The sequence below is a fragment of the Atopobium sp. oral taxon 416 genome, assembly GCF_018128285.1.
Taxonomy (GTDB): domain Bacteria; phylum Actinomycetota; class Coriobacteriia; order Coriobacteriales; family Atopobiaceae; genus Olsenella_L.
The window spans coordinates 679,080-792,617 of record NZ_CP072380.1; the positions used below are offsets into that span (position 1 = coordinate 679,080).

The following is a 113,538-nucleotide window of genomic DNA, read 5'->3' on the forward strand; positions in this document are numbered from 1 at the left end:
AACCGTCAAGGCGATTCTTGCCGGCGTTGAGTTTGACGTTCTGTTTCAGAAAGACAAGCCGCATGCCCATGTAATTACGATTTTCGACGTGGGCGATTGGTCAAAGGACCCCGACACTTGCAGGAAGAATTACAAGAAGATACAAGCTGGAATAAATGGAGAAAAATTAATGGGCGCAAATGAAAAATACAATTTGGTCCGTTTCGAATCCATCCTTAAGAATATCGGCCTCGATGTTATTCTCATTGCGCATCAGCACCAGGGACTCACTAGCAAAAATGTGAAGAGGAGGACATTTTCTTCTGCTACAGACGATGCTATTGACTACGTGAAGTTTGGCTATATAGATGCCCTTGAGTATACGAAGTCACGCGTACAAGGAATAATCCTCTCGGATTTAGTTGACCTGGATGTCAAGGCGAGCACGATAGTCGGGAGCGATTGCCATACGTGGGAAACGTATCCGAAGCACGATCGCGATGACACGCGCCAACGCGACAGCTGCTACTCGACCATCCGGGCTCTGTCAACGTTTAAGGGCCTGCTCATGGCTCTTACGTCTCCGGATACGCGCTTCCAGCAACGTCCTCGCGAAACGAAAGAGTCGTATATCAAGTACATGGACGTTAACGGCACAAGGGTTGAGCTATGTTCTGGTATAAACGCAATAATCGGTGAAAATGGCGCCGGCAAGTCATCGCTGCTAGCAATGCTGACGGAGAAATCTCCAAAGCAGCATGTGATGGACTTCATTACTAAAAGGAACTCGATTCAAGCGGACAAACGTCTTCAAGGCGATAGCTTCGTAAGTATCAAGCAAGGAGAGCTTGAAAAGAAATACTGGGACAATGGGATGTTTGAATCATCCTTGTATCCAGAAATTGACAACACGCAGTTCGAGGCGAGTGTGAAGAGCTGGTCGAAGAAAGTAAAGGAGACGATTGATAGCAACATCGAGAGCGCAACCACTCTTCACAAGCTAAAAAACACGTCATTCAAGTTAAATCCCGACCTTGAGCAGAGTACGTATTACATTCAAATCAATGAGGCGGATGATTTTACTGGAGATGCAAATCCGCATGAGACTCGTATAACTCAGATTGATAACGTACGTGTAGCGTTGATTGCGGAACGCGAAACAGGCTATTACCAAGCGGGCACAGAAGAGCGCATGCAGCTCGATGCGGCTATTCAAGCGCTCGATAAACTTCTTGAAATCTTGAAAACGCGTTCAAAAAATGTCGCTTTGCGCAGCTCAGTTAAAAACATTATCTCTAAGCAAATTGCCACATATCAGAGCAGCCTAAGACGTAAGCAAAGTTACAAGGACACGGAAACAGAAAACTATCGAACAAAGAAAAATGCTGTACGCAATTCGGTTTTGAATGCTGTGAAAGACAGTCTGAAGACAAGGCCCGAAGTGCCGGAACTAACCGGCATGCCGTCTAATCTTGGGGCAAGCAGCAGCGAAAAAGGGGGATTCAAATTCTTTACGTCTGCAGCTTATAGAGACTCCGCCTCTCTTTCGTCTGACTTTCTTGTCAATATGAACAATGGCTATAAGAGCTTGGACGCCGTGCTTGCAATAGACTCCACTTCCAAAGCCGAAAGCGCCGTCCCCAGTCGCGTACAGGGAAACTGGAAATCGCGATGGGATCTTTTGATCGCTAAGTTTATTGAAAACCAAGAGAAGACATCGCACTACATCACGAATGCAAGCGATATGAAGGTTGGAGGCACGCTAGGCGAGCAGTCGCTGAACTTCTACGAATATAGCTCGCTGCGCTCTGACAACATCGATGTGTTTGTCGTTGACCAGCCAGAAGACCATATCTCGAACGCGCGTATTTCGAAAAAACTGACCGAGTTCTTCAATCGTATGAGGGACGACAAGCAGATTATTTTGGTTACGCATAGCCCTCTTCTCGTAGTTAACCAAGACGTAGATAACGTAATAGTTCTGAACGAAGATAAAGATACTAATAAGCTCAAAGTCCAAAGTGGCTGTCTTGAATCTGAGGGAATTCTCGATCAGGTCGCTGAAAAGATGGAAGGCGGCACCGAAGCAGTGAGGAAGAGGTTGAAGGTGTATGGCGAGGCAGTTTAAGGTCGAAGGCACCGACGACGGAACCATCTGTATTTCTGTCGATGGAAAGCAGACGATCTTGTCGGTGGATAGCGATATTCAGGCGGAAGACATATACAACTCGTTGCAGTACCAGCCAAAAAATACCTACGTATTCAAAGACGGGGGAGCGGGCAAGGTAGAGCAGGCGCCATATGAGGCATTTCGAGACTTCCTGAAAGAGATTGTGACTCAGGTAAACAAACTTGCAGAAAATGGCGATGGAGAAACAGACGAAGCCAAAGGAGTGTCAGAGGAAGGCAATGCTGCTGCAATCAATGCTGAAGAGACGTTTGCCGTCATAAACGGTGACGATGAGATCCCTTTCTAGCATAGAGTCGAGTAGCTCAATAGAAGCAAACATCCTGCCCCGAGCCTGAAAGTCCGGGGCAGCCGCTTTTGGGTTATCTTCCCGCCGTCGTTAGGTGTTCCTGACGTCGGGGAGGGCGGCACAGAGCCGTCGAGTAACGCCCGCCTCCCCATCCGGGGAGGCGGGCCGCCGGCGCCCCGTGGAGGTCGCTACAGGGCGGAGAGCGCGTTGCGGTGGAGCCTGAGGAATCCGCGGCCCTCGCCGAAGACCATCATGCTCACGATGTCGAACCGGACCGTGACATCGCCCTCGCAGAAGTGCTCGAGGTAGGCGGCTGCCAAACGTTCTAGGCCTTCGCGATCGGCCGGGCCCTCCTCGGGGAAGCCCCCGGACCCCTCGCTGATCTTCGCCGTCACGAAGACCAGGTCGCCGTCCTCGCGGGCGATGAAGTCGGCCCTGTCGCTTCCGTGCGCCCAGCCCCGCTCGATGATGTCGTAGCCTTTGCGGTCGAGGAACGTTTCGATTGCCTTCGTGGCTTTCTCGTAGACCGTTGCTTCCATGATGTGACCTCCTAGTCTCCCGGCACGCCCCTGCGGCGAGCCTTGTGGCTCGCGGGGCGGCGGGGTTCCCGGAGCGCGCAAGGGGGAAAGCGAAACCCGCAAGGGCCCGAGTGTTCGCGTCGCCATCATGGGAACCGCGACGCGGAAAGTTTTCGCGGCCCTTTCGCGCGCAGGGGTTCCCGCCGACGCTGCGGAAGTCCAAGGAGAAGCCCAGGGCGCCGCCGGTGTCGAGCCCGTAGTGGGTGGCCGCCACGAACGCCACCGACTAGGCCTGCACCTCGCGGGTGGCGCGGTCGGGCAGGTCCTCAGGCGGAGTGACCCCGTCGAAGCCGGGTGAGCCCTGTCAATATAATGGACAGAGGAATCTCAGATTTTTTATGCGGTCTGCATCACCTTTGGATCGTACGCAAGGCCTCTCTCGAGGCGCTCGAAGAACTCCTGCATAACCTCTGCGGGCACGCGATCTTCTATGGACTTATGCGGGCGGAAGCGGTTGTAGTACGACTCGATTAAACTCGTGTGCCTTGTGCTTGGTCGTGGATGCGTCTAAGAGGCGCTTATGGTAGTACCATTCGTTTTTGAGCGTGGCGAAAAACGATTCGGCGACCGCATTGTCGTGGCAGCTTCCGGTTCTTCCCACGGAGAGCCTCACGTCGGGTACGGCTGAGCAGGCGGCCAGCTTTGAGCTTATGTACTGGCTGCCTGGGCTGCTTAGAATATGGCCCCTCCGGCCACGTATCCGCACGAATATGCCATCTTCAGGGCAAGGACGACAAGCCCTGCCCTCATGTTGTCCTGTATGCTTCAGCCCACCACCATATGTGTGCACAGATCGTGTGCGACGGTAAGATATATAAAGCCTGCCGTGGTCCTGCGATAGGTTGTATCGCCCACGAGCTTGGCTGTCGGAACGGGACACGAAAAGTCGCGCCGGGTGAGGGCAGGGCGCTCGGGGGTATCAGGTGCGGGCAGTATCGTTCTCTTGGAGGCATTGGATCAGATGCCGCAGATCCCCCAGCTTAGCCATGCACCTGCGCACGCGGTAGCGGGTCGTGCCTGTAAATTTTGCGTAACTTTGGATCTCCTGTGAGCTTGGTCCAGACCTTGCAAAAGCTAAAGCACCTGTCGCTTTCCTCCCATATCTAGAGGATGGCTTCCTTGATAGGACCCCATAGGTCCTCACCGCCTTTGGCCTTGAGCCATCTGTAGAAGTGAGCCCTGCTCACCTCCAGTACGCGCGCCATCATCGAGACGCTGTAGGTTGCCCTCTTCTCCAGCATGAGCTAAAACCTGTCCTTCAACAGAGGCTTCCGGCGAAGAAGGCTGCCTCTTTTTTAGGAACTTATTCTCGCTTCCGAGCTCGTGTATGCGCCTGTTCACTGCGTCGAGCTGCTTGTGATCGTCGGTCCTTTCCTGGGTCACCCTTTTGGTCTTTGAGTGCTTGATGATCCAGTCGTTTAAGGTCTTGTCGTTGGCCTCAAGCTTCGCGGTGCATTCTCTGATGCTCTTCTTCGGATCGACCTCACGTGCCTTCCTGTAGTAGTCGACAGCCTCGAGGCAATACTTCTTCAGTGTAGTGTTTGGGTGTCCCCGGCTTCGTGCGGGACTTTGCCTTCTCTATCTCGCTTGCGCTTAGCGACATCTCATCTCTTCAATCTGCTGGTGTTGGTGGGTGGGTATCTGGACAGAGCATATCTGTTGCCAGTCCCTGAATCCCACTGTCCACCAAAAGATTACAGCTCACAGTGTGGGCCATGCTCGCGGAGGCGGAGAGGCGGGAGGCCGGCCATGCGAGTGCTTAGGGCGCTTCTCAAGGCGATCCGGCTCATAGCGAAGGCGGCCTTCAGGTTCATGTAGCCGTGGCAGACAGGCAATGCTCTGGCTATTCTGCCAAATAGTGTCAATTGTATTACCCATATGCTATATTTTTGACATGGCGAAGATCGACGACATATACGGAGCGGTAGACGACTACGGACTCGTGACCTCGGCGGAGGCGAGGGAGCTAGGCGTGGGCAACCAGGAGCTCGTGCAGATGGCGCACCGCGGCAAGCTGGTCCGCGTGGCGCGCGGGGTCTACCGTATGCCGGTCTGGCCCTACCAGGAGCAGGCGCCCTACGCCGTGGCAGTCAAGGCGGCCGGGGAAGGCGCCTACCTGTTCGGCGAGTCCGTGGTGGCGCTCCTCGGCCTCGCGCCGACCGACCCGCGTCGCATGTGGGTGGCGACGCCGGGGCGCGTGCGCCGGCAGATCGGCGGCACGACCCTCGTCGCGCGGGGGGACGCCGACGCCGTCGTCCCCTACGAGGGCATCTCCTGCCAAGACGCGGCTGCCGCCATAGTCAGCGCCGCGGCGACGATGGGGCCGGCACGTGCGCTCGAGGCCGCGCGCAACGCCGCCCGACAGGGATACATCACCGAGGAGCAGGAAGACGAGATAGGAAGAGAGTTGGCGGCAGATGCCCAGAAGACCGAATAGCATGCGTCACCTCGACGGCGCGATACGGAGGATCGCCGGGGGCTCCGCGGATGGCTACATTCGCCTGCGCACGTCCATGGCGAACGCGATCGTCGCCCAGATGCTGCCCGACGGTGTCGTGAAGGGCGGGAGCGCCATGAGGATGCGGCTCGGGGCCGGGAACGCGCGCTACACCACAGACCTCGACACCGCCACTGCGACCGACCCGAAGCTCTACGCGGAGAAGCTCGCGAGGTCGCTCACTGCCGGATGGGAGGGCTTCACGGGGCGCGTCGTCGAGCGTGAGCCCGCCGCCCCGAGGGACGTTCCGCCCGAGTACGTGATGCGCCCCTTCGACGTCAAGCTCTCCTACCTGGGAAAGCCCTGGTGCACCGTTCCGCTCGAGGTGGGCTTTGACGAGATCGGCGACGCCGACAGCGCCGACTGGGCGGACCAGGCCGACATCGCCGGCGCTTTCGAGGAGCTCGGCTTCCCCGCTCCGGGGCGCGTGCCGCTCATGACGGTTCCCTACCAGATCGCCCAGAAGCTGCATGGGCTCACCGGGAGCGGGGACCGCGTGCGCGACCTCATCGACCTGCAGCTCCTGGTCGCGGCAACCGATCCGGACCTCGCGGAGGCGAGGAAGGTCTGCGAACGGCTCTTCGCCTATCGGAAGCTGCAGGAATGGCCGCCCAGGGCAGTGGCCCGCGAGGGGTGGAGCGCGCTTTACGACAGCCAGGCGGAGGGCCTTCCCGTCATCACCGGCCTTGATGATGCGATCGAGTGGGCCAACGGGCTCATCGCGCGAATCGAGGCGGCCGGCTAGAGCTGCAGCCGGGACGGTGCCCGATGTGGCGCGGCCACAACGGACGGGGCAACCTCTCCAAGGGTTAAGGCGCTGCGGAAAAGAGCCACGATGGCGGACTCTGAGCACCCTAGGGAAACGATGATTAATTCGCCTCGATGAGGTAACTGGGGCTGCACGCTGTATGACATCGGCTCAAAATGTCTCGAACCACGCAGCTCCCATACCCACATAGATGCCTATCTGTCTTCTGGATATGGTATAGCTACATCCACACATTCCAGCATATCCAAAAGGCAGATATGAGCAGCCAGATGAGCTTTTAGGACCTTAAATCCTAAGGTCTAAGGAAAAAGACCCGGCGAGAGGCACACCTGGAGCGGATGGATGCAATCGTTGTGTGGGATAGCTGGATTGCACTGGTAGATACCAGCTACCACTGACAGGCTCCTGTCAGGCATGTGCGCACTGCAAAGACAAAGCTTTAGGATGTATCCTGCTTTAGGTTATGTTTGCTCTCTTAAGACGAGGGAATCTAAAGATGCTATCCTGGATTGCCACTCCTGGCAGCGCTTCTGTGCACGCAGACCTCATGCAGGCGCAGGTGCCAGATGCGACGACACTTGCGAAGATGCACCATAGCCTTAAAGCGAGAGGAGTTCGGCAAGGCTATGCTTCACGATCTGAACTTAGAAGCTTGAAAAGGCAGGGATCACGGTGCGGGGTGGCTCCATAGTGGATGCGACCTTCATCTGGGCCTTAAAGCTCCACGAAGAACAAAGACCACGCACGCGACCCTCAAAGCGCACCAGTCCAAGAAAGGGAGAGCCTGGCGTATCGGATACAAGGCGCATATCGGCGTGGATGCCGCAGGCGGCCTTGTGCATAGTGTGGAGACGATCACTTAGAATGTATCTGACATATCCTGTGGCACATGCACTCGTAAGGGAAGATGACAGGTTCTGCTGCGCAGACTTTAGGCTATATAGGTATAGCGAAGCGCCCTTAAGGACGCATAAAGACCCACACCTCTCATCTATGCGCTAAAGCGTTGCAAGGAAGCCTTCGACCATAGAAGGTCTTGCCTGTGCGCTTTCAGCCGAAAAAAGCATCGAGTCCAGGAAGGCATCCGACCGCTTAAAGGTAGAAGCACCCTTCCTCATCGTGAAGCGGCGCTTCTGCCCCTTAAGGAAGCGCTACAGGAGGATAGAGAAGATGCCTGCACACTCAAGTCTTTCTCGCCCTTGCAAACCTTACCCATGTATCTTTTGTCGGCAGGCTGTACCTCCCGGCTCCCAGCGTCGCTTGATCCGTCTTGGAGCCTTCTTGCGGTGCATGGGACAGGACAAATGTAAGGATAGCGGCTTCTGCACGTGCTGGATGAGTATCTTTCCCTGCCTTTCCTGCATGCCGGCCTAGAAAAGTCGTGTGGTCGGTCCCCTCTGACACGTTATGGGGCATTAATCATCGTTTCCCTAGATGGCGGCATCCCTACCCACCAGTTACTGCAGTGCATCTAAAAGCATTCAATAGAAGGCTGAAAAATGCAACGTATTTAATGTAGGAGAGCTGGGGGGCCTTCCTGCTCGGGCTGCGCGAGCGTGGTCTCTCGGGCGTATGCATGGCGCCGGCGACAAGGCCGCGGGCATGCTCGACGCCATCCAGGAGGTCTCCCTACACGCGATGTAGCAGTGCTGCACGCTCCACTTCTACCGCAACGTGCTCGACGGCGAACAGCAGGAGGAAGGTAGCAGCCGCCTTGCTCAGGGCGTCCAAGCTCGAGTCCGCCACCGGGGTGATCGAGTCCGGCGTCGAGGAGACGCTGAGCTGCGCGCTCTTCCCGCCGGAGCACTGGCGGAGGATACGCACCAACAACGGCATAGAGCGGCTGAGCCGGCAGATAAAGCGCAGGACGCACGCCGCGATGATGCTGGCAGCGGGGAGGTGCAAGTACGTGGCCGAGGGCGGCTGGGGCCCCAGGCGCTACCTCGACACCGACCTGCTGAACGGATGGGATAACAGGGAGGTGCTCAAGAAGCAGCAGGGCTAGCTTCAACTACCGGGACGGGACCCTGGCTGGAGAAAGTGCGAAAGACTATTGACGGAACCCTGCCGAGCACAGCTATGCAAATTGGGCTTGAACTTATTAAATATTTCATTCTTATCGTTATTGTACGTATTATTGCTGTACATGTACGTATTGTTGCTGTACAATTTAGCTGTTAAACGAAAGGAGACCAGCTATATGAAGTTAAGGGCTAGACCGTAGGTTTTCCGAACATTCGATTTGTTGACATGTTGTAGCTTGAGAACCGAATATCGAATGCTTTCGGGCATGGCGAGGCCGCCGCCAGGGATGCGCTTCGCGCGGATCACCTTATTTTCTCTCGGGGTCGTACGGGGCCTGGTCCCGCATCACCGCGAACACGATATGGCACAGCTTCCTCGCAACGGCGGTGACGGCCACGCGCTACGGCTTGCCCTCGGCCCTCTTCTTGTCGTAGAAGGCGCGCAGCCCCGGGTCGTACTGCCTGGCGCGGTTGGCCGCAAGCCATAGCGCGCGCCGGAGGTACGGCGATCCGTGCTTGGTGATCGGCCCGCCGCCGCTGTCGAGCTTACCCGACTGGCTCACCTGCGAGTTTAGCCCGGCGTAGCTCACCAGTGCAGACGCGTTGCGAAACCTCGACACGTCGTCTATCTCGGAGACGATCTGAGCGCCCGTGACGTAGGACACCCCGGATATCGTGAGCACCAGCGGCTCTACCTTGTCGAGCAGGGCCTGCAGCCTCGCCTCGACCTTGGCGCACTCAGAGTCGGCGAACTTGATCTGCCTGACCAGGGACTTTATCTGAAACGAGGCGGCCTGCTGGCCGAGCCTCACGCCGATCGAGGACTTGGCCGCGGCTTTGATCTCCGCCGCGTATTCGGCTGACTTGCCGGGGCGCCTGGATGCCTTGGCGATGTTGCGCGCGAGCGAGCAGGCGCACCTGCGTGCCAGCTCGAAGGGCAGCGGCGACTCGCAGAGCACCTCGCGGCTGCCCGCCCCGAACATGTCGAAGAATATACCCGCGTATTCCGGGAAATGGGCGTCCATCAAGCATATGCACTGGGTCTTGAGCTCGGCGAGCATGCCTCGCAGCGACCTCAGCGACGCCACCTCGTCGGTGGCGAGCCTGGTCTCGTCGTACTGGCCTTATGCGCAGTGTCTCGGCTATGAGCCCGGCGTCGATGCGGTCGTTCTTGACCTTGTCGAGCCCCTTGAGCGTGCGCACCGCCTTGACCTGCATGGGGTTTATCACGGCGACGGAATAGCTCCGCGCGACCAAAAACGAGTAGCAGATCATCCAGTAGTGACCCGTGGTCTCCATGCCAACGACTCCGCCAGGCCCTCGAGCCAGGCGACCGCCCTCTCGAGCCCAGCCTCGGTGTTCTTGGACGCCATCGGACGGCAGGCTTTCGCCCCGTGCTCATCGATCGCCCCTATGAGGTGGTCCGCCTTGGCGATGTCCACACCCGTGTAGATCATCTCAGGCTCCCTTCTGCGATGCGGCGGGGCCTGCCCGAGCGCCCAGGGCCGCAACCTCCCAGAAGAGATCCGAGGTGACCGATCGCCCCTCATCCAGCTAATCCGCGGCCTTGCCCGAACGGGGCAGGATGCCATTCTCCTTTGTAAGGTCGCACCCGGCACCTCAGGCGAGATGGCGGCATCCCTGCCCACCAGAGTCTGCATTGCACCTGAAAGCATTCGATATTCGGCTCCCAAATGCAACAACTACAAGATAGGAGGACATGATGGCAACCAAGGCGCATGAGGTAGATGCCTCTATGGATGATAAATCGGCACGTTTGGACTTTCGCCTATCGGCAAAAAAGCGTTCGCTCTATGTGAGGGCAGCTGCGCTTAAGGGGCTCAGCCTAACTGGCTGGGCATTGAATAATCTCGATGAATGTGCACAGCGTGACATCAGGTCTGAAACAGAGACAGTGCTATCTGCGCAGCAGTTCGACGAATTCGCCGCAGCACTCGAGCAGCCAATGCCTGAAGCGATGCTAAAGTTGCTCGCTGTAAAGCCGGAGTGGGCATGAGATTCACAAAACCTCGAAGGCTTGAGGACGGCGAAACACTAGATGACTTCTGCAGCGGAGTCGAAGTTGTCGACGATTGGGCTAGAAACCGAGCTCCTTACGCTAAAAAGCGCGGGTCTGCAATTGTATATGTCTCCTTCGCTGCTACAGAAGAAAAGTCCGTTGCAGGTTTCTACTCGTTGACCTCCCATTCGATTACAAGGAGTAGTGTTGACGGCGGCTGGCTGAAACGCAATGCACCTTCATCCATTCCCGTATTTCTTTTAGGAATGCTTGGCGTTAATCAGCAGTACCAAGGGACCGGGCTGGGATCTATGCTCCTGCGCGATGCGGTAGTTCGTTCCCTTTCGGCTGCTGGTACGGTTGGTGCAAAAGCACTCGTTGTCGATCCAGCGGATGAGGGTGTACAGGGCTTCTATCTGCACTATGGATTCCTAGAGATACCAGGCATGGATACGATGTATATTCCGCTTAAACTTCCTGAGTAGCGATGAATGTGGTAACCGTTCTGGTCAGCTAGATATATTTGTTCGGTTTCCGAACAGGCCTGCCGAGTATTTACTGCTGAGCAGGCCTGCTATTGATTGACACGGCAGATTGTCAAGCTGAGTGCACCATCTCCCTAAAGACCTCGTTGGCTGTCCTATAGCCTAATACCTTTCTTGGCCTGTCACAGATCAGATCGAAGACATGTTGCACCTCCTTATGTGAGACCCAGAAAAAATCGCTACACCCTTAGGGGAAGAACTCACAGATGAGGACATCGGTGTTCTTAACTATTGGCTTCTGCCACAGGCGCTGTGGCTCGCAGAAGCAAAACTGTACACTTCCCAAGGCTTTTGCGACCTTAGCCCTGCCGGGAGAGCTGCTTGGCGCAACCAGGTGTCATCGTCTTGAGCGGGGACCTCTCAAGGATGCTGAGCTGGGTAGCGCACACGCCCTTGCTGCCCACGAGCAGCCACAAGGAGTGCTCGGGCAGGACCCTACAGGCACGCAGAGGTTGGCCCCACGACAGTGTCGTTTGCCCACTTACCCAGACAGAAGCGCTTAGAAGGCCTCCCTTAGCCTTTCTAAGAGCTTCTGGGAGACCTAATCTTACCCCTCTTTTTTGTGGGCGCTTCCCCTTCCTGTGCAGATAGCACCTGGCCCGCTCGTTTGGTCGGGTGCAGGGAGAGTCCAGGGCGCCAAAGTCGCGCACGGAAGATGGCCGCAAAGCTCACGATGCAAGATCCTGCGTTTCCAAGGTGCACCCTGCCCACCACCTGCTCGGGTGACCAATGCTCATCTACGATGAAGCGGCCCCACCTGCACAGCTTGTCCGGGGTCGGACAGCCTCTTGTGCGCCCTGCAGGCATCGCGATGCGCACTTGTCCTCCTTTAGGGAAACGATGATTAATGCCCCATAACGTGTCAGAGGGGACCGACCACACGACTTTTCTAGGCCGGAATGCGGGAAAGGCAGGGAAGGATGCTCATCCAGCACGTGCAGGAGCCGCTATCCTGACCATCTGTCCTGCCCCATGCACCGCAATAAGGCTCCAAGACGGATCAAGCGACGCTGGGAGCCGGAAGGTGCAGCCTGCCGGCAAAAGATGCACATGGGTAAGGTTTGCAAGGGCGAGAAAGACTCGAGTGTGCGGGTATCTTCTCTATCCCCTGTAGCGCTTCCTTAAGGGGTCGAAGCGCCGCTTCACGATAAAGAAGGGATGCTTCTGCCTTTGAGCGGCCGGATGCCTTCCTGGACTCAATGCCTTTTTCGGAGAAGAGCGCACAGGCAAGGCCCTCTCTAGTCGAAGGCTTTCTTAGCAACGCTTTAGCGCATAGATGAGAGGTGTGGGTCTTTATGTGTCCTTAAGGGCGCTTCGCTATACCTATATAGCCTAAAGTCTGCATAGCAGAACCTGTCATCTTCCCTTACGAGTGCGTGTGCCACAGGATATGTCGGATACATTCTAAGCGCTTGGTCTCCACACCATGCACAAGGCCACCTGCGGCATCCACGCCGATATGCGCCTTGTATCCGATACGCCACTCCTTCCCTTTCTTGGACTGGTGCGCTTTAAGGGTTACGCGCATGGTCCTTGTTCTTCGTTAAGCTTTAGGGCCCAGGTGAAGGTCGCATCCACCATGGAGCCGCCTCGCACCGTGATCCCTGCCTTTTCAAGCTTTTAAGTCCAGGCGCAAAGCACAAGCCTTGCCGAACTCCTCTCGCTTTAAGGCTATGGCGCATCTTCGCAAGTGTCGTTGCATCTGGCACCTGCGCCTGCATGAGGTCTGCGTGCACAGAAGCGCTGCCAGGAGTGGCAATCCAGGATAGCATCTTTAGATTCCCTCGTCTTGAGAGCCCAAACATGACCTAAAGCAGGATACATCCTAAAGCTTTGTCTTTGCAGTGCGCACATGCCTGACCAGAGCCTGTCAGTGGTAGCTGGTATCTACCAGAACAATCCAGCTGTCCCACACAACGATTGCATCCATTTGCTCCAGGTGTGCCTCTCGCCTGATCTTTCTCTTCAGACCTTAGGATTTAAGGTCCTAAAAGCTCATCTATCTGTCCATATCTTCCTTTTGGATATGCTGGAATACGTGGATGTAGCTATACCATATCCAGAAGACAGATAGGCATCTATGTGGGTATGGGAACTGTATGGTTCGAGACATTTTGAGCCGATGTCATACAGCGTGTGGCTCCACTGGCCTCATCGAGGCGAATTGATCATCGTTTCCCTAGATCGCCCACTCGACGCGCTTGTAGCTGGCAAGGAAGGTAGAGATCCCCACCTGACCTCTCACCTTCCCGCTAGTGTCTCATGCACTCTTCCTTCGTGAACTTGCTATCGATCATATACAAAACCCCTATCTCCTTGAAAGCCCGTTGCCATGTGATCAAAAAATTTCTCCCTCAATATGCGAGATTTAGCTTGCGTTTTCGGGGGGGGGGGGGGGGTAGACTCAGGGCATCTCAACAAGGAAATGTGCATTCGCAATATACGCAAATAGGAACAGCAACTCGCTGAGTTTGGGCTGGCGGCATCTAGGCAGAAATGGGTCACCATGAGTAGCAGGCAGAAACAAACGAGACATCATGTATGGTTCAGGTTCGTTTTGCTTATGGCGATGGTGCTGCTCGTATGCCAGGGCGTGGCAATCGCATCGGCCTCTGGCGTGTCGGAGGCGGCGGGTACGCGGGATGTTGCCGCTACACAAGGCGTCACTAGCGATGACGTTGCCGTATCTGAACAGCCTGTAAGGCATACGGTGCGCTTTGACGCCAACGCGGCAGATGGTGGATCCATGGAGGATGTCGTGGCCACGAGCGGGGGAGCTGGCAGTACATGGTCGCTCACCCTACCCGCATGCGGCTATACGCGCTCAGGCTACAAGTTTACGGGATGGTCCACAACGGCTGATGGCGTCGACGTGAAAGACGATGCAGCCACTGAGCAGAATGAGGCCATGCCTGCTATAGCCGTGCCCGACAAAGCAGTGCTCAACGGATGGAACTACAGCCTTCAGGAGAACGGGCAAGACACGACGGTGGCCCTTTCGGGTGCCGTCAAGGACGAGACCCTTACGCTGTATGCTCAATGGGAGCCTGAGGGTGAGAGTACAGATGCGTTCAACCCTACGGATCCAACGAACGATCAAGGTGCCGTCAAGGACGAGACCCCTACGCCGTATGCTCAGTGGGCACCTGAGGGTGAGAGTACAGGCGCGTTAAACCCTACGGATCCAAAGAACGATCAAGCGGGTAGTGCGTTTGGTGCGGGTATGGCGCCATTATCTGCCAGAAGGTTCGTCTCGTCTCCCAATGCCCTTGGGTCAGATGCGGGTTCCCATTTCCACGCCACTATCACGGCGGGCAAGACCTCCTATTCCGCTGGCTCGACGGCAATCGTCTCGGTCAAGTATGACATCGACCCTAACTCGGTCCACGAGGACGACTACGTGACTGTGCGCATTCCGCAGGACATCGCGAAGAGCGCACGGATAAGCGTCTCGCCCCAGCACTTCAAGCAGGTGGTGGACAACGGTGACGGTACCTACAGGCTGGTGTTTGGCCCCAACGCCGAGGCCTCACTCACGGGATCGTTCTCGGCCTTCGTGACCACGGCCGATGTCGCCACGGAGACCTCAGACGATATCGAGGTGGGGGGCGATGCCCTGCGCATTACGGTCATCCCCACGGGCAGCGCCGGCGGGTCCTCAGGCACATACACCGATGCCATTATGAAAGACGCGATGGACAACGGAGGCAAGGTCCAGTACGGCGACTATGACTACTCGGAGGGGCGTGGCAATAAGGCTGCCCAGACAGGGGTCTATGACTCGACGAATGACCAGAGTCTCAAGTACCGCCTGTACGTGAATCAGAAGATGGCATGGATGCACGATGTCACCGTTGTGGACACTCTTCCTGACGGTATGACCTTCGACACCTCCCATGCCATTGAGGTTGTCTATAAGGACAACCAAGAGCCGGTCGACCCGAGTCAGTACTCAGTGTCTGCGGAAGGCAACAAGCTTACCTTCAGTCATCCGGGCTCCTTCTATCGCTCCATCCAGATCAACTACTGGGTTATCGCCAAGGGCGGCGAGAATGTTAAGTACACCAACCGTGCTGAAATCAACTACAAGGATACCAACAACAAGACCTACCAGGAGCACCGCAACTATGTCCTTCAGGGGAACAACTACAGTGCCGCCAGCGGTGAGAAGAGCGTCGATAAGACGATCGTTTCACAGGACCCTGCCGATCAGTGGGTCACCTACACCTTCAAGTTCTGGAACAACAATGGTTTCCAGGAAGGAGAGATCAAGCTCGACGACCAGCTGCAGGACAGCCGGGTGAAGTTCCTGTATGCCGAGGGCAACGACAAGTTCGACGTGAGCTATGATGCTGCAACCCATACGGTGCACATCAAGAACAAGACAGCAATTGGCGGAGACGACACCGAGTACGTGCGCTTCGTCGTGGACTTTACCGACGTGCCCGACGGCACCACCGTGTACAACAGCGTCAATGGTGGTAACACGACCAAGACGCTCAAGATGCCCTCGGTCAAGTTCCACGCGACGAAGACGGTAGATGGTGCGGCGCCAAACGCCTCGCTGGACGGGAAATTCAAGTTCCAGCTGCTCGACGCCGATGGAAACGTGCTTCAGACAAAGGCCAATAGTGGTGGGGACATCACCTTTGACGCCATTGAGTACAAGGAGGGGGATATCGGCAAGACCTTTACCTATACCGTCCAGGAGACCCCAAGTGACGACGCGGATGTGGCGAACGCCTACCAACTCGATGAGACGAAGTATACGGTGCAGGTCGTTCCCACCAAGACAACGGATGCCCAAGGCAAGGAAGTCGTGGTCGCCACGCCGGTCATCACGAAGAATGGCTCCTCCGTTGACGCCATGAGCTTTGACAATACATCAAAGACGGGAAGCCTCAGCATCTCCAAGGTCGTAGAGGGAGCAACGGCGGCTGCCCAAGGCAAGGACTTCCACTTCAGGTTGTCCCTCAAGGACGGCAGCGGCAACACGCTGCATGGAAGCTACCCCTACGCAACATACGATGCACAGGGAAATGCGGTGGACGGTGCTTCCGGGCAAGTCGGAGATGGCGGCACAATCTCCTTGAAAGACGGGCAGCATGTCGTGCTCACCGGTCTCCCCGCCAACGCAGCGTATGAGGTGCAGGAGGTGGACGTGCCGAATGGGTTCACACTGACCTCTTCGGAAGGCACGACAGGGACGATAACACCGGAGGGCTCCTCCGAAGCATCGTTCAGGAATGCGTATAAGACGTATGGCAGTGTCACTCTGGAGGCCACCAAGGTATTCAAGGGTGCCTCATTGGGCGATGGGCAGTTTGCCTTCGAGCTGAGAGATGCTGCGGGGCATACGATGCAGACGGCCCACAATGACGCGAACGGAAAGGTTACCTTTTCGCCCATCAGCTACTCCGCATCGGATGATGGGATGACCTTTACGTATCGGATTGTCGAGGTGAATGATGGCCAGCCTGGCGTGACATACGATACGCATACGTGTCTGGTGGAGGTTAGGGTTGCCGATGATGGCGCAGGGAACCTTACGACCACGACAACATACAAGACGGATAGCCTCTTTGGTCTTGATGGCTCAAACAACACGTTTACCAACACGACTGCGAGTGCATTGCCCCAGACGGGCGACAGCGGACTCGGTTGGCCAATAGGTCTTGGTACCCTCGTCTTTACGACGGCGCTGATTGTGTTCTGGAGGAAAGGCGGCCCCAGTTGGCTTGACTCACTCAAGAGGGGAGGCGACGAGTAATGAGGAACGCTAGGTTGCGGGGTCTCGTGGGACATGTTGCGGTCATGACCGCACTGGCTCTTTCTGTAGCGGCACTGCTTTGCATGGGATTTGCCCGGCCCGCATTGGCCGAGGGGGCACTAATGCTTCGAGTCGATTCCGGATCCGGACATTCCTATACGGCATACTGCCTTCTGTCGGGGACGGCTGACGGCGATTCTCTGGCGGACCCTTCCTTCGACAACGCCATGTCAGATGCCTTCTATCAGGGGTTGACCACCATGCCAGAATGGCGGGACACGAGCCAGAGCGCCTCTGACCCTCGCGTTGTATGCGATTGGATGGGTGAGCAGATTGGCAAAGACAGCGAATTCTCCTTTACCAGTCGGCTGGCAAAGCTTGCTGCCAGCAGCAGCTCGAAGGGTGTGCCGATCATGGCGAATAAGGATGTCCCTCTCCACCAGGGATATTGGCTGATCGTCGGCAAGGACACGGCTCCGATCTGCGTTCTGGTAGGCCCGGGGACCAAGACGGTCAGTGAGAAGAAACCTTCGGTCCCTTCGTGTAACAAAGAGGTCACCAAGCGGTGGGGTAACGGTTCGATGGGTGGCTACTCCGATACTGCCACAGCTGGGGTTGGCGATACGTTGCACTACCGCATCACGGGCACGCTTCCTACCAATTATGGCAGCTATGACACTTACCTATATCGATTCGTGGACACCATGGACGCGAGCATCGTCGTCAAGGCGGATTCGATACGGGTAAAGGTCCTTAAGACAGATGGCACCGAGAAGGCCGACCTTACCGAAAATTTTACGACCTCGTTTGAGGGCACGCCTGCAGGACGTACATCGTTGGTCGCCTCCATTGATAATCTCAAGGGAGTATATCCAGAGTACGCACAGGGCGATTCGATCGTGCTCGAGTACGATGCGACGCTTGATGCCTCGAAGGCAACGATGGGGTATGAGAGTCCCAACAAGAACGTCGCCCATATCGAGTACACACGTGAACCTTCCACGGGAGGGGTGGGCGCCACAGAGAATCATAGGACGAACGTCTATTCCTTTGAGCTGAGAGTGCACAAGACGTCGTCGCGCGATGCAGGCACGGTGCTTGCGGGAGCCGAATTTGTCGTTCAGAGAAGTGACGGTAAGTATCTCGCGGCAGACGGCACATGGTCGGATTCGAAAGATGATGCCAGACACTTCGTGACCGATTCGGACGGGATGATTTGCGTCCGCGCACTTGATTTGGGTGACTATAAGCTCATCGAGGCCAGAGCCCCCGAGGGATATCAAACCCTTGGCGCGCCCGTCGACGTGACGTTTGGCGGGGATAGTGCACAGAAGAGCTTGTCTGTGTCGACCGTCAGCCAGGCGGCAGCCGTAGAGGGTGTCAGCGCCCCGGCTGGATACGCCGTCATCCAGATCAAAGACGCTCCAACGGGAGAGACTCCTCCCGGCGGCTTCACGTGGCCACCGATATCTGGAGGCTCGTCTGGTCCGATACCTCAGACAGGGGATCCCCCGTATCTCTGTGTTGCTGCCATTCTGCTGATAGCAGGAGTGTTGGGAGTTGGATTGGGTGTAAAGGCTCGAAGACGTGCAAGGGTAGATGATCCAGCCAAAGCCGCCGAGAGCGAAAAAAGGGCATAGTGCCCGGAAAGGTGAAGAACATGGAACATAAAGGAATTGCAAGAAAAGCAGTAACTGCGGGTCTTGCTGCAGCGATGGCCCTCTCGATGGCTTTTACGCCGGCAGTGGCTCTTGCTGCTCCTGGTGCGACGGGGCAGATTACCGTCACTGCCGATTCAGGTGACAATGCGAGCACCAAATATAGCGCCTACCAGATTTTTGCGGGTGATGTGGTCGATAAAGATGGCAGCAAGACGGTTGCCAACATCGCCTGGGCGAATGACAGCGTCCGTACCGCGGTCGTAAACGCTATCAAGGCTGAGGACAGCTCGTATGCCGACCCGACCGATGCCTCTGCCTCCGCGCAGCAGGCCGCGGAGTTCATCAACGTGCACATTACGGGCACCAACAATACGACCATCCTCGACAATGCGAGCTTCGGAAACAAGCTTGCCGACGCTGTCGACGGTATTGCAGACAAGACCACGGTCACCCCGGGTACGGCGGCATCCCTCCCCGAGGGCTACTACCTGATTGTCACCGCCGATGTGAACGGCAAGGTCGACCAGAACGGCACCTCGCCCATCTTCGCGATTGTCGGTGGGTCCGCTGTCACGGTCAAGGAAAAGACGACCGTCCCGACCGTCGAGAAGCAGATCAAGGACGACGACGCGGCGAATTTCGGCAAGGCCGCCTCGTCCGAGCTGGGCAAGAAGCTCGACTATCAAATCACGGGTACCGTGGCCTCCAACCTCGCAACTTATAATACCTACTATTATGCCTTCAAGGATACGCCCTCTGCTGGTCTCGACATCGACCAGAGTACCATCCACGTGACCATCGATGGCACCGAGGTGGATCCGAGCAGCTATACCGTAGCTGCAACGCCGGGCTCCCTCTCCGTCGAGTTCCAAGATCTGAAAGCGGCCAAGAACACCAAAGGGGCGGCAATCAGCGTCAATGCCACATCCAAGGTCGTCCTCACCTACCAGGCATCGCTCAATGCGAATTCCGTCATCGCCTCCCAGGATAATCCCAACGAGGTGCACGTCGAGTACTCCAACAATCCCAACACGGACCAGCATGGCTTCACAAAGCCCGATAAGGTCAAAGACTATACCTACAAGCTGGGCCTCGTGAAGAAGGACAAGCAGAACCAGAGCCGCGCGCTTTCGGGCGCAAAGTTCACCCTGCAGGTCAAGAACGCTGACAACACGTCGGGCGACAATGGCAAGTATGTCCAGGCGGACGGATCGCTCGGCAACACCGCACACGAGTTCACTACCGGGACGGATGGCACCATCTCTGTCGATCACATCGACGCCGGTACCTATACCGTGAAGGAGACTGTGGCGCCGAAAGGCTACGAGCCCGTAAGCGACTTCGACGTCACTATCACTGACAATACAAAGGATATGTCGACCGCCGATGACGCGCTTACGCTGAGTGCAGCCTCGACAGGCAGCCAGGATGTCAAAACCTCTGCCGACGCGAACAAGGGGACTGTTACGATTACGGTGAGTGACGTCAAGAACAATGGTCTTCCCTTGACCGGCCAGTCCGGCCTCATGGTCACCGTCCTCGTAGGCGGGGCGATTGTGGCCGCTTCCGCAACTGCTATGGCTAAGCGCAAGAAGAGCGCAAAGGAGTAGCGTTTGAGTAAGGCGTAGGACAGGGGGGCCGATGATGTCCTAGAAGAAGGTGGAGAGGGGCTGACGTCAGCCCCTCTCCCCATGTTCGTTTGAGTGTGCGCCGGTGCTGCATGCGGGTCGGCACCCATGCGGTACATATGGGGTGTGCTGAGGTAGAGAGGGATATATCAGTGCCGAGAGTGACGCATACAACAAAGCACACAAAGCCCCCTATACTGCCCATCCTCGGGCTTCTGGTCGGCCTTGCCATTCTGGCTGCGCCAATTATTACAGACCTGTACGCCAGTTGGGTCAATTCACAGGCGATTTCGTCCATGACGAGCGTATCAGACGACCTCAATAATCCAGCACGGCTGTCCTGTTTGGCTCATGCCTACCAGTACAACGCGTCGTTGGCGGGTGTCCCGTATCAAGACATGAAGGAGACAGCAACGGAGGAGTTGGTCGCTGATGCGCAGGCTCGCGGCGAGAATGCCGAGGTGCCGGATGTCGGTTCGGAGCCATCTGAGCAGCTAGACTACCAACAGCAGCTGTCCTATGGGCAAGACACCGCTATAGCGTGGATTGAGCTGCCCAAGATCGGCGTCAAGCTCCCCGTATACCATGGTACAAGCGACGAAGCACTCGCGGAGGGCTCGGGGCATCTGGAAGGAAGCAGCCTCCCCGTCGGCGGCTTATCAACCCATACTGTACTCACCGCGCATTCCGGCACACACACGCAACGAATGTTCGACGACATTCGTCGTCTCGACCAAGGGGACGTGTTTGTTATCCATACCCTTGGCGTCTCGTATGCTTATGAGGTCGATTCCTCGGAGGTCGTGCTCCCTGACGAGATTCAATCTCTTGCGATCCAGCCAGGGAAGGACCTCTGTACATTGGTGACCTGCACCCCGTATGGCGTTAACGACCACAGGCTGTTGGTCCATGCACACAGGACGACAAGGCTTCCCGAAGCCCCCAGCGCGGGCGATGCCATAGAGGGGCTTCTTGGGATACGAACGCTGCCCCTCATGCTGGCGGCCGCCGTTCTCGTTGGGCTTGTTGTTGTCCATCACATACTTCGACGCAAGGGTCGCCGGTACGCGCCACGTCACATCGCCTCATGATGCTGCACCACAGCTCGCATGACGCCTGATACTCTAGCTTAAGCTTGCCCAAGCAGCGCCTTCGCCTTGAGCTCGCGGTGAGCTTGGACATCCCGACTCTCTTCGCGATCCTGGCTATCGGCTCTCCGTTCCTGTACATCCCTCGTATATCTTGAATCTTTTCCGCGCTGATCATTTCCTTCTGCCCCCTTTCTGTCGGTACTGAAGCAACGACAGAAAGGGGCATCCTGGGGATGGTCGGCGTGTCTATGCTTATACTCGAAAAATCTTTGTGATGAGCGGGGCGGTAATGCAAATCCGTACCGAGCAACTGGTCTGGAGGACAGATGTATACTCTCGAGGAGAGGACGAAAGCTGAAGAGCTCTATGTAAGGTACGGGAAGTCTGCAGCCACCGCGATTTGCGAGCTGGGATATCCGAGCTGCGTCCAGCTCGTGGCATGGTATAAGGAATGGAAGGCAGGCAAAGGCAATCTGGCAGCGCCACAACGCAGAGTAGAAGCGCTCCGTTGTAGAGCACTATCTCTCCCATAGCGGATGCAATGCCTTCACGCGCCGCGAAATTGGCTACCCTGGATACACGCAGGCCTGGAGTGGCTACAGTGAATGGGACAATCCCATGGGGGACTGAGGCGCTTGGGAAAGACGTCCTGCAATGGCAAACCCCCAAGCATCCAAGAAAGTTCCACGAGAAGTTCAAGCGCCAGATGGTTAAGCTCTACGACAACGGCAAGCCGACGTCTTAAGATACCTGAGGAATATGAGCTGCGCCGCTCGACTCTGCACCTTCGGGTGAAGGCGATCCATAAGAGCGGCTCTACCAGAGCCGCCGCAAGCAGGACCCCTGAAGAGCAAGGGCTCATCGAGCTTGCAAGGGGAAACAGACAGCGCTGATATACGCACTAAGGTAGCCGTGATAGAGGAAAGCTCCGATCACCGCCTGATATCTGTGCAATGTTAAGATCCTAGGTGTGAAGAAGCTGCCCCACTGCTCGATTGCACTGCCGTAAGAAGGCCGCCCGATCCCTTAAGCGGAAACGTAGTCGCTGCGCAGACACGACAGCCACAGGCGCTGTGGCGCCAGGAAGGGCAAGCTCGCCTCTCGAAGGCGCAGACGCGATAACGTAGAGGGTACACGCCTATGCACCCAACGAATCCAAGCTGACCTGCATCCTTAAGCGTGTCTTCGACGCTCACGTACCGCACACCCACCTTACAGGCGAGCTGACCTACGTGTACGTGCTTTGCATCTGGCACCTGAGTCTGTCTGCACCTTGAGCTGGACATCTGCCATATCGGCAATCACATGTCCGGCGCAGGGAAACTTATGAAGTCGGTCTCTGTAAGCGTGGCGTTTTCGCTCTTTGACAAAGACGTGTCCCACACCAAGTGCGGTTTTAAGTTCGACAGTGCGGCGATAGGCGAGCTCTTCGAGATCATGTGATCAAGGTGCAAGGAGGGCTTCCCTGTGACAGCGCTATCGTCGAGTCCACCAACACGATACAAAAAGCCGAGTTTGTCTACCACAAGTGCTTCGAGAGCCTCTATGAGCTGCAAGCTGAGCGCTTAGGTGTGGTGGTACAGCTACAAGCGGATGCACTTGAAGCTAAGTTAGATGGGCCCGATCGAGTTCAGGGAAGAAGTCCCTCACGATTCCGTCCAAATAGATGTTGCCCAACCATACGACGCCAGGGAGATATCGCGCATGCTCGACAAGGACAACCTCCTCAGAGATATCAACCGCCTGTGCTCCCTGGTAGAGACCTTCCTAGACTCCCACGCCAGGTTCAACAGGGACAACCTCCCAGCCGCTCAACCTGTTTCACGTTATGATGAACGGTTCCGCAGACAGGATGGAGAAAGCGGCCAAGGTACTCGACCGCGCAATGTGCGTTTCCAAAACGCTGTTCTTCGGGGAGTTCTACGACATGATGCCCAGCTTGGAGAACCAGCAGGTTGAATACATCAGCACATTCTGCAAAGGGTGATTTAATTGTCATTAGTGCTGGCAACTCTGAGGCTGCCGGCACTTATTTTTTTCTTGGCGTATTGATGGCTTTGAAGTGCACTCTCCGGGAAGATGAGGCCATTAGTGTAAGCCGGATATTCCTTGATCTTGCATTCCGCATCGATACCTAAGAGGCAAATGCTCTGTCCCAGTTTGAACATAGCCCAACGACGATTATTCCATAAAGCATATTGGCAAGGCGACCATGCAAAAGGATGCTTCCTAGAACAATTTTATTTGCTGATCGTTTCATGCAATTGCTGTTAGAGGTCGGCTCTGTGCAGGGGCTCAAGCAGGAAGTCCTTGTCGAAGTTGATTGCGTCTTTCTGCTTCAGCGGGGCATCTGAACCGAGGACGAGATAGTTGTCTTCCACGGATCCCGTCTCCTCGGTTGCCCTGACGATCTCGACGTAGTGGAAAGACTGGACAAGGGCCGCGGTAACCTGCCTCAGAAAAGTGAGATCCTGCTTATGTCCCTCAGAGACAATGTTGGTGACGAAGATGCCATTCGGTGACAAGGTTCTGTGTGCTTCTGTCACAGCCTCTGCCGTTGCCAATATCTTTGCCGGGCGTCTGCCGAAGAAAGCGTCGATTACGAGGGCATCAAGACTCCCCGTCGGTTGTTTTTCAAGGTAGGCTCGGCCATTGCCTTGGATTACGTTGAGGGAGCCACCTGCCTTCTTTTGTACCTCGATCGCGTCATCCAGAAAGAACCACTTGCGAGCGATTCTAATCATGGCAGGATCGATCTCTACCACATCGGTTGTGATGGTTGGGTGCTCCTGTGCGATCATCTTGGGGAAGGAGAAACCACCGCCACCGATCATCAGCAGATGTTGGGTGTCAGGCCTGATATCAAAGAGCCGATCGAAGGAACGGATGTAGGCAAAGGGTGGTACCAACCAATCTTCACCGAAATAGGTAGCTGACTGCCAGACGCCTCCAAGCTGGAGGATCCGCTCGTAGTTTCCATGTGGATCTTTTCTTGTGAATATATAGGCGAGCCCTGCTCGGGTACGCGCGAGGTGCGACATCAATTCAGGGGCATGTGTGCTGTTGGTAGAATGACGAAACATGAGAGTAAGGTCCTTTGAATGCTTAGTGATTGAACGATTGTAAGTATATGTGCTTAGGTGAGTTATCTTTTTGAAGACTGTTCAAGCAAACGACCTGCTCAGATGAAAATTTTTATTGATATTGGTTTCATCGGTTGACAAAACCGGTTTACTAACCTTAACTGAAGGCTGTAAAACAAAGAACCAAGAGGAGATAAGAGGAGCTATGCCTGAGCAACAACATTTTGATATAAACTCATTCAGACTTGACGGCAAAGTCGCCTTGGTGACTGGCGCTACCTATGGTATCGGTATGGCAATCGCCATAGCACTCGGTGATGCCGGAGCAAAGATCGCTTTCAATGCGCGTCATGCAGACAAAGTGAAGGCTGCAGAGCAGACCTACAAAGATCGTGGCATTGAAGCCAAGGGCTACGTAGCAGACGTCACCGATGAGGAGCAGGTGAAGAAACTCGTCGCTGATGTGGCCAATGACTTGGGTGTCATCGACATTCTCGTTAACAACGCCGGTATCATCAAACGTATCCCGATGCTCGATATGTCTGCAGAGGACTTCCGTCAGGTCGTCGACACTGACCTGAATGCACCGTTCATCGTCTCAAAGGCTGTGATCCCCGGCATGATCAAGAAGGGCCATGGCAAGATCATTAACATCTGCTCAATGATGAGTGAGTTGGGACGCGAGACCGTTGCAGGCTATGCTGCGGCTAAGGGTGGATTGAAGATGCTGACTCGCAATATCTGCTCTGAGTTTGGTTCCCAGAACATCCAGTGCAACGGTATTGGATCGGGCTATATTGCAACTCCGCAGACCGCTCCGCTCCGTGAGCGTCAGGCGGATGGCTCCCATAACCCGTTTGATTCCTTCATTCTCTCTAAGACCCCTGCTGAGCGCTGGGGCACCCCGGAGGACCTGATGGGCTCTGCCGTATTCCTGGCTTCCGATGCCTCCAACTTCGTCAACGGACAGATCCTCTATGTGGACGGCGGCATCCTGGCCTACATCGGTAAGCAGCCTGAGGTATAGAACTACTTACATAAGTACTCAGATAATCTGTACATAGAAAGGTTGAACAGATATGAAGATCGCTCTTATCAATGAGAACAGCCAAGCGGCTAAGAATGCAATGATCGAGAAGGTCCTGAAGAAAGTCGTCGAGCCGATGGGCCACCAGGTATTCAATTACGGTATGTATTCTCCTGACGATGAAGCACAGCTCACCTATGTCCAGAACGGCATCCTCGCTGCTATCCTGCTCAACAGTGGTGCGGCTGACTATGTCGTAACCGGCTGCGGTACCGGCGAGGGCGCTATGCTCGGCCTCAACAGCTTCCCGGGTGTAATCTGCGGCCATGTGGAGGATGCACTGGATGCTTATACCTTCGCACAGATCAACGACGGTAATGCAGTAGCGATTCCGTTTGCGCTTAAGAATGGTTGGGGACAGGAGCTCAACCTCGAGTACATCTTCGAGAAGCTATTTGGTTTTGGTTCCGGCAATGGCTATCCTGCAGAGCGCGTTGAGCCTGAGCAGCGCAACAAGAAAATCCTGGCCAAGGTCCGTGCAACGATCATGCGTCCGCTCACTGAGATCCTTCCTGAGCTCGATCAGGATCTGGTCAAAGGTGCTCTTGCTGGTAAGCACTTTGATGAGTACTTCTTTGCCAACGCAAAGGATCAGAAGATCATCGATCTAGTTAAATCACTGCGTGCTTAGTTTATAGTTTTACTGATTAGGTTTACTATAGGTTTACCAATTTGAAGTTGAGGGGAATCTCTATGCTTCTCAGCTTCCTATCTATCAAGAGAAAACCCGAGGGGAGGAGCTCACGTGGCAGAGGCGAAACAACATCGACGGATAACCATTACGGATATTGCCCGCATGGCTCAAACCTCGAAGACGACCGTTTCCTTCTTTTTAAATGGCAAAACAGAGCGCATGAGCGAGGCTACTAAAGAGCGCATACGGGAAGTTATCAAGAAAACCGGCTACGCCCCAAGCCCGGTTGCCCGTGGCATGAACGCCAAGCATTCACATCTGATTGGCGTCATAATAGGCGACATCACCAACTCGTTTGCCAATAGACTAGTCCAAGGTGTTGCGGAGGCGGCTGAAAGACGGGATTACAGCCTTCTGGTGTGCAGCTCCAACTTTAATCGGCACGCTGAGCTGAATTACATCGACCGTCTGCTCGCTGTGGGCGTCGATGGGTTCATTGTGCAGCCGACCGCACAATCGATGGAAGTCACAAAAGCTATCGAACAGGCGGGGAAGTCTTTGGTATTCCTCGACTCAAACCTCTACGGTGCCAACTCCTATTGGGTGAAGACCGACAACTACAATTCATCTTACAGAGCAGTATGCTCCTGCGTTGAGGCAGGCTATGAGAAGTTTGCCATCATCTGTGCTACTCCGGGGCTGATCACCTCGCGTATTGAGCGCTTCGGTGGCTTTATGGAAGCAGTGCAGGAATCCGGAAAGGAATTCGAGCAGTTTGAGTTCAATGGGGACCAGGTAGATCAGAAAGCGGTCGGAGACTTCCTCCATAAGGTGATTGATGGGAAAACGCCGACGCTTATCTTTGTACCGAATTGCTGGGCGTTGCCGGATATCTATACTGCGATGAGCCCATATTACAAACTGATGCCCAACACTGTGGGTCTCTTAGGCTTCGACAATACCGAATGGATCAAACTCGCTTCTCCCAGTGTCTCTGCGGTGATACAGCCGGCGCATGAAGAGGGTAGAATCGCCTGTGATCTGCTCGTTGACAGTATTGAGCACTGTGACATCAAAGAAGCGCACCAGATTCTACAGTGTGATACTTGGTGGGGAGACTCCACCAAGTATGTGGACCCTTCACTCGTGAGTCTTTAGGATCGTCCTATTTCTTGTGAATTATGATTGATTCTGACACCAATGAAAGCGGTTGCAACAACCGTCTACAAAAGACTATTCAGGTACTTCATGACAGGATAGAAGGAGACAACTGTCGTTGGCCGTATCTGGTTGTAGCTGTTTCCCGTGCATGGTGTGCTATAGATAAAGACTGGTAAATGAGCTATTATTACTCAATCACTCTGTAGATATAAGATCGGGGGTGCGGACGATTTCTTGAAGCTTATCACGCCGCCCCTTTGAGTGCAGCCCTCTGGTACTCCATGGGCGTCCTCCAGCCCAGCGACAGCTTCCTCCTGGACTCGTTGTACTCCACCATCCGGCGGTCGACCTGCGCGATGAAGTCCTTCGCGCTCCAGCTGGACCAGTCCCTCCAGTAGAACCTCTCGTTCTTCATGATCTCGAAGAAGCCTTCTGATGCGCCGCATGCGATTATATACTGAATAGGCACCAGACAGCAGGCAGGGAAGTTTGACCATCCGGCGTCCAGCACATAACGTGTTTCTCTACAGGGATTCAAGGGAGTCGAGGATATTCCCCCTGCGCTCTGTAGCGTCTGTACCCGGATTCCTGCCGGCTGCGACAAGGCCCTTTGCCAGCGCATCCTCCTTCCTGGACATGCTCGCGATCATGTACCTGTGCGTCGTCTGTACGCTCTCGTGCCCCAGCCATATGGCAATCGTCGAGAGATCGACTTTGGACTCCAGCATGGACAATCGTGCAGGAGTGGCGGAACACATGGGGCTTAGATTCGCTTCCCGGCGAGGGCAGGATGGACCTCCGGCGCACGGCCGCCTCGATCCGCGATCTTGCACCCGACCTGCTCAGATGTTTGACATTTCTTCCAGGGAAGACGAAGTCGTCGAGTTTAATCTGTAACGCTCGCGTTTAGGTCTGCACATCCGGCCGCGGCTCGAGCAGCGACAGATCCGTCGGGTCGATCCCGAGCTTGCCACAGAGCGCCGCGGTCCTCTTCTTGACCGGCACCGCCTGCCAACCCCCTTCCGTCCTGCAAGCCCTGACCTTGTGCAGGGTCTGCACGCAATCCTCGTAGCTCACGCCGCGGGAGTGCCCCGTGGCGGCGATCGCCTCGAGTATGCGGGCGGCGATCGTGGCGCAGAGGTGGTTCAGAAAGAGGAGCCCCTCGGTCGCCTCGTCGAGTCTGAGCGTGTCCCCGTAGATCTTGAAGAACTGCTCGACGCCCTGCCTTTGCTTGTAGAGCTCGTAGATGGCGCGACCCGACAGGTCGCAGCGGTCGGTGCGTATGGTGAGGGTGCCCGTCTCGGCGCGCTCGGCCAGCTTGGCGGCGACGTTTTCGGGCTCAAGGGCGGCGAACTGGGCGTCGGTGAGCCTGCCGCGGCCGCGCGCCCTGCGCTTGAGCTCGGCTGCGCGCTTCGCCTCGAGGCCCTCCTCCTTCATATGAGCCCTGTCAATATAATGGACAGAGGAATCTCAGATTTTTTATGCGACCTGCATCGCTTCCGGATCATACGCAAGGCCTCTCTCGAGGCGCTCGAAGAACTCCTGCATCACCTCTGCGGGCACGCGATCTCCTATGGACTTATGCGGGCGGAAGCGGTTGTAGTACGACTCGATTAAACTCGTGTGCCTTGTGCTTGGTCGTGGATGCATCTAAGAGGCGCTTATGGTAGTACCATTCGTTCTTGAGCGTGGCGAAAAGCGATTCGGCGAGCGCATTGTCGTGGCAGCTTCCGGTTCTCCCCACGGAGAGCCTCACGTCGTGTGCAGCTGAGCAGGCGGCCAGCTCTGAGCTTATGTACTGGCTGCCTGGGCTGCTTAGAATATGGCCCCTTTGGCCACGTATCCGCGCGAATATGCCATCTTCAGGGCAAAGACGACAAGCCCTGCCCTCATGTTGTCCTGTATGCTTCAGCCCACCACCATGTGTGTGCACAGATCGTGTGCGACGGCGAGATATATAAAGCCTGCCGTGGTCCTGAGATAGGTTGTATCGCCCACGAGCTTGGCTGTCGGCACAAGACACGAAAAGTCGCGCCGGGTGAGGGCGGGGCGCTCAGGGGTATCAGGTGCGGGCAGTATCGTCCTCTTGGAGGCATTGGATCAGATGCCGCAGATCCCCCAGCTTAGCCATGCACCTGCGCACGCGGTAGCGGGTCGTGCCTGTAAATTTTGCGTAACTTTGGATCTCCTGTGAGCTTGGATCAGACCCTGCAGGAGCTAAAGCGCCTGTCGCTTTCCTCCCATATCGCGCAGATGGCTTCCTTGAGGGGACCCCATAGGTCCTCACCGCCTTTGGCCTTGAGCCATCTGTAGAAGTGAGCCCTGCTCACCTCCAGTACGCGCTCCATCATCGAGACGCTGTAGGTTGCCCTCTTTGCCAGCATGAGCTAAAACCTGTCCTTCAACAGAGGTTTCTGGCGAAGAAGGCTGCCACTTTTTAGGAACTCGTTCTCGCTTTCAAGCTCGTGTATACGCCTGTTGGCCCTGTCGAGCTGCTTGTGCTCGTCGATCCTTTCCTGGGTCACCCTTTTGGTCTTTGAGTGCTTGATGATCCAGTCGTTTAAGGTCTTGTCGTTGGCCTCAAGCTTTGCGGCGCATCCTTTGATGCTCTTCTTCGGGTTGGCCTTACGTGCCTTCCTGTAGTACTTGATGGCCTCAAGGTGATACTTCTTCAGTGTAGTGCCTGGGTGTTTCCGGCTTCGTGCGGGACTTTGCCTTCTCTATCTCGCTTGCGCTCACCGACATCTCATCTCTTCAATCTGTTGGCGGTGCTGGGTGGGTATCTGGACAGAGCATATCTGCTGCCAGTCCCTGAATCCCACTGTCCACCAAAAGATTACAGCTCATCCGGTGCCGGGAGTGCGCCACGATGCCGTCCATGTGCGACTCCACGAGCCTGGCGAACCTTAGCGAAGTGCCTGTCTCCCGTTCCGCGGCAGACCTCCACTATCTGCTCCATCGCATCGCGCATGCGCTTCTGCTGCCTGTAGCCGTAGGCCCTGGAGAGCATCTCACCTACGATGTCGCAGGCAGCAAGCAGCTCGTTTTGGGCTATGAGGTCCTTGTACCTCTGGCGGCTTCCGCCCTTCTGGGTGGCCTCCTGCTTTCCGAAGAGGGCGCTTCCCCTTGAGACGATCTTTCCGGCACGTGCATCCTGCTCCTTCCTCTTCCTGGTGTCCGCACAGGACTTAAGGATGTATGTGGAGTGCTTAAGGGGCACGCGCGGCCTCAGCGTCGCCCTCCTCCTTAAGCCTTGCCTGCTCGTCTTTCCTGACCTTACAGATGACCTTCTCGTTGAAGTTCTTCACGAGGTGGAACCTGTCATAGACGACATCCAGGCGCGGGTGCCTCTTAAGGAATGCCCGCTCGAAGTCGGCGTTCATGTCGCAGGCGATGGCCTCCACATGCAAACATCCACTCAGCGAGCACGAAGTCGCAGAATTCATGCACAACCTGTCTCTTCTTGGAGTATGCAAGCCACAGCACATGCCCCATCTTAAGGTCTATGATCACGGTGGCCCAGCGGCGGCAATTGTGCAGCTTGAACTCGTCTGCGCCCAGGTAGCGTGCCGGCTTGCGGAGCTTCCTCTCTTTGTCCCCATCCTCCTCCGTATAGAGCGCCCCGAGCCTCGCCCTGTCGATCTTTTTCACGACATTTCTGTTGAGCCCTGTTATGAGGAACACTGCCTTGAGGGTCTGGCCCAAGGCGAGCAGGTCATACACGAATGTCAGGAGCGGCAGCGTGATGCGCTGGCCGGGTGCCCTGAAGGAGACGTCCTCGATGCAGGATGCCCCGCACTCCCTGCACGCCCATCTTGGCCGGGATACCTCGATCCTTGCCCTCTCCATCCCCAGAGGGAGGTGCCGAAGCGTGATGGGGGCCTTCCCGTTTTTCTCCATGGCCTTTCCGCAGCAGGGGCAGCATGGAGCTTCCTTGGCAACCATCCTGCCTGGGATAGTGAGGATCTGCACTGCCCTCTGGCATCTCCTGGTGGATGTCTCGAACTCCTCTGTGCGTGTGCTCTCTTGCGGCGTGCCTGTCTGCACGAAGCCGTCCAGATGCGAGGGGATCTGGATGAAGCCAGGAGCGGCAGCCTCATCGGCATGGGAAACGGCGGGCAGCTGGGCTGCCGCGGATGCTACACTTGTCATCGCGCTCCATTCCTCTTAGAGTCTGTATGTCGCAATGCAAGATTCTAGAGGATGGCCGCTTCTCTGTCTTTCTGGGCATCTGCCCACAGCTTTTAGGATTGAACCAGAAAAAGGTGCGAAGACGCAAGGCCGCCAACGCGGCGGCGATCGAGCTCGGAACCGGCAACGGCCGCGTCGAGGCGATCAACAACAAGATCAAGGTAACGGTCAGGATGGGCTATGGCTTTCGCAACACCGACAACCTCATCGAACTGCTCATGTTGAGGTGCTCCGACAACAGGCCGACGCTTCCGGGAAGGGCCGAGGAAAGTACGAAGAAGAAGGCTGCTTAGATGAACTTCTCACCCATAGAAACTACCGAAGGCTCAGAAAATATCCTGTTCCACTAGTCATTGGCTAGCATCAATTCTGTTGAAGTATTGGCTCTATTAAGAGCGTCTTTCACTATTCCATTGGGATCTGCATCCATAATAATTGCTGAAAACTCAGAAAGCTTTGCGAACTGGATAAATCCGTTTGCATTCACTTTTGATGAATCCATGAGTAAATAGCTTGTATTCGCATGATTCATTAGGTTGACTTTAATAGATGCTTCTGGCTCGTATTCCGTCATGAATCCTTGATTAGCCAAGAAAGCATTAGTCCCCATGAATGCTTTATCAAAATGAAGTGTCTGAATGGTTGAGAGCGTCAACTGCCCATATGTATACCTGTGTTCTCGCCTAAACGTACCACCCAGAACTACCAAGTCTATATCTAGTAGATTTCTTTCGATATATTCAGCAATAGCAAAATCATTAGTAACTACAGTAATGTCCTGTTTATTGGCTAGTTGCTTAGCGAATTCTAATGTCGTTGAACCAGTATCGATAGCGATTACATCCCCATTATGGATTAGCTTCGCTGCTTCAACAGCAATCCGTCTCTTTTGATCTATATTTACCACCATACGCTCACGTGGAACAGAGACATGTCTCGCTAAACCAAGTGAAACAGCGCCACCATACATTCTCTTAAGTTTTCCTTCTTTTTCAAGGATATTTAGGTCGCTACGCGCTGTTACTGCAGATACTCCAAATTCCTTAGTAAGGTCTCCTATTAAAACAGAGTGGTTACGCTTAACCATCTCCATAATACGTGCTCTACGATCGATCGCTAATATTTTATCGGAATTTTCCCGAGTTCCAGCCTGACGAGACATCTCTACTCCAATTAATATTTAATTCTTTGTTAGATCACAATTGACCTGAGAAAGGCCCAATGTTGTCTGGACCTTTGCCTACAATACATGTCGCCAAACAAAGACATCGAGAAACGGAAGGGCCCAGATAGATTCAATGATACTGCAGCGGATCGAGAAGATGGGCATCGAGGGAAAGCGCGAGCTCCTAGGGAAACGATGATTAATTCCCAATGATGTGCCAGAAAGGACCAGCCACGTGGCCTTTCGCGGCCGGCATAGGCATTAATCATCGTTTCCCTAGGCCGGAATGCAGGAAAGGCAGGGAAGGATGCTCATCCAGCACGTGCAAGAGCCGCCATCCTTACATCCATCCTGCCCCATGCACCGCAATAAGGCTCCAAGACAGATCAAGCGACGCTGGGAGCCGGGAGGTGCAGCCTGCCGGCAAAAGATGCACATGGGTAAGGTTTGCAAGGGCGAGGCAGACTCGAGTGTACAGGTATCTTCTCTATCCCCCTAGTAGCGCTTCCTTAAGGGGCAGAAGCGCCGCTTCACGATAAGGAAGGGTGCTTCTGCCTTTGAGCGGCCGGATGCCTTCCTGGACTCGATGCTCTTCTCGGAGAAGAGCGCACAGGCAAGGCCCTCTCTAGTCGAAGGCTTCCTTAGCAACGCTTTAGCGCATAGATGAGAGGTGTGGGTCTTTATGCGTCCTTAAGGGCGCTTCGCTATACCTATATAGCCTAAAGTCTACATAGCAGAACCTGTCATCTTCCCTTACGAGTGCATGTGCCACAGGATATGTCAGATACATTCTAGGCGCTTGGTCTTTACACCATGCACAAGGCCACCTGCGGCATCCACGCCGATATGCGCCTTGTATCCGATACGCCAGGCTCCCCCTCGTATTATTAAGGCTCTTCGCTGTTTCTAGTGGGTAGCGTATGCCAGCTTCTTCTGGGCCGTGAAGTCCAGACGGCCTAGCCTGAGCAAGATCATCGTCCTGAAGTAGTCGATGCTCCTGAAGCCCCTGGCGATGCTGCGGGCGGGCTGGACGACCGAGTTGAGGCCTTCGAGGAACGAGTTGGTAGATCCTCTCTTCCACCAGTTCAGGATCCCCTCCCGCTCCTTGCGGAGCGTTCTTGCCACGGCCTTCATCTCGGCCACGGCAGAGTGCATCATCCACGAGCAGAGACACTCTGGGGCCCTGCCTGCCGATTTTCTGTCAGCACATGAATAGACGTCCTGCAGCGCCTCTGCCATCTGGCAGGCGCGTGCCTCCCTGAGATGGGTCTTCGCAGGGTCGAGCTCCTCCCTCTTGGCGAGCTGGCGCTTTGTGAGGGTCTCCCTCCTCTTGAGCCATACGTACTTCGTCCCTGCGAGCTGCCAGCGCTTCTCCACCGACTCGCGCCGCTCTGCGCACCTCACGTTCAGAAGCTGCACCACATGGAACCTGTCCCACGCTCTGTGCGGCCTGGGGCATCTTGGCGGCGACCTCCAGCGAGTATGCCTTAAGCCATGTCGCGCGTGACCTCTAAGACCTTCGTGCGGTCCCCTCCCGTGCTCCTTAAGCTCGGCGCAGAGCCTGCCTAAGGCCTCCTTGTCCCTGCCTTGCGTGACGGCCACGGCACGCTGACAGTCGAGGTTGGCCATGATGCTGATGTAGCTTTGGTTGCACCTTTTGGCGGTGTCGTCTATGCTCACGCGCACGACATCCGAGTAGTCGGCGGCATCCCTTGCCTCGGCTACGGCCTTGCCCAGCAGCCTCCATATGCGCGTGGGCTGTCTCGTGCAGCTGCTGCGCGACCGGCGTCACGCTCATGCCAAAGAGCGCCATCACTTATCACCTGCGCCTTAAAGAGCGCGGTGAAGTGCGTCTTCGGCCGCACCTTTCAGGGCATCCTTGTGGCATGCACGCCGTCTTTGGGGCAGTCGGCCCTGGGCAGCGCGCAGTGCACGATCGTCTCGTATTGCCAGATGCTAAGATGTCTCCAAGTCCTCTCGCGCGTGTCACAGGTGCCGCACCTCCTGTGGCAGACGGGACACTCCACGGCCTGGCCCCTCCTGTGCGCCACCCTCACATGGAGCTCGTCTTGCGCTTCCTCGCGCTCCTTAAACCAGACACCCGTGACCTCCCACTCGTCGCTGAGTCCCATCGACCTCTTAAAGAGCCTTGCTAGCATCCCTGCCTGAACATCCATATCGCACCTTAGGAACGCAGCCTTCTGTCGGGGAAAATCCTACCGTTTAAAGGCCACACCCTCAAGGGGATGCAGATATGCTACCCACCATAAGTGACGAAGAGCCATTATTAAGTGGTAGCTTTCCTTTACCTGTTCCTGGTAAACGGCTACATTGTCATCAGATGCTGTGGAGTGGTCTTGCTCACCTACCGCTCGACGGTTTTAGAGAGGCTTCAGCCACAGCCTCTTTGCTGCATTGTTGATCAGTTAGATACCGCATGACGGTTTATGTAGAACGAGGATACGATTGGCAGAAAGCCCTGTGGTCTGACGACAGCATCAGAACAATCAGCCGCTTCTTTGATCTTAAAGATGATCTACGTTGGAATCGATGTCGCCAAGGACAAGCACGACTGCTGCATTCTTGGTCCGGACGCTGAAGAACTGTTCCCGGTCTTTACCATCCGGAACAATCGCGAAGGCTATGATGAGCTGTTCAGAAGAATCGAGACGGCCTCAAAAGACCTGTCCCAGATAAAAGTAGGGCTCGAGGCTACCGGCCACTATTCCTACAACATCCTGGGCTCGCTTCTTGATCGAGGCTACCACACCTTTGTAATCAATCCACTTCACACAAATCTTTACAGAAAAGGTCAGCGCCTTAGAAAGACGAAAACGGATAAAGTCGATGCCCGCTCCATTGCCGAAATGCTTGTGACTGATAAGACCCTCAGGCCCTACACGGATACATCGTACTACAGCGAAGAGCTGAAGTCATTGACCAGATACCGCTTTGATCTCGTCCAGAGGAGAGCGAAGCTGAAGACATCCATCACCAGGCTGGTGAACATTGTATTCCCCAAACTGGAAGGCCTCGTCCCAACGCCTCACATAAACACCGTCTAGCGCCTGCTTGAAGAAATGCCCGGTGCGTCATGTGTTGCCAATGCCAACCTCACACATCTGAAGTCCCTGCTCTGTGATGCCTCCCGTGGCCGGTATGGCCGAGAGAAGGCGATCGAGATCCGGAATGCGGCCAGATCCTCTGTCGGATCAGAAATGTCTGTAAAATCCATAGAACTCAAGCAGACGATCCGCCAGATCGATGCCCTGACTGCCGACATCGAGGAAGTAGAAGCTTCCATTCGAAAGATTATGGACAAGAGTAGCTCTTCGATCATGACGATTCCCGGCATCAACTACCGGATGGGAGCCATGATCCTGGCCGAGATTGGCGATTTCAACCGCTTTGACAATGCGGACCAGATCCTTGCCTATGCAGGCATGTCGCCATCTACCTACCAGTCCGGGCAGTTGACATCCACCTATGCCCATATGGAGAAACGAGGCTCCAAATACCTCCGCTTCGCCCTCTTCAACGCCGCTATATACGTCTCCAAGTGGGACTGGCCTGTATCTGGCCAGAAAGCGTGCTGAGGGCAAGCACTTCTATGTCGCCCTGTCGCACGTGGTAAAGAAGCTAGTCAGAACTATCTACCGGATGGAACTGACCCATAGCGAATACCAGGCAGCGTAAATCTTACAACCCATAGCCTTTTCTTAGAGCCCTATTCCTGAGACTCTGTTCGTCATGCAGTTTTCAAGGTACTGATCTATCTAAAACACGTCTCCGTGTTTTATTCGAAAAATCGTAATTTCATGATTGACTTTTAATAGTTAGTCTCTCTTAACCACCGCAGTCCCAATTTAGTAAACAGAAGGCTATCAAACACATCTGACGCAACGAGAAGTGCCAGAAAAGGTCACTCGTAAGCATGAGCCCGCTCCAATACAGGTACAGTCTGGGGCTTGCGGCTTAGGAGAGAAAGGTACGGATTCTCGTTACCACCCTCAGGTGGCGATTATCGCCCGACGTTAACAATGATATTACCCATCCAAACTTATAACTATTTCGCTAAGATGAGTCGCGTCGAGATATCCTCTGTAGCATCAGCCATGATGCCAATAGGATCACTGTCGCAGATGATTGCATCTGCATCCTTAGGGAAACCGAAACTAAAGAGCCCGGGTGCATTTATTTTCTCTGCATCCATCATCACGTAGGTAACAGCAGCACACTTCAAGAAAGCCTGCTTCAGTTGTGCCATGCCCTCAAAGTTTGTAGCAAAGCCATTCTGTGATGAATAAGCCGTAGGACACACAAAACTAATATCAGGGTGGAGTGTAGAGAGCGCACGTACAGTAGCAGGGCCAGTTACGTAGCGATGACCTTTACGCAGCTTGCCCCCAAGTAGGAAGACATCTGACTCTGGTAGCGATCTATCTACATAATCTGCAATGGTTAGGTCTGCAGTAATAATCATAAGGCCTCTACGTTCACGCAAAGCACGAACAAGAGCAAGCCCTGTTGTACCGGTATCAACCAAAACGGACATAGAATCTTGTACAAATTCTGCTGCTCGTTCGGCAATAAGACGCTTCGCTTCCACATTAACATTCATACGTTTATCCTGAACAGAGACAGTAAGTGCACGACCGAGTGAGACAGCACCACCGTGTGTACGGCGAAGCTTTCCATCCTTTGCAAGAGTATCTAAATCTGAGCGTGCAGTCACTCGAGACACACCGAACTGCTGTGCAATCTCTGAGACCTGTACTGAGGCATTCTTATCCAGAAGCTTGAGAATTTCTGTACGGCGTTCCTCAGCGAATTCTGTCATGATTTCCCAATCTCTACTTATGCAACTATCTGACCACAGTGGCAACTATCTGACCACAGTGCTTACAAATCAATATGTGAATAAATTGTGACGATAGAATCTTATCCAGTCCCACTATAACATGTTTCTTTTTATATCTTTTATTTGCCATAAAAAGATTTTTTGATCTTTATATATCAAAAAACAAGCAAATGTATTTCCTCATTTTACACTCATGAGCATTATTTTTACCTATTTACCTGCATGTATTAGGTCGTTTACACTTAGAATGCATTCAAACAAATAAAAAGACCGGTCAAAATCAAAGTTTCTAAAAGCAAAACAGTAAGTCATAGGAGACTATGGAGAACAGTATGCTTACCACAACAAAAGAGATGCTTTTGAACGCACAAGCCGGTCACTACGCAGTAGGTGCCTTTAATGTCGAGAACCTTGAGTTTGTAATGGCAGTCATTAAAGCCGCTGAAGATAAAAACTCTCCTGTCATAATGCAAACCACTCCAGGGACGATAAAGTACGCAAATCTGGACTACTTTGTCGCAATGGTCACAACCGCAGCAAAGAGTGTACGTATTCCGATAGCGCTGCATCTTGATCATGGTGATAGCTTTGGACGCTGTATGCAAGCACTCCGTGCAGGTTATACCTCCATTATGATCGACGGTTCACATGTACCCTTTGAAGACAACATAATCCTCACTTCCTCCGTCACCAAAGTAGCAGGCTCTATGGGAGTTCCTGTAGAAGCAGAACTCGGTAAAGTTGGTGGTAAGGAAGATGACAGACCAGCAGTAGAGGGAGAAAACCCTTTCACTGATCCAGCAGAAGCCGAGGAGTTCGTTGCGCGCACCCACTGCACCTCACTTGCAGTTGGGGTGGGAACCGCTCATGGTATATACAAAGGAACCCCACACATCGAGCAGGAAATCTTAAAGGAAATCCGCAAACATGTCGATATCCCCTTAGTCTTACATGGAACCTCTGGAGTACCTGACAATCAAGTAGCAGAGGCCATCCAAAACGGTATCTGCAAAGTCAACTATGCAACCGAGTTGCGCCAAGCATTTACTAAAGGATTTATGGGCTATATGATCCAAAATCCTGCATGCTTTGATCCGAAGAAGCCGAGCAAAGAAGGTATGCATAACATCTATCAAGTAGTTTGTTCGCATATGGACAACTTAGGCTCAACCAATAAGGCTTAAAAGCTAAATGGCTGAGGACTTGCAGCATAAGCCCAGCAATTCCTGTCGGTTCCGAACTGCATACTATGAATGAAAGGTTGATGTATCCAGAAGATCGGGGAAAGACATGGCCAAGGGGCATGCAGGCGGACTTAAGCATGAAGTGAAGTGGCCGAACTCGTGAGACAGGGAAAGCCCGATACTTCCGAAAACCCTTGCTAACCGGACAGCAGCATTGTAGGCCTATGCAGCCTCGCAGATACCGCTCCTGTACCACTCCGCCGGCGTGTCGTAGCCGAGCGACTGGTGGATGCGCTTCTCGTTGTACCACGTCACGAACTTCGTGATGATCGCCCTGAGCTCTGCAGGCGTGCTGTACTCCTCCTGCCGCAGGCACTCCAATTTCAGGGTCCTGAACCATCTTTCCATCAGAGCGTTGTCCCTCCATCTGGCCCTTGCCTCCATGCTCTGCTCCACATGCATGGATGCGAGCAGCGACACATACTCCTCCGAGCCGAACACGCTTCCCTGGTCGGAGTTCATGATGGAGGGCGTGCCGTGCTCCTCGAAGGCCTGCCTGGCGCATGCGGCCACCTCCTGGGCGCACATGGTGTCAAAGAGCCTCCAGCAGACTATGTAGCGGCTGAACCAGTCGATGACCGCTGTGAGGTACATGTGCCTTCCCCCTATCTGGACATAGGTGATATCTGTGGACCAAACCTGGTTGGGGAAGAGGATGCTCTTGCCCTTCAGTAGATACGAGAACCTCCTCGACTCCCTGCTGGGCTTCGAGAGAGATGGCAGCGGGCAGCAGGGGCGGATCCCCATGAGGTCCATGAGCTTCGCCACCCTGTAGCGGGTGGCGCGCCCCTCGCCCTGCTTCTACAGCATCTTCGAGATCTTCCTCGCGCCGAATGCGAGGCTCTCCACATGGATGCCATCGATCTCGGCGGCGAGCCGCTCGTCCTTATCGGACCATGCATCTGCGCCATCCGCCGCTCCTGCGCCTGCCATGTCTCGGTAGGCGCTCGCCCTGCTCACGCCGAGCAGCTCGCATGCGCGCTGCCTCGTGAGCCCCTCCGGAAGGTCGCCTGCTGCAGCCTCACGCCTTGGGGTCGTATCCGTTCCTGTCACAAAACCTCTGGAGGAAGTCGCGCTCGACGGTGAGCTGCCTGATCGTCTTCAGGGCTTCGTCGTACTTTCTCTGCGCGGCCTCCTCCTGCTCCTTTCTCTCGCGCTCCTCCTTCGTCCTGCCGAATATGCTGTCGGCGCCTGCAAGAAGCTCGTCCCTCCATGCAGCGGCGAGCGACGGGCTCACGCCGTGCTTGGCTGCCACCTGCGAGAGCGTCTCCTGCTCCTTCGCGACCTCCAGCGCGACGGCCATCTTGAAGCTCGCGCTGTATGTCTTCCTCGTCGTCTTGGACATCTCTTCCTCGCAATCTGTGTCCCCTGGACACATCTTTGCGGGATTCGGAAGGATGGTCAAATCGGTGTCTCAGAATCGGCGGCCATATCACCGGAAGAGAGGGGGGCCGGCAGGGACATCGTCCCTGCCGGCCTTTCCCATGTTCCGCAGCAGGTCTAGCTGTAGGACAGAGTATAACAGCTGTTGCTATTTGAAATTCGACTTACCCTTTCAGTCTGGTATATGAGTGACTGGTAAGCTCGTCTGGTAACCAGAATCATCCATTCGTGGTACCGCCTGTCATCGGTGACGGTACCGCAGGCCCCCTCCCTGTAACATCCGCTGCATGGCATCCAATAGGGGATGCCACGACAGCGGAAGGGGCTGATACCCTATGACCAAGCACAAGGCATTGATGCTAGCAGTGGCGAGAGGAGGGATGAGCCAGTCGCAGATAGCCGCATCGCTCCATGCGAACAAGCAAGACGTATTGGCGGCAGCGAAGGCAGTGAAGGAGCACGGGCTCGATGCCGCCCAGATAGAGGGAATGGATGCGGCATCGATCGAGAAGAGGTACTTCCCGAAGGAGAGACACAGGCCCGTGCCTCGGTCGTTGCCTCCTTCGACGGCAGCCAGGGGAGATACGGATACCGCCGCATCGCCTCGGAGACCGGCCTCGGCAAATGGATCGTGAGGAAGATCATTGAGCTGTAATCTTTTGGTGGACAGTGGGATTCAGGGACTGGCAGCAGATATGCTCTGTCCAGATACCCACCTACCAACACCAGCAGATTGAAGAGATGAGATGTCGGTGAGCGCAAGCGAGATAGAGAAGGCAAAGTCCCGCACGAAGTCGGAAACACCCAAACACTACACTGAAGAAGTATTGCCTTGAGGCCATCGAGTACTACAGGAAGGCACGTGAGGTCGATCCGAAGAAGAGCATCAGGGAGTGCGCCGCAGAGCTTGGAATCAACGACAAGACCTTAAACGACTGGATCATCAAGCACAGCAAGACCAAAAGGGTGACCCAGGAAAGGATCGACGAGCACAAGCAGCTCGACGCAGTGAACAGGCGCATACACGAGCTCGAAAGCGAGAATAAGTTCCTAAAAAAGAGGCAGCCTTCTTCGCCAGAAGCCTCTGTTGAAGGACAGGTTTTAGCTCATGCTGGAGAAGAGGGCAACCTACAGCGTCTCGATGATGGAGCGCGTACTGGAGGTGAGCAGGGCTCACTTCTACAGATGGCTCAAGGCCAAAGGCGGTGGCGAGGATCCGTGGGGTCCCCTCAAGGAAGCCATCTGCGCGATATGGGAGGAAAGCGACAGGCGCTTTAGCTTTTGCAAGGTCTGATCCAAGCTCACAGGCGACCCAAAGTTACGCAAAATTTACAGGCACGACCCGCTACCGCGTGCGCAGGTGCATGGCTAAGCTTGGGCATCTGCGGCATCTGATCCAATGCATCCAAGAGGACGATACTGCCCGCACCTGATACCCCCGAGCGCAGCGCCCTCACCCGGCGCGGCTTTTCGTGTCTTGTGCCGACAGCCAAGCTCGTGGGCGATATAACCTATCGCAGGACCACGGCAGGCTTTATATATCTTACCGTCGCGCACGATCTGTGCACACACATGGTGGTGGGCTGAAGCATACAGGACAACATGAGGGCAGGCCTTGTTGTCTTTGCCCTGAAGATGGCATATTCGCGCGGATACGTGGCTGGAGGGGCCATATTCTAAGCAGCCCAGGCAGCCAGTACATAAGCTCAGAGCTGGCCGCCTGCTCAGCCGTACCCGACGTGAGGCTCTCCGTGGGGAGAACCGGAAGCTGCCACGACAATGCGCTCGCCGAATCGCTTTTCGCCACGCTCAAGAACGAATGGTACTACCATAAGCGCCTCTTAGACGCATCCACGACCAAGCACAAGGCACACGAGTTTAATCGAGTCGTACTACAACCGCTTCCGCCCGCATAAGTCCATAGGAGATCGCGTACCGGCAGAGGTGATGCAGGAGTTCTTCGAGCGCCTCGAGAGAGGCCTTGCGTCCCGATCCAAAGGCGATGCAGACCGCATAAAAAATCTGGTTCAATCCTAAAAGCTGTGGGCGAATGCCAGCGGCATAGCGCCCTCAGAGACAGAAGAGCGGCCATCCTCTAGAATCTTGCATCGCAACATGTAGACTCCGAAGAAGGATGGAGCGCTGACAAGTGTAGCATCCACGGCAGCCCAGCTGTCCGCCGTTTCCCATACCGATGAGATGTGTGCTCCCGGCTTCCTCCGCATTCCCTCCCATCTGGACGGATTCATGCAGGCAGGCTGGCTGCGAGGGAAGCCCCCTCATGCCCCTGCTGCGGAAAGGCCATGGAGGGCAACGGGCAGGTCCCCATTGCGCTTCGGCACCTCCCTTTGGGCATGGAGAGGGCAAGGATCGAGGTCTTGCGGCCAAGATGGGCATGCAGGGAATGCGGGGCCTCCAGCATCGAGGATGTTCCCTTCAGGGCGCCAGGGCAGCGCATCACGCTGCCTCTGCTCACGTTCGTGTGTGACCTGCTTGCCCTGGGGCAGACCCTCAAGGCGGTATCGCTCACGGCAGGCCTTAACAGAAACGTCGTGAAAAAGATCGACAGGGCAAGGCTCTCTGGGCTCTACACGGAAGGCGAAGGCAGCAGGCTGAAGCTCAGGAAGCCCAAGCGCCAGGCCCGCTATCTGGGCGCAGACGAGTTCAAGCTGCACAATGCCCGCCGCTGGGTCACCGTGATCATCGACCTTAAGATGGGCCACGTGCTCTGGCTCGCCTATACGAAGAGGAAGCAGGTCGTGTATGACTTCTGCGACTTCGTGGGCAGCGAGTGGATGTTGTATGTGGAGGCAATCGCCTGCGACATGAACGCCGACTTCGAGCGCGCATTCCTTAAGCGCCATCCGCATCTGGACATCGTCTACGACTACTTCCACCTCATCAAGAACTTCAACGAGAAGGTCATCTGTAAGGTCAGGAAGGATAAGCAGGCAAGGCTTAAGGGACGATGGAGACAGCGAGGCTGCAAGGTCCCTCAAGCACTCCACATACATCCTCAAGTCCTGTGCGGACACCAGGAAGAGGAAGGAGCGCGATGCACGGACCGGCAAGGTGGTATCAAGGGGCAGCGCCCTTTTCGGCAAGCAGGAGGTCCTGCAGAAGGGAGGGGCCAGGGAGCGCTACAAGGAGCTGATCTCGCAGAACGAGCTGCTTGCCGCCTGCGACATCGCGGGTGAGATGCTCTGCCGGGCGTATGCCTACCGGCAGGAGAAGCGCATGCGCGATGCCATGGAGAGGGTCGTCGAGGTCTGCCGCGGCACCGGCGACAGGCACTTCGAGTGGTTCGCCAGGCTCGTTGAGAGCCACATGGACGGCATCGTCGCGCATGCCAGGCACCATATCAGCAGCGGCAAGGTCGAAGGCACGAACCAGATGATCAAGACGCTCAGCAGGGCAGGCTAGGAATACCCCGACGACGAGTACTTCTTCCTCAAGATATTCGATGCGAGCAGGCGCTACTCGAAGCCTTCCGGGGCTGCGGCATGATAGGCCCACACACAGGTTTCAGGACTGAACCAAAAATCTGAGATTCCTCTGTCCATTATATTGACAGAGCTCGCATGAAGGAGGAGGGCCTCGAGGCGAAGGCGGCGAAGAGGCGCAGGCGCTACAGCTCCTATGCAGGCGAGATATCGGATGCCTCGGACAACCCTGCTCAGGGACGCAAACGGCGCCCACCATTTCGGCGCCGATGCCCCCAACGAGGTATGGATCACGCACGTCACGAAATTCAGGATCCCTGACGGCAAGGCCTACCTCTCTTCCATAGTCGACTGCTTCGACGGCATGCCCATAAGCTGGAGCGTCTCCTGCTCTCCCGATGCCGAGATGGCCAACTCGTCGCTTCTCGGCACATGCAGCCAGCTCGGGGAGGGCGAGCATCCGATCGTCCACAGCGACCGCGGCTGCCACTACAGGTGGCCCGGATGGATCGGCATCTGCAGCGAATATGGCCTCAGGAGATCGATGTCGCGCAAGGGCTCAAGCCCCGACAATGCCAGGGCGGAGGGACTGTTCGGAAGGCTGAAAGTGGAGTTCTTCTACGGATGCGACTGGACGGGAGTCACGATGGAGAGGTTCATGGAGCTTCTGGACGAGTATCTGGTATGGTATCGGGACGAGAGGATCAAGAGCGATCTCGGATACAGGAGCCCCATGCAGTACCGGAAGGATCTGGGGCTGGCAGCGTAGGAATCAAGTCCAAATTAACCACCGCAGTCCCATCGTAACAACTGATCTATTCATGCGAAATATACACCTGTTCAGGCAGTTTTGCATCAAGGCGATGGGCGACAGGCTCCACGAGATGATAGACGATTCCGAATGCGACGATATGGCCCTCGAGGAGCGCATCAAGATCCTGCTGGATGCAAAGCTGTCCGCAAGGCATGGGTGCAAGGTCGCAAAGCTCACAAGGAAGGCAGGCTTCAAGCTGCCGGCAGTCTGCGTGGAGGATATCGTCTACCTGCCGGAGCGAAAGCTCAGCAGGGACCGTGTCGCAAGGCTGATCGGGATGCAGGTGGGTGGGAAGGGCCGAAGTGGTCCTGCTCATATCGAAGACGGGCTGCGGGAAGAGCTTCCTGTGCCAGGCGCTGGGCAACGCAGCATGCAGCAAGCTCATCCCCACGCGCTACTTGCGCCTCGCCGACGTGTTCGACAGGCTTAACCGCTCGAGGGCATTCGATGCCGCCTCCTACTATAGCTTCATGGATGACCTGAAGAGCGTCCAGCTCCTGATCCTGGACGACTTCCTCACCACTCCGATTACCACGCAGAATGCAGTCGACCTCTTCGAGATCCTGGAGGGACACAACGAGAAGGTGGCCACGCTCATAGCCTCCCAGCTGGAGCCCCATGAATGGTATCTTTGGATAGAGGGCGAGTCGATGGCCGACTCGATCCTGGGCCGCGTCGCATCCGCAGCGAGGCGCTACGACCTCGACGGTCCTGACATGCAAAGGTATTTCGCGAAGGACATGCCCGAGCTGTAGCGGTACCGCCCCGCATTGCCTGCGGTACCGTTCAGAAGATGCCCGTGGTACCAAATTACCTGACAGCGGTTACCACGGGCGTTTACTAGTCATATGAGGCTATACTCAAAGTCTGTCTATTTGAATATATTTCTTATACTTTTCTACATGAGAAAAATTACCAAGTCCCGGACTCTCCACAATATTTGAACCTACAGCTTGGCATAAGACTAATGCCTCCTCAATAGCAGTCTGATCATTAAACCATACCGATAAAAAGCTGCCGAGGGTGCCATCACCTGCACAGGCACTGGAAAGAACCGAAATTGGCAGTGTATTTTTTGCTCGCCATATTGACTCTCCATTTGAAAAGTAGGCTCCGCTGGCCCCTAAGGTCAGAAGAACGTTCTTAGCGCCATGCTGATGAAGATATTGCATCGCATATTTTGCACTTTTATCGTCCTTGACATCAATATTGAAAATGTCCCGCAGCTCATCATCATTTGGCTTTATGAGTAGAAGCCCTTTTCCAATCAAAGTTCTTAGTTGAAGACTCGATATATCAAGAACAACCTCACCCCCACGTAATTTAACGGTATCGATCACTCGACTAAGAAAATTATTCGATGTCCCAGGTGGTAAGGATCCTGATACCACTAGGCAATCTAGATTCTTGATATTTTCAAGAATTTCGATCATTTGTGATTCTTCTGCAGCATCTATTGTTGTGCCTGCATTCACAAATTTATATTCTGCACTTGACGATGTAGAGAGAAATAAATTTACACGTGTAATACCTTTGCAATGTACTGGAATCACATGAACGCCCCATTGTTCAGCACCTGAAATTATGTAATCTCCAGTAAAACCTGCGAAGAATCCTAAAATACTGGTATCACAACCAAAGTGCTTCAAGGTAAACGAGACGTTAAGACCCTTCCCATTTGGAGTAAATACGGCATCTCTAGTTCGTATCACAGAATTTGGTTTGACAACGCCGCACGTTTCATTTAGATCAACTGCAGGATTAGCCGTTAATGTATAAATCATGAGGCATTTACTCCTGATCAAAATTAACAACTATGCGATAGGAGCTTCCCTCAATAGCCTTTTCAAAAGCATCCTTAACTTGACTTTCATGATATATACCGCTTACAAAAGGTTTAAGGTTTACAATACCCCCGGAAACTAATGCAGCCGCACGAACAAAATCTCTAGAATTTGAGTTAGCTGTACCCAATGTTTTAATTGACCAACTATGCATCCAACCTGCATCAATTGGAACAAGTTTGCTCTCACCTGATCTCGGATGAATGGAACTATACAAGATAACCTTTCCTGCATTCGAGACACATGTATATGCTTCTTGGAGAACAGTAGGGAACGGAGTTGTGTCAAAAACCACTTGACACTTTAATCTATGTGTATATTCCAAAACTTTTTCTGTAAGGTTTTCATTAGATGGATCAATCACATAATCGGCGCCATTCTTCTTTGCTAAATCAGCACGCTCTTTATTTATCTCGGAAACAATTACAACTGCACCACGCTTTTTCGAAAGCTGCACATGCAATTGTCCCATGATCCCACAGCCAATAATAAGAACGAAATCGCCGAGTTGAATGTCTGCTGTCTCCACGCTATGTACGACACATGAAAGAGGCTCAATTAATGAGGCTTCCTGTGGAGAAGCATTGTAATACTTAAATAGACTATGAGTATTTACAAGCATATACTCAGATAAGCCTCCCATACCATGATATGGCAGACCTTCTAGCTGCAAGCTGTGACTAAAGTGGCTGCAAGTCTGCTCTTCAAAAGTCTTGCAATAATAGCAATCGCCACAAGGACAGGTATTTCCCACAACTACCTTATCTCCTACTGCCCATTCTCTTGTGTTTATGTCTTCTCCAAGCTCAACAATCGTACCTGAGGTTTCATGCCCACCGATGAATGGGTATTCAACATTATTTACTCCTGTATAGACACGCTGCTCCCACGTACAAAGCGCACAACAATCTATTTTGACGAGTACTTTATTGCCATATGCGTGCGGACGTTCGCATTCTTCAAGCGATATATCATTAATGCCATGAAAAACTGCAGTTTTCATCAGTTCACTCATAGGTTCATTCTCCTTGTGCTAGTAACATATCTCTTATTTATTTAATGTTAAATGTTTCCGATAGCATATAAGCTAAGCAACTGGTGTCAAAATACCTAGAGCACCAAGAACAGCAGCAATCAGTACGATTATCAGCAGAACACGAGTTGATTTCATCTGCTTAACTTTAAGCATGTACCAGCATCCTAAAGTGAAAGCAAGCGGAAGAAGACCAATCAGCAAATGGTCGAGTACGTCTGTTTGAATATTAAGTGATGCTTCTCCTATTACAATAGAGAAATTAGCTGAGGCAGTAACGTATTGTGCAGCAAGTGCGCCTAATACTATGGAACCCATGATAGAAGCTGCAGTAATAAGATTCTGGATTCGACCGCTGCCCAGCAAACGCTCAACGCCACCTCTGCCCTGTTTATAGCCTGTCATGAACATGAAATAGCCAATAGAAGTTTGAATGACAAACATTGAGATAGCAAAAAATATTGCACCCGCTGAAGATCCCCCACTTGCAAGGGAGACACCAATTGCAAGTAAAATGGGGGATAAGGTACCTTGCCACAAAGTATCACCAATACCAGCCATAGGACCCATAAGCCCGGTTTTTACTGCAGAGATAGCTTCACCTGTAATAGCTGGGTTATTAGCTTTTTCTTCTTCCATAGCAAGAGCCAGTCCATTGACCATACCACCATAATGCGGTTCCGTATTGTAAAACTCCATATGACGCTTCATAAAGTCAATCTTGGCTTGCTTATTTCTAGGATAAAGTTTATCGTGTATATGGGACATCGAGAAGAGAAGGCCAGAAGCTTGCATACGTTCATAATTGTAATTAGCGTGACTAGCAAAAGTCCATTTCCAGAACGTTCTCGTGACATCAGATTTAGATAAAGATACGCGTTTTTCTGTTTGCGTATTAGTTTGAGCATTTGCCATCATTATCATCCTTCTCACTCAAAATCAGCATCAGAATCATCAGAAGCGACATCATCTGAGACATTTGCAGCCACAGGAGCTGCTTGAATCCGTTGTTTCTGTTGAGTAGAAATATTGTTCATAACCCCAGTAATAAGGGAAGCTGCGATACCAGCCAAAATAGCCAGAGGGAGAGTGCTTAAACCAGAATATGCTGAGATGACAAAACCAAAAATAAATAATGGAATTACATAGGAACGATCGAGAGAACGTAAGTTCATACCAATGCCGATAGCTGGTAAAATGCCACCAATAACCTGCAATGTCTCAAGCGGACGTCCTTGCAATGTATTAATAATGTTTGTTACAACACCAGATCCGTAATACACACCGAGCATTACAGGAATTGTACCAATCAAAAAAGCAACTATTTGAGGAGGAACTAAATGCCAGAATGTCAACGCTTTCATGTCGCCTCTGTCAGCTGCTCGATCGCACATATGTACAAACGGTACATCAACCGTCATGTGTACAACCCAAACGATAGTCCCAAGCAATCCTATTGGGGTTGCAATTGCGATTGCAGTATTGGGGTCTACATTTGCCGCAAGGGCAAGTGCAGTGCCAAGTGTTCCAGCTAAGCCTGGGTCAGTTGGTACAGATCCTCCTGCTGAAATATACGCAATATATGGCAGTTGAATAGCAGCACCAATAAGAGCTCCCTGCATCGGATTACCTAAAATGAGGCCGGTCAGAAGACCACCTACTAGTGGTGTTCTAAGAATTGTTGAGCCAAGTAACGTAGTCCAAGGTGTTCCGTTGATGCTTAAGTAATACACAACACCAACGAGAAATGCTTGAAATAGTGTAATATGCATAAGCCGTCTTTCCTTATTTGAGTAGTTTTGTAATTTTTACTTGTAGGTCATCAGCAAGAATTTGAATTTCAACGTCAATCCCTTTCGCTATAAGTTCCCTAAAAATCTGTCTTTCTTCGTCAGTCGCTGAAATGTTCCGGTAAAACTTAGTGCGATTTCCACGTGCACCCATTCCACCAATAATGATCTGAGAAATTGAAGCACCTCTATTAACTAACGAGAGGAAAGTCTGAGGATATTTTGCAAGCACAATGACTCTGTCGGTTGGTTTAAACCCCTTAATCAAACGATCCGCTGCCTTCTTCTCATTAAAAACACCAACTCGGACATTGGAGGGTACAGCTCCTTTATACACAGTCTTCAAGAAGGGATTTGCAGCAGTTTCATCATCGACAATCATAATTTTATTTGCACCAGTTGATTTAACCCAAGAGGTCATTACCTGACCATGAATCAGACGATCATCAATACGGCAAAGAACTACCTTTCCTTTATTGGAAGAGGAAGGATAGTCTTGCATTGTGTTAGAGACATTCACAGCAGGGGCCGCACCAGGTTCCATTTTTGCTTGCTTATTTTGCATTTGTTCTGGTGATAACATGCTTGTAAGTTTTTTATTAAGATCAACTACACCCTCCCGTTGTGCTTTAAATACTTCACGCGATAAATCCTCGAGCCCTATCTGATCCCGCATGAAAATAGCTTGAATTACTGCAGGTAAATTGACACCTGCAAGCGCCCGTATCGGACGTTCTTTCATTAATTTCAACACGACATTTGAAGGTGTACCACCTAGTAAATCAACAAGACATAAGACACCATCTCCTGTATCAACCCCATCAATTGCTTTAGCGAATTTTTCCTCAAATGCCGCAGGATCATCTCCATGAAAAAGCCCGAGAGTTTCAACATGCTCCTGTGGACCAACCAACAGCTCTACTGCCGATTTAAAACCTTCGGCTAGTGAGCCATGCGTGGCAATAACAATACCGACCACGAATTCTCCTCTCTCCATCGTGCAATACTCAAATGACTACTCAAGTAGATACTTATTGAATATAAATTGAATATAAACGAAGGAACAAGAAGAAAGTCGAAAGGTAATATTTTGTAGGTGAGTGGATACGATTTCTATTGCTATGATTAAAGTTTTAGTAGATATTATTGTTATTAACAATTATATAAATCTCGCTATTAGACTATGATTGGCCTGAGAGGAGGCGCAAAAGTGTCCGGACCCCCGTCTACAATGTATGTCGTCAAACAAGGACATCGTGGAGCAAAAGGCCCAGGTAGACTTAATGGTACTGCAGCGCGTAAAAGAGATGGGCATCGCAAAGAAGCGCGAGCTCTTAGAGAGGCTAGGGGTTCTCATTACTAAGAAGATAACAGGATCTACCCTCGCAGGTAAGCCCAAGAGGTGTTCGAGATGCGAATCGGCCGACTTCTGGCGTAAGGGGCACGTTTGACCTAGCCTCCAGAGATGGAAGTGAAGGACGTGTGGAAGGACCTTCTCGGCCAAGACGGGGTCCGCCATCGCGGCGTCGAAGCTTTTCGCTACCACATGGGCAAAGTATATAAAAGGCACCCTTGCAGGCATGACACTTAAGGAGCTTCCCCTCGCCTGCCATATTGTGCCTCAAGACATCGTGGTTCCATGCGTGTGTTTGATAGCCTCTGAGTTGCGTGCCGGGGGTGGTAACGTTTATCCGTACTTGTGTTTGTAATCTTCTACTTACTGATTGGGGGTGGTAACGCAAACCCGTACCAAACGGTGATCCTTGGAGGACAGATGTACACCCTCGAGGAGAAGACGAGAGCGGTCGAGCTCTACGTCAGGTACGGTAGGAAGGTGGCCATGACGACCCCAGGGAAACGATGATTAATTCGGCTCGATGAGGTCGTTGGGGCTGCAAGCTGGATACCGCCGGCTCAAAATGCCTCGAACCATGCGATGCCCATATTCACATAAATGCCTATCTGCCTGCGGATATGTTATAATTACAGCCACGTATTTCAGCATATCCAAAAGGAAGATATGGGCAGCCAGATGAGCTTCGGGGACCTTAAATTCCGGCTCAGTCCTGAAATCTGTGTGCAGACCCATCATGCCGCAGCACCGGAACCCTTCGAGTAGCGCCTGCTGGCATCGAAGGTCTTGAGGAAGAAGTAGTCGTCTGGGTATCTCTAGCCTGCCCTTCTGAGCGTCTTGATCATGCAGTTGGTGACTTCGACCCTGCCACTGCTGATATGGTGGCGCGCATGCGCGATGATGCCGTCCATGTGGCTCTCCACGAGCCTGGCGAAGTGCCTGTCTTTCGTGCCACGGCACGTGTCCACGATCCTCTCCATCGCATCCGCATCGGTGCACGAATAGGCCTGCGCGAGCATCTCATCTACGATGTCGCAGGTAGCAAGCAGCTCGTTTTGGGATATGAGCTCCTCGTAGCACTTCCTGGCCCCTCCCTTCTGCAGGGCCTCCTGCTTGCCGAAGAGGGCGCTTCCCCTTGAGACGACCTTGCCGGCGCGTGCATCGCAATCCTTCCTCTTCCTGGTGTCGGCACAGGACTTAAGGATGTATGTGGAGTGCTTGAGGGACCTTGCTCCTTAAGCCTTGCCTGCTTATCCTTCCTGACCTTACAGATGACCTTCTCGTTGAAGTTCTTCACGATATGGAAGCAGTCGTAGACGATGTCCAGGTGTAGGAACCTCTTAAGGAATGCACACTCGAAGTCTGCGTTCATGTCACAGGCGATTGTCTCCACATTGGACATCCACTCAGCGAGCACGAAGTCGCAGAAGTCGTATACGACCTGTCTCTTCTTGAAATGAGCGAGTCACGGGACATGGCCTGTCTTAAGGTCTATGACCACGGTGGCGCAGCGGTGCCCGCCGTGAAGCTTGAACGTATCTGCGCCCAGATACCTTGCCTGCCGCTTCGGCTTCCGGAGCGTCCTTTTCTCGCGGTTCCGTCAATAGTCTTTCGCGCTTTCTCCAGCCGGGGTCCCATCCCGGTAGTCGAAGCTAGCCTTCCTGTCTCTTGAGCACCTCTCTGTCGTCCCATCTGTCCAGCAGGTCGGTGTCGAGGTAGCGCCTGGAGCCCCAGCCGCCCTCGGCCACGTACTTGCACCTCGCTCCGCCAGCTTCCCCGCAGCGTCTTCCGCCGGGAAGCTGCCCACGGCGGCGGTGCGCCTCTCGACCACCCTCGCCGCCGCCTCGAGTTTCGACGCCCTGAGCTCTAAGGCTACCTCCTTTGCCTTTGCCAGGTACTTCGCGCGGCTCTTTTGCACGTGGGATCACCTTGAGCAAGGCTGCGACGGCCTTGTAGCGGGTCCTGGGCAGCTTGTCGAGCACGTTGCGCGTGGGTGGCAGCGCTGCTACATCGCGCGCAGGAACACCTCCCGTATTGCCCCAATATACCTGCGGACTTGTCGGCGCTGAACATGCACACTCCCGACAGGGCGCGCTCGTGCAACCTAAGCAGGAAGGCCCTCCAGCTCTCCTTTGACTCCATATAGCCCTCCTTACAGCCGATGACTTCGCACTATCCCTTTTGATTGACGCCTATGGCCACACCCTCGCAGGTGCCTGCCTAGTTTCTCTTCACGTATGTGCCGTCCAGGGAAACGATGATTAATTCGGCTCGATGAGGTCGCTGGGGCTGCACGCTGTATGCCGCCGGCTCAAAATGTCTCGAACCACGCAGTGCCCATACCCACATAGATGCCTATCTGTCTTCTGGATATGGTATAGCTTAAGTCATACATTCCAGCATATCCAAAAGATAGATATGGACAGACAGATGAGCTTTTAAGACCGACGGATTAGCATTCTGAGTGCAACAGGATAGCCCGCTGGATGCAAGCGTGGCACACTTCGGAAGGCTACGATGTTGGTTGTCCACATCAACGTCGAAAGCTAAAAGGAATGTGCCACTACACACATCTTAGCCTACAGGAGAGGGACTGCATAGCCACGCTGCATGCAGAGGGAAGGTCAATTGCCTATATCGCGGCAGAGATCGGCAAGGACAGCTGCAGCGTCTGCCACAAGCTCAAGAGAAACGCACGCCACGGCCGCTTTAGGGCATGTGCTGCCCAAAAGGAGGGCGGATGAGCGCCGCAGGAGATGCAGGGCGAAAAGGCGGCTTTCAGACCCTGCGCTTACGCAGAAGGTGCGCTTACTCATCATGGACAGACACTGGTCCCTGGAGGAGATAGACGACATCTCAGGCTCGAGGGTGGCGGCAGGTGCACCGTTGAGCCTCTCGACGATCTACCGGGAGGTCCATGCAGGCGCCCTCGAGCTGCCGGGATCCGGCCCCGAAGGCAAGGTGCGGCGCCGCCTGCACAGGAAGGGGCCTAAGACGAGGGGCAAGATCAGGATCTTACGCACCGTGGATGAGAGGCCAAAGCAGGCCGATGCAAGGTCTCGTCTCGGAGAGTGGGTAGACGACACGCTCGTGGCAGCGGGCCCCGTGTGCCTGCTCGTGCTTGCTGACAGGGCAGTGAGGCTGCTTGCCGCGAGAAGATGCCACCACGACAGCAGGAGCGTCTCTAAGGCCGCCTTCGGGCTTTTGCAGGGACGCCCCCTCGAGACGTTCACTCCGGATAGGGACAAGCAGCTCGCAGGGCATACAGGGCTCACAGAGGCCCTTTGAGGCGTGCAGTTCTACTTCTGCGACCCTCACCATCTATGGCAGAAGCTAACAGTTAAGAACACCAACGGGCTCCTGCGGGAATTCTTCCCTTAAGGGCAGTGACTTCGGCAAGGTCACAAACGAGGAGATCCGGTATGCGGTAGAGCTGATCTGTGACAGAGCGAGGAAGGTCCTTGGATACAGGACAGCCAACGAGGTCTTTAGGGAGATGTTGCACTCAGCTTGACAATCTGCCGTCCGAAATATTGACACAGGTCATTTGCTTGGACAGGCCGCGCTTGCGGGCCTGCCCGTAGCCGTCCACGGTCGCAAACACGCGCTGGCGCCACTCGTAGGCAATCTTGTGGTTCAGCCCGCAGATCTTCGCGATGCCCCTTAAAGGCACGTTGTAGCACATCAGCTCGATGAAGAAGACTAAGGTGGGCAGGTCCTTCTTCGAGTCGTCGAATATGGCACCCGAGAAGGCGGCGTAGCGCTTCGTGCAGCTTGGGCATCTGAAGCACTAGTGCCCGGCGGTACTCTTCCCGTCATCCAGGACTTTTCGCCGCACGAGGGGCACAATGGCGCGGACCTGTGGCGTGTTGCAGCCTCCTCGAAGGTCTCAAGCCCGATCTTCTCCTTTGCATCCTTGCACCGCCCAGGCGCCCATCCAGTCGGGACGTCGCCAAACTTAGGAGCAGATGGACGCCCAGGCAAATCTAAGTTGGCGGGACAATCATACCAACTCACGCCGGCCCCTATGCTCCTATCACCACACTTCTAAACTGTCAGAAAATATTATTGCTTATGTGTCCGCTCTCGTATGTATTGTCAACTGTCCCAGGTACGTTTACCTAACAGGTAGCGCGCTTTAAGCTCGGGCGGGGATAATGAACAAGTGGTATTGGTTCTTTTCGAAGGAGGATTGTTCATGCTCGAGGCGTACAAGGAAGAAGTTTTGAGAATAGCGCAGCGAGCACAGCGAGATGGTCTCTGCAAGCATCGCTCTGGCAACTTCTCATATAGAGATACCGAATCCGGTTTGATTGCGATCACGCCCTCAGGGGTCGACCGGGAGAAGCTTCAGGCGAAAGACATCCTGATTATCGATGGTGAGGGACACATACAGGAGAATCTCTCAAATCTGCGCCCCACGAGTGAGACCCTGATGCATTTGGCGATCTACAAGACGAGACCTTCAACTCATGCAATCGTGCATACACACTCGCTGTATGCCACCTCATTTGCGATTTTGGGCAAGCAGATCCCGGCTGTGGTCTACGAGGCCCTCAATCTAGGGTTAAGCAGGGGCCGCATTCCGGTTGCTCCCTATGCGCGTCCGGGCTCAGAGGAGTTGGCGCAGAGCATCGTCGGACCTTGCAAGGAAGCCCAGTGCTTTTTGCTTGAACGACACGGTGTGGTGGCCTGCGATGACAGCTCACTGGATGAGGCGTACCTCAAGGCGAGCTATGTGGAAGAGGTTGCACATCTCTATTACAACACCCTCGTTATCAACCACAACCAGGAGCCGCCGGCGCTTTCACAGCAGGAACTCGATGCCTGGAAGTACCCCGATCAGGTTGAGCACTGATAACCATCTGAGGATTGATGAATGACAAGCGAAAGGAAGGCTATGTCTCGTTTCGACCACTATTTTGAGATGGATGAGCAGGATGTGGTTGACTACATCTTGGAGAAGGATATCGGTATCGACTGGGATAAGGATACGATTAAAGCAGTCATGCCGGCCGAGCACGGCAATATCAACTATGTGTTTAGAGTATCCGATGCAAAGGGCCACTCGGTCTATGTGAAGCAGGCCGGCGAGCAGACCCGTATCTCCAAGGATATGAAGCCCTCAAAGGACCGTAACAAGTTGGAGTCTGAGATCTTGGGGATTGAGGACAAACTTGCCCCTGGTATGGTCCCGCGCGTTTATTTCTATGACACTACGATGTGCGCCTGTGCGATGGAGGACTGCTCGGACTACGAGGTCATGCGTGATGCTATGCTCGAGCACAAGACCTTTCCGCACTTTGCTGACGATATCTCGACCTTCATGGTCGACACCCTGTTGCTTTCCAGCGATGTGGTGATGGACCATATCGAGAAGAAGAAGCTCGTGAGGAAGTTCATCAACCCGGATTTGGAAGACATCACTGAGAAGCTCGTGCTGATGGAGCCCTATAACGATCTCAACCACCGCAACAACGTCTATCCGCCTAACCGTGAGTTCGTGGAGAAGCAGCTCTATCAGGACAAGGCGCTGCATCTGGAGGTGGCCAAGCTGAAGTTTAAGTTCATGACCGATGCACAGGCTTTGATCCAAGGCGACCTGCACACCGGCTCAATTTTCGTTAAGCCGGACTCCACTAAGGTCTTTGACTCTGAGTTCGGCACCTATGCCCCAATGGGCTACGATACCGGCAACATCGTGGCGAATCTGATCTTTGCCTATGATAATGGATTGGCAGCCGACGACACGAAGTTCTGCGACTGGACGCTCACGACCATCCGCGACATTGTCGACATGTTTATTGAAAAGTTCAACAAAGCCTTTGATGAGCACGTGACCGAGCCGATGGCAACAGTGCCGGGCTTCAAAGAGTGGTACCTGAGCTCTATCCTCGATGACACCGCAGGCTTTGCCGGCACCGAGCTGCACCGCCGTACTGTGGGCATGGCCAACGTCGTCGACGTGACCTCCATCAAGGACAAGAAGAAGCGCCTATTAGCCGAGCGCATCAACATCCTGTGCGGCAAAGAGCTCATCATGCATCAGAGCTTCTTCCGCAAAGGTCAGGATTACCTCAATGCAATCGCACGCGCCAAGGAAACTGCTGAAGCGACGCTTAAGTAGGGAAGAAGGATAGATCAGCTATGGGCGATACCAGCAATGTAGAAGCGTTCTTTGACAAGGTCATCACTGTCAAGATGCTGCCGGACCACACCGCCGTCAACATTATCGACCAGACCCTGTTGCCGGAGACGATCAAGCGTATCAACCTCACGACCAAAGAGGAGATGTGGGACGCGATTAAGAAGCTGCGCGTCAGAGGGGCGCCGGCGATCGGCGTAACTGCAGCGTACTGCATTGCGCTTCTCGCCTCGGAGATTGAGGCTTCTGACTTCGACAGCTTCTATAAGGAGTTCAAGGCGGACAAAGACTACCTGGCTTCCTCCCGTCCGACCGCAGTCAATCTGTTCTGGGCCCTCAACCGGATGGACCAAAAAGCGCTCTTTGAGAAGGATAAGCCGCTCGATCAGATCAAAGAGGACCTCTTTGTTGAGGCGGATAAAATCCGTGAAGAGGATGTTCAGATCTCCCGCAACATCGGTGAGATCGGCTACAGGATCCTGAAGGACCTGAAGAAGGACGGCCAGCCTGTCGGTATCATGACACACTGCAATGCGGGTACCTTGGCCACAGCCAAGTACGGCACTGCGACTGCTCCGATGTATATCGCGTTGGAACACGGCTGGGCCGGCACCGATATGCACGTGTACTGCGATGAGACGCGACCCTTGCTGCAAGGTGCACGCCTGACCTCCTTTGAGCTGCACAACGCGGGCATCACCACGACGTTGCAGTGCGATAACATGGCGTCAATCTTGATGAAGTCAGGGAAGATCCAGGTGGTCTTTGTCGGCTGTGACCGCGTAGCGAAAAACGGGGACGCCGCCAACAAGATCGGTACCTCCGGTGTCGCAATCCTGGCGCACTACTATGGTATCCCGTTCTATGTCTGTGCCCCGAGCTCTACGATTGATATGGCCACCCCGACCGGAGACCAGATCCCCATCGAGATGCGGGACAAGGACGAAGTGACTGAGATGTGGTACAAGGAGCGCATGGCGCCGGAAGGCATCGATGTCTTCAACCCGGCTTTCGATGTCACCGACCACTCCCTGATTACCGGCATCATCACCGAAAAAGGTATGTGCCACGCGCCGTATGACAAGGCCTTTGAGAAGCTGGGGATTGTGGCGAAGTAGTGGCGCACTCTCTGAGATTTCCGTTCTCTTGCGAACCCTATTGATACTGGACCAAGCCATTTTTGATGCTGATGGCTTGACTCACCTTCTCACTGTGTTCACACTTATCTACAGTGAGAAGGTGGGACAGATGGGTTTCGTCGATGAGATTCGACAGTGCCTGTGGGCGATAATGCATCCCGTGGATTACAGAGGTGAAGAGATGTCCGCTTGTCCTACGTCCATCAGTTGGCTGAAGCTATCCGGATTGACGGGTAGACGCGCAGTCGGCTGTTGCTGTATGTGCATAGGCAATGCGTGAGACGTCGTGGCAACCATCGCTGTTCTATCGGTACTGTGGTTGCAATCCCCCGTACATCCCACAGATCCCTGGGACCGCTCCATGCTTAAGCCTATGTGTTTGGCAGTGCTCAGTTAGGAAGGAAATCGCAGATGAATGTGACATTCATTACATCGGCGCCATTCTTCAGGCGTTTGCCGGCTTATCGTTGGGGTGCTGACGTCTATGGTCACCCCGATACCATCACGGGGCCGCTGATCTTAGGCGGCATCGTGAAAAAGGCCGGGCACGACGTTGAGGCCTATGAGGAGCTCAACGGTTCCTTTGACTACGACCGTCTGATCAGACGCACTGACGTGCTGTGCCTGTATACGATGACGAGCAATGCGCCGCGCGCCTATGAGATCGCGGATCGTTTCAAGCGCGAGGGCCATGCCCGTATCATTATAGGTGGCCTCCATGCCTCTGCGCTCCCAGAGGAAGCTCTGCAGCACGCCGATCAGGTTATGATCGGCGAGGGCGAGAACTCAATTCTCGACTGCGTTGAGGGCCGCAACACTGACAAGATTGTCCATGCCAAGCCGGTCTGCAACCTCGATGAGGTCCCCTTCCCGGATTACTCAATCCTCAAGACCCCCTGCGAGGCAGCAGATGTCCTGACGTCCCGTGGCTGCCCCTTCAGATGCAGCTTCTGCACCACGACCCGCATGTTTCATCCCTATCGTCAACGCAGCATCGACAGCGTCATCGCCGAAATCCGTCACTACAAGGAGATGGGTTTCGAGTACATGAACTTCCAGGATGACAATTTTACCGCCAACAAGGAGCGTGCGAAGGAGATCTGCAAGCGGATGGTCGACGAAGGTTTGGTCTTCAAACAGACCTTCTTCTTCGGCCGTACCGATATCGCAAACTATCCGGATCTGCTTGACGCCCTGGCGGCAGCACACTGCACGCGTATTCTGATCGGCATCGAGTCCCTCAACCAGGATGCCTTAAACGATATCAACAAGCACCAGACAATCGACGATATCGAGCGTGCGGGCAAAGCCTGCCGCGACCACGGTATCGAGCTCATCGCCTCCATCGTGTTGGGTATCGATGAGGACGGTATTGACGACCTGAAGCGGTCCACTGACTTCGCTAAGAGCATCGACGCCTACCAGCTGCAACCGGCGGTGCTCACCCCGTTCCCGGGAACACCGGTCTACGATAGGTTCAAGAAAGAGGGCCGTATGATCCTGGATGGCTCAGAGCACCAGGTGAGCGATTGGGAAGCCTTCGATATGATGAATGCCACCTTCCAGCCGAAGAAGATGAGCCCCTGGGGGTTGCAGTCTGCGTTCTGCACAATGGCACGACGGTTCTACACCCGCCGGTCTGCAATCCACATCGGCGTGCTCTATGGCTCCGAATACGGTTGGAGAAGATGGGGTCTGGCACTGATGGCGCAGTGGGGCACCATAGCTACCCAGCTTGCTGGCGTAATCGGCAAAGGCTCGACCTACTGGAGAGTCAAGCACGCACCTTGGATGTTTGAGAACGATCCGGAGAATGTTGCCGCACGGGCTAAGCGGCCTACACTGCTCGGTAAGATGAAGGATACGGCGATTGAGGTTAGCAAAGATCTGCAGCCTGAGACCATGCGTGAGAACATCCAAAGGACCTCAAAGCGAGTGGAGCACGATCTGTGGGTGGCCCGCAGGAGAAGAGAGACACAGCGTAAAGAGGCACAGCGCCCGGATCCGTATGCCAATGTGCCGAAGCGATCGATGCCTTCTGAGAATTCACTGATCCCGCTGAAGATTTTGGGAGTCACCGAGGTGGCGCTTCCGATTCTACTGGTCGGACACCTGATCCGTAAGCATGCTGAGTAGGGTATACCGGCAACAGGCATTGATCGGTTCATAGTGGGACGATAAGAGGCCAGAGAATCCGGTAAGGATTCTCTGGCCTCTGCGCTTATATATTCGTGAACTTACGTGCTTCAATGCAGAGAGGGCGGCGCCGGTACAACTGGTGCCGCCCTCGTAGGAGAAAGGGGTCCTACGGATTCAAAGCGCTTCTCAGAGCTGCGCCTTGATGTGCTGCTCGAGCTGTGCCTTTGGCATGCCACCGACCATCTGGTCGACGACTTTGCCGTTCTTGATAATGAAGAAGCTCGGGATGCTCATGACTTTGAACTGAGCCGCAAGCTCCTGCTGCTCATCGGAGTTGACTTTGCCGACCTTGAGTTTGCCATCGTAGTCATTAGCGATCTCTTCGACGATCGGCATCATTGCACGGCAGGGGCCGCACCAATCAGCGTAGAAATCTACAAGGACGGGCTCTTTGCTGTCGAGTACCTCAGACTTAAAGTTGTCTTTTGTGAATTGATACTCCATGATCAATTCTCCCTTCGTTCTTATCTTCAACTAACTTGCTGATACCCGTTCCTCTTTCTTAATATCCCTCGTGCAAAACTCGGATGTTCATGCATGCAGTTTCCATATTTTGAACAAAGGGACTCAGAACAACTGGGGAAATACAGCGATGCTGTCCTGGATTGTGATTCAGAGCAGCACCCGAATGTCTCTTTGGGCTTTAAGTTGCTAAGCATTCCAACCCTGGGTGAGTAGCAACTCGCGGAATACTGCATGTACCCGCTCGATATCCTTTAACGGCACGAACTCATTCGGCCTGTGAGCGATCTCCAGGCTGCCTGGCCCGTAGGAGGCGCAGTTGATGTTGCCGGTCTTTCCTGCCGCAACTGCGGAGTCGTTATAACCGGTAAAGATCGTGAGGTCTGCCGGTTTGCCAGTTACCTTCTTAGTGGCCTCTTTGACTGCCGCACGCAGGGGAGTGTCAGTGTGTGAGGGGATTGCCGACCGATCGCTGGTCACAGTGTAGTTTCCCTTCACGCCGAGGGCCTGCTTCTCTGCAGTTGTACAGTTGTGATGCCCTGCTCTACGATCTTCTCTGCATCGACGGGCGTTGTGGGCGGCACTAAGTGCACATCGACCCAGGTGGTGCACTCATCAGGTATGACATAGGGCTGATTTGCCACCTTTAATCTCCCCGAAGATGATCGTTGCCGAGCCTAATTCCGCGTCCTTTGGTAATGCCATGACCTGGTTTCTGATACTTGTGATAGCCTCTGCGGCTCCGGCGATTGCATTGGTGTCTTTCCAAGGGGTGCTGGTGTAAGCGGTGATGCCTTTGATAGCTAGCTTGAACCAGGTACGGCCTTTGTGTGCCATTCTAACATAGGTATTGGGGTCACGTCATGCTCAAAGACGAAATTCTGACTTAATTAAATAGTAAGACTCGGAGATGCCAGATGCTTCGCCGTCCGATGGGATGTGCGAGTCTGGTGGGGGACGTGCCCCCCGGCGCCCTGACCCGTGACAAAACCGACCCGATCGGTGTCGCTTCTATGACCTGTCGGACGCCTGGGGCGTGGAGCCGTCAGGCGTCCCCCTACTGTTCTGCCCGAGAGGCAAATGGCGGAGGCGACAGCACAATCGCAGGCAGTCGAAGGTCGCCCATGCAACAAGGGCAGGTGGAAAGGGTCATCTATGTCGCCGTCGACGCCGGCGAGGTGGCCCACTTTGGTGTGGAGTGCACGGGGACCTACGGTGCCGGAGCTGCTTTAAGCACCTCTCGCGCGAGCACGTGCAGGTCGTCGAGCTGAGTGCCCCGACCGCTTTATCAGGCGCAGCAGGGGCAAGGACGACGCCACGACGCCGCGATGGCGCGCAAGGCCGCGATCGAGCAGATCCGCTCCCTGATCGTCTCGGCCTCCGACTCCGCGCTCGCCGGTCGCTACCAGGACCTCGACGTGGCCATCGGGGCCATCCTCGAGGAGGTGGCGCCACTCCTGCTCGAGGAGAAGTGTGTCAGCTCGCAGGGCGCTGTCCAGCTGATGATCAGAGTGGGGGACAATCCGGAGAGGCTCAAGCAGCGAGTCGTCGTTCTGCTGTGCGGGGTGGCAGCGCGTCCTGTGTCGTCGGGGCTCACGACACTCCACAGGCTCAACAGGGGCGCTGGCAGGGCAGCGAACAGCGCGATACACATCGCTGCACCAGGAAGGCTGAGGACGGACGACAGGACTCGCGCTTAGGTGGCCCGCAAGATGTCTAAGGGGCACTCCAAGCTCGAGGCGATACGATGCGTCAAGCGATACATAGCGCGCGAGCTGTACTATGACATCATTGCCCAGAGTCGCATGCTCAAAACGACTTGACAATTAGAAGGGCATCACACGTTCATTACATCTTGAGCACGCTATGAAGCTGCGTTGCGATGTTCTCGACTGCCGGACCATAGATGACATGGATATGGGTATCAGACATCTTCTTGACGCCCATGGAACCCGACTTCTTGAGCATGTCTTCGTCAATCAGGGACATGTCCTTCACATCGACGCGAAGACGCGTGATGCAGTTGTTGATGTTGACGATATTGTCTACGCCGCCAAGGCCTTCGATGATGTAGGTCAGCTGCGGCGTCATGGTTCCCTCAGCAATCTCTGCCTTCTCGGTGACCTCAGCAGAGTCATCCGGTGCATCGATCACGATGTGATGAGACGTGAGGTACGTGTAGAACACGAAGTAGTAGATGAAGAAGTAGGCAATGCCCAGAGGGATAACCATGTACCAGCGGGAACCCGGCTGCAGGACACCCCAGATGACAAAGTCAATGATGCCGCCGCCCGTACCGCCGATAGAGACGCCCAGCATATGCGTGAGCATGAAGGAAAGGCCAGCCATCACAGAGTGGAAGGCATAGAGCACAGGTGCCACGAAGAGGAACGAGAACTCAAGCGGCTCGGTGATACCGGAGACGAATGCCGTCACGGCACCGGCGACAACGAGAGCCTTTACGCCGTCGCGCTTGTTCTCGGGCGTAGAACGATAGATGGCAAGAGCTGCAGCGGGGAGACCGAAGAGCATGAATGCAAACTTGCCTTCTGCAAGATAGCGGGTGTAATCAGACAGCGCAGCAGTGCCCATGGTGTCGACATACTGGTAGAAGATGTTGAGGCAGCCCTCGGTACCATTGAGCACACCGCCGATGGAAGTCGTACGGAAGAGCTGGTTGATGATGTGGTGCAGGCCGGTCGGGATGAGACCACGCTCAGCCAGGCCAAAGAGGAAGACGCCGAAGTTGCCGAGGCTCGCGATAGCCGTACCGAGAGCCATGATGGCAATCGAGAGCGGCAGCCAGATGAACGGCGAGAGAATGCCGAGAATAAGCATTGCAACAAACACGACGATTGCGACAGAGCGCTTGCCACCGTAGAAGGAGATGGCAACAGGGAGCTTCGTATCAATGAAGCGGTCATGCAGAGCAGCTGTCAGGCAGCCAACGAGAATGCCGCCGAAGGCTGACATATTCGGTGCGCCTTCGACTCCGAGGACCGTAGCTGTATCAAGAGAGCTGAAGTCGAAGAGACCGCTCTTGACCATTGCAGCGCCAGCAGCAATGAACGTGTAGTAGCCCACAAAGCCAGCGAAGGCAGCAATCTCCTTGTCCTTCCTGGCGAGACCAAGAGCAAGGCAGATGGCAAACAGCACAGGAATCTGTGCATAGACTGCGTTTGCAACCGACTTGATGGTGGCAAAGACAAATCCGACCGGTGCTGTCGGCGCAAACGCCGGCACAGCAGCGATGACTGCATCCTTCGTGAGAGCACTCATGATGCCCAGAAGCAGGCCTACAGCCGAGAGCGCTGCTATCGGCAGCATCAGACTCTGGCCCAGCTTCGAAAGGTAGTTCATCACACTACCCTTCTGTTTCTTCTCTCCCATGCTTCCCCCTTGGTCAAAAATCCCTGTCATAGAGATGGAACCCGCCATTTTGCTGTATGCGGGCAATACAGCCTGTGCCAGATGCATGTCCCCCAGACCTGGCGCAGACCGTTTCAAGCACTTCTTGTAGCGTTCGATGCTACTTGAGCTCTGGCCAGTAGTCCTTGTTCTCTTCAATCAGGATGTCGAGAATCTCGTGGGCCTTCTTCGTATCGTTCACGAGCCTGTTCAGCGTCATTGCCTCAAGCGCCTTCTGGTAGCTGTGCTCGAAGTACGCATCGACAAGCAGCTTCTCGCAGGAGACCTGCTGGACAAGGAGTCCGAGATAAAACTGCGGGATATTGCCGACGCCCATCGGGCGCGGACCATTGGCTGTAAGCTCCGCGACGACTTCGACCATTGCATCGTCCTGCATGTTGTTGATGAGGCCATTGTTTTCGGTGATGATGATGTAGCGGCGGCCGGAGTTGTGAGCAATGGCAGAAGCCACCTCGATCATCATCTCAGCATGCGCGTCAGAGTGGATGTCGACGATGCCCTTGGTCGTGCCGGCATCGATGCAGCGGTGGCACTCGCCGAACGCACGCTTCTCGCGGCCTTCGATGACCTCATCAGCGCGGGTCTTGTTACCGGCTGCCATGCGCTCCTCGTTCAGATGCTGGAACTTGTAGAGCGGATAGAGGTAGTACTGGTCGTACGTGTTCGGCAGGAACTCAGGGTAATCCTCCATCATCATCTGGACGTTGCCATACGTCTCGAGCCAGGAAGGATCGCGCTGCTCTGCATCCTGCGGCAGGAATCCCTTCTCATGCACAAGCTTGCGAATCTTGGGCATGAGATCCTCGCCCGTCGGCTTGTAGTACATGTGGGTGAACCAGCCGTAGTGGTTGAGGCCGAAGTAGACTGGCTCGAGATCGTTCCAGTCGACATCAAGAAGGCGGCTCGTGGAACGCACAACATTCTCAGGCTGATCGCAAATATTGAGGATGCGCTTGTCTTCCGGGAACTCGCGACGCAGAGCCTCTGCCACGATGGCAGCGGGGTTGGAATAATTGAGGCACCAAGCAATCGGCGAGTACTGGCGGATGGCATGGATAGCATGAATCATGTCGCCAATAGAGCGCATGCCGTAGGCCATGCCGCCAGCGCCAACCGTCTCCTGGCCGATGATGCCATGATCGAAGCAGGTATGCTCATCCGACCGGCGGCCCTCAAGCCCGCCCGAGCGCATCTGCATGAAGATGAAGTCCATGTCGGTATAGGCAGTCTTCTCGTCAGTGGTGTAGCTGATTTCTGCGTTGGGATACATCTCACGGAAGAGGATCTCCCCGAACTTTCCGACCGGCTCCTGGCGCGGGCCATTGATATCGAAGAGGACGAGCTTTGCGAGCGGGAAATCTTTCTGGAGCCTCACGAAGCTCTTGAGGAAGCCCGGCGTATAGGTGCTGCCACCGCCGACGATGCACACGTTGTAACGCTTCTCTGCCATTGCAATTCACCTCTCGGATCTGGTTGAGCAGGTACGTCATTGTCCTGCCAATCCTCATATCAGCGCAGGTACGATGGGCTTTTTCTCTTCTCTTCCCTGCGCGCAACATGAAGATACCGCCTGCGGAATCCCGCAAGTGACCCGGAGGCTGTTACAGAAACTCATGTCATAATCTGTTACATGTTTCAAAATCAGAAACATTTCCAAACTGTCTTGTATCCCAGAGGAGAGCACAAAGCATGCCGGAAACAGCATCCAGGTTCACTTCAGCAGAGCTTTCTGTCCTTCGCTATATCCAAGACCATGGCAAGGACGCTGCCGACCTCAGCGCACGAGAGCTGGCAAATGCAGCAGGCTGTTCTGCTGCAACTGTGATCAGGCTCTCCCGCAAGCTCGGCTATTCTGGCTACGCTGAATACCGTTTCGCTCTCAAACGGCAGAGGCATCCGGCAGTCTCTGCATTCGATATGCCCAAGCGTGACACCCCCGCAGAGATTGCCGCAGTATCCCATCTTAACCAAGCCAAGGAGATAGAACGCACTGCTGATCTCTTCGCAGAACGCGATACCATCATCCTTGTCGGAGGCGGCCTTACGCATACTGCGCTTGAATACCTTCATCACTATCTCTTCTCGGCGTCCTGCCCGACTATTTGCATGCCAAACGATGAGCTCTCGCTCGATGCTATCTCGAGCGCATCGCCAGACGCTATCGTGCTCTGCGCCAGCGTTTCGGGCACAGGGTCAACGCTCGACCTTGCTCGAGAGGCGCACAATCGTGGCCTCTTTGTTATTGGCATCACCAGCTCACTCACGAGCGATCTCATCACGTTCTGCGATATCCATCTTCTGGCAACGAGCGCACCAAGGGCCAATCCCCGCATCGCCTCGCGTCTGGGCATCATTGCAGTCACAGACGAAATTGCTCGCACCTATACCCACCGCCATCTCCACGGGCAGGTAATAGCCAAGGAGGCACACGTATGATCGAGGCATTCCGCGATGACATCTTGTCAACGCTCACACAGGGAGAGCTTGACTTCCTCTATTTCACAGAGCTGCACCTGAACGACATCGCCAGCTGGAGCATTGAGGAAGCTGCTGCTGCAAGCTATACCTCCGCCGCGGTCATCGAACGTGCCTGCAGGAAGCTCCGCCTCTCGGGCTATGCCGAGCTGCGCTTCCTTGTCAGAAATGAACTCAGGGAACGCAGTGTCTCAGTACAGGAAGATGTTTCCGATTACAGCGCCAGAACAGCACAAGATGCTCTCCTCCGCGAGACGAAGCTCACATTCCAAGAGTCGTTACTATCTCTTCTTCCGAAAGCTGTAGCAGCTATCTGGCAGGCACACAGCCTCGTGCTCTTCGGAAGAGGACTGTCAGAGTTCCCTGCAGAATATCTCTCCGATTACCTAACGCGCATCGGTAAATCCTGTCGTCGCTATTTGGATCCACCTTTCGTCTACCGCGATGTCGCCGGCTTCACAGACAAGGATGCTATTGTCATCTTCTCCTCTGGAGGCAGGACCATTCCTGTAGTGAAAGCCGCAGCCATTGCAAAGAAGAACAAGGCCACCACCATTGTCGTCTGCTCGGATCAGGAAAGCCCTCTCTGGAAGATGGCAAGCATCGCTCTCTATGCAGCATCAGATCAGCTCAGCATCAGCCAGATAGACCTCAATTCCCGCTTCACAGAGTTTGCCGTAGCCGATGCACTTGTCGACGAGCTGCTTCGAGAGAAAGTTAACACTGCCTCTTCTAAAGACAGCTGATTGTTCCGAGCCTCCTATGCCAGATTGCGTTCGATAGAGCTATCTAGGAATGTTATCTTGTCTGCTGTCATCTCGAGCGTAACAGTGGTACAGTTCCCCTTGACCCTCTTGGACGAAGAGCATTCTACAAGTGCTGTAGTCACAAGTTCCTTCTGCATGGTCCAAGCAAGCGTCGCCTGAGAGACTGGACGCTCATGCCTTTCCGTAATGGAATCCATATCCCAGAGCAGCTTTTGCACCTTCGAGAACAGGGGCTCCTTGAAGGCGGTATAGAACGTGTAGCAGATATCCTTCTCATCGAAGTGCGGAAGGGTCCTGAAGGCACCGGTGGAGATGCCGCCGCCAAGCGTTCCATAGGTCAAGGTTGTAAGGCCTCTCTCATGTGCCCACTTCATGATGGACTCGGTGCCTCTGTCCGCCATGGAATACCTGAGTTCCACCACATCGATCTTTGCGTACCACATGCATCCCTTGTAGCGCATGTGCTGCCCATTACTGTGAGAGACAGCCCTTGGGGGCCTCTGCGAGCTTTGGGGGTTTCGACAATGAAGTGCCTGCGGATTCGATTCCCTAGGGAAGCGATGATTAATTCCCAATAATGTGCCAAAGAGGATCAGCCACGTGGCCTTTCGCAGCCGGCATGGGCATTAATTATCGTTTCCCTAGGGAAACGATGATTAATTCGCCTCGATGAGGTAGCTGGGGCTGTACGCTGTATGACATCGGCTCAAAATGTCTCGAACCACGCAGTGCCCATACCCACATAGATGCCTATCTGTCTTCTGGATATAGTATAGCTACATCCACACATTCCAGCATATCCAAAAGGAAGATATGGATAGCCTGATGAGTTTTTAAGACCGGTGGATTAGCATTCTAAGTGCAACAGGATAGCCCGCTGGATGCAAGCGTGGCACACTCCGGAAGGCTACGATGTTGGTTGTCCACATCAACGTCGAAAGCTAAAAGGAATGTGCCACTACAAGCATCTCAAGCCTACAGGAGAGGGACTGCATAGCCACGCTGCATGCAGAGGGAAGATCAATTGCCTATATCGCGGCAGAGATCGGCAAGGACAGCTGCAGCGTCTGCCACAAGCTCAAGAGAAACGCACGCCACGGCCGCTTTAGGGCATGTGCTGCCCAAAAGGAGGGCGGATGAGCGCCGCAGGAGATGCAGGGCGAAAAGGCGGCTTTCAGACCCTGCGCTTACGCAGAAGGTGCGCTTACTCATCATGGACAGACACTGGTCCCTGGAGGAGATAGACGACATCTCAGGCTCGAGGGTGGCGGCAGGTGCACCGTTGAGCCTCTCGACGATCTACCGGGAGGTCCATGCAGGCGCCCTCGAGCTGCCGGGATCCGGCCCCGAAGGCAAGGTGCGGCGCCGCCTGCACAGGAAGGGGCCTAAGACGAGGGGCAAGATCAGGATCTTACGCACCGTGGATGAGAGGCCAAAGCAGGCCGATGCGAGGTCTCGCCTCATCGAGTGGGCAGACGACACACTCGTGGCAGCAGGACCCATGTGCCTGCTCGTGCTTGCCGACAGGGCAGTGAGGCTGCTTGCCGCGGAAAGAGCCACCACGACAGCGGGAGCGTCTCTAAGGCCGAGGTCGGGCTGCTGCAGGGACGTCCCCTTAAGACGCTCACTTCCGGATAGGGGCAAGCAGTTCGCAGGGCATGCAGATGTCACAAAGGCCTTGGGAGGCGTGCAGTTCTACTTCTGCGACCCTCACCATCTATGGCAGAAGCTAACAGTTAAGAACACCAATGGGCTCCTGCGGGAGTTCTTCCCCTAAGGGCACAGACTTCAGCAAGGTCACAAACGAGGAGGTCCGGTATGCGGTAGAGCTGATCTGCGACAGGCCAAGGAAGGTCCTGAAATACAGGACAGCCAACGAGGTCTTTAGGGAGATGTTGCACTCAGCTTGACAATCTGCCGACCTTAAATCCTAAGGTCTGAGGAGAAAGACCCGGCGGGAGGCACTCCTGGAGCGGATGGATGCAATCGTTGTGTGGGATAGCTGGATTGCACGGGTAGATACCAGCTACCACTGACAGGCTCTTGTCAGGCATGTGCGCGCTGCAAAGACGATACTTTAGGATGTATCTGCTGCAGGTCATGTTTGCTCTCTTAAGACAAAAGAACCTAAGGATGCTATCCTGGATTGTCGGTCCTGGCAGTGCTTCTGTGCACGTAGACCTCATGTCTGAGCAGGTGCTAGATGCGACGACACTTGCGAAGATGCGCCATAGCCTTAAAGCGAGAGGAGTTCGGCAAAGCTTGTGCTTCACGACCTGAACTTAGAGCTCGAAAAGGCAGGGACCACGGCGCGGGGCGGCTCTATTGTGGATGCGACCTTCACCTGGGCTCTAAAGCTTAACGAAGAACAAGGACCATACGCGTAACCCTTAAAGCGCACCAGTCCAAGAAAGACTAACTATTAAAAGTCAATCATGAAATTACGATTTTTCGGAGCCTTCGGTAGTTTCTATGGGAGGCAGTCCCATCTAGGCGGCCCTCCTTCTCGCGCTTTTCCCTGACCTCCCCGGAAGCTGCGGCTTGCTGTCCGAGCACCTCAGCATGAGCAGCCCGATCAGGTTGTCCGCGTTGCGAAAGCCATAGGCCATCTTGACCGTCACCTTGATCTTGTTGTTGATCGACTCGACGCGGCCGTTGCCGGTTCCGAGCTCTGAGCCCTGTCAATATAATGGACAGAGGAATCTCAGATTTTTTATGCGACCTGCATCGCCTCCGGATCGTATGCAAGGCCTCTCTCGAGGCGCTCGAAGAACTCCTGCATCACCTCTGCCGGCACGCGATCTCCTATGGACTTATGCGGGCGGAAGCGGTTGTAGTACGACTCGATTAAACTCGTGTGCCTTGTGCTTGGTCGTGGATGCATCTAAGAGGCGCTTATGGTAGTACCATTCGTTCTTGAGCGTGGCGAAAAGCGATTCGGCGAGCGCATTGTCGTGGCAGCTTCCGGTTCTCCCCACGGAGAGCCTCACGTCGTGTGCGGCTGAGCAGGCGGCCAGCTTTGAGCTTATGTACTGGCTGCCTGGGCTGCTTAGAATATGGCCCCTCCGGCCACGTATCCGCGCGAATATGCCATCTTCAGGGCAAAGACGACAAGGCCTGCCCTCATGTTGTCCTGTATGCTTCAGCCCACCACCATGTGTGTGCACAGATCGTGTGCGACGGTAAGATATATAAAGCCTGCCGTGGTCCTGCGATAGGTTGTGTCTCCCACGAGCTTGGCTGTCGGCACAAGACACGAGAAGTCGCGCCGGATGAGGTCGGGGCGCTCGGGGGTATCAGGTGCGGGCAGTATCGTCCTCTTGGAGGCATTGGATCAGATGCCGCAGATGCCCAAGCTTAGCCATGCACCTGCGCACGCGGTAGCGGGTCGTGCCTGTAAATTTTGCGTAACTTTGGGTCGCCTGTGAGCTTGGATCAGACCTTGCAAAAGCTAAAGCGCCTGTCGCTTTCCTCCCATATCGCGCAGATGGCTTCCTTGAGGGGACCCCACGGATCCTCGCCGCCTTTGGCCTTGAGCCATCTGTAGAAGTGAGCCCTGCTCACCTCCAGTACGCGTGCCATCATCAATACGCTGTAGGTTGCCCTCTTCTCCAGCATGAGCTAAAACCTGTCCTTGGTCAGAGGCTTCCGGCGAAGAAGGCTGCCTCTTTTTTAGGAACTTATTTTCGCTTCCGAGCTCGTGTATGCGCCTCTTCACTGCGTCGAGCTCCTTCTGCTCCTCGATCCTTTCCTGGGTGACCCTTTTGGTCTTTGAGTGCTTGATGATCCAGTCGTTTAAGGTCTTGTCGTTGGCCTCAAGCTTCGCGGCGCATTCTCTGATGCTCTTCTTAGGGTTGGCCTTACGTGCCTTCCTGTAGTAGTCGATAGCCTCGAGGCAATACTTCTTCAGTGTAGTGTTTGGGTGTTTCCGGCTTCGTGCGGGACTTTGCCTTCTCTATCTCGCTTGCGCTTAGCGACATCTCATCTCTTCAATCTGTTGACTGTGCTGGGTGGGTATCTGGACAGAGCATATCTGTTGCCAGTCCCTGAATCCCACTGTCCACCAAAAGATTACAGCTCACTCAACCGCCGCGACCACGTCGGCCCTGCGCCTGCGCACCTTCTTCTCGACGGCGACGACGGGCTTGATCCTGCAGTACGCGGCGGCGCGCAGCCACGCGTCGAGCAACGCCGCGGCCTCGCTGGCTCACCCGGCCCTGAACACCGCCTGCAGGTCCTCCTTCAACTCCCATGCCCTGAACAGGCGCGACCCCGCCTTCTTCTTCAGCGCGTCGAGCTTGGCGCGCTGCGCGTCGGTGAGGTTCTCGGGGTTCTTCACGAGGGCGAAGCAGCTGCCCTTGATCGCGTCGGCGGCCTCCTTGAGCGCCCTGGCCTCCGCCGGGGTCTCCTCGCCCTTCCGCGGCCGCCCCGGCCGGTCTCGCGGGGGGCGTCGCCTCGCGGGCGGCCCTCTTCGCGACCCGCCACTCGTCGCGGCGCACCTCGTCGAGCGCGTCGTTCATCCACTGCACGACGTGGAAGGGGTCCATCACCCAGCGCGCGGTGTGGGCAGCGGCGCCGGAGTAGCGTCTTTATCCACTTCGCGCCGTCGGCGGTGACGACCTCGATAGCGCGCCTCTGCTCTCAGGTGAGCTCGTCCAGGAAAAGGCCCAGCACGTCCTTGCCGTACCCCTCGTGGGCCCATATCAGACATCCCCGGTCGTGGTCGACGACGACAATCAGGTACTTGTGGCCCTTCTTGTAGGAGGTCTTATCGATCCCGATGCGCCTTGCGCCCTCGAAGCGCCCCTTGCCGCGCGCGGCCTGCAGGTCGGCGTAGACCTCGCCGAGCGTGTGCCACTCCACGCGCGAGAGCTCCGCGACGGCGCTGGCCGGATCCGCGCAGCACCAGGCACACCACCCACTCCTTAAAGTCGCGCGTGAAGCGCGACCTGGGCCTCGCCCAGGGCACCGCCTCGACCAGAACGCCGTGCTCCGGGCAGGCGACCCGCCTCGTCGCGTACTCCAGATAAGCACGTCGAGCGGGCCAGGTCCATCGCCCTCCACGATCGCGGGCTCGGCGACCTGTCGTAGCAGCCGCATCTCTTGCCGCAGACGGGGCAGCGCAGGCCATCCTTCCTCCACGGCCTCACCCCGACGACGACTCGGTCGTCGTCGATGCGTACGTATTCGATCACGGTGTGCGCCAGCGCGAGCGCGCAGCGTAGTATCCTGTTCATGCGTCAGGGCCTTTCCGCTAGGTTGTTGTAGCAGACGTAGCCCTACCCTGCCCGACGCGGGAACGGCCCCAGACGGGGCCGTTCTCCTTTATTTGCCTTGTCACCGCGCTCCCATCTGGGCGCTTGGGCGGATTCCGCCCATAGAAACTACCGAAGAGCCATTTTTCGAATAAAACACGGAGACGTGTTTTAGATAGATCAGTACCTTGAAAACTGCATGACGAACAGAGTCTCGGGAATAGGGCTCTAAGAAAAGGCTATGGGTTGTAAGATTTACGCTGCCTGGTATTCGCTATGGGTCAGCTCCATCCGGTAGATGGTTCTGACCAGCTTCTTTGCCACGTGCGACAGGGCGACATAGAAGTGCTTGTCTTCAGCACGCTTTCTAGCCAGATACAGGCCAAACCGCTCGTCCCACTTGGAGACGTATATAGCGGCGTTGAAGAGGGCGAAGCGGAGGTATTTGGAGCCTCGTTTCTCCATATGGGCATAGGTGGATGTCAACTGCCCGGACTGGTAGGTAGATGGCGACATGCCTGCATAGGCAAGGATCTGGTCCGCATTGTCAAAGCGGTTGAAATCGCCAATCTCGGCCAGGATCATGGCTCCCATCCGGTAGTTGATGCCGGGAATTGTCATGATCGGAGAGCTGCTCTTGTCCATAATCTTTCGAATGGAAACTTCTACTTTTTCGATGTCGGCAGTCAGGGCATCGATCTGGCGGATCGTCTGCTTGAGTTCTATGGATCTTACAGACATCTCTGATCCGACAGAGGATCTGGCCGCATTCCGGATCTCGATCGCCTTCTCTCGGCCATACCGGCCACGGGAGGCATCACAGAGCAGGGACTTCAGATGTGTGAGGTTGGCATTGGCAACACATGACGCACCGGGCATTTCTTCAAGCAGGCGCTAGACGGTGTTTATGTGAAGCGTTGGGACGAGGCCTTCCAGTTTGGGGAATACAATGTTCACCAGCCTGGTGATGGATGTCTTCAGCTTCGCTCTCCTCTGGATGAGATCAAAGCGGTATCTGGTCAATGACTTCAGCTCTTCGCTGGGGTAAGATGTATCCGTGTAGGGCCTGAGGGTCTTATCAGTCACAAGCATTTTGGCAATGGAGCGGGCATCGACTTTATCCGTTTTCGTCTTTCTAAGGCGCTGACCTTTTCTGTAAAGATTTGTGTGAGGTGGGTTGATTACAAAGGTGCGGTAGCCTCGATCAAGAAGCGAGCCCAAGATGTTGTAGGAATAGTAGCCGGTAGCCTTGAGCCCTACTTTTATCTGGGACAGGTCTTTTGAGGCCGTCTCGATTCTTCTGAACAGCTCATCATAGCCTTCGCGATTGTTCCGGATGGTAAAGACCGGGAACAGTTCTTCAGCGTCCGGACCAAGAATGCAGCAGTCGTGCTTGTCCTTGGCGACATCGATTCCAACGTAGATCATCTTTAAGATCAAAGAAGCGGCTGATTGTTCTGATGCTGTCGTCAGACCACAGGGCTTTCTGCCAATCGTATCCTCGTTCTACATAAACCGTCATGCGGTATCTAACTGATCAACAATGCAGCAAAGAGGCTGTGGCTGAAGCCTCTCTAAAACCGTCGAGCGGTAGGGGAGCAAGACCACTCCACAGCATCTGATGACAATGTAGCCGTTTACCAGGAACAGGTAAAGGAAAGCTACCACTTAATAATACGAGGGGGAGCCTGGCGTATCGGATACAAGGCACATATCGGCGTGGATGCCGCAGGTGGCCTTGTGCATGGTGTGGAGACGTTCGCTTAGAATGTATCTGACATATCCTGTGGCACATGCACTCGTAAGGGAAGATGACAGGTTCTGCTGCGCAGACTTTAGGCTATATAGGTATAGCGAAGCGCCCTTAAGGACGCATAAAGACCCACACCTCTCATCTATGCGCTAAAGTGTCGCAAGGAAGCCTTCGACCATAGAAGGCCTTGCCTGTGCACTCTTCTCCGAAAAAGGCATCGAGTCCAGGAAGGCATCCGGCCGCTTAAAGGTAGAAGCATCCCTTCCTTATCGTGAAGCGGCGCTTCTGCCCCTTAAGGAAGCGCTACAGAAGGATAGAGAAGATGCCTGCACACTCAAGTCTTTCTCGTCCTTGCAAACCTTACCCATGTGCATCTTTTGCCGGCAGGCTGCACCTCCCGGCTCTCAGCGTCGCTTGATCCGTCTTGGAGCCTTCTTGCGGTGCATGCGGCAGGATAAATGTCAGGATGGCGGCTCCTGCACGTGCTGGATGAGCATCTTTCCCTGCCTTTCCCGCATACCGGCCGCGAAAAATCGTGTGGTCGGTCCCCTTTAACACGTTATGGGGCATTGATCATCGTTTCCCTAGGCTACTGGCTCTATGCTCTATGGGCTTAAGAGAAACGATGTGAGGCTCTCCTGCAGCCGCTTAGGGTACCTGCTGCGATAGTGTCGTAGAGAGGTCTTTCTTTGCCACTCTTAAAGGCGAGATGTACTAGCGAGAAAGCTTTGCAACAAGAAAGGACGCCATACATGCGCAAGTTGAATTCATTGAGGGCTACTACAACAGAAAACGTCCCCACTCAACGATCAACAACAAAATTCCAGCGAAGGTAATAGATGCTTTCTTTGAAAGAACGAAACCTATATCAGAAGAGGACCAGATATCACCATCCAATGCAGCAGCGAATCCTCAGAGCAAGTGCAACGACTGGCGATGATAGACCTCCCAGGGACACTTCCACTCCAGACGCTTGCGGGGTCTTTGGTTGAGTCCTTTCCTCTATTGCTGTGAGTCATACCCAGCTGCTGCCATGCGAGAAAGTACGTTGTCTGCACTCAGGGCGGGGTTTACGGTGGAGTAGGACTCCGTGCAAATGGCAGCTGCTGCCACTCCTGCTGCACAGGTGTTGGCAAGGGATTCACCGCGGGTTTGCGCCCAGGTGATGGCTGCCATCATAGTGTCACCGGCTCCAGTCGTGCTTACAATGTTTGAGGCAAAGCTGGGGATGCGGACCACATTGTTGCGATCAGCTGCATAGGCTCCTCGTGCTCCAAGGGAGATGACAACCCGTTTCACCCCTTGATCGAGGAGCTTTTTTGCCGCGAGCTTCATGCTTCTGTCATCGGTAATATGGACACCGGTGAGGGTTTCTACCTCGAGCTGATTCGGTTTAATAGTGTCAAGTTTGCCAATTAAGCCCTTCACCTTCAGTGCCTTGGAGGTAGAGACCGTATCACAATACAGGGGTACTCTGACGTGGTCTGCGAGATAGGCTAAGCACTCAATAGAGATATTGGTATCGACTACACATACCTGTGCGTGGTTGATCACACCTAGACGTGACTCGAGGGCTTCTGGAGTGAGCTGATCGAGGATCTTCATATCTGAGATTGCGAGGGTCATATCACCTTGTTCGTCCATGATAAACAAATGCATAGAGGTGATTCCACCGGGGATGGTGATCGAGTTGTCGATATCGATATTCAACTTACGACAGTCATTGACAAGCTCGGTTGCTCTAATGTCATCCCCAAAGACAGTGATAAGCTTCACATTACAGCCAAGCAGTGCCAGGTTGTGAGCGATGTTTCTGGCAGTCCCACCAGCGGAGACGGTAACAGTACCTGGCATTGTGTCGTGGGCTCTTGGGGCGTAGGCAGGGTGTCCTGCGAGGTCCATATTGGTTCCTCCCACCACGGCAATATAAGGCTTATCAGCCAATACGTAGCGACGCCCCAAGATTGCACCTTTCTTCGTGAGGTTGGAGATGTGGACAGCTACCGAGGAGCGTGAGATATGAGCACGCTCAGCAATCTCTTTTTGTGTAATGGAGGGGTTGATACGGATCCAATTTAAGATCTGTTGTTCTCTGTCGGTGAGCATCGTGGAGCGCTCCTTCGGTGTCGAGCATGCTCTATGCGTCTTTGATAGAGCTATTTGCATGCCCTTTCAATACCTGTGACCATTGAAAGATACAGTGATTAGCTCCAGTATAAGCATATGTTTATTTACGATAAGCAAAAGCCGCTCGGCGATAAAACAGCACCGATGGGCATAGTCATTCTACTGTTACAGTTATATTTCCATGATACTAAGTTTAAGCCGTTTTCCGTTTCAATACAGCACCCGTAGAGATGGGTACCCCTCATGAGTAGACGTATATTTCTCATTGTTCTCGACAGTTTTGGTATTGGCGCTGAACCAGATGCCGCTGAGTGGGGCGACGAAGGAAGTAACACCCTGTGTGCCTGCGCATCAACTGGTGAACTCGACGTGCCGAATATGACTAAGTTGGGATTGTTGAATATTGAGGGCGCACTGAAGTCTCCCTACACTACAACGCTTGCCCCGATCAACAAACCTGAAGGTGTTTTTGCGCGGTTACGGGAAGCTTCTGCCGGCAAAGATACGACCGTGGGTCACTGGGAGATGGCAGGTGTCATCTCACCGCATCGTTTCCCAACGTATCCCAATGGATTTCCCAAAGAGATCATTGAGGAGTTTGAGAAGCAGACCGGACGTGGAGTCCTGTGCAATAAGCCCTATTCTGGTACGCAAGTGATTCACGACTATGGTCAAGAGCAACTCAAGACCGGTGAGCTGATTGTCTACACTTCAGCAGACAGTGTCTTCCAGATCGCTGCACATGAAGATCTGATTCCGCCTAAGCAGCTGTACGAATACTGTCGGATCGCTCGTAAGATCCTAACTGGCAAAAACGGTGTAGCCCGCGTCATTGCCCGTCCGTACATCGGTCAGTATCCGAACTTCGAGCGTACGAGCAATCGTCACGATTTCTCACTGGAACCTACGGGCACAACGATGCTCGATGTGCTCAAGAAGCAGGGTAAAGATGTTCTCTCAATCGGAAAGATTTACGATATCTTTGCGCATCGTGGAATCACTGACTTTGTATACACCAAGAACAATGCAGACGGTATTGATCGCACGATAGAGGCAACGGAGAAGGACTTCGACGGCCTGTGCTACACAAACCTCGTTGATTTCGATATGGTCTATGGTCACCGTAACAACGCCGTTGGATATGCACATGCACTGAACTATTTCGATCAGAAACTCCCTGAGATTATGGCAGGATTGCATCCTGACGATCTCTTGATGATCACCGCAGACCATGGCTGTGACCCCGTCACACCGTCTACTGACCATTCCCGTGAGTATGTGCCATGGTTAGTCTGTGGTCCGAAGGCTCGTAAGGGTATCGATCTCGGTACTCGTCCGACCTTTGCTGATGTTTCAGCAACGGTTCTTGATTACTTGGGAGCTCCCTCACTTGAAGCAGGGGTTTCCCACGTCAAAGAGATTTTGGAAGGATAGCGACTATGCCAAATGTTCCAACACCCCACAACGAAGCACGTGAAGGTGAAATCGCGCCGTTCGTCTTGATGCCAGGGGATCCGCTGCGTGCAGAGAAGCTTGCCGATAACTATCTCTCTGATGTGAAGCGCTTCAACACGGTACGCAACATGTTTGGCTATACCGGCACCTATAAGGGAGAGCGTATCTCCGTTATGGGATCCGGCATGGGTATCCCATCCATCGGTATCTACTCCTATGAGCTGTATCACTTTTACAACGTTGAGACGATCGTACGTATCGGCACTGCCGGCGCTCTATCTCCTGATGTAGATGTCCGCGATATTGTGCTTGGGGAAGGTGCGTGCACGGACTCTAACTATGCGCAGCAGTTCCGCGCTCCAGGGACCTTAGCGCCGATTGCAGATTTTGGTCTGCTCCGCAAGGCAGCAGATGCAGCAGATTGTTTAGGCTACCCGGTTCGTGTTGGCAACGTGGTCTCCTCTGATGTCTTCTACAACGACGATGAGACGGTTAACGATCGCTGGGCTCGCATGGGAGTTCTTGCAGTGGAGATGGAGTCAGCTGCACTCTACCTCAATGCGATGCGTGCTCGTAAGAAGGCACTGACGATTCTTACGATCTCAGACAAGCCTGCATCCGGAGAGTCTCTCTCTGCACAGGAGCGTCAGGAGAGTCTGACGCGTATGATGAAAATAGCACTGACACTCGCTACTGATGGATAGGTTGTGAACTGGTGGGTGTGATCTTATTGGTTAAATAATGGATTGTTTGTATCGTTTCACGTACAAGGTGTGCAAACAGACGAAAGGGGATCTCAAATGGGTGCGTCTGATAATGTTTCACGGCGTGGGTTCTTACGGGGAGCCGCAGGTATAGGCGCTTTTGGCGCCGCTGCTTTCCTGGCAGGTTGTGGCGAATCTTCCAGCTCCAACAATTCTTCAAATTCTAATAGTTCCTCAGACGCTGGCAAGAAATATAAGGTTGAGATGGTCACCGATACCGGAGGTGTCAACGACCAGTCATTCAACTCCAGCTCCTGGCAGGGACTGCAGAAGCTCCAGGACGAGGAAGGCTGGGATGTCAGCTATCTCGAGTCCAAGCAGGAATCTGATTACGCAACCAACCTCGATAAGGCAGTCGACGATGAGGCGAACCTGATCTGGGGTATCGGTTTTGCGATGGCAGATGCAGTTGGCAATGCCGCTAAAGCAAATCCTGATGTTCAGTTTGCAATAATCGATAATGTAAACCCAACTGGTGGTAGCAACATCACCGGTGTGACCTTCCGCGCACAAGAGTCCTGTTTTATGTGCGGCTATATTGCGGCCCGCTTCAGCAAGAGCGCAATGGTCGGCTTTATCGGCGGTATCACCTCCGATGTTATTGATCAGTTTGAGTACGGCTACAGAGCCGGCATCGACTATGCAAACAAAGAGCAGGGACTCAACGTACAGTGCGAAGTTCAGTATGCTGATTCCTTCTCTGACTCTGCAAAAGGTAAGTCAATCGCAAACAAGATGTTCTCCGATGGTTGCGACGTTGTAATCCATGCAGCTGGTGGTGTCGGTGTCGGCGTTATCGATGCTGCAAAAGATGCTGGTAAATATGCTATCGGTGCTGACCTCGACCAGGGGCACTTAGCTCCTGAAAACGTTTTGACTTCTGCTCTGAAGAAGTGCAACGTCGCAGTCGACGACGTCTCAAAACGTCTGCTCACCGGCGATCTCGAGGGTGGCAGCAGCATCGACCTCGGTCTCTCTGATGATGCAGTCGGCATTCCTGAGAACCACGACATTATGGGCGACGAGATTTACAACGCCGCTATTGAGGTCGGCGACAAGATCAAGAGTGGCGACATTGTACCTCCTGCAAATAAGGAGCAGTACGACCAGTACACCGCCAGTCTGTAGTGGCATATATGAGAGCGTCACAGCTGAGCGTATGAGGCGCCCTCAGGTTTTCCAAGGGGAGGGTGAGAGAAAACCCTCCCTTTTTATTCATGGAGGAGGTGGGCAGTGGAGGTCAGTTCTGACTATGCCGTACAGATGCACGGCATAGTGAAAACATTTGGTACGTTTAGAGCACTAGATGGTGTTGATCTCGATGTTCATAAACAGTCTATCCATGCGATCCTCGGTGAAAATGGTGCCGGCAAATCGACGCTTATGAATGTGTTGTATGGCCTTTTAAATGCCGATGAAGGTGAAGTGTATTTAAACGGTGAGCGCGTCGATATTCAAAATCCGCAGGATGCTATCAAGCACGGTATCGGTATGGTGCACCAGCACTTTATGCTCGTAGAGAACTTTACAGTCACCGAAAACATTGTATTGGGAGAAGAGATCTGCAGCACTGCCGGTGTGTTGGATATGGCCGGCGCTCGCAAAGAAGTCGAACGGATTATCGACGAGTACGGGCTTGAAGTTGATCCTGACGCAAAGATTGAAGACATCAGCGTCGGTATGCAACAGCGTGTTGAAATCTTGAAGGCGCTCTATCGTGGCTGCGATACGTTGATTCTGGATGAGCCAACCTCAGTCTTGACGCCTCAGGAAATCACGCAGCTCATCAAAATTATGAGAGAGCTTGTTGAAAAGGGCAAGACGATCATTATCATCACGCACAAGCTGAAAGAGATCATGGAATCCGCAGATAAGTGCACTATTATTCGCCGTGGTAAGTACATGGGCACTGTCGATGTTTCCAAGAGCTCAGAAGAAGAGCTCGCTTCAAAGATGGTCGGTCGTCACGTCGACTTGTCAGTCGATAAGACTCCTGCAAAGCCGGGGAAAGTTGTCCTCTCTGTTAAAGACTTACACGTCAAGGATGCCCGTGGTATCGAGCAAGTCTGTGGGCTCAACCTCGATGTGCATGCAGGTGAGATTGTGGGCCTTGCCGGTATCGACGGCAATGGTCAGAATGAGTTTATAGAGGCACTCTGTGGTCTTACAAAGAGTGAGTCAGGAACTGTCACCGTCAACGATGAGGAGATCCAGAATAAGACTCCGCGTGAGATCATCGATCACAAGGTCTCTACGATCCCTGCTGACCGCCAGCGTTTTGGCTTAGTCTTGCCCTTTACGGTGGCAGAAAATACGGTCCTCGAGCGCCACAACGAGAATAAGTTTGGTGCAGGTATTACCCTTGATTACACGAAAGTGCGTGAGTTTGCAAACTCCTTGATCAAAGAGTTCGACATACGTCCTGAGGACTGTACGGATCACCCAGTGGGGGGTCTTTCTGGTGGCAACCAGCAGAAGGTCATCATTGCTCGTCAGGTGTCCAGCGACCCCGATCTGCTGATCGCTGTACAGCCGACGCGTGGTCTGGATGTCGGTGCTATCGAGTTTGTACACAATACCTTGATCCGTGAGCGCGATAAGGGGATGGCCATTCTTTTGATCTCTCTGGAACTGGATGAGGTCATGGATGTCGCAGATACCATCGACGTTATTCACCGCGGTCAAATCGTCGGTTCCTTCAAGCAACATACGGTGAGCGGAGAGAAAGTTGGTCTTTTGATGGCAGGAGGTGGCAAGCATGAATAGTACAGTCGCTAAGATTCTCAAGAAGCCGATTACCTCCGCAATCCTCGCTATTGTTATCGGTTTTGCTGTCGCGGCTATCATCCTGTTGTTAGCAGGCTACGATCCCGGTGGATCCTTTGCAGCCCTGTTTGCAGGTGCGCTATCCAAGCCAAAGTATATTTCGAACGTTATCATCAAAGCGACCCCGCTGCTTTTGTGTGGTATCTCTGTCGCCTTTGCATTTAGAGTTGGTCTGTTCAATATCGGTGCTGAGGGCCAATACATTGTCGGTACAATCGCAGCAACTATCGTCGGTATTCTGGTTGATTTGCCGGCTCCTTTAGAGATCCCGCTCGTGATCTGTGTAGGCACCCTTGCTGGTGCAGGTCTCGGCGCCCTGATCGGGTGGCTGAAGGCAAAGTTCGGGATCCACGAGGTTATCACCTCAATCATGTTCAACTGGATTGCACTGTACCTGTGCAACTATGTGGTATCTCTCGATATCTTTCACCAGCCGAATTCCACGGGATCCTATCCAATCCACGAAAGTGGCTTTACGATGATCCTGCCGAATTGGAAGACCTCCGATGAGGGTATGGCGGCACTGTCCAACATCCCTTGGTTGCGCGAGGTGATGGTGAAAACCGACGTTAATATCGGTATCATTGTTGCAATCGCTGCTGCTATCTTTATCAATTGGCTCCTCAAGCGTACCAAGAGGGGCTATGAGATGCGGGCGGTCGGTCTGAATGCTGACGCTTCCCGCTTCTCCGGCATCAATGTTCAGAAGAACTTAGTTCTGTGCATGCTGATCTCCGGTGCCCTGAGTGGTCTTGCCGGTGTACTCAATATCACCGGTATTTCTCCTCACGGAATCGCGACGATCGCAGCCTTTGAAAACTATGGCTTCAACGGTTTGTCGGTTGCCTTCATCGCCGGATGCTCTCCGCTTGGCTGCATCCCTGCATCCCTTCTGTTCGCTGGTCTCATCTACGGTGGTCAGACCTTACAGCAGGTCATGGGTACCCCCTCTGAGATCATCAACATTATGATCGGCACCATCGTGTTCTGCATGGCATTGGGTAACGTTATCCCTATGCTGATCAATCGTTCTGAACATAAGCGTGCCACAAAAATGCTTGCTCAAGAAAGTGTGAGAGGGGGAGACACCCATGTTAGCTAATCTGCTTTTGTGCCTCTCAATTACCCTCATGTACTCGACACCGCTTCTCTTTGGTGCTCTGGGTGGCGTGTTATCTGAACGCTCCGGTGTTACCAACATCGGTATCGAGGGGATGATGAACATTGGCGCTATGGCCGGTGTGGCAGGCAGCTTTATCACGGGAAACCCCTGGATGGGTTTTCTGTGGGCTGGTATCGCCGGTGGACTTGTAGCCGTGTTGCACGCAATCGCTTCAGTGCGCTTTGCAGGCGATCAGACGATCTCCGGTGTAGCGATCAACCTGATTGCTCCGGGCCTGGCACTCTTCTGGTGCCGTCGACTCTTTGACGGAGCTGCAATGTCCAAACCGATTACGACCTTACCGAAAGTCTTCGATACCACGCAGTTTGGTGATTCAGCGCTCGCGAGTCTCGATATCGATATCACCGTTATCTTAGGGTTGATCGCCACCCTCGTCCTGTGGTTCGTGCTGTATCGCACCAAGCTCGGTCTGCACATCCGTGCAGTCGGTGAGCACCCAGAAGCGGCTGAGACGCTCGGTATCAACGTATTTCACATCCGCTACAGCTGCGTTATTGCCTCCGGTGTTTTAGCTGGATTGGGAGGTGCTTCTGTCACCCTCGCAATCATCTCTCAGTACACACAGACCGCAATCAGTGGCCAGGGCTTCATAGCTCTTGCTGCCGTGATCTTTGGCAAATGGACCCCGCAGGGTGCCTACGGCGCGTGCTTGCTCTTTGGCTTCACCCAGGCGCTCGCAATTATGCTCGGGGGTGGCAATTCCATCGTACCGAGCCAGATCCTGGCAATGCTTCCGTACATTATGACCATCATTGTCCTGGTGCTCTTTGTGGGACGCTCCGTTGCCCCTAAGGCAGACGGTGTGCCGTATGTAGAAAGCAAATAAGTAGAGTTAGGAGGCATGGGGTATGAGCGTTTCAGATGAAGAGCTTGTGCATCTGGCAATTGAAGCTCGTGACCATGCATATGTTCCGTATTCTCACTTCTCGGTCGGGGCTGCACTTCTTACGAGTGGTGGCACTGTGTATCAGGGGTGCAACATAGAGAATGCAGCCTACACTCCTTCGAACTGTGCAGAGCGCACCGCCTTTTTCAAAGCGGTGTATGAGGGAGAGCGGAGCTTTTCCGCGATCGCCGTTGTCGGAGGGGCTGAAGGACAAGCTATCTCTGATTGGTGTGCTCCCTGTGGTGTGTGCCGGCAGGTGATGCGTGAGTTTTGTGATCCGGATCACTTCTGTATTATTCTTGCTCGCTCAGAGCATGAGTATCGCTCCACGTTATTGCGTGAGATTTTACCGGAGAGTTTTGGGCCAGATACTTTGGAGCGTGCGGAGACTACTACCACGCATTCAGGTGAAGAAGGTTAGTGCTAATGAGGATGTATGACATTATCGAGTCCAAACGTGATGGGCATGAGCTGAGCGATGCTCAGATAGACTTTTTTGTCCAGGGCTACACTGAGGGCTCTATTCCGGACTACCAAGCCTCGGCACTGTGCATGGCAATTTTCTATGAGGGGATGAGCGAGCATGAGACTGCTCGTCTCACCCTTGATATGGCGCACTCAGGGGATATAGTTGATCTTTCCGTGATTCCGGGGGTCAAGGTCGATAAACATTCCACCGGAGGCGTAGGAGACAAGACCACCTTGATCGTCGCTCCGACTGTCGCCTCACTTGGAGTACACGTTGCAAAGATAAGCGGAAGAGGACTGGGTCACACAGGTGGCACCCTCGATAAGCTGGAATCTATTCCAGGACTTACCACTTCGATGTCGCGTGAACAGTTCTTCGATATCGTACGCACGGTGGGATGTGCCGTCGTCGGACAGACCGATAACTTAGTGCCTGCTGACAAAAAGCTGTATGCCTTGCGTGATGTGACTGCCACTGTCGATTCACTGCCCCTGATCGCTTCGAGCATCATGAGCAAGAAAATCGCAGCGGGCTCCGATAAGATTTTGCTGGATGTTAAGTGTGGCAGCGGTGCGTTCATGAAGACAACTGACGACGCAATTGCTCTGGCACGTGAGATGGTCGCAATCGGTGAGCACGTGGGTCGTACCACTACAGCTCTGATTACCAATATGGATCGACCCTTGGGCCAGTGTGTGGGTAATGCCCTTGAGGTACAAGAAGCTGCATGCACGCTCCAGGGGAACGGTCCCGATGATCTCGTTGCTGTATGTATTGAACTTGCAGCAAATATGCTCGAGCTTGCTGGAAAAGGTAGTGTCGAGGAGTGTCGAGCGATGGTGCAAGAACAGCTGAGCAATGGAGAAGCACTTCAGAAGTTTGCACAGATGGTTAAAGCCCAAGGAGGTGATGAGCACTACGTGCTCGCGCCAGAGTGCTTTGGACATGACACCTGTAGCGTTGAGCTCAAAGCTTCATGTGATGGCTGGATTCACCATATGAATACCGAACAGGTGGGACTAGCCTCTACCGCACTTGGAGGCGGACGTGCTACCAAAGACGACCTTATCGATCCTCTAGCAGGTATCGTACTTGCAAAGAAGACGGGCGAGAAAGTACAGAAAGGCGAGGTCTTGGCAACCTTGTACGCTCAGAATGGGGCCAAACTTACTGAAGGTAAAAACGAGCTCAGTGGCGCCTATACGATTGGCAGTGAAAAACCGGTCCATGAGCCTTTGATCTACGCTCGCGTCACACGCAGTGGTGTTGAAAAGCTCGTTTAAACTGTAGCCAATACGCGTTGAGCCATCGCATTGGTGTGAGCCTTCCATCCTTTGTATGCAAGAGGAGGATGTATTTTTTGGGCTCTTCGCTACTTATGATGGGTAGCACTCCTGCATCCCCTTAAGTACGTGGTGCCTGGACAGCAGGGTTTTGGTGACGGAAGGCTTTGGTCCTAAGGTGCGATATGGATGCTTAAGGCAGGTATGCTGGCAAGACGCTTCAAGAGGCCCCATAGGGCTTAGGGACGAATGGAAGGTCTAAGCCCCATCAATATAAGGGACAGCAAGATCCCAGATCTCTATGCGGCCTGCGTGGCCGCCAGATCGGATGGAAGGGCCCTCTCGAAGCGCTCGAAGACCTCCTGTCTGACCGGTACCACTTGCCCTTGAGTGTCTCGAGAAGCGATTCTGCTTGCGCACTGTCGTGGCAGCTTCCGGTGTACCTTACAGGAGTGCCTCACGCCGTGCACGGCCGCCTGGGAGACAAGCTTAAGCGCTTATGTATTGGCTGTCCTGCTCGCTGTGGGATATGGCCCCACAGGCGATATATCCCCACACACGCGAATAGGCCATCTTTAAGGGCGGCAGATTGTCAAGCTGAGTGCAACATCTCCCTAAAGACCTCGTTGGCTGTCCTGTATTTCAGTACCTTCCTCGGCCTTAGAGACGCTTCCGCTATCGTGGTGGCTCTTTCCGCGGCAAGCAGCCTCACTGCCCTGTCGGCAAGCACAAGCAGGCACACGGGCCCCGCTGCCACGAGCGTGTCATCTGCCCCCTCTCCGAGGCGAGACCTCGCATCGGCCTGCTTGGGCCTTTCCTTTACGGTGTGTAAGATCTCGATCTTGCCCCTCGTCTTAGGCCTCTTCCTGCGGATTCTCTTCCCCTTCCTGCGCAGGTGGCGCCGCACCTGGCCTTCGCGGCCGGATTCCGGCAGCTCGAGGGCGACGGCTACGGACCTGCCGGTAAGAATAGTCGGCAGGCTCAACGGTGCACCTGCCGCCACCCTCGAGCCTGAGATATAGTCTATCTGCTCCAGGGACCAGTGTCTGTCCATGATGAGTAAGCGCACCTTCTGCGTAAGCGCAGGGTCTGAAAGCCGCCTTTTCGCCCTGCATCTCCTGTGGCGCTCATCCGCCCTCCTTTTGGGCAGCACATGCCCTAAAGCGCCCGTGCCGGCCGTTCCTCTTGAGCTTGTGGCAGACGCTGGAGCTGTCCCTGCCGATCTCTGCCGCGATATAGCCGATGGAGCTTCCCTTGTGCCATGCAGCTTGGCTATGCAGTCCCTCTCCTGAGGGCTTACGATGCTTGTAGTGGCACATTCCTTCCAGCTTTCGACGTTGACTTGGACAACCAACATCGTAGCCTTCCGGAGTGTGCCATGCTTGCATTCAGCGGGTCATCCTGTTGCACTCAGAATGCTAATCCGCCATCTGAAAGCATTCGATACTCAGCTCTCAAATGCAACAACTAAAAGATAGGAGTTTACATGACAAACGAAGAGCTTGCTTCCTATATTGACCATACCGACCTCAAGCAGAATGCTACTCAGGCAGATCTCGCAAAGCTTTGTGACGAAGCGGCACAGTATCACTTTGCTACCGTATCGATCAATTCCTGCTGGACTAAATTTGCGGCAGAGTATCTTGCTGGTACTGGTGTAGGAGTAACCACTTGTATTGGTTTTCCCCTCGGTGCCTGCAGTACACAGGCAAAGGTTGCTGAGGCAACACAAGCAATCGCCGATGGTACCCGTGAAGTTGACATGGTTATCAACGTGGGTAAGCTCCTCGACGACGATGATGAATACGTGAAGCACGATATCGCTTCCGTCGTTAATGCAGTACAAGGACACACGCTTAAGGTGATACTAGAGTGCTGCTTACTTACTGACGAGCAGAAAGTACATGCCTGCAAACTTTGCGTAGAAGCTGGCGCATCCTTTGTAAAGACAAGTACTGGTTTTAGCACCGGTGGCGCTACAGTTCACGATGTTGAGCTTATGCGTAAGACAGTAGGGGATGCTTGCAAGATTAAGGCAGCAGGTGGAATCCATACCCGTGAAGAAGCTTTAACCATGATTAAAGCTGGTGCTGATCGACTGGGTTGCTCTGCTAGTGTAGCGGTTGTAAATGGCTAGAACGAGCCTCAAAGATAATCTGAGTGTAAGAAAGCGGGTTGACATTCCCGTAAACTGAAGTTTACGGGATTCCAGTGTGACCCATGTCTTAATCGGTATGGATCCGCTGTGGTGTTGTCAAAACACCTGTACATAGTTGCCGATCTGCCGGTTTCTGCTTACGTGTGATGTTCGCGGTAGCGTTGATGTCTGCGCTCACCAAGACGCCTTCCTTGGTTCGGTACAGTCCGCGTTTGATGCTCTTACCGGAGAAACCATGCGTCGTCTTGTCATCAGGCTTGTATTCGGGGGGCTGTGTCCCCATCCAAGTAGGATGCTTTGGAAGTGTAGGCCTCCTCCTGCTCCATGTATCGGATAGTATGCTTCCAGCACAGGTAGCTGAGTTGGCGTTTGAGCATCCCGTAGGGGATCTGCACAAACGTCTGATTGTTCCTTCTGCCGTGATTGACTCCTTGGTTTCATCCCATGTTGGAGCCGACGATCAACGTGGCCGTGTTTTCCCGTATGCACAGGTTGATGATGGTGCGCGCAGCTTTGAGCATGTAGTCATGTATGCGCCAGCTCCGTTTGTCGCTCAACGTTTGGATTCGACGGCTGGTTTTCAAAGCGTCCCCATCCTTGTCCAGTCGGCTTTTCAGGTACGCCAACCGCTTGTTGTAGTACTGGTTGATTGATTTGAGTCGTCGCCTACCAACCAAGTATCCATGGTCGGGGGTGGCGCATGTGGCGAGATTATCGACTCCCAAGTCCATTCCCGCGACACGGTTTACATCCAAATCGAGGGGGCTGTTGCTGTGTTTCGAACACGTATTGGATTTTGAAGCAGCTTCCATCCCGTTCGGGAAGGATGCAGATGCCCTTGATATGGTGCCCGTTCAAACGATCGAGCACAAGGATACGTATGTTTGACATGTCCGGATGGGCTTGCATGAATCGTCTGCTCACGGGCAGTTTGAACAGTCCGTTCGTGGAGAGTATCAGTGGGACCATGCCCCCTTTGTCCGGTAATGTGGGATTACCACTTGAGAATACCTGTAGTCTCAGTTCTTGCATTTTTTAATAATGCAAGGGAAGGCTCTCAAGCTAGGGGCGACAACTTTCATCGTTTGCTTGGCTACTTAGGCTTGCAGCATCTTGTAGATGTCGTTGGTTTTGCACAGATGATAGTTGGTTTCGTATGAGAGGAGCCCGCCTTCGTTGAAGGCAGGCTGTCTTGTCTGATACAGGGCCTTGCTGTAGAGGTTGTTTGAGTACTGGCAGAGGAGCTTCGGAGCGCGGTAGTGGTTGGCGCTGAGATGGCGGATGTAGTTGGTTTGCGTCGCGTACTGCATTTTTTTGTTTCACCTCCCTCCTACTCATGTCTTGTTATATGTAATACATAAGCAATATCCGATAGGTGGTGAGATCAACATGAACAATCGCTATGAACATGGGAACCATTCGAAATACCTGTTACGCTACCACCTCATCCTTGCCACCAAATACCGAAGGAAAACACTCACCGACCCAACGATGATCACGGATGTCAAACAGCTTTCAACCGAGATCGTCACACGGGGCCACGTCTCAATCCCATACATGAAGACCGACAAAGGCCACATTCATTACATGATCTAAACTCCACCAACCATCCGTCTAAGCGACTTCGTGCGCACTTTGAAAGCGTTCACCACATTCCACATATGGGAAACCCACGCATCATATCTACGTCACATCTACTGGCATGAGCACACATTCTGGTCGGATGGATATTCCATCGCCACCACAGGCGAAGTCAGCGCCGAAACCCTCAAACACTAATATTGAAAAACAAGGCAAACGCGATTGGACGGCGTTTCATCCCGCGAACTAAAGTTCACGGGTTTTCACACCACCGATTCCTATAAAGCACTTCTATGAAAACTTCAGTGCCTCTTCCAATGAATGATAAGAATGCCACCATGATCTGTTCACAGGTCATGGTGGCAGAATTGAGGGAATACATATTTTGGATTGATTCTTAAAGTTAGCGCAATATCTAGCAGCTAGAAAGTGTATTCGCACTCAGCGCAAGACTTCTCGACAACAGATCTTTGATAGAAACAGTCGGTTCTCAGTATTTGCGCAGGAACCTATCGTCTTTTTCGGTGTTGCGATAAGTCTTGGAACCAACTCATCTAACCCGTTGTAGCGAGGATCCACATTCAGCGCAATGGGGCGAATCTGTACAACTCTGTGGTCTTGACTTAGGCTCTAGCCTAAGGCATCACCCCTTTTCTGACGACAGAGTGTGATGGCTTCTGGTTTGTGGAGAAGGTCACTGCAGGCGATCTTCTGTGTGTGCGTCGCCTGAAGCATTTTGTCTGCCACATCCCCCAAGCCAGAATCTCTCAGCTGGTCTCTTATAGCAACGCGATGGGTGGAGCCCTGAGCTGACCTCAAAGCACATTGGCTGTATGTCTTCAGGTGCTAATGTGTCGAAGCTAACAGAGCCTTTGGGCAAGATCTTTCCTATCTTCTCGTGGTTCTTCTCACAGGCCCCTTTTTCTTGGCCTTATCTAAGGCCGCAGCAGTAGAGCCTGATTGCTTGAGCCTCTCCTTCGAAAAGGTGTCCTGGCACCTTTTCATCTGAGAACTCGGCTCTCTGACAAATTCAAAGAGCGCCTCAAGTGTTCGCTTTGTATTGTCGCAGTCTTTGTGTCCCATCAAAGACATGAGCTGAAACTTCGATAGTCTGTACAAAGGTGTAAGGATACATTCACTGTCAGATTGAAGACCTTCTGCTGTATTTATCTCCCAGGCACCAACACAGGCTCTCCTAAGGGCAGAAACGACTATAAGCGCTCGGACGGGTGGTTATACGGGGCACAAAGGCGTGTTGTTAGGACCTATAGCCCACAGATCGCCTTAAAGTCCACGGCAGACATAATAGCTATACCGTCTGTGAACCCAGCGATAGATAGTGAAGGCAGATACTGGAGCAGGAGAGGCAGTTGCTATCTGCTGAGGGGAAAGCTCACAAGCGAGCTTATCTTGTATGTGGGCAACTGTGTGTGTTGTATCCTCTTTGCTCATATCGATGCCATATTTCATCTGCAAGCGTTTGTGCGTATTTCACCATATAGGCTACATGGATGCGGTAGTGGCATACCTCTGTTTGTGTATCTCATACACCCGAAGCAACACTGCGGTGGCTGCCACAAGCGTTTCCTTGACAGTCTTTGTCTTTTGGCTCTCTGGGCTCTCCCTTAGGCGCTATGTAGACCACGTGGTGCCTAACCTCTCTACCCGCTGTAGAGGGTACTCTCTCAAAGTCTTTTGCGATGGAACAGATAGAGTGTTTTTGAATCTAGCCCATGCTCAATGGATCTTCTTTTCGCAAGGCTCAATCTGTCGTATCGCTTGTGCTTTTCGTGCTTGTCAGCCATAAGGTCTCAACCGTGTCTTTACAGCTACAGCTGTGAAGATACCTTAGTTGACGCAAGACTCAGCACAATATAGTGCGATGAGTCAGAATAGCCGGGCTCTATGGTAGTGTACGAGGGATAGAAATCTACCGCTTTCTCTTCCCTACACGGGCAGGAGGAACTACCGCACACAGAATAATGCCTACCGTTCAGTTGATACATTTCTTATAGTCTGGTTAGCAAACAGAAAGTTAGTAAGAAACACTTATAGTTTGTTTGTTATACGGTCAGAGGTTGTACGCAGACGGCCTCATACATAAGGAGAGAGGATCCGCATGAGCAATAAGAATGCGCAGATGGAAGCGATGGACAAAGATACTCGCCAATTGTTCTTGTACGAAGGAAAGCCATCTGCCAGGCTCTATGTTCCTATGGCAATACAGCACGTTATTGCCGCAATTGTCGGTATTATTACTCCGGCTATGATCGTCGGCTCTGCATGCAATCTGCCGCCCGATGAGCGTGCGTTGATGATTCAATCTGCAATGCTGTTCTCTGGCATCGTAACCCTTCTGCAGGCACGCCCGCTGTTCAGCGTGATCGGCTCAGGTCTCCCTGTTATCACGGGCGCCTCATTTGCGTTCGTCCCTGTTCTGAACAGCATCGGTGGCACCTCTGGCATCGCCGCGATCATCGGAGCCCAATTCATCGGTGGCTTCATTGCGATGCTCTTTGCGATGTTCCTGAAGCAGATCAAGAAACTCTTCCCACCCGTCGTAACTGGCACGGTCGTCTTCTGCATCGGCCTTTCTCTGTATTCTGTTGCAGTTGGATATATGGCCGGTGGCACTGGCGCTCCTGACTTCGGCAGCGCCCAGAACTGGATTATCGCTCTGATCACTATGGCTGCCTGCATCTTCTTTGCCAACTTCACCACGGGTGTCACCAAGCTTGGTTCCATCCTGTTTGGCATGATCGTTGGCTACATCATTGCTCTCTTCTCGGGCAAGGTTGATTTCTCCGGCGTTGGCCCCGCTAATTGGTTCTCACTCCCGCAGTTCCTGCCCTTTGGTATCGAGTTCCAACCGGATGCAATCGTCTCTTTGGGCGCGATGTTCATCATCGCTGCTGTCGAGATGATCGGTGACTTCTCCGCTGTGACGAACGGCGCTATGGACCGTGAGCCGAAGCTGAAAGAGATCCGTGGCGGCATTCTCTGCGAGGGCATCGCTTCTACGGTTGGCGCTCTTTTCGGTGGCCTTCCGACCGCAACCTTCGCACAGAATGTCGGCATTGCAACCACCACCAAGGTTGTTAACCGTCGTGTCTTTACCACCGCTGCACTTATCCTTGTCATCGCAGGCCTCGTTCCTAAGTTCGCCGCTGTCCTCGATACGATTCCGATGTGCGTTATCGGCGGCGCAACGATCTCCGTCTTCGGCTCCATCACGATGACCGGTATTCGCATCTTGACCAAGGGTGGCCTTACCAACCGTCGTGCTACCATCGCCGGCCTTGCAGTTGCTTTGGGTATGGGCATCTCCACTGTCTCTGGTTCCCTTGCAGGCCCTGGCATCCCGAACTGGATCACCAGCATCTTCGGTGGCTCCGCAGTTGTTGTGACCGCGCTCGTCGCTATCATCCTGAACCTGGTTCTCCCCGATCCGAATGGTGAGAAGAAGCAGGATGAGAAGGAAGAGGAAGAAGAGCTAGGCGCGGTTCCTGCGAGCAAGTAATTCTTCTGAAATTTGGGAGTATAGATATGAGATGCAGTTCACATGTGAACTGCATCTTTTTTAGTTGTTGTTTAAACATGGGAACACTAGTTTGTCGAGATGATGACCATTTCTGCGCTATACTAAGGCCTTGAAAAAAAGGATAAAGGCTTTATCTAGTGTTGGATGGAGTCGTACTATGTATCAGCGTGCATCTCTGTTTGGGCGGAGACGTTAAAGTATTCTTATTCCCAAAACTTTAATTATAAATCAAAATTTACCAAATAAATGAGGAAACTTACCGTTCAACGAAAAAAATCACCTGTTTTGATTCTGTAACCTATGATGAAAATTAGCCGGCTTGTTTTATTCAAACTCTTCCTACAGGGAATGGTGATTTAGTTTAAGCGCCTGGGTCTCTGTACGGTTTTGAGAAGGATGATTATAGATGGGGTACAAGCTAAAGGATAGCTACGGTCTGTATATCGACGGTAAGTTCGTTCCCGCTTCAGACGGTTCTATGTTCGTAACGACCAACCCAGCAAATGGTGAGAAGCTCGCTACTTGCGCTGAGGCTACGAAAGACGATGTTCAGAAGGCCGTTGACGCTGCTTGGAGAGCCTATCCGAAATGGAAGGCAATGGATCCAACTGCGCGTGTCAACATCTTGAACCAGATCGCTGACATTATCGAGGAAAACAAAGAAGACTTGGCCAAGATCGAGACCATGGACAACGGCAAGCCTATCCGTGAGACCATGAACATCGATATCCCTGTTGGCGAATCGCACTTCCGTTACTATGCAAGCCTGATCGAGACGGAGACAGGCCAGGCGAAAATCTTGGATAACGGCATCATTAGCCTTGTCCTCCGTGAGCCGATCGGTGTCGTGGGCCAGATCGTTCCTTGGAATTTCCCGTTCCTGATGGCAATGTGGAAGATCGCCCCGGCACTGGCAGCAGGCGACTGCATCGTTATGAAGCCTTCTTCGAGCACCCCGCTCTCCGTCCTTGTCCTGGCGGATCTGCTCACCGACGTGCTCCCGAAGGGCGTCTTCAACGTTATTACCGGCAGAGGCTCCAAGTCCGGTCAGTACATGCTGGACAACCCGGGCTTTACGAAACTCGCGTTCACCGGCTCCACCGCAATCGGCCACAACGTGGCAGACGCTGCCGCATCCCACCTCATTCCGGCAACCCTGGAGCTCGGCGGCAAGTCCGCAAACATCTTCTTCGATGATTGCGACTTTGACATGGCAATCGATGGTGTCCAGGTGGGCATCCTCTTCAACCAGGGCCAGGTTTGCTGCGCAGGCTCCCGTGTCTTCATCCAGGAAGGCATCTACGACAAGATGGTTGGTGCCCTTGTTGACCAGTTCAACAAGGTAACCATCGGCGATCCTATGGATCCGAACACCCAGCTCGGCGCACAGATCAACCAGAAGCAGCAGGATAAGGTCATGGGCTGGATTGAGAACGCTAAGAAGCAGGGCGCAACGATTGCCTGCGGCGGTGAGCCTTACAGTGAGGGCGACTGCGCAAAGGGTATCTTCTTCAAACCGACGCTGATCACTGACGCAACCAACGATATGGACTGCGCTCAGAACGAGATCTTTGGGCCTGTCGCTGTCGTGATCAAGTTTAAGGACGAGGACGACGTTATCCGTATGGCTAACGACTCCAAGTACGGCTTGGGTGGCGCTGTCTGGACGAGGGATATCAACCGTGCACTGAGAGTTGCACGTGCTGTTGAGACCGGCCGTATGTGGGTCAACACCTACAACGCGATTCCTGTCGGGGCACCGTTCGGTGGCTACAAGGAGTCCGGCTATGGCCGTGAGAACGATATGCGTATCCTGGATGCTTACTCTGAGACCAAGAACATCATGATCAACACGAATGAGAATGTGAGCGGGTTCTATCCTCACAAATAGTCGATAGGTGACATAGGGGCTTACGGTAAGCAGGAGTAGGGGAGTTTTCCTCTGCTCCTGTTTCGCCATAAAAATCATCCTTTGCAGAATGTGCAGTTTGGCGCCCTATAATCGGACTAACCACATATCGACCCGCGAGAATGGCGGGGCGGGTGGCGGCGCTCTTGCGATGTGGTAGTCCTAGGCGCCGCCTCCCACCCGGCCAGCTAGGACTACCACCACAAACGGAGAGAAGCGGCGCTATGCCGAGACGGCAGTCATGCAGAGCCACAGGAGCATGTACAGGTACCGGCACTCGCCGCTCTCTGCCAAGCAGGAGGGCGCCTTCTTCAGCGTCTATACGCAGGGACCGCTGCCCCTTCTGCGGCTCGGCGCGCATCGGAGGATGCGGCACGGACGGCAACAGAGTCCACAGATGGCGCTGCCATGGCTGCGGCAGGACGTTCACGCCCATGGACGGCACCATATTCCAGGGACACAGGCTGCCGGTGTCCGAGCGGTGCGAATTCCTGCTCCAGACCTTCTCGTTCGAGAGCATGAACGGCCTGATGAGGGAGGAGTGCAGACCAAAGACCACGCTGCCCTACTGGATCGCCAAGCTGTTCTAAGTCCTGGACGGGATCCAGGATGGCGCCGTGCTGTCCGTCGACGTGCAGATCGACGAGAAGTACTACCCGTGAGCCCGCACCGACGAGGAGCAGGAAGCGCGGCCTCTCCAGGAACAAGCTTTGCGTGGCTGCGACAGGGAGGGCAGGTCAGTCTTCATATCGTGCGGCAGGGGCAAGCCGAGCAGGGCCAGGGCCTGGGAGGCATACGGGGCTCCACACTCTCCCATGACAAGGAGAGGTCGTACTCGGTGTTGGTTGAGAGGCTGTCTTGGGAGAGCGTCGAGTACGACGCAGGGGAGATATCGCGCATGCCCGACAGGGACAATCCGCTGAGGAGCGTCAACCGCCCGTGCTTCCTGCTGGAGACCTTCCTCAACTCGCATTCCGGATTCGACAGGCACGACCTCCCTGGCTGGCTCGAGCTGTTCCATGCCATGATGGATGGCCCTGCGGACAAGATAGAGAAGGCCGCGATGGTGTTGGGATGCGCATTGCGCGTCCCAAAGACGCTGTCAGACAGGGAGTTCTTCGGCATAAAGCCCAGCTCGAAGGGCTAGCGATTCAGAAGCATCTGTACATTGCGCAAAGGATGATTTTTTCCGAATATCCCTTATCCATCAGTTCAGGAAGCCTTGTGGGTGCCAGCTTCGCGATAGCATTGCCACTTGATAGGGGTTCGAGTCATATGAGGAATCGGGTCTAAATTATCCACCGCAGTCCCCTGTTAAACATCTCGTTTTTCTGCTCATATTGCTAGGTATCATGAGAGTGCGACTCGTATCTTACTGCGTGCAGTATGCTGAATATGCTCCAGTTTCGTCTGCCATCAGGCAGCTTGGGAGCATAGTCTATGCTCAACAGGAAGAATAGGCCACATTAGAAGCTCTCTATAATCCGGAGGACAATATATATGGGCGACAGGGTGAAGAAACTATCCATTATCATTCCCATCTACAACGCGGAGAAGTGGCTGCCATCGTGCGTCGACAGTATCATTGCCGCAACGGATGACACCGCAGAGATCCTCCTGGTCAATGATGGCAGCAAGGATGGCTCGAAGAAGCTCATTGAGAGCTATCAGGATCGCTATCCCAATCGTGTCATTGCCATCTCCAAGCCGAACAGCGGATCTGGAGAGACGCGTAATCTGGGCCTTGCAAAAGCTACAGGCAAGTATGTCACGTTCATCGATAGCGACGACTATGTAGACCGTGACTACTTCGAGAAGTTTGTCGATGCTATCGAGCGTACAGGTGCCGACGTGGTTGTTGGCGGCTACAAGCGTATCGTGGACGGCAAGGAGCAGTTCGAAGTCGTTCCGAAGGACGTGCCGTGGGCACGATACCAGATTCTTGCTCCCTGGGCCAAGATCTTCAATCTTGATTTCATCCGCAGGAACAACCTCAAGTTTGTTCCACTCGTGCTCGGTGACGACGACCACTTTGTGACAGTTGCCTATTCCTATGCAAACAAGGTTGCGGTTCTTTCGTATGCTGGCTACAACTTCATTTGCAATAGGGAGAGCATCACGAATACGAAGCACAAGGGACTGCGCAGGGACATCGAGCTTACCGAGCTGCTTGACAGGATCGACGCTGATGTTAATAAGCGCGATGAGCTGCTGAACCTGCACTATCTGAAGTTGGGCGTCTACTACATGCTCCGCTCGGGTCGTCTGGCAACGAAAGAGCGTTTTATGGAAGAGCATGTGAAGCTTATGGATTGGTATCGAGAGCACAATGTGCCCCTGAACTTCCCTGTAACCAGTATCACCACATCCGACCCTTTGCAGGTTCGCCTTGCTGTCAAGATCTATCTCATGCTGGCAAAGGCCCATCTCATCAGTGCTTTTGCAAGCGTCTACTGCAAGGGTGTTGTGAAAGAGTAGGTCCTATCGGCTCGGATTTGTATGTGATGCCGCTCTCCAGACCTAAGCAATCTGGAGGGCGGCATACTTTGTGCAGTTTTTAAGCTGCAAGCTTCTTATTGTGGGAAAGGCGGAAGAGCGACAAGACAGCGCCTGCGAGTGACGCGATGATCACGACATAGTTGATGCCCTGCATGTCAAAGGTAGCTTCCAGTGGAATCATGGTCGCAAGTGTGATGGCGAGAGCCGCTGCGGCGCTGATGAGCGCACCCTTGATGTCGCGGCAGATGACAAGGACATCAGTGAGGTAGTAAAGGACAGCAAGCGCGCTCGTGCTGATGAGGACATTCGTGAAGAGGTAGGTATAGCCTTCGACTTTCTGTCCGTACACGAGATTCAGAAGTATTGGTCCAGCCCATGCAAGGACTGCGATGCCCACGACGATGAAAGTGAGCATGATGAGGAGCGTCTTCTTGAAGAAGGGGAGGAAGGACTCCTTGGGAGAGTCATTCCATTTCTCCGAAAGAGGCACGAGTGCCGGTGCATAGAGGTAGCGGGCAGCGGCCTGTATGAGGACGGCAGGAGTGGCCACGGCGGCATAGATGCCAAGACGCTCGCTGCCATAGGCATTGGCGTAGTACTGTCGGGCAACAGAGACGATCATGCCAAGGAAGAGAATCTCCAAGACGATGGGGAGGCATTCGACAAGTAGATTTTTTGCCTGTTCAGCCTTGATGCTGGGACGGATGTCGTCGATGCGGTGTGCGTGCGGAATGTCGTAGGAGATTGTCACGATGAGTCCTGCGGGGAACATGGCAAGGATCGCAAGGACGATGTTCTGCGAGAGGTAGAGACTGAGCGAGAAAGCAAGGACGGCAAGGACGCCACGGATGAACTGGGAGATGCCGATATAGTCCATGCGCTCGCCACGCTGGTCAACGCCGTAGAGCACATCGCAGAACGATTCGTCGATCTTGAAGAGCAGATAGGCAAAGACAGCGATGAGGGTGAGGCTGTCTGGAGAGACGGCCACAGAATAGATGCCGATAACGATGAGACCGATGAGCAGAGTGATGAGCCTGAAGGCAACGTAGTTCCTCTGGGAGTAATTGCCCTTGATATCCGACACCTGGTACGTCCTCATGCTGTAGGTGCCTACTGCCGTGAACATGTTGCCTATGGTCATCGCAAATGATAGGATGCCGGAATCGCTGTAGCCATCCGACAGGATGACCACGAGGACGGTAGTGATCCATAGGCAGCCTTGATAGGTCAGGCTACCTATGGTGTTGTAGAGCATATTCTTTTTGATATCGAGAGGCTCTGGCTGGTTTTCCACTAAGGGCTCCTAACGGTAGCGTGCTACCACTTGATATCGATGCCGAAATGGTTGATGACGGCGCTGTAAACCGAGAGGAAGGCTGGTAGGAGTCCCAGCTTGTAGAACCTGGAGACCGTCAGTAGCCTCTTGAAGGTCTTGCCGTGTGTCCTTGCATACTGTCCATTGATGTAGGGAGAATCATGCCAGGTGGGGAAGTTCTTGTTCAGGAACTCTGTGCACATCTGGATAGTTGCCTTGAGGTCGCAGTCGGGAGAGGCAGCGAGGCGGTAGTTGAATGAGATGCCGAGGTGCAGGAAGGCGGCAGCGTCGAGTGCCTCCTGCTTGCCCTCCGAAGCATCGTGCGCGGCGTAGCGCTCCTTGACCTCCTTGAAAGCCTCGTAGGTCGGCTCGATCTGCTGGGGTTTCACGGTCTGGATGATGGAGTCGGAGCGGACCATGTAGTTGACGAGAGATTCCGGTACAAAGACGACTTCGCCATTCATCTCGAGGTAGGCAAGCCAGTGGAAGAGGAGGTCATCGAGTACAGGTGGCTCCGTTGGCAGATCTACGAGGGACTTAATCACGCTTGCACGGAAGATCTTGTTCCAGGGAGCGCCATTGAGCTCGAGGAGACGTCCCGGATCCTTGCTGATTGTGAAGGGGCTGCGCTGGTCGCACATCTCGCGGGAGAGGACCTTGCCAGTTGCAAGATCGGTCCTCGAGAAGCCGCAGACAGCGATATCTGCATCTGCAGCCTTTGCCGTATCATAGAGGTCCTGCAGGAAATTCGGCTCTGCATAGTCATCGCTATCGAGAAAGCCGATGTACTCGCCCCTGGCCTTTGCGATGCCGTCCCAGCGGCCGCGCCAGACACCTTCATTCTTCTTGTCGATAATGACGATACGGTCAGGATAGCGGGACTGCCACTCTTGCAGAATATCGATGCAGTGGTCGGGAGAGCCATCGTTGATGAAGATGAGTTCATAGCTGTCGAGCGTCTGTCCCACGAGCGAAGCGATACATTTCGGCAGATACTTCTCCACCTTGTAGCAGGGGATGATGACGCTGACTTTTGGGCTTCGATTAGGCATGACAATTACTCCTTAACAGCGAAGATGGGAATTGAAAGATAGCAACAATATAGTATCGGGACGCTCTGGGAAAAGAAACGCAGGAGTGAAACAACTATAGAAGACATGCTGTTGGCAGAGATGCAGCCTGCTTGGCGCGGAGCTCTCCGATGGCCCTACGGATGCTTGGCTGCTGCTTGAGTGCCACATTCAGAGCATATGCTTCGCCGTTCGATATAATATCCGTAATTATCAGTCCTGCATTTCAGACAATAAGAAGCCGGCTGCTTCGATTGGAACAAGAAGATGTATATAGGTTTTCTGCTTGCGATAGTATTTCTGTTCTTGCCTGGCTTTGCTCTCGTAAGGGCATTTAGTATCCGAGTGCCTCTGCCTCTCTCCGTTTCTATGGCTCCTGTGGTAAGTGCAGCATATTACGGTGTGCTTGGCATTCTATATTCATACATCGGTATAACATCTTCTCCGCTTACCATGCTGATTCCTGCTGCTGCATTGCTGATTATCGAACTCATTTTGCATATCAGAAAGGGCAGGTGCCATATCCTGTCGGATTGGGGTACTGTTGGAGCGATAGCGCTGTATGCAGCGGTCGGCACATGCATAGGCTGGTATGTATTCGTTCGCTCCTTGCCGAGCTATAGTGGGATGGTCGAACAGTATGATGCTATCTTCCATGCCAATCTTGTCCAAAGATTTATTGCAACTGGTGATTTCTCCTGTATGGGAATAGATACAGGAACATTAGATTCCTCTTTCTATGGAAGCAGTACTACTGGTTTCTATCCTGTCGCGTGGCATGAAGTCGTGGCTCTGGTAACAATGTCTGGCAACATATCGTCTACTATGGCCATGAATGCAGTCAACTGGGCTTACTGCAGTGTTGTGTTTCCTGTTGGCATACTTGGTCTGTTCATGGTGCTTTTCAAAGACGACAGACAGACAATCCTCATCGGCTCGATAGTGCCGGTGGCATTCACTGCCTTTCCTTGGAGAGACTTACTTTGGGGACCGATATTCCCAAACCTGGCGTCTTTCTGCAGCGCCCCAGCTGTGGCCCTTGCTTTCTTAGTACTCTTCTCACCCATGGCCGAGGCAAAAGACAGAGGGAAACTTCTTGCTGCGGGGATTATGGGAATTATAGGGCTTGGAATGCTGCAGCCGAACGCTGTATTTGCAGTGGCTGTCTTCGTAGTCTTCTACATTATGCATGTCATGAACAGCCCAGAGGGCTATCGCTGTGTGGCACAGCATTCTAAGGATAGACAATATTCTGCTTCCGGCCGCCGTCTGCAGTCTCTGCTGCTTCTTGTCGCATGCATTGCTGTATGGACGTTGCTGTATAGAAGCTCCTTTATGCAGGGGGTTGTATCCTACTCCGCTTGGGTTTCCTATACAACAGCAGCTCAGTCCTTCATCAATATCCTTGCCCAAGCATACATGAAAGGAATGAACTATTACACGTTTCCTCAGCTATGTCTGGCGGCAATTGTGCTGCTCGGCATTGCTGCTGCGCTCCTTCGCAGAGAGACCCGATGGCTTATCGTGCCATATGGTTTCTTCTGTATCGCGTTCATAATCAATGTATCAACGGATGGTTTCCTCAAACGGTACCTCACGGGCTTCTGGTATTCCGATCCGAATCGGATTGCAGCCATCTGTGCAATCATGGCAATGCCGCTTGCGGCAATTGGGCTTTCTGTTATTTGCACGTGGGTGCATGCGGTTATCGCCAGGTATTCTGACCTGCCAGAGAAGCTTCGTGGTCCCTTGCCCGCTCTTCTGACAGCTGCGGTCTTTCTGCTTATGAATTTCTATCCAAACTATATTGATCCGGGGAACAGCGCTGCGGTGACCACAGCTTTCGGCGAAATCCGCAGTCAGTATGCAACCGCGTATGCAAAGACAGCTCCATATTCCGAGGCTGAGGAAGCCTTCGTCCAGGAATGTCTGAGCATCCTTCCTTCGGATGCCCCCGTCATAAATGATCCGAGCGATGGAAGCGTTGCTGCTTATGGGTTTGATGGGCTGAACGTTGTTTACAATCAGATTGAGACAGGACTGAGAGCATCCGACTCAGAAGATTCCCCTGAGAGCCAACTTATTCGTACGTCTCTGGTCAATATAGGTAGTGATGCTGCAGTGCAGAAGGCAGTTGCTGATACCGGCGCCAGATATGTCATTCTGCTTTCTAAAGATGATGGTAACACATCGGTGACAGAGCATTTTGTCTCTGAGCAGTGGAGCGGCATCTCTGGAATAGGCGATGAAATCCCAGGGTTCAAGCTGCTGCTGGCGGATGGGGATATGCGCCTGTATGAGATAGAGGAATAAGGCCATATCTGGAAAAGACTCATCTGGCAGTCCGTTCAGCATTGATTTTCGGCAACTAGTTGTATGCATCAATCCTGGAGATATTGAACTAGTGGCCGCTTGTGACATAGAATACGCTGAGAGTGGGTTTTCGCGGTCTCTAGTGGGTAGCGCATGCAAGCTGACTCTGGGCCGTAAAGTTGAGTTTCCCAGTCTGAGGAAGATCATCGTCCTGAAGTAGACCGTGTTCCTGAAGCCCCTGGCAGCGCTTTCCGCTGACTGGATGAGGGAGTTGAGCCCTTCGAGAAACGAGTTGGTGGAGCCCTTCCTCTGCCAGTTGAGGATTCCCTCCTGTTCCTTCCTGAGGGTCTTGGCTACCCTCTTCATCTCGACTGAGCTGTAAGCCTTTGGTGGACAGGAGGACGCCAGCAACTGGTGGCAAGTATCCTTTGCCCAGATGCTCACCCAACACCACCTATAGATTTAAGCCATGAGATGTCAGTGAGTGCAAGTAAGGCAGAAGAAGGCAAAGTCGAAGTCGAAGCTTCCCAGGCAGTATATAGATGAGTAGCACTTAAAGGCTACCAGTGCTGCGACAAGGCCAGGCAGGCAGACCTAAAGAGAAGCATCAGGGCGTGCGCCAAGAAGCTTGAGGTCTATGACAAGACCTTAGATGAGTGGATCACCAAATACGAAAAGATCAGGGAAGTCCACCTAGGCCAGGGCCAAAGAGCAAAAGAAGCCAGATGAGGCGTTAAGACGCATCAGGGAGTTTGCAGGCGGCAAGGATCTGTGTGGGGCCTCTCATAAAGGCCCTCTTAGGCGATATAGGACAAGGACGAAGAGGCACTTTAGCTTTTTTTCAAGCTCTTAGGGGATCTAAAGCAGAGCGACTCTAGTGCCACAACCCTCTATAGCGTCTACAGATACATATTTGAGCTTTTAAGGACAGGTGGCATCTGCTACAGAGCTTTCAAGAGGTGCTGGCTTTGGACAGGGGTACCCCTGTACACCCTAACCTTGTCAGGTCACAAGCCTTTGTTGCGACCATAAAGCTTATAGGCAACATAGCTATCTTTAAGGACCACAAAAAGCTTTATCTAGCTTAGCGTCGCAATAAAGCTGTGAGTACCTTATAGCCCTCAGCTAAAGTATACAAAGACGCCTTAAGGCAAGCCTTGTTGGCTTTGTCCTTAAAAGATGGCTTATTCGCGTGTGTGGGGATATATCGCCTGTGGGGTCATATCCCACAGCGAGCAGGACAGCCAATACATAAGCATCTAAGCTTGCCTCCCAGGCGGCCTTGCACGACGTGAGGCGCACCGGGGACTGCCACGACAGTGCGCAAGCAGAATCGCTTCTCAAAACACTCAAGGATAAGTGGTACCACCACAAGCGCCTGCATCTCACCACAAAGCACAAGGGCCATCGGGCTCAATCGAGTCGTAACTACAACCGTATTTGTCCGCACGACTCCATAGGTAGGTGCGTGTCTGCAAAAAGGCCATACAGGAGCTCTTCGAGCGCTTCGAGAGGGCCCTTCCATCTGATCTGGCGGCCACGCAGACTGCATAGAGATCTGGGACCCCTCTGTCCCTTATATTGATGGGGCCCACCTTTCGGGGAGGCGGGCACAGGATCTTCTGGATCGACGGTGCGGCTGGATGTTATCTGAGGAACCCGGCTGCTGTATCAAAGCCAAGCCGAGTCCGCGCATGAGAATCCATGCCGGAGCAGCGCAGAGCGACCCGCTCCGACAACAAAGCGGACTCTCTGAAGGTACCTCAGGATCTCCGGTGGAGCTTTCTGGCTATCCCGTGCAGGGCGATGAGCAGAAGCAGAAGCGCTACACCCAGAAGGACGATGGTGCCGCCTGGCTTGAGGCCGAAGGCATAGGAGACAGTGAGGCCCAAAGCTGTGATGAGGAGCCCGACGGCGCATGAAGCAATGACCGTCTGGCGCCAGCCTCGGGCGAACTGGAGGGCGCAGGCTACAGGGACGACCATCATGGACGAGACGATGAGGGCGCCGACCGTCCGTGCGCCGACAGAGACCGCAAACGCCGTCATGAGGACGAATATCGCATTGACAAGCCTCACATTGACGCCCGAGACGCGTGCTGCCCGCTCGTCGAGGGTGACAAGGAAGAGCTCTTTCCTCAGCAGGATGCAGAGTACTAAGACGCCAGTACCTACGGCAGCGACAGCGGCAAGTTCATCGTCGCTGACAGCGACGATCGATCCGAACAGGAAGCTCGAGAAGCTTGCAGCGTTGGGCACGAAGCCCGAGAGGACGCCTGCAAGTCCGATGCCGCAGGACATGACAACGGCAATCGCAAGCTCTGCGTGGCCTTCAAAACGGCGCCGCGCCGCTTCCACTGCTCCAGCAGCGCCCAGGCAGGCAATTGTCGCTCCAAGGACCGGGTCGATTCCGCCGATGAGTCCAGCTGCGACGCCAGCCAACGAAGCATGCGAGAGGGCATCTCCCATCATGGAGAGGCGCTTGAAGACCACCACGACGCCGACGCAGGGAATTGCAACGCCTATGATGATGCCGGCAAGGAAGGCACGCTGCATGAAAGCATATTCGAACATCTGAAGCTAGCCTTTCCTGAGGTCGAAAAGCTTGTCGTCGCGCAGCTCGACGATACGGCTATAGAGATGGGGCAGACGCGCAAGGTCATGTGTCACCATCAGCGCTGCGGTGCCCGTCTCCTGGGAGGCCTGGGCAACGGAACCAACAAGCGTGTGGGTGCTCTGCTCGTCGAGGCTGCTGGTAGGCTCATCGAGTATGAGCAGCTCCGGTCTGCAGACAAGTGCGCGTGCAAGCAGTGCGCGCTGGAACTGTCCGCCCGAAAGCTCGCCTGCCAGATGCTTCTCGAAGCCCCTCAGCCCTGCAGACTCTATTGCTTGAGCTGCACGCTTCCTGTGCCCGGACCTGTAGGGGAGCAGAGGATGCGAAGAGGCATAGAGCCCTGACAGGACAAGTTCCCAGACTGTCACAGGAAACCGGCGTAGGTCTTCAGGAGCCTGCTGCGGAACGTAGCCGATGCTTCCATCGAAGTGCCCGTGCGAGGGAGTGCGGCCTAGTACTTTCACAGATCCCTCCTGAGGCTCGAGCTCACCCAGCATGAGTCTCAGCAAAGTTGACTTCCCGGCCCCATTTGCCCCTTCGAGCACGCAGAAGCAGCCAGGCTCCAGGAGGAAGTCTGCACAGTCGAGAACTTTGGTTGTCCCATAGGAGAAGCTCAGGCCCTCAAGCTCCACCGCAGCCGGAGCAGACGTCACGAAAGGGCTTTCACGAGCTTGTCGAGGTTTTCCCTCATAACAGAGAAATAATCCTTGCCTGCTGCGAGATCGTCATCGCTCAGGCCTTCGAGAGGATTGAGCTCTTCGCATGCAGCTCCGGTCTCGTCTGCGATGGTCTGCGCAACCTTCGGGCTTACTAGCTCTTCCGAGAAGATCGTCTTCACATTGTTCTGCTTGACAAAATCGGCAATCGCAGCCATGGTCTTCGCATCGGGTTCAGAGTCGGCATCGATTCCCTCGATTGCCAGTTGGTTCAGGCCATAGGCATCGCAGAGGTAGCCGAATGCCTGATGGGAGACGACAATGTTCTTTGAAGTGGTCTTGGCAAGCTGGTCTTTGTACTCCTGGTCGAGCGCATCGAGCTCTGAGGCATACTTCTCGTAGTTCTCTCGGTAGACGGATTCTCCATCGGGATCTGCCTTGATGAGGCCGTCGCGGATATTGGCCATCTCTGTCTTGGCATTCATGGGAGACAGCCATACATGGGGGTCGTACTGGCTGCTTTCGTGCTCCTCCTCGCCCTCTTCCTCCTCATGTTCGTCTTTGGCTGCAGCGCGCAGCGTGATTCCTTTGGATGCTTCGACCTGGACGAGGCTGTCATTGCCAATGCTGGACAGGGTGTTATCGACCCATTTCTCCATGCCAGCCCCATTGTATATGAAGAGTTTGGCGGAGCTCAGGGTCTTCATGTCATTGGTTGAGGGCTCCCAGTCATGGGGCTCGGTGCCGGCTGGCACGAGATTCATCACCTGGACACGGTCGCCGCCAATCTTCTTTGCGAAGTCTGCCATGGGGTAGAAAGAGGCGACTACCTGTATCTTGCTGTTCGCATTCTCGGCATTCGCCGTACTTTGCGTGCTCTGGCTGGAGCATCCGGCAAGGCAGACGAGTCCTACTGCAGCTGCCAATACAGCTGTGAGTATCTTCTTCACGATTTCATCCTCCGGAATCGTACTGTTTGGATATGACATGCTGATAGTGCATACGGGCATGGCTGCTTGTCAGCCGGCAGCGAAAGGGCCTGGCATTCTTGCTTCGAATCTTTCCATTGTCCACAGATGCACTTTGGGACGCTATACGCTGTTTGCCTTCCGGTAGCAGTCGGAACACAGGCCATAGAACACGGTGCGCCCTGCATCCACCGCAAAGCCATGCTCGCTGAGCATATGCTCCTCGAGTCTGGTCACCTCATGGCAGTTGATGTGGATGAGTTTTCCGCATTGCTCGCATTTGAGGTGATAGCAGTGGCCCTTGCAGCATTCGCTGGTATCGAGCAGCTGAAAGCAGGCACTCTTCTCGCCTTCGGGGGTGAACCGTACGACCAGACCCTCACTGACAAGCTTGTCAAGCTGCCGATATACGGTTGCGAGCGAGACAGCAGCCCCCAGATCTTTAAGCCGGCTATGTAGCTCAGAGGCAGTAAAATGTGTCTGTGGGCTTGCGCCGAGGCATTCCAGTATCTCCGTTCTTCCGTGTGTGTCATATGTGCTGCGCATTGGCTGCCATCCTCCAATCTGCGAATGCTTCGCAATATACTAGTGGACAGAGAAGCTGTGTCAAGCAAAATTGCAAATTATTCTCAGATTGGCTGGATCGCTGTAGCTGACGGTAAAGCTTCTGCAGGGTGCGGTAGAGGACGTCCGGAGTGGTTCCGAGTCTCTTGAGCAATCGTCAGGTGTAAATCGGCAGCGGGATCAGGTATTCCGGCAGTATCGCCAGGAGCCATCTGCAGGATTGGGAATGCGCAGGATGGGCATCGCTGCAGTCTCGAAGCTGGAAGGTGCTCACGTATCATTCGGGACTCTTCGCTACTTATGGTGGGTAGCACACCTGCATCCTCTTGAGGGCGTGGCCTTTAAACGGTAGGATTTTCCCCGACAGGAAGCTGCATTCCTAAGGTGCGATATGGATGCTTAAGGCAGGCATGCTAGCAAGGCTCTTTAAGAGGTCCCATGGGGCTTAAGGACGAATGGGAGGTCACGGGCGTCTGGTTTAAGAAGCGCGAGGGGGCGCAAGACGAGCTCCATGTGAGGGTGGCCCACAGGAAAGGGCCAGGCAGTCGAGTGTCCCGTATGCCACAGGAGGTGCGGCACCTGTGACACGCGCGAGAGGACCTTGTGGCATCTTAGCATCTGGCAGTGCGATACGATCGTGCACTGCGCGCTGCTAAGGGCGGACTGCCCCAAAGACGGTGTGCATGCCACAAGGATGCCCTGAAAGGTGCGGCCGAAGACGCACTTCACAGCACTCTTTAAGGCGCAGGTGATAAGTGATGGCGCTCTTTGGCATGAGCGTGACGCCGGTCGCGCAGCAGCTGCACGAGACAGCCCACGCGCATATGGAGGCTGCTGGGCAAGGCCGTAGCCGAGGCAAGGGATACCGCCGACTACTCGGATGTCGTGCGCGTGCGCATAGACGACACCGCCAAAAGGTGCAACCAAAGCTACATCAGCATCATGGCCAACCTCGACCACCAGCGCGCCGTGGCCGTCACGCAAGGCAGAGACAAGGGGGCCTTAGGCAGGCTCTGCGCCGAGCTTAAGGAGCACGGGAGGGGACCGCACGAAGGTCTTAGAGGTCACGCGCGACATGGCTTAAGGCATACTCGCTTGGCGTGGCTGCAGAGATGCCCCAGGCCACACAGAGCGTGGGACAGCTTCCATGTGGTGCAGCTCCTGATGAGGGCGACAGACCCTGTGAGGTGCCAAGAGCGGCGCGAGTCCGCCGAGAAGCACAAGGCAGCTTGCCCAGACGAAGTACCTGTGGCTGAAGAAGAAGGAGTCGCTCACAAAGCTCCAGCTCGCCAAGAGGGAGGAGCTCGACCCTGCGAAGACCCATCTCAGGGAGGCACGCGCCTGCCAGATAGCAGAGGCGCTGCAGGACGTCTATTCATGCGCAGACAGAAAATCGGCGGCAGCAGCCCCAGAGCGCCTCTGCTCGTGGATGATGCACTCTGCCGTGGCCGAGATGAAGAGCGTGGCGAGGACTCTCAGGAAGGAGTGGGAAGGGATCCTCAACTGGTGGAGGAGGGGATCTACCAACTCGTTCCTCGAAGGGCTCAATTCCGTCGTCCAGTCCGCCCGCAGCGCTGCCAGGGGCTTCAGGAGCATCGCCTACTTCAGGACGATGATCTTCCTCAGGCTGGGCCGTTTGGACTTCACAGCCCAGAAGAAGCTGGCATACGCTACCCACTAGAAACAGCAAAGAGCCGGAATCTCGACGACCATATGCCCACATGTACGCTTGATAGCGAAAGCGATGTGGTTGGCAAGCGTGACAGGAAGGTTCGGCGAGATCGTGCGGGCAAGGTCTGCGAGCTGTGCCGCAAACTTAAGCACGTCTTCTGAAAGCTCGCTCACTAGTCCCAAAGACTTAGGATCGATACCATAGAACGTGTGCTCGATGTCGGAGAACGGAATCTCGCGCGGTATCGTGCCGAAGCCGAAGCTAGTGCCAAGCGCGATGAGCTCGTACCCTTTGCCATCGGCGCAGATGGCAGCATTGTTGTTGATGCTCTTGATGACGCACATGGAGTTTCTCGGTCCGACAACGATGGCTCCTGCATTGTAGCGAAGGCCCTTGCGTGCGGAGGGAGAGCATTCTGCTGATGGTAGGCACAGAACGGACGCCCTCCCTCAGAGTTGTCTGCAGAGAGGGCGCTGACGTGGACGTATATACAGGCTGTCAGGAGAGCTCGGCGCGGACCTTGTGCGCAGCAGCCACGAGGTTCCTGAGGCTTGCCACCGTCTCCTTTGTGCCTCTCGTCTTGAGGCCGCAGTCGGGGTTCACCCAGAGCTTCTCTTTCGGGATGTGCTTGAGCATGCGGTGGAGAGCATCGACGATCTCTTCCTTGGAGGGCACACGCGACGAGTGGATGTCGTAGACGCCGGGGCCGACTTCGGTCCTGAAGCCTGCTTCTGTGAGGCTCTTGAGGATCGAGAGGTTCGACCGCGATGCCTCGAACGTGATCACGTCGGCATCCATCTCGTCGATCTCATGGATGATGTCAGAGAACTCGCTGTAGCACATGTGGGTGTGGATCTGTGTCTCAGGCTTCACGCCGCTATGGACGAGGCGGAAGGCGGGAATGGCCCAGTCGAGGTATTCCCTGTGCCAATCGCTCCTACGTAGCGGCAGCTTCTCGCGCAGGGCTGCCTCGTCGATCTGGATGATGCGGATGCCTGCACGCTCGAGATCGAGGACCTCGTCGCGGATAGCAAGGGCGATCTGGAACGCACTCTCGCGGCGCGGGATGTCCTCGCGTGGGAAGGACCAGTTCAGGATCGTGACGGGTCCGGTCAGCATGCCTTTCACGGGCTTGTCCGTGAGGCTCTGCGCATAGGTGCTCCAGCCGACCGTAATGGGATGGCTGCGCCAGATGTCTCCCCAGATGATGGGAGGCTTCACGCAGCGCGTGCCGTAGGACTGGACCCAGCCGTTGTTCGTGAAGAGAAAGCCTTCGAGATTGTCGCCGAAGTACTCGACCATATCGTTGCGCTCGTACTCGCCGTGCACGAGGACATCGAGACTGAGCTCTTCCTGCAGCTTGATACAGTCGGCAATCTTGCCCTTGATGAACTCGTCGTACTGTTCCTCGGAGATCTCGCCTTTTCTTTTGGCCCTGCGGCTTGCGCGCACATCGCTCGTCTGGGGGAAGGAACCGATCGTCGTGGTCGGGAGAAGCGGCAGTCCCAGCTCTCGGTGCTGGATTTTCTCGCGCTTGGCGAAGGCGGGTGTGCGGTGGAAGCTCTCCTCGGTGAGGGTGGCAAGGCGCTCGCGCACAGCCTTGTTCGGTGCTGCGTGCCCTTCATGGAAGAGTGCATCGTTGGCAGCGAGGGCAGGGTCGGATGCCGGACTGCTGAGCAGCCCTTTTACGCTCGTGCCGTTGCCTACCGCACGGTCCAGGATGACGTGGAGCTCATTCAGCTCTGCAAGCTTTTCCTCGGCGAAAGCGAGATGCTTCAAGCAGTCAGGTTCGAGCTGGGTTTCGGCAGATGTGGTGTAGGGCACATGCAGAAGCGAGCAGCTTGTGGAGAGCACAACCTTGCTGTCAGGTGCAAGGCTCTTCAGATGCGAGAGGGCTTGACGGTAGTTCGTGCGCCAGATGTTCTTGCCGTTCACGATGCCGGCGAAGAGGACGGTATCTTTTGGGAAGCCGGACGAGACGAGCTCGTCGGTCTTCGTGCCTTCGACGAAGTCGAGACCGATGCCGTCGAAGCCGAGCTTCGTGACAGTCCCATAGACATCGCGGATGTCGCCGAAATAGGTCTGAAGCAGGATCTTGCAGCTGTGCTTTTGGTTCAAGAGGGTGCGGGCGATCTTCACGAAGAGCATCTCATCCTCTTTGCTGATGTCATGTACGAGCCAGGGCTCGTCGAGCTCGAGCCAGGCACCTTCTGGTACGAGCGCCAGAAGCTTCGCATAGACAGAAGCAATCTTTTTTGCCCATACGTTCTCGTCGGCACCCTCGGGTAGCTGGGCGAGTTTCAGGAACGTGAAAGGGCCCGTGACAGAGATCTTGAGCTGTTCTGCTGCAAGCCCCGCAGCACGTGCTTCTCCGATCTGGCCACGCAGGGCATCCGGCACGAGGTGAAGCTCCATGCTTTCTTCGAGTTCGGGTACGAGATAGTGATAGTTCGTGTTGAACCACTTCTTCATTGCGAGGGCATGCACATCGCCGCGCGTGCCCTGGTAGCCATGAGCCATAGCGAAATAGGTATCGAGGGCATCGAGGCCGAGCTTTTGGTAGCGCTCCGGTACGGCGCCGAGCATCATGGCCGCATCGAGGACGTTGTCGTAGAGCGAGAAGTCGCCTACCGGTACAAGGTTGAGCCCGCACTCGAGCTGCACGGTGCGGTTCTCGGCTCTGAGCCTGGCTGCCTCTGCGGCAAGCTTGTCCTTGCTGAGCTGCCCCTTGAAGTAGGCTTCTTCCGCCCGCTTGAGTTCGCGGTTTTGTCCGATGCGGGGATATCCGACTATAGTCGTCTTCATGAGCTGCCTTTCACCCGATATCTTTTCTTCGCATCAGAGTATAAGCATGCAGGTATCGTCTGAATAATATCTATTATCTATTCGCTGCCTCAAGATATAGCGTGAGACTATGGATGGAGGCTGTATTGTCAGGATGACAAGAGGCACGTTCCGCTGTCTGCAACGCCTGTATCCTCGCCGTTGCCGAACGAGAACATGAAGTCGCCGATCGCATTGCCGAGGACAGAGCCAATCGGAACAAGAGCGCAGAGGCCCACAGGGACCATCACGAACATCGTGAGGAAGGGCACAAAGGCCGTGGAAAGCATGTCGGGGATGACACGCTTGAAGAACTTTTTGACCTGCCGGAGCACCGGCATGCAGAGAAGAATCGGAAGCACGGTAGAGGAGTAGGTGTTGAGCATCGCGGGGATGTCATAGACCGACGTGAAGGTCTGGCCGGTCTCGGCTGCTGCCGTGACGATGTTCACGAAGTCAGGAGCGATCAGGACGCTGCCCATCATCATGCCGAGCATCTTCGGGCAGCCGAGCTGCTGTGCTGCCGAGTATTTCAGATATATTGGCATGAAGTAGTAGCCTGCGTCGTAGATCCAGTTGTAGAAGAGGTTGTAGATATCAGAATCTGCTGCTCAGAGATTGAGCATGCCGGGACCAGCGATGACAGCAATTGTGCGGAACATGGCAGCGCCCATCATGACAGGGATAGCAGCGACCATGGTCTTGGAAAGATAGTTAAGGATTGCCTGACCGACGCGCTTGGCGCTCCAAGGCTTCTTCGGCAGATTGGTGTCGAGGTTCTCGTCTATTGCGCCGCCGGCAGAGACGCCGAGCTTCACGATCGCATCGTAGACCTTCGGGACGTTCTAGCCGATGATGACCTGGTACTGGCCGCCGGACCACTGGCAGCCGAGGGCGCCCTTGATTGCCTTGATCTTGTCGTCGTCGGGGACCGATTCATCCTTGAGGTTGATTCTCAGCCTTGTCATGCAGTGCGCCGATGCTTGTGACGTTGTCCTTGCCGCCGATTGCGGCGAGGACCCCTTTCGCGATTCTCTCGTTGCCTGCCATCTTTGCCTCCCATATCAGAGCGTTGCTTCCCCTGCTGCTCTGATCGTTCCGAGGAGGTGCCATCCTTGGAAGCCGTGGCTCCAAGAGGTCGATGCCTAACAAAAATGCCTCCCGAGCCATACCAGAGTAGCAGGGCACACAGAATCTGTGTGTCCCAGCCTTGGTAATGCCTCGTGGAGCGAAGTCCAGTGCGTAGCACCCAATGCAGGAAAGAGATTAGGGCGGGAAGACGGCTGGACCGAAGCAGGTAGGGGCGAACGGTCGGATATCCTCTGCGAACGGCAGATGGCTAAGCCTGGCCTGAGGTTTCCCGCTCGAAGGCACGGTTCACATGGAGGGTCAGATAGGCCCGCTCCTCCTCGTCGAGCTTCGCATCCAGGCTCTTCTCCAGGAAGTCTGCCACAGCATTCCCGCAGGCAGAGACATATGGATAGCCCTCTTCGAGCACGGGCAGGAGCGCTGCGGCACCTGACGAGACATACTCACCCACGATAAGCCTGCCGATGAGGTAGCGCATGTGGGTTGCAAAGCGGGCGTAGTCGAAAGAATTGCGCCCGACCGTGATATGGAGCTTTCCCTCTACGATCTTCGTGTTGTCCTCGATGAGACGCTCTGTCGTCTTCTGGCGCTCTGCGTCGTGTGCGCTTGCGGAGATGGCGCAGCTCACGATCGAGAGGGCGATGCCGACTGCCTCAGTCTTGGGAAGGCGTACATTGAACGTGCGGGAGATACCGTGCACGGCCATCTCTTTGATGCGATATTTGGCAAGGTAGCTCTGCTGCACATCGTAGGTAAGGGGAATCTCGACGACCATATGTCCACGTGTACGCTTGATAGCGAAAGCGATGTGGTTGGCAAGAGTGACAGGAAGGTTCGGCGAGATCGTGCGGGCAAGGTCTGCGAGCTGTGCCGCAAACTTAAGCACGTCTTCTGAAAGCTCGCTCACCAGTCCCAAAGACTTAGGATCGATACCATAGAACGTGTGCTCGATGTCGGAGAACGGAATCTCGCGCGGTATCGTGCCGAAGCCGAAGCTAGTGCCAAGCGCGATGAGCTCGTACCCTTTGCCGTCGGTGTAGATGGCAGCATTGTTGTGGATGCTCTTGATGACGCGCATGGAGCTTCTCGGTCCGACAACGATGGCTCCTGCATTGTAGCGAAGGCCCTTGCGTGCGGAGGGAGAGCATTCTGCTTATGGCATCAGGACTCTGCTGGAGCCTTGATGCCGGACTGTGTCCGATGCAAACGGGCGGGGATTTTACCGAAAGCTTCCCGCTCTCTCTGCCTACCTACCACATGTGGGCCGGCTCGTGCAGAAGATATCCTTCAGGCTTTCTGCATCCTTGAAGGGCACCCAGCCATTGCCCTGGGCCCATTTCCCGAGATTGACTCCATCGCTCGTGATTATGTTGCCCGAAGCCAAAGCATCGAGGAATTTCTCGTAGCCACCGAGGCCACCGATATCTTCGGGAGGTGTCTCGCCTTGGGCGTTCACGATGCAGGGGAGCTTCGAGGCATCTTCGAGCCTCAAGTTTGAAGCGGTAAGAGCAAGGGCCCAGCCATCGCCGTAGTCGTAGTGGTAGACGAGGCCGGGACCTGAAAGCTCGATAGCGGAGAGGTCTTCTGGAGAGCAGCTCTTTGCTTTGGCGAGCTTCCTCATGGTCTCATCGCCCATAAAATAGCAGCCAAGCATTGTTTGTTCCGGCAGGGTGGCATTCGGGCGATCGATAAGGTTGGGATCAGAATCGTCGAATAGCCCCAGGAAGTCGTGATAGAGCCAGCGGGGGCTCAGGTGGCAGGTCTTCTCGAAGGCAGCCGCTCCTCCCTCGTAGAATCGCTCCGGATTGCCGCCCCATTCCTTTATGCGGTCTATGCCAAGAGGGAGCTCGGGGAAGAAGGCCCAGAAGGCATCTTCAAGCGCGCTCTGAGCTGTCCTGTCGAGGAGCTGGAAATCATGGAGGTGGTAGTCGTACCAGCGCATGGTGCGCTGCAGGGCATGATGGAGCCAGAAGAGGCTTGCTGTGGCAGGAACGGCAATATCGCGGAAGAAGGCACCATCG

Annotated in this window: 119 protein-coding genes and 10 pseudogenes (2 of these 129 running past the window's edge); 60 read left to right on the top strand and 69 right to left on the bottom strand. The window is 54.1% G+C overall.

The window, feature by feature from the left end; all coding sequences use genetic code 11:
- Positions 1-2,107 carry the 3' portion of an AAA family ATPase gene (locus J4859_RS03655; protein ID WP_212332928.1) on the top strand. 305 nt of this gene lie to the left of the window's left edge, so 2,107 of the gene's 2,412 nt are visible here — the last part of the coding sequence; its start codon lies off the left edge, out of view; its stop codon occupies positions 2,105-2,107.
- Positions 2,091-2,456, top strand: coding sequence for a hypothetical protein (locus J4859_RS03660; protein ID WP_212332929.1), 366 nt, complete (start codon positions 2,091-2,093; stop codon positions 2,454-2,456). The genes J4859_RS03655 and J4859_RS03660 overlap by 17 nt, the downstream gene beginning before the upstream one ends.
- Before the next feature lie 188 nt (positions 2,457-2,644).
- Here the strand turns inward: J4859_RS03660 and J4859_RS03665 are convergent, their stop codons facing one another.
- The 3 genes from J4859_RS03665 to J4859_RS03675 form a co-directional block, all read right to left on the bottom strand.
- Positions 2,645-2,995: a YraN family protein gene (locus tag J4859_RS03665; protein ID WP_212332931.1), complete on the bottom strand. Its 351-nt coding sequence runs from the start codon at positions 2,993-2,995 to the stop codon at positions 2,645-2,647.
- A 475-nt stretch (positions 2,996-3,470) separates the two neighbouring features.
- A complete protein-coding gene (locus tag J4859_RS03670; RefSeq protein ID WP_212332933.1) occupies positions 3,471-3,647 on the bottom strand; it encodes an integrase core domain-containing protein in 177 nt (58 codons plus the stop codon).
- Positions 3,648-4,137: 490 nt separating this feature from the next.
- A complete protein-coding gene (locus tag J4859_RS03675; protein ID WP_212332935.1) occupies positions 4,138-4,275 on the bottom strand; it encodes a hypothetical protein in 138 nt (45 codons plus the stop codon).
- A gap of 653 nt (positions 4,276-4,928) precedes the next feature.
- Between J4859_RS03675 and J4859_RS03680 the strand changes: the two genes are divergently transcribed.
- From J4859_RS03680 to J4859_RS03690, 3 genes are all read left to right on the top strand, one after another.
- Positions 4,929-5,471 (top strand): type IV toxin-antitoxin system AbiEi family antitoxin domain-containing protein, encoded by a 543-nt coding sequence (locus J4859_RS03680; RefSeq protein ID WP_212332937.1) that lies wholly within the window; start codon positions 4,929-4,931, stop codon positions 5,469-5,471.
- Positions 5,472-5,547: 76 nt separating this feature from the next.
- On the top strand, positions 5,548-6,276 hold the full coding sequence (locus tag J4859_RS03685; RefSeq protein ID WP_212332939.1) for a nucleotidyl transferase AbiEii/AbiGii toxin family protein: 729 nt from the start codon (positions 5,548-5,550) through the stop codon (positions 6,274-6,276).
- A 1,738-nt stretch (positions 6,277-8,014) separates the two neighbouring features.
- Positions 8,015-8,305, top strand: a complete 291-nt coding sequence (locus J4859_RS03690; protein WP_212332941.1) for a transposase — start codon at positions 8,015-8,017, stop codon at positions 8,303-8,305.
- A gap of 420 nt (positions 8,306-8,725) precedes the next feature.
- Here J4859_RS03690 and J4859_RS15995 read toward each other — a convergent pair whose 3' ends face one another.
- From J4859_RS15995 to J4859_RS03705, 3 genes and pseudogenes are all read right to left on the bottom strand, one after another.
- Positions 8,726-9,385 (bottom strand): transposase, encoded by a 660-nt coding sequence (locus J4859_RS15995; RefSeq protein ID WP_249113746.1) that lies wholly within the window; start codon positions 9,383-9,385, stop codon positions 8,726-8,728.
- A gap of 109 nt (positions 9,386-9,494) precedes the next feature.
- Positions 9,495-9,623 (bottom strand): annotated as a pseudogene (locus tag J4859_RS17460) (transposase); the annotation flags it as partial.
- Positions 9,596-9,781, bottom strand: coding sequence for a hypothetical protein (locus tag J4859_RS03705; RefSeq protein WP_212332947.1), 186 nt, complete (start codon positions 9,779-9,781; stop codon positions 9,596-9,598). The gene J4859_RS03705 and the pseudogene J4859_RS17460, both read right to left, overlap by 28 nt.
- Positions 9,782-10,044: 263 nt before the next feature.
- On the opposite strand from J4859_RS03705, the gene J4859_RS03710 reads away from it, so the two are divergent.
- Both J4859_RS03710 and J4859_RS03715 read left to right on the top strand, forming a co-directional pair.
- Positions 10,045-10,341: a DUF1778 domain-containing protein gene (locus tag J4859_RS03710; RefSeq protein WP_212332949.1), complete on the top strand. Its 297-nt coding sequence runs from the start codon at positions 10,045-10,047 to the stop codon at positions 10,339-10,341.
- Positions 10,338-10,829: a GNAT family N-acetyltransferase gene (locus J4859_RS03715; protein ID WP_212332952.1), complete on the top strand. Its 492-nt coding sequence runs from the start codon at positions 10,338-10,340 to the stop codon at positions 10,827-10,829. Before J4859_RS03710 ends, J4859_RS03715 begins: the two co-directional genes overlap by 4 nt.
- Before the next feature lie 1,426 nt (positions 10,830-12,255).
- On the opposite strand, the gene J4859_RS03720 is transcribed toward J4859_RS03715, so the two are convergent.
- Positions 12,256-12,417, bottom strand: coding sequence for a hypothetical protein (locus J4859_RS03720; protein ID WP_212332954.1), 162 nt, complete (start codon positions 12,415-12,417; stop codon positions 12,256-12,258).
- 1,035 nt (positions 12,418-13,452) lie between these two features.
- On the opposite strand from J4859_RS03720, the gene J4859_RS03725 reads away from it, so the two are divergent.
- From J4859_RS03725 to J4859_RS03750, 6 genes are all read left to right on the top strand, one after another.
- Entirely contained in the window at positions 13,453-16,659 is a 3,207-nt protein-coding gene (locus J4859_RS03725) for a Spy0128 family protein (protein ID WP_249113854.1), read from the top strand.
- The gene (locus J4859_RS03730; protein ID WP_212332958.1) at positions 16,659-18,299 is read left to right on the top strand and encodes an isopeptide-forming domain-containing fimbrial protein; all 1,641 of its coding nucleotides are present in this window, start codon (positions 16,659-16,661) and stop codon (positions 18,297-18,299) included. The genes J4859_RS03725 and J4859_RS03730 overlap by 1 nt, the downstream gene beginning before the upstream one ends.
- A 20-nt stretch (positions 18,300-18,319) precedes the next feature.
- Entirely contained in the window at positions 18,320-19,930 is a 1,611-nt protein-coding gene (locus tag J4859_RS03735; RefSeq protein ID WP_212332960.1) for an isopeptide-forming domain-containing fimbrial protein, read from the top strand.
- Positions 19,931-20,067: 137 nt separating this feature from the next.
- The gene (locus tag J4859_RS03740; RefSeq protein ID WP_249113855.1) at positions 20,068-21,039 is read left to right on the top strand and encodes a class C sortase; all 972 of its coding nucleotides are present in this window, start codon (positions 20,068-20,070) and stop codon (positions 21,037-21,039) included.
- A gap of 592 nt (positions 21,040-21,631) precedes the next feature.
- A complete protein-coding gene (locus tag J4859_RS03745) occupies positions 21,632-21,784 on the top strand; it encodes a hypothetical protein (protein ID WP_212332964.1) in 153 nt (50 codons plus the stop codon).
- A gap of 560 nt (positions 21,785-22,344) precedes the next feature.
- Positions 22,345-22,482 (top strand): hypothetical protein, encoded by a 138-nt coding sequence (locus tag J4859_RS03750; RefSeq protein ID WP_212332966.1) that lies wholly within the window; start codon positions 22,345-22,347, stop codon positions 22,480-22,482.
- 827 nt (positions 22,483-23,309) lie between these two features.
- Here J4859_RS03750 and J4859_RS03755 read toward each other — a convergent pair.
- Entirely contained in the window at positions 23,310-24,122 is an 813-nt protein-coding gene (locus J4859_RS03755; protein WP_212332968.1) for a spermidine synthase, read from the bottom strand.
- Between the two features lie 205 nt (positions 24,123-24,327).
- Here J4859_RS03755 and J4859_RS03760 point away from each other — a divergent pair, with 205 nt between their 5' ends.
- The 3 genes from J4859_RS03760 to J4859_RS03770 all read left to right on the top strand — a co-directional run bounded on the left by J4859_RS03760 (position 24,328) and on the right by J4859_RS03770 (position 27,001).
- A complete protein-coding gene (locus J4859_RS03760; RefSeq protein WP_212332971.1) occupies positions 24,328-25,149 on the top strand; it encodes a gluconate 5-dehydrogenase in 822 nt (273 codons plus the stop codon).
- 52 nt (positions 25,150-25,201) lie between these two features.
- Positions 25,202-25,840 (top strand): RpiB/LacA/LacB family sugar-phosphate isomerase, encoded by a 639-nt coding sequence (locus J4859_RS03765; RefSeq protein WP_212332972.1) that lies wholly within the window; start codon positions 25,202-25,204, stop codon positions 25,838-25,840.
- 114 nt (positions 25,841-25,954) lie between these two features.
- On the top strand, positions 25,955-27,001 hold the full coding sequence (locus J4859_RS03770; protein ID WP_249113747.1) for a LacI family DNA-binding transcriptional regulator: 1,047 nt from the start codon (positions 25,955-25,957) through the stop codon (positions 26,999-27,001).
- A gap of 247 nt (positions 27,002-27,248) precedes the next feature.
- Here the strand turns inward: J4859_RS03770 and J4859_RS03775 are convergent, their stop codons facing one another.
- The 8 genes from J4859_RS03775 to J4859_RS03810 all read right to left on the bottom strand — a co-directional run bounded on the left by J4859_RS03775 (position 27,249) and on the right by J4859_RS03810 (position 31,156).
- On the bottom strand, positions 27,249-27,419 hold the full coding sequence (locus J4859_RS03775) for a hypothetical protein (protein WP_212332974.1): 171 nt from the start codon (positions 27,417-27,419) through the stop codon (positions 27,249-27,251).
- A 109-nt stretch (positions 27,420-27,528) separates the two neighbouring features.
- The gene (locus tag J4859_RS03780) at positions 27,529-27,732 is read right to left on the bottom strand and encodes a hypothetical protein (protein ID WP_212332976.1); all 204 of its coding nucleotides are present in this window, start codon (positions 27,730-27,732) and stop codon (positions 27,529-27,531) included.
- Between the two features lie 178 nt (positions 27,733-27,910).
- Entirely contained in the window at positions 27,911-28,441 is a 531-nt protein-coding gene (locus J4859_RS03785; protein ID WP_212332978.1) for a hypothetical protein, read from the bottom strand.
- Between the two features lie 142 nt (positions 28,442-28,583).
- A complete protein-coding gene (locus tag J4859_RS16000) occupies positions 28,584-28,760 on the bottom strand; it encodes an integrase core domain-containing protein (protein WP_212333015.1) in 177 nt (58 codons plus the stop codon).
- Positions 28,761-29,205: 445 nt separating this feature from the next.
- On the bottom strand, positions 29,206-29,388 hold the full coding sequence (locus J4859_RS03795) for a hypothetical protein (RefSeq protein WP_212332982.1): 183 nt from the start codon (positions 29,386-29,388) through the stop codon (positions 29,206-29,208).
- A 452-nt stretch (positions 29,389-29,840) separates the two neighbouring features.
- Positions 29,841-30,224, bottom strand: coding sequence for a hypothetical protein (locus J4859_RS03800; RefSeq protein ID WP_212332984.1), 384 nt, complete (start codon positions 30,222-30,224; stop codon positions 29,841-29,843).
- On the bottom strand, positions 30,214-30,450 hold the full coding sequence (locus J4859_RS03805; RefSeq protein ID WP_212332986.1) for a transposase: 237 nt from the start codon (positions 30,448-30,450) through the stop codon (positions 30,214-30,216). Before J4859_RS03805 ends, J4859_RS03800 begins: the two co-directional genes overlap by 11 nt.
- Positions 30,356-31,156, bottom strand: coding sequence for a transposase family protein (locus J4859_RS03810; protein ID WP_212332988.1), 801 nt, complete (start codon positions 31,154-31,156; stop codon positions 30,356-30,358). Before J4859_RS03810 ends, J4859_RS03805 begins: the two co-directional genes overlap by 95 nt.
- A 26-nt stretch (positions 31,157-31,182) precedes the next feature.
- Between J4859_RS03810 and J4859_RS03815 the strand changes: the two genes are divergently transcribed.
- On the top strand, positions 31,183-31,488 hold the full coding sequence (locus J4859_RS03815) for a transposase (protein WP_212332989.1): 306 nt from the start codon (positions 31,183-31,185) through the stop codon (positions 31,486-31,488).
- Between the two features lie 53 nt (positions 31,489-31,541).
- Here J4859_RS03815 and J4859_RS03820 read toward each other — a convergent pair whose 3' ends face one another.
- The 4 genes from J4859_RS03820 to J4859_RS03835 all read right to left on the bottom strand — a co-directional run bounded on the left by J4859_RS03820 (position 31,542) and on the right by J4859_RS03835 (position 34,492).
- Positions 31,542-32,357 carry a DeoR/GlpR family DNA-binding transcription regulator gene (locus J4859_RS03820; protein WP_256436814.1) on the bottom strand — a complete coding sequence of 272 codons (816 nt, stop codon included), beginning with the start codon at positions 32,355-32,357 and terminating at the stop codon, positions 31,542-31,544.
- A 498-nt stretch (positions 32,358-32,855) separates the two neighbouring features.
- On the bottom strand, positions 32,856-33,008 hold the full coding sequence (locus tag J4859_RS03825; RefSeq protein WP_212332991.1) for a hypothetical protein: 153 nt from the start codon (positions 33,006-33,008) through the stop codon (positions 32,856-32,858).
- Between the two features lie 258 nt (positions 33,009-33,266).
- Entirely contained in the window at positions 33,267-34,046 is a 780-nt protein-coding gene (locus J4859_RS03830; protein ID WP_212332992.1) for a transposase, read from the bottom strand.
- A gap of 182 nt (positions 34,047-34,228) precedes the next feature.
- Complete coding sequence (locus tag J4859_RS03835) at positions 34,229-34,492, bottom strand: transposase family protein (RefSeq protein ID WP_212332993.1); 264 nt, start codon at positions 34,490-34,492, stop codon at positions 34,229-34,231.
- Between the two features lie 399 nt (positions 34,493-34,891).
- Between J4859_RS03835 and J4859_RS03840 the strand changes: the two genes are divergently transcribed.
- Positions 34,892-35,425, top strand: a complete 534-nt coding sequence (locus tag J4859_RS03840; RefSeq protein WP_212332994.1) for a transposase — start codon at positions 34,892-34,894, stop codon at positions 35,423-35,425.
- Between the two features lie 15 nt (positions 35,426-35,440).
- The gene (locus tag J4859_RS03845) at positions 35,441-35,956 is read left to right on the top strand and encodes a transposase (protein WP_212332996.1); all 516 of its coding nucleotides are present in this window, start codon (positions 35,441-35,443) and stop codon (positions 35,954-35,956) included.
- Between the two features lie 470 nt (positions 35,957-36,426).
- On the opposite strand, the gene J4859_RS03850 is transcribed toward J4859_RS03845, so the two are convergent.
- Positions 36,427-37,200 (bottom strand): DeoR/GlpR family DNA-binding transcription regulator, encoded by a 774-nt coding sequence (locus tag J4859_RS03850; protein WP_212332529.1) that lies wholly within the window; start codon positions 37,198-37,200, stop codon positions 36,427-36,429.
- Positions 37,201-37,553: 353 nt separating this feature from the next.
- On the opposite strand from J4859_RS03850, the gene J4859_RS03855 reads away from it, so the two are divergent.
- Positions 37,554-38,405, top strand: a complete 852-nt coding sequence (locus J4859_RS03855; protein WP_212335082.1) for a class II fructose-bisphosphate aldolase — start codon at positions 37,554-37,556, stop codon at positions 38,403-38,405.
- A 222-nt stretch (positions 38,406-38,627) separates the two neighbouring features.
- Here the strand turns inward: J4859_RS03855 and J4859_RS03860 are convergent.
- The 3 genes and pseudogenes from J4859_RS03860 to J4859_RS03870 form a co-directional block, all read right to left on the bottom strand.
- Positions 38,628-39,239, bottom strand: a pseudogene (locus tag J4859_RS03860) (IS3 family transposase); the annotation flags it as partial.
- A 27-nt stretch (positions 39,240-39,266) separates the two neighbouring features.
- A complete protein-coding gene (locus J4859_RS03865; protein WP_212333006.1) occupies positions 39,267-39,518 on the bottom strand; it encodes a hypothetical protein in 252 nt (83 codons plus the stop codon).
- Entirely contained in the window at positions 39,487-39,810 is a 324-nt protein-coding gene (locus J4859_RS03870; protein ID WP_212333009.1) for a transposase, read from the bottom strand. Before J4859_RS03870 ends, J4859_RS03865 begins: the two co-directional genes overlap by 32 nt.
- A gap of 373 nt (positions 39,811-40,183) precedes the next feature.
- Here J4859_RS03870 and J4859_RS03875 point away from each other — a divergent pair, with 373 nt between their 5' ends.
- The 8 genes and pseudogenes from J4859_RS03875 to J4859_RS03905 all read left to right on the top strand — a co-directional run bounded on the left by J4859_RS03875 (position 40,184) and on the right by J4859_RS03905 (position 44,860).
- Positions 40,184-40,483 carry a hypothetical protein gene (locus J4859_RS03875; RefSeq protein ID WP_212333011.1) on the top strand — a complete coding sequence of 100 codons (300 nt, stop codon included), beginning with the start codon at positions 40,184-40,186 and terminating at the stop codon, positions 40,481-40,483.
- 205 nt (positions 40,484-40,688) lie between these two features.
- Positions 40,689-40,895 (top strand): annotated as a pseudogene (locus J4859_RS17465) (transposase); the annotation flags it as partial.
- Between the two features lie 61 nt (positions 40,896-40,956).
- Complete coding sequence (locus J4859_RS03880) at positions 40,957-41,142, top strand: hypothetical protein (protein WP_212333013.1); 186 nt, start codon at positions 40,957-40,959, stop codon at positions 41,140-41,142.
- Between the two features lie 445 nt (positions 41,143-41,587).
- Complete coding sequence (locus J4859_RS03885) at positions 41,588-41,764, top strand: integrase core domain-containing protein (RefSeq protein WP_212333015.1); 177 nt, start codon at positions 41,588-41,590, stop codon at positions 41,762-41,764.
- Between the two features lie 285 nt (positions 41,765-42,049).
- Positions 42,050-42,754 (top strand): annotated as a pseudogene (locus J4859_RS16715) (transposase); the annotation flags it as partial.
- Between the two features lie 166 nt (positions 42,755-42,920).
- Positions 42,921-43,271, top strand: a complete 351-nt coding sequence (locus tag J4859_RS16720; RefSeq protein ID WP_212333017.1) for a transposase — start codon at positions 42,921-42,923, stop codon at positions 43,269-43,271.
- A 234-nt stretch (positions 43,272-43,505) separates the two neighbouring features.
- Positions 43,506-44,060: an IS3 family transposase gene (locus tag J4859_RS03900; RefSeq protein ID WP_212333019.1), complete on the top strand. Its 555-nt coding sequence runs from the start codon at positions 43,506-43,508 to the stop codon at positions 44,058-44,060.
- A 332-nt stretch (positions 44,061-44,392) separates the two neighbouring features.
- Positions 44,393-44,860, top strand: a complete 468-nt coding sequence (locus J4859_RS03905) for an ATP-binding protein (protein ID WP_212333021.1) — start codon at positions 44,393-44,395, stop codon at positions 44,858-44,860.
- 105 nt (positions 44,861-44,965) lie between these two features.
- Here the strand turns inward: J4859_RS03905 and J4859_RS03910 are convergent, their stop codons facing one another.
- The 5 genes from J4859_RS03910 to J4859_RS16010 all read right to left on the bottom strand — a co-directional run bounded on the left by J4859_RS03910 (position 44,966) and on the right by J4859_RS16010 (position 49,751).
- Positions 44,966-45,889: a 1-phosphofructokinase family hexose kinase gene (locus J4859_RS03910; protein ID WP_212333023.1), complete on the bottom strand. Its 924-nt coding sequence runs from the start codon at positions 45,887-45,889 to the stop codon at positions 44,966-44,968.
- A gap of 7 nt (positions 45,890-45,896) precedes the next feature.
- On the bottom strand, positions 45,897-46,964 hold the full coding sequence (locus J4859_RS03915) for a zinc-binding dehydrogenase (RefSeq protein WP_212333024.1): 1,068 nt from the start codon (positions 46,962-46,964) through the stop codon (positions 45,897-45,899).
- Between the two features lie 72 nt (positions 46,965-47,036).
- Positions 47,037-47,900: a PTS system mannose/fructose/sorbose family transporter subunit IID gene (locus J4859_RS03920; protein WP_249113748.1), complete on the bottom strand. Its 864-nt coding sequence runs from the start codon at positions 47,898-47,900 to the stop codon at positions 47,037-47,039.
- A gap of 11 nt (positions 47,901-47,911) precedes the next feature.
- Complete coding sequence (locus J4859_RS03925; protein ID WP_212333025.1) at positions 47,912-48,754, bottom strand: PTS sugar transporter subunit IIC; 843 nt, start codon at positions 48,752-48,754, stop codon at positions 47,912-47,914.
- A gap of 13 nt (positions 48,755-48,767) precedes the next feature.
- On the bottom strand, positions 48,768-49,751 hold the full coding sequence (locus J4859_RS16010) for a PTS mannose/fructose/sorbose transporter subunit IIAB (protein ID WP_249113749.1): 984 nt from the start codon (positions 49,749-49,751) through the stop codon (positions 48,768-48,770).
- Positions 49,752-50,007: 256 nt separating this feature from the next.
- Here J4859_RS16010 and J4859_RS03940 point away from each other — a divergent pair, with 256 nt between their 5' ends.
- Entirely contained in the window at positions 50,008-50,223 is a 216-nt protein-coding gene (locus J4859_RS03940) for a hypothetical protein (RefSeq protein WP_212333026.1), read from the top strand.
- A 718-nt stretch (positions 50,224-50,941) separates the two neighbouring features.
- Here J4859_RS03940 and J4859_RS16015 read toward each other — a convergent pair.
- The 3 genes and pseudogenes from J4859_RS16015 to J4859_RS03955 form a co-directional block, all read right to left on the bottom strand.
- A complete protein-coding gene (locus tag J4859_RS16015) occupies positions 50,942-51,331 on the bottom strand; it encodes a transposase (RefSeq protein WP_249113856.1) in 390 nt (129 codons plus the stop codon).
- 35 nt (positions 51,332-51,366) lie between these two features.
- Positions 51,367-51,567: pseudogene (locus J4859_RS17470) on the bottom strand (transposase); the annotation flags it as partial.
- 211 nt (positions 51,568-51,778) lie between these two features.
- A complete protein-coding gene (locus J4859_RS03955; RefSeq protein ID WP_212333029.1) occupies positions 51,779-52,108 on the bottom strand; it encodes a hypothetical protein in 330 nt (109 codons plus the stop codon).
- Positions 52,109-52,681: 573 nt separating this feature from the next.
- Between J4859_RS03955 and J4859_RS03960 the strand changes: the two genes are divergently transcribed.
- On the top strand, positions 52,682-52,870 hold the full coding sequence (locus J4859_RS03960; RefSeq protein WP_212333031.1) for a helix-turn-helix domain-containing protein: 189 nt from the start codon (positions 52,682-52,684) through the stop codon (positions 52,868-52,870).
- Between the two features lie 73 nt (positions 52,871-52,943).
- Entirely contained in the window at positions 52,944-53,414 is a 471-nt protein-coding gene (locus J4859_RS03965; protein WP_212333033.1) for a hypothetical protein, read from the top strand.
- Between the two features lie 217 nt (positions 53,415-53,631).
- Here J4859_RS03965 and J4859_RS03970 read toward each other — a convergent pair whose 3' ends face one another.
- Positions 53,632-53,811 (bottom strand): hypothetical protein, encoded by a 180-nt coding sequence (locus J4859_RS03970; protein ID WP_212333035.1) that lies wholly within the window; start codon positions 53,809-53,811, stop codon positions 53,632-53,634.
- A gap of 513 nt (positions 53,812-54,324) precedes the next feature.
- Here J4859_RS03970 and J4859_RS03975 point away from each other — a divergent pair.
- The 4 genes from J4859_RS03975 to J4859_RS03990 all read left to right on the top strand — a co-directional run bounded on the left by J4859_RS03975 (position 54,325) and on the right by J4859_RS03990 (position 59,546).
- Entirely contained in the window at positions 54,325-54,984 is a 660-nt protein-coding gene (locus J4859_RS03975; RefSeq protein WP_212333037.1) for a class II aldolase/adducin family protein, read from the top strand.
- A 42-nt stretch (positions 54,985-55,026) separates the two neighbouring features.
- Positions 55,027-56,253: an S-methyl-5-thioribose kinase gene (gene mtnK / locus J4859_RS03980; RefSeq protein ID WP_212333039.1), complete on the top strand. Its 1,227-nt coding sequence runs from the start codon at positions 55,027-55,029 to the stop codon at positions 56,251-56,253.
- A gap of 20 nt (positions 56,254-56,273) precedes the next feature.
- The gene (gene mtnA, locus J4859_RS03985) at positions 56,274-57,389 is read left to right on the top strand and encodes an S-methyl-5-thioribose-1-phosphate isomerase (RefSeq protein ID WP_212333041.1); all 1,116 of its coding nucleotides are present in this window, start codon (positions 56,274-56,276) and stop codon (positions 57,387-57,389) included.
- A 432-nt stretch (positions 57,390-57,821) separates the two neighbouring features.
- Entirely contained in the window at positions 57,822-59,546 is a 1,725-nt protein-coding gene (locus J4859_RS03990; protein WP_212333043.1) for a B12-binding domain-containing radical SAM protein, read from the top strand.
- A gap of 189 nt (positions 59,547-59,735) precedes the next feature.
- On the opposite strand, the gene trxA is transcribed toward J4859_RS03990, so the two are convergent.
- The 3 genes from trxA to J4859_RS04005 form a co-directional block, all read right to left on the bottom strand.
- Positions 59,736-60,053, bottom strand: coding sequence for a thioredoxin (trxA, locus tag J4859_RS03995; protein ID WP_212333045.1), 318 nt, complete (start codon positions 60,051-60,053; stop codon positions 59,736-59,738).
- Between the two features lie 207 nt (positions 60,054-60,260).
- Complete coding sequence (locus J4859_RS04000; RefSeq protein WP_371812175.1) at positions 60,261-60,683, bottom strand: M20/M25/M40 family metallo-hydrolase; 423 nt, start codon at positions 60,681-60,683, stop codon at positions 60,261-60,263.
- Positions 60,684-60,686: 3 nt separating this feature from the next.
- Positions 60,687-60,908: a peptidase dimerization domain-containing protein gene (locus tag J4859_RS04005; protein ID WP_212333049.1), complete on the bottom strand. Its 222-nt coding sequence runs from the start codon at positions 60,906-60,908 to the stop codon at positions 60,687-60,689.
- Between the two features lie 287 nt (positions 60,909-61,195).
- On the opposite strand from J4859_RS04005, the gene J4859_RS04010 reads away from it, so the two are divergent.
- Both J4859_RS04010 and J4859_RS04015 read left to right on the top strand, forming a co-directional pair.
- Positions 61,196-61,342, top strand: a complete 147-nt coding sequence (locus tag J4859_RS04010; RefSeq protein ID WP_212333051.1) for a hypothetical protein — start codon at positions 61,196-61,198, stop codon at positions 61,340-61,342.
- Positions 61,343-61,771 carry a transposase gene (locus J4859_RS04015; protein WP_212333053.1) on the top strand — a complete coding sequence of 143 codons (429 nt, stop codon included), beginning with the start codon at positions 61,343-61,345 and terminating at the stop codon, positions 61,769-61,771.
- Positions 61,772-61,919: 148 nt separating this feature from the next.
- Here the strand turns inward: J4859_RS04015 and J4859_RS04020 are convergent, their stop codons facing one another.
- Together J4859_RS04020 and J4859_RS04025 are read right to left on the bottom strand one after the other, a co-directional pair.
- Positions 61,920-63,461, bottom strand: coding sequence for a PTS transporter subunit EIIC (locus J4859_RS04020; protein ID WP_212333055.1), 1,542 nt, complete (start codon positions 63,459-63,461; stop codon positions 61,920-61,922).
- A 139-nt stretch (positions 63,462-63,600) separates the two neighbouring features.
- Entirely contained in the window at positions 63,601-64,950 is a 1,350-nt protein-coding gene (locus J4859_RS04025; protein ID WP_212333056.1) for a 6-phospho-alpha-glucosidase, read from the bottom strand.
- 239 nt (positions 64,951-65,189) lie between these two features.
- On the opposite strand from J4859_RS04025, the gene J4859_RS04030 reads away from it, so the two are divergent.
- Together J4859_RS04030 and J4859_RS04035 are read left to right on the top strand one after the other, a co-directional pair.
- Positions 65,190-65,936, top strand: a complete 747-nt coding sequence (locus J4859_RS04030) for a MurR/RpiR family transcriptional regulator (protein ID WP_212333059.1) — start codon at positions 65,190-65,192, stop codon at positions 65,934-65,936.
- A complete protein-coding gene (locus J4859_RS04035; RefSeq protein ID WP_212333061.1) occupies positions 65,933-66,721 on the top strand; it encodes a MurR/RpiR family transcriptional regulator in 789 nt (262 codons plus the stop codon). The genes J4859_RS04030 and J4859_RS04035 overlap by 4 nt, the downstream gene beginning before the upstream one ends.
- A 14-nt stretch (positions 66,722-66,735) precedes the next feature.
- On the opposite strand, the gene J4859_RS04040 is transcribed toward J4859_RS04035, so the two are convergent.
- Positions 66,736-67,317, bottom strand: coding sequence for an aldo/keto reductase (locus J4859_RS04040; protein ID WP_256436815.1), 582 nt, complete (start codon positions 67,315-67,317; stop codon positions 66,736-66,738).
- Between the two features lie 391 nt (positions 67,318-67,708).
- Here J4859_RS04040 and J4859_RS17475 point away from each other — a divergent pair, with 391 nt between their 5' ends.
- The 3 genes from J4859_RS17475 (at position 67,709) to J4859_RS16725 (ending at position 69,129) form a co-directional block, all read left to right on the top strand.
- Positions 67,709-67,882 carry a helix-turn-helix domain-containing protein gene (locus J4859_RS17475; RefSeq protein WP_212335125.1) on the top strand — a complete coding sequence of 58 codons (174 nt, stop codon included), beginning with the start codon at positions 67,709-67,711 and terminating at the stop codon, positions 67,880-67,882.
- Positions 67,857-68,519 carry an IS30 family transposase gene (locus J4859_RS04050; RefSeq protein WP_212333066.1) on the top strand — a complete coding sequence of 221 codons (663 nt, stop codon included), beginning with the start codon at positions 67,857-67,859 and terminating at the stop codon, positions 68,517-68,519. The genes J4859_RS17475 and J4859_RS04050 overlap by 26 nt, the downstream gene beginning before the upstream one ends.
- A 487-nt stretch (positions 68,520-69,006) precedes the next feature.
- Positions 69,007-69,129, top strand: a complete 123-nt coding sequence (locus J4859_RS16725) for a hypothetical protein (protein WP_256436816.1) — start codon at positions 69,007-69,009, stop codon at positions 69,127-69,129.
- A gap of 102 nt (positions 69,130-69,231) precedes the next feature.
- On the opposite strand, the pseudogene J4859_RS17480 reads toward J4859_RS16725, so the two are convergent.
- From J4859_RS17480 to J4859_RS04100, 11 genes and pseudogenes are all read right to left on the bottom strand, one after another.
- Positions 69,232-69,390 (bottom strand): annotated as a pseudogene (locus J4859_RS17480) (transposase); the annotation flags it as partial.
- Positions 69,391-69,555: 165 nt separating this feature from the next.
- Entirely contained in the window at positions 69,556-69,732 is a 177-nt protein-coding gene (locus J4859_RS16025; protein ID WP_212333015.1) for an integrase core domain-containing protein, read from the bottom strand.
- Positions 69,733-70,177: 445 nt separating this feature from the next.
- Complete coding sequence (locus tag J4859_RS04065; RefSeq protein WP_212333070.1) at positions 70,178-70,360, bottom strand: hypothetical protein; 183 nt, start codon at positions 70,358-70,360, stop codon at positions 70,178-70,180.
- Positions 70,361-70,949: 589 nt separating this feature from the next.
- Complete coding sequence (locus J4859_RS16030) at positions 70,950-71,105, bottom strand: transposase (protein WP_371812283.1); 156 nt, start codon at positions 71,103-71,105, stop codon at positions 70,950-70,952.
- A 103-nt stretch (positions 71,106-71,208) separates the two neighbouring features.
- Positions 71,209-71,292, bottom strand: a pseudogene (locus J4859_RS17485) (transposase); the annotation flags it as partial.
- 91 nt (positions 71,293-71,383) lie between these two features.
- The gene (locus tag J4859_RS04075; protein WP_212333074.1) at positions 71,384-71,605 is read right to left on the bottom strand and encodes a transposase; all 222 of its coding nucleotides are present in this window, start codon (positions 71,603-71,605) and stop codon (positions 71,384-71,386) included.
- A complete protein-coding gene (locus J4859_RS17490; protein WP_212333076.1) occupies positions 71,511-71,711 on the bottom strand; it encodes a helix-turn-helix domain-containing protein in 201 nt (66 codons plus the stop codon). Before J4859_RS17490 ends, J4859_RS04075 begins: the two co-directional genes overlap by 95 nt.
- On the bottom strand, positions 71,668-71,979 hold the full coding sequence (locus J4859_RS04085; RefSeq protein ID WP_212333077.1) for a hypothetical protein: 312 nt from the start codon (positions 71,977-71,979) through the stop codon (positions 71,668-71,670). Before J4859_RS04085 ends, J4859_RS17490 begins: the two co-directional genes overlap by 44 nt.
- A gap of 273 nt (positions 71,980-72,252) precedes the next feature.
- Positions 72,253-72,876, bottom strand: a complete 624-nt coding sequence (locus J4859_RS04090; RefSeq protein WP_212333078.1) for a transposase — start codon at positions 72,874-72,876, stop codon at positions 72,253-72,255.
- A gap of 15 nt (positions 72,877-72,891) precedes the next feature.
- On the bottom strand, positions 72,892-73,425 hold the full coding sequence (locus J4859_RS04095; RefSeq protein ID WP_212333080.1) for a transposase: 534 nt from the start codon (positions 73,423-73,425) through the stop codon (positions 72,892-72,894).
- A 1,327-nt stretch (positions 73,426-74,752) separates the two neighbouring features.
- Positions 74,753-75,856: a PfkB family carbohydrate kinase gene (locus J4859_RS04100; protein WP_212333082.1), complete on the bottom strand. Its 1,104-nt coding sequence runs from the start codon at positions 75,854-75,856 to the stop codon at positions 74,753-74,755.
- A gap of 264 nt (positions 75,857-76,120) precedes the next feature.
- Between J4859_RS04100 and J4859_RS04105 the strand changes: the two genes are divergently transcribed.
- The 8 genes from J4859_RS04105 (at position 76,121) to J4859_RS04140 (ending at position 84,743) form a co-directional block, all read left to right on the top strand.
- Positions 76,121-77,311: a phosphopentomutase gene (locus J4859_RS04105; protein ID WP_212333084.1), complete on the top strand. Its 1,191-nt coding sequence runs from the start codon at positions 76,121-76,123 to the stop codon at positions 77,309-77,311.
- 5 nt (positions 77,312-77,316) lie between these two features.
- On the top strand, positions 77,317-78,036 hold the full coding sequence (deoD, locus tag J4859_RS04110; RefSeq protein WP_212333086.1) for a purine-nucleoside phosphorylase: 720 nt from the start codon (positions 77,317-77,319) through the stop codon (positions 78,034-78,036).
- A gap of 96 nt (positions 78,037-78,132) precedes the next feature.
- Positions 78,133-79,224, top strand: coding sequence for a BMP family protein (locus J4859_RS04115; protein WP_212333088.1), 1,092 nt, complete (start codon positions 78,133-78,135; stop codon positions 79,222-79,224).
- Positions 79,225-79,329: 105 nt separating this feature from the next.
- Positions 79,330-80,862: an ABC transporter ATP-binding protein gene (locus J4859_RS04120; protein WP_305852679.1), complete on the top strand. Its 1,533-nt coding sequence runs from the start codon at positions 79,330-79,332 to the stop codon at positions 80,860-80,862.
- The gene (locus tag J4859_RS04125; RefSeq protein ID WP_212333096.1) at positions 80,855-82,024 is read left to right on the top strand and encodes an ABC transporter permease; all 1,170 of its coding nucleotides are present in this window, start codon (positions 80,855-80,857) and stop codon (positions 82,022-82,024) included. Before J4859_RS04120 ends, J4859_RS04125 begins: the two co-directional genes overlap by 8 nt.
- Positions 82,014-82,931 (top strand): ABC transporter permease, encoded by a 918-nt coding sequence (locus tag J4859_RS04130; protein ID WP_212333098.1) that lies wholly within the window; start codon positions 82,014-82,016, stop codon positions 82,929-82,931. The genes J4859_RS04125 and J4859_RS04130 overlap by 11 nt, the downstream gene beginning before the upstream one ends.
- 22 nt (positions 82,932-82,953) lie before the next feature.
- Complete coding sequence (locus J4859_RS04135) at positions 82,954-83,412, top strand: cytidine deaminase (RefSeq protein ID WP_212333100.1); 459 nt, start codon at positions 82,954-82,956, stop codon at positions 83,410-83,412.
- 5 nt (positions 83,413-83,417) lie between these two features.
- Positions 83,418-84,743, top strand: coding sequence for a pyrimidine-nucleoside phosphorylase (locus tag J4859_RS04140; RefSeq protein WP_212333102.1), 1,326 nt, complete (start codon positions 83,418-83,420; stop codon positions 84,741-84,743).
- Positions 84,744-85,335: 592 nt separating this feature from the next.
- Here J4859_RS04140 and J4859_RS04145 read toward each other — a convergent pair.
- Together J4859_RS04145 and J4859_RS04150 are read right to left on the bottom strand one after the other, a co-directional pair.
- Positions 85,336-85,797, bottom strand: a complete 462-nt coding sequence (locus J4859_RS04145) for a hypothetical protein (RefSeq protein WP_212333105.1) — start codon at positions 85,795-85,797, stop codon at positions 85,336-85,338.
- A gap of 73 nt (positions 85,798-85,870) precedes the next feature.
- Positions 85,871-86,062, bottom strand: coding sequence for a hypothetical protein (locus J4859_RS04150; protein WP_212330361.1), 192 nt, complete (start codon positions 86,060-86,062; stop codon positions 85,871-85,873).
- Positions 86,063-86,229: 167 nt separating this feature from the next.
- Here J4859_RS04150 and deoC point away from each other — a divergent pair, with 167 nt between their 5' ends.
- Positions 86,230-86,880: a deoxyribose-phosphate aldolase gene (deoC, locus tag J4859_RS04155; protein ID WP_212333107.1), complete on the top strand. Its 651-nt coding sequence runs from the start codon at positions 86,230-86,232 to the stop codon at positions 86,878-86,880.
- 88 nt (positions 86,881-86,968) lie between these two features.
- On the opposite strand, the gene J4859_RS04160 is transcribed toward deoC, so the two are convergent.
- The 3 genes from J4859_RS04160 to J4859_RS04170 form a co-directional block, all read right to left on the bottom strand.
- Entirely contained in the window at positions 86,969-87,184 is a 216-nt protein-coding gene (locus J4859_RS04160) for a hypothetical protein (protein WP_212333109.1), read from the bottom strand.
- Between the two features lie 154 nt (positions 87,185-87,338).
- Positions 87,339-87,656: a transposase gene (locus tag J4859_RS04165; RefSeq protein WP_212333111.1), complete on the bottom strand. Its 318-nt coding sequence runs from the start codon at positions 87,654-87,656 to the stop codon at positions 87,339-87,341.
- Positions 87,657-87,998: 342 nt separating this feature from the next.
- On the bottom strand, positions 87,999-88,211 hold the full coding sequence (locus tag J4859_RS04170; RefSeq protein WP_212333112.1) for a hypothetical protein: 213 nt from the start codon (positions 88,209-88,211) through the stop codon (positions 87,999-88,001).
- A 79-nt stretch (positions 88,212-88,290) separates the two neighbouring features.
- Here J4859_RS04170 and tnpA point away from each other — a divergent pair.
- The 6 genes and pseudogenes from tnpA to J4859_RS04205 all read left to right on the top strand — a co-directional run bounded on the left by tnpA (position 88,291) and on the right by J4859_RS04205 (position 96,410).
- Positions 88,291-88,680, top strand: a pseudogene (tnpA, locus tag J4859_RS16035) (IS200/IS605 family transposase).
- A 1,921-nt stretch (positions 88,681-90,601) separates the two neighbouring features.
- Positions 90,602-92,002: a uracil-xanthine permease family protein gene (locus J4859_RS04185; RefSeq protein ID WP_212333118.1), complete on the top strand. Its 1,401-nt coding sequence runs from the start codon at positions 90,602-90,604 to the stop codon at positions 92,000-92,002.
- 427 nt (positions 92,003-92,429) lie between these two features.
- Positions 92,430-93,914, top strand: a complete 1,485-nt coding sequence (locus tag J4859_RS04190; RefSeq protein ID WP_212333120.1) for an aldehyde dehydrogenase family protein — start codon at positions 92,430-92,432, stop codon at positions 93,912-93,914.
- Positions 93,915-94,366: 452 nt separating this feature from the next.
- On the top strand, positions 94,367-94,522 hold the full coding sequence (locus J4859_RS04195; protein ID WP_212333122.1) for a hypothetical protein: 156 nt from the start codon (positions 94,367-94,369) through the stop codon (positions 94,520-94,522).
- Positions 94,523-94,683: 161 nt separating this feature from the next.
- Positions 94,684-95,079 carry a hypothetical protein gene (locus J4859_RS04200; RefSeq protein WP_212333124.1) on the top strand — a complete coding sequence of 132 codons (396 nt, stop codon included), beginning with the start codon at positions 94,684-94,686 and terminating at the stop codon, positions 95,077-95,079.
- 353 nt (positions 95,080-95,432) lie between these two features.
- Positions 95,433-96,410, top strand: coding sequence for a glycosyltransferase (locus J4859_RS04205; RefSeq protein ID WP_212333126.1), 978 nt, complete (start codon positions 95,433-95,435; stop codon positions 96,408-96,410).
- A 79-nt stretch (positions 96,411-96,489) separates the two neighbouring features.
- Here J4859_RS04205 and J4859_RS04210 read toward each other — a convergent pair whose 3' ends face one another.
- Complete coding sequence (locus tag J4859_RS04210) at positions 96,490-97,728, bottom strand: lipopolysaccharide biosynthesis protein (RefSeq protein WP_212333128.1); 1,239 nt, start codon at positions 97,726-97,728, stop codon at positions 96,490-96,492.
- A 23-nt stretch (positions 97,729-97,751) separates the two neighbouring features.
- Positions 97,752-98,801 (bottom strand): glycosyltransferase, encoded by a 1,050-nt coding sequence (locus tag J4859_RS04215; protein ID WP_212333130.1) that lies wholly within the window; start codon positions 98,799-98,801, stop codon positions 97,752-97,754.
- A gap of 285 nt (positions 98,802-99,086) precedes the next feature.
- Here J4859_RS04215 and J4859_RS16040 point away from each other — a divergent pair, with 285 nt between their 5' ends.
- Positions 99,087-101,132 (top strand): DUF6541 family protein, encoded by a 2,046-nt coding sequence (locus J4859_RS16040; RefSeq protein WP_371812178.1) that lies wholly within the window; start codon positions 99,087-99,089, stop codon positions 101,130-101,132.
- Between the two features lie 261 nt (positions 101,133-101,393).
- On the opposite strand, the pseudogene J4859_RS17495 reads toward J4859_RS16040, so the two are convergent.
- The 5 genes and pseudogenes from J4859_RS17495 to J4859_RS04240 form a co-directional block, all read right to left on the bottom strand.
- Positions 101,394-101,498, bottom strand: a pseudogene (locus J4859_RS17495) (transposase); the annotation flags it as partial.
- 1,397 nt (positions 101,499-102,895) lie between these two features.
- Positions 102,896-103,705, bottom strand: coding sequence for a metal ABC transporter permease (locus tag J4859_RS04225; protein ID WP_212333134.1), 810 nt, complete (start codon positions 103,703-103,705; stop codon positions 102,896-102,898).
- A gap of 6 nt (positions 103,706-103,711) precedes the next feature.
- A complete protein-coding gene (locus tag J4859_RS04230) occupies positions 103,712-104,398 on the bottom strand; it encodes a metal ABC transporter ATP-binding protein (protein ID WP_212333147.1) in 687 nt (228 codons plus the stop codon).
- A complete protein-coding gene (locus J4859_RS04235; protein WP_212333149.1) occupies positions 104,395-105,390 on the bottom strand; it encodes a metal ABC transporter substrate-binding protein in 996 nt (331 codons plus the stop codon). The genes J4859_RS04230 and J4859_RS04235 overlap by 4 nt, the downstream gene beginning before the upstream one ends.
- Positions 105,391-105,492: 102 nt before the next feature.
- Complete coding sequence (locus tag J4859_RS04240; protein WP_212333155.1) at positions 105,493-105,915, bottom strand: Fur family transcriptional regulator; 423 nt, start codon at positions 105,913-105,915, stop codon at positions 105,493-105,495.
- 456 nt (positions 105,916-106,371) lie between these two features.
- Here J4859_RS04240 and J4859_RS04245 point away from each other — a divergent pair, with 456 nt between their 5' ends.
- Both J4859_RS04245 and J4859_RS16050 read left to right on the top strand, forming a co-directional pair.
- Entirely contained in the window at positions 106,372-106,518 is a 147-nt protein-coding gene (locus J4859_RS04245; protein ID WP_212333157.1) for a hypothetical protein, read from the top strand.
- Between the two features lie 357 nt (positions 106,519-106,875).
- Positions 106,876-107,614: pseudogene (locus J4859_RS16050) on the top strand (transposase).
- Here the strand turns inward: J4859_RS16050 and J4859_RS04255 are convergent.
- From J4859_RS04255 to J4859_RS04285, 7 genes are all read right to left on the bottom strand, one after another.
- Positions 107,611-107,949, bottom strand: coding sequence for a CAT RNA binding domain-containing protein (locus J4859_RS04255; protein WP_212333159.1), 339 nt, complete (start codon positions 107,947-107,949; stop codon positions 107,611-107,613). The pseudogene J4859_RS16050 and the gene J4859_RS04255 sit on opposite strands and share 4 nt — an antisense overlap.
- A 154-nt stretch (positions 107,950-108,103) precedes the next feature.
- Positions 108,104-110,410 (bottom strand): 5-methyltetrahydropteroyltriglutamate--homocysteine S-methyltransferase, encoded by a 2,307-nt coding sequence (gene metE, locus J4859_RS04260; protein WP_212333161.1) that lies wholly within the window; start codon positions 110,408-110,410, stop codon positions 108,104-108,106.
- 128 nt (positions 110,411-110,538) lie between these two features.
- Positions 110,539-111,024 carry a PTS transporter subunit EIIC gene (locus J4859_RS04265; protein WP_371812284.1) on the bottom strand — a complete coding sequence of 162 codons (486 nt, stop codon included), beginning with the start codon at positions 111,022-111,024 and terminating at the stop codon, positions 110,539-110,541.
- Between the two features lie 15 nt (positions 111,025-111,039).
- On the bottom strand, positions 111,040-111,246 hold the full coding sequence (locus J4859_RS04270; protein WP_212333165.1) for a hypothetical protein: 207 nt from the start codon (positions 111,244-111,246) through the stop codon (positions 111,040-111,042).
- Positions 111,247-111,273: 27 nt separating this feature from the next.
- Entirely contained in the window at positions 111,274-111,396 is a 123-nt protein-coding gene (locus J4859_RS16730; protein ID WP_212333166.1) for a hypothetical protein, read from the bottom strand.
- A 371-nt stretch (positions 111,397-111,767) separates the two neighbouring features.
- Positions 111,768-112,595 (bottom strand): PRD domain-containing protein, encoded by an 828-nt coding sequence (locus J4859_RS04280; protein ID WP_212333168.1) that lies wholly within the window; start codon positions 112,593-112,595, stop codon positions 111,768-111,770.
- A 168-nt stretch (positions 112,596-112,763) separates the two neighbouring features.
- Positions 112,764-113,538, bottom strand: partial view of a hypothetical protein gene (locus tag J4859_RS04285; RefSeq protein WP_212333170.1) — the 3' portion only. It continues 614 nt past the right edge of the window; 775 of the gene's 1,389 nt are visible here — the last part of the coding sequence; its start codon lies beyond the right edge, outside the window; the stop codon is at positions 112,764-112,766.

Bases quoted from the DNA above. Each gene is read 5' to 3' on its own strand.
- J4859_RS03845 (WP_212332996.1), top strand. From the start codon at position 35,441: ATGCCCGGTGCGTCATGTGTTGCCAATGCCAACCTCACACATCTGAAG.
- J4859_RS04205 (WP_212333126.1), top strand. From the start codon at position 95,433: ATGGGCGACAGGGTGAAGAAACTATCCATTATCATTCCCATCTACAAC.
- J4859_RS04150 (WP_212330361.1), bottom strand. From the start codon at position 86,062: ATGTGCCACTACAAGCATCGTAAGCCCTCAGGAGAGGGACTGCATAGC.
- J4859_RS04125 (WP_212333096.1), top strand. From the start codon at position 80,855: ATGAATAGTACAGTCGCTAAGATTCTCAAGAAGCCGATTACCTCCGCA.
- J4859_RS03820 (WP_256436814.1), bottom strand. From the start codon at position 32,357: ATGTCTCGTCAGGCTGGAACTCGGGAAAATTCCGATAAAATATTAGCG.
- J4859_RS04010 (WP_212333051.1), top strand. From the start codon at position 61,196: ATGCAACAAGGGCAGGTGGAAAGGGTCATCTATGTCGCCGTCGACGCC.
- J4859_RS03900 (WP_212333019.1), top strand. From the start codon at position 43,506: ATGCCTCGGACAACCCTGCTCAGGGACGCAAACGGCGCCCACCATTTC.
- mtnA (WP_212333041.1), top strand. From the start codon at position 56,274: ATGGGCGATACCAGCAATGTAGAAGCGTTCTTTGACAAGGTCATCACT.
- J4859_RS04020 (WP_212333055.1), bottom strand. From the start codon at position 63,461: ATGGGAGAGAAGAAACAGAAGGGTAGTGTGATGAACTACCTTTCGAAG.
- J4859_RS04185 (WP_212333118.1), top strand. From the start codon at position 90,602: ATGAGCAATAAGAATGCGCAGATGGAAGCGATGGACAAAGATACTCGC.
- J4859_RS03855 (WP_212335082.1), top strand. From the start codon at position 37,554: ATGCTTACCACAACAAAAGAGATGCTTTTGAACGCACAAGCCGGTCAC.
- J4859_RS03705 (WP_212332947.1), bottom strand. From the start codon at position 9,781: ATGATCTACACGGGTGTGGACATCGCCAAGGCGGACCACCTCATAGGG.
- J4859_RS04140 (WP_212333102.1), top strand. From the start codon at position 83,418: ATGAGGATGTATGACATTATCGAGTCCAAACGTGATGGGCATGAGCTG.
- J4859_RS03940 (WP_212333026.1), top strand. From the start codon at position 50,008: ATGTCGTCAAACAAGGACATCGTGGAGCAAAAGGCCCAGGTAGACTTA.
- J4859_RS04160 (WP_212333109.1), bottom strand. From the start codon at position 87,184: ATGGGGACACAGCCCCCCGAATACAAGCCTGATGACAAGACGACGCAT.
- J4859_RS03740 (WP_249113855.1), top strand. From the start codon at position 20,068: ATGGGGTGTGCTGAGGTAGAGAGGGATATATCAGTGCCGAGAGTGACG.
- trxA (WP_212333045.1), bottom strand. From the start codon at position 60,053: ATGGAGTATCAATTCACAAAAGACAACTTTAAGTCTGAGGTACTCGAC.
- J4859_RS03785 (WP_212332978.1), bottom strand. From the start codon at position 28,441: ATGAAGGAGGAGGGCCTCGAGGCGAAGCGCGCAGCCGAGCTCAAGCGC.
- J4859_RS04030 (WP_212333059.1), top strand. From the start codon at position 65,190: ATGCCGGAAACAGCATCCAGGTTCACTTCAGCAGAGCTTTCTGTCCTT.
- J4859_RS04100 (WP_212333082.1), bottom strand. From the start codon at position 75,856: ATGCTCACCGACAGAGAACAACAGATCTTAAATTGGATCCGTATCAAC.
- deoC (WP_212333107.1), top strand. From the start codon at position 86,230: ATGACAAACGAAGAGCTTGCTTCCTATATTGACCATACCGACCTCAAG.
- J4859_RS03920 (WP_249113748.1), bottom strand. From the start codon at position 47,900: ATGATGGCAAATGCTCAAACTAATACGCAAACAGAAAAACGCGTATCT.
- J4859_RS03795 (WP_212332982.1), bottom strand. From the start codon at position 29,388: ATGCTGGCAAAGAGGGCAACCTACAGCGTCTCGATGATGGAGCGCGTA.
- J4859_RS04035 (WP_212333061.1), top strand. From the start codon at position 65,933: ATGATCGAGGCATTCCGCGATGACATCTTGTCAACGCTCACACAGGGA.
- J4859_RS03870 (WP_212333009.1), bottom strand. From the start codon at position 39,810: ATGTCCAAGACGACGAGGAAGACATACAGCGCGAGCTTCAAGATGGCC.
- J4859_RS04130 (WP_212333098.1), top strand. From the start codon at position 82,014: ATGTTAGCTAATCTGCTTTTGTGCCTCTCAATTACCCTCATGTACTCG.
- J4859_RS03750 (WP_212332966.1), top strand. From the start codon at position 22,345: ATGTCCGGCGCAGGGAAACTTATGAAGTCGGTCTCTGTAAGCGTGGCG.
- J4859_RS03835 (WP_212332993.1), bottom strand. From the start codon at position 34,492: ATGGGACTCAGCGACGAGTGGGAGGTCACGGGTGTCTGGTTTAAGGAG.
- mtnK (WP_212333039.1), top strand. From the start codon at position 55,027: ATGTCTCGTTTCGACCACTATTTTGAGATGGATGAGCAGGATGTGGTT.
- J4859_RS03840 (WP_212332994.1), top strand. From the start codon at position 34,892: ATGATCTACGTTGGAATCGATGTCGCCAAGGACAAGCACGACTGCTGC.
- J4859_RS04280 (WP_212333168.1), bottom strand. From the start codon at position 112,595: ATGCGCGTCATCAAGAGCATCCACAACAATGCTGCCATCTACACCGAC.
- J4859_RS04095 (WP_212333080.1), bottom strand. From the start codon at position 73,425: ATGATCTACGTTGGAATCGATGTCGCCAAGGACAAGCACGACTGCTGC.
- J4859_RS04085 (WP_212333077.1), bottom strand. From the start codon at position 71,979: ATGAACAGGATACTACGCTGCGCGCTCGCGCTGGCGCACACCGTGATC.
- J4859_RS03805 (WP_212332986.1), bottom strand. From the start codon at position 30,450: ATGAATTCTGCGACTTCGTGCTCGCTGAGTGGATGTTTGCATGTGGAG.
- J4859_RS04065 (WP_212333070.1), bottom strand. From the start codon at position 70,360: ATGCTGGAGAAGAGGGCAACCTACAGCGTATTGATGATGGCACGCGTA.
- J4859_RS03780 (WP_212332976.1), bottom strand. From the start codon at position 27,732: ATGCTGGAGTCCAAAGTCGATCTCTCGACGATTGCCATATGGCTGGGG.
- J4859_RS03710 (WP_212332949.1), top strand. From the start codon at position 10,045: ATGATGGCAACCAAGGCGCATGAGGTAGATGCCTCTATGGATGATAAA.
- J4859_RS03720 (WP_212332954.1), bottom strand. From the start codon at position 12,417: ATGCGCGTAACCCTTAAAGCGCACCAGTCCAAGAAAGGGAAGGAGTGG.
- deoD (WP_212333086.1), top strand. From the start codon at position 77,317: ATGCCAAATGTTCCAACACCCCACAACGAAGCACGTGAAGGTGAAATC.
- J4859_RS16040 (WP_371812178.1), top strand. From the start codon at position 99,087: ATGTATATAGGTTTTCTGCTTGCGATAGTATTTCTGTTCTTGCCTGGC.
- J4859_RS04235 (WP_212333149.1), bottom strand. From the start codon at position 105,390: ATGTCATATCCAAACAGTACGATTCCGGAGGATGAAATCGTGAAGAAG.
- J4859_RS03760 (WP_212332971.1), top strand. From the start codon at position 24,328: ATGCCTGAGCAACAACATTTTGATATAAACTCATTCAGACTTGACGGC.
- J4859_RS04190 (WP_212333120.1), top strand. From the start codon at position 92,430: ATGGGGTACAAGCTAAAGGATAGCTACGGTCTGTATATCGACGGTAAG.
- J4859_RS04225 (WP_212333134.1), bottom strand. From the start codon at position 103,705: ATGTTCGAATATGCTTTCATGCAGCGTGCCTTCCTTGCCGGCATCATC.
- J4859_RS04090 (WP_212333078.1), bottom strand. From the start codon at position 72,876: ATGCCCGGTGCGTCATGTGTTGCCAATGCCAACCTCACACATCTGAAG.
- J4859_RS04025 (WP_212333056.1), bottom strand. From the start codon at position 64,950: ATGGCAGAGAAGCGTTACAACGTGTGCATCGTCGGCGGTGGCAGCACC.
- J4859_RS15995 (WP_249113746.1), bottom strand. From the start codon at position 9,385: ATGCTCGCCGAGCTCAAGACCCAGTGCATATGCTTGATGGACGCCCAT.
- J4859_RS04145 (WP_212333105.1), bottom strand. From the start codon at position 85,797: ATGGACAGACACTGGTCCCTGGAGCAGATAGACTATATCTCAGGCTCG.
- J4859_RS16730 (WP_212333166.1), bottom strand. From the start codon at position 111,396: ATGACAAGGCTGAGAATCAACCTCAAGGATGAATCGGTCCCCGACGAC.
- J4859_RS03735 (WP_212332960.1), top strand. From the start codon at position 18,320: ATGGAACATAAAGGAATTGCAAGAAAAGCAGTAACTGCGGGTCTTGCT.
- J4859_RS04105 (WP_212333084.1), top strand. From the start codon at position 76,121: ATGAGTAGACGTATATTTCTCATTGTTCTCGACAGTTTTGGTATTGGC.
- metE (WP_212333161.1), bottom strand. From the start codon at position 110,410: ATGAAGACGACTATAGTCGGATATCCCCGCATCGGACAAAACCGCGAA.
- J4859_RS03915 (WP_212333024.1), bottom strand. From the start codon at position 46,964: ATGAGTGAACTGATGAAAACTGCAGTTTTTCATGGCATTAATGATATA.
- J4859_RS03975 (WP_212333037.1), top strand. From the start codon at position 54,325: ATGCTCGAGGCGTACAAGGAAGAAGTTTTGAGAATAGCGCAGCGAGCA.
- J4859_RS03685 (WP_212332939.1), top strand. From the start codon at position 5,548: ATGGCGAACGCGATCGTCGCCCAGATGCTGCCCGACGGTGTCGTGAAG.
- J4859_RS04245 (WP_212333157.1), top strand. From the start codon at position 106,372: ATGGGGCTTAAGGACGAATGGGAGGTCACGGGCGTCTGGTTTAAGAAG.
- J4859_RS03680 (WP_212332937.1), top strand. From the start codon at position 4,929: ATGGCGAAGATCGACGACATATACGGAGCGGTAGACGACTACGGACTC.
- J4859_RS03765 (WP_212332972.1), top strand. From the start codon at position 25,202: ATGAAGATCGCTCTTATCAATGAGAACAGCCAAGCGGCTAAGAATGCA.
- J4859_RS03815 (WP_212332989.1), top strand. From the start codon at position 31,183: ATGTCGCAATGCAAGATTCTAGAGGATGGCCGCTTCTCTGTCTTTCTG.
- J4859_RS03730 (WP_212332958.1), top strand. From the start codon at position 16,659: ATGAGGAACGCTAGGTTGCGGGGTCTCGTGGGACATGTTGCGGTCATG.
- J4859_RS03910 (WP_212333023.1), bottom strand. From the start codon at position 45,889: ATGATTTATACATTAACGGCTAATCCTGCAGTTGATCTAAATGAAACG.
- J4859_RS03970 (WP_212333035.1), bottom strand. From the start codon at position 53,811: ATGTGCTACAACGTGCCTTTAAGGGGCATCGCGAAGATCTGCGGGCTG.
- J4859_RS03965 (WP_212333033.1), top strand. From the start codon at position 52,944: ATGGACAGACACTGGTCCCTGGAGGAGATAGACGACATCTCAGGCTCG.
- J4859_RS04215 (WP_212333130.1), bottom strand. From the start codon at position 98,801: ATGCCTAATCGAAGCCCAAAAGTCAGCGTCATCATCCCCTGCTACAAG.
- J4859_RS03725 (WP_249113854.1), top strand. From the start codon at position 13,453: ATGGCGATGGTGCTGCTCGTATGCCAGGGCGTGGCAATCGCATCGGCC.
- J4859_RS03880 (WP_212333013.1), top strand. From the start codon at position 40,957: ATGCTGGAGAAGAGGGCAACCTACAGCGTCTCGATGATGGAGCGCGTA.
- J4859_RS04005 (WP_212333049.1), bottom strand. From the start codon at position 60,908: ATGGCACACAAAGGCCGTACCTGGTTCAAGCTAGCTATCAAAGGCATC.
- J4859_RS03775 (WP_212332974.1), bottom strand. From the start codon at position 27,419: ATGAAGAACGAGAGGTTCTACTGGAGGGACTGGTCCAGCTGGAGCGCG.
- J4859_RS04115 (WP_212333088.1), top strand. From the start codon at position 78,133: ATGGGTGCGTCTGATAATGTTTCACGGCGTGGGTTCTTACGGGGAGCC.
- J4859_RS03675 (WP_212332935.1), bottom strand. From the start codon at position 4,275: ATGCTGGAGAAGAGGGCAACCTACAGCGTCTCGATGATGGCGCGCGTA.
- J4859_RS04170 (WP_212333112.1), bottom strand. From the start codon at position 88,211: ATGCAGTACGCGACGCAAACCAACTACATCCGCCATCTCAGCGCCAAC.
- J4859_RS04135 (WP_212333100.1), top strand. From the start codon at position 82,954: ATGAGCGTTTCAGATGAAGAGCTTGTGCATCTGGCAATTGAAGCTCGT.
- J4859_RS04195 (WP_212333122.1), top strand. From the start codon at position 94,367: ATGGACGGCACCATATTCCAGGGACACAGGCTGCCGGTGTCCGAGCGG.
- J4859_RS04240 (WP_212333155.1), bottom strand. From the start codon at position 105,915: ATGCGCAGCACATATGACACACACGGAAGAACGGAGATACTGGAATGC.
- J4859_RS03990 (WP_212333043.1), top strand. From the start codon at position 57,822: ATGAATGTGACATTCATTACATCGGCGCCATTCTTCAGGCGTTTGCCG.
- J4859_RS03925 (WP_212333025.1), bottom strand. From the start codon at position 48,754: ATGCATATTACACTATTTCAAGCATTTCTCGTTGGTGTTGTGTATTAC.
- J4859_RS03660 (WP_212332929.1), top strand. From the start codon at position 2,091: ATGGCGAGGCAGTTTAAGGTCGAAGGCACCGACGACGGAACCATCTGT.
- J4859_RS03715 (WP_212332952.1), top strand. From the start codon at position 10,338: ATGAGATTCACAAAACCTCGAAGGCTTGAGGACGGCGAAACACTAGAT.
- J4859_RS03875 (WP_212333011.1), top strand. From the start codon at position 40,184: ATGACCAAGCACAAGGCATTGATGCTAGCAGTGGCGAGAGGAGGGATG.
- J4859_RS03810 (WP_212332988.1), bottom strand. From the start codon at position 31,156: ATGACAAGTGTAGCATCCGCGGCAGCCCAGCTGCCCGCCGTTTCCCAT.
- J4859_RS04255 (WP_212333159.1), bottom strand. From the start codon at position 107,949: ATGTGCGTCATCAAGAGCATCAACAACAATGCTGCCATCTGCGCCGAT.
- J4859_RS03850 (WP_212332529.1), bottom strand. From the start codon at position 37,200: ATGACAGAATTCGCTGAGGAACGCCGTACAGAAATTCTCAAGCTTCTG.
- J4859_RS03665 (WP_212332931.1), bottom strand. From the start codon at position 2,995: ATGGAAGCAACGGTCTACGAGAAAGCCACGAAGGCAATCGAAACGTTC.
- J4859_RS03755 (WP_212332968.1), bottom strand. From the start codon at position 24,122: ATGTTTCGTCATTCTACCAACAGCACACATGCCCCTGAATTGATGTCG.
- J4859_RS03960 (WP_212333031.1), top strand. From the start codon at position 52,682: ATGTGCCACTACACACATCTTAGCCTACAGGAGAGGGACTGCATAGCC.